Source organism: Mesorhizobium sp. IMUNJ 23033 (assembly GCF_044778005.1).
In the GTDB taxonomy this organism is placed as follows: Bacteria; Pseudomonadota; Alphaproteobacteria; order Rhizobiales; family Rhizobiaceae; genus Mesorhizobium; species Mesorhizobium amorphae_A.
This window is the reverse complement of sequence record NZ_JBJACT010000023.1, coordinates 1-115,343: the sequence shown is the minus strand read 5'-3', so window position 1 is coordinate 115,343 and position 115,343 is coordinate 1. Positions and strand designations below refer to the sequence as shown.

At 63.7% G+C, this 115,343-nt stretch carries 102 protein-coding genes and 1 pseudogene (1 of these 103 running past the window's edge); 69 read left to right on the top strand and 34 right to left on the bottom strand.

Annotated features, from left to right (window positions below):
• Positions 1-163, top strand: partial view of a GlxA family transcriptional regulator gene (locus ACFX5Q_RS23345; protein ID WP_404281804.1) — the end only. 776 nt of this gene lie to the left of the window's left edge; only the last 163 of its 939 coding nucleotides appear in the window; its start codon lies off the left edge, out of view; the stop codon is at positions 161-163.
• A 51-nt stretch (positions 164-214) separates the two neighbouring features.
• On the opposite strand, the gene ACFX5Q_RS23340 is transcribed toward ACFX5Q_RS23345, so the two are convergent.
• Positions 215-517, bottom strand: coding sequence for a hypothetical protein (locus ACFX5Q_RS23340; RefSeq protein ID WP_404281802.1), 303 nt, complete (start codon positions 515-517; stop codon positions 215-217).
• Positions 518-553: 36 nt separating this feature from the next.
• A complete protein-coding gene (locus ACFX5Q_RS23335) occupies positions 554-1,474 on the bottom strand; it encodes a LysR family transcriptional regulator (protein WP_404281800.1) in 921 nt (306 codons plus the stop codon).
• 109 nt (positions 1,475-1,583) lie between these two features.
• On the opposite strand from ACFX5Q_RS23335, the gene ACFX5Q_RS23330 reads away from it, so the two are divergent.
• From ACFX5Q_RS23330 to ACFX5Q_RS23290, 9 genes are all read left to right on the top strand, one after another.
• On the top strand, positions 1,584-2,222 hold the full coding sequence (locus ACFX5Q_RS23330; RefSeq protein ID WP_404281798.1) for a DsbA family protein: 639 nt from the start codon (positions 1,584-1,586) through the stop codon (positions 2,220-2,222).
• A 29-nt stretch (positions 2,223-2,251) separates the two neighbouring features.
• Complete coding sequence (locus ACFX5Q_RS23325) at positions 2,252-2,860, top strand: NAD(P)-dependent oxidoreductase (protein WP_404281796.1); 609 nt, start codon at positions 2,252-2,254, stop codon at positions 2,858-2,860.
• A gap of 234 nt (positions 2,861-3,094) precedes the next feature.
• Positions 3,095-3,745: a LuxR C-terminal-related transcriptional regulator gene (locus ACFX5Q_RS23320; protein ID WP_404281794.1), complete on the top strand. Its 651-nt coding sequence runs from the start codon at positions 3,095-3,097 to the stop codon at positions 3,743-3,745.
• Positions 3,746-4,153: 408 nt separating this feature from the next.
• Positions 4,154-7,897, top strand: a complete 3,744-nt coding sequence (locus ACFX5Q_RS23315; protein WP_404281792.1) for a DUF5801 repeats-in-toxin domain-containing protein — start codon at positions 4,154-4,156, stop codon at positions 7,895-7,897.
• Between the two features lie 98 nt (positions 7,898-7,995).
• Positions 7,996-9,723 (top strand): type I secretion system permease/ATPase, encoded by a 1,728-nt coding sequence (locus tag ACFX5Q_RS23310; RefSeq protein ID WP_404281790.1) that lies wholly within the window; start codon positions 7,996-7,998, stop codon positions 9,721-9,723.
• On the top strand, positions 9,720-11,069 hold the full coding sequence (locus ACFX5Q_RS23305; protein WP_404281788.1) for an HlyD family type I secretion periplasmic adaptor subunit: 1,350 nt from the start codon (positions 9,720-9,722) through the stop codon (positions 11,067-11,069). The genes ACFX5Q_RS23310 and ACFX5Q_RS23305 overlap by 4 nt, the downstream gene beginning before the upstream one ends.
• A 122-nt stretch (positions 11,070-11,191) precedes the next feature.
• Positions 11,192-11,998, top strand: a complete 807-nt coding sequence (locus ACFX5Q_RS23300) for an ankyrin repeat domain-containing protein (RefSeq protein WP_404281786.1) — start codon at positions 11,192-11,194, stop codon at positions 11,996-11,998.
• 399 nt (positions 11,999-12,397) lie between these two features.
• Entirely contained in the window at positions 12,398-13,738 is a 1,341-nt protein-coding gene (locus ACFX5Q_RS23295) for a PAS domain S-box protein (RefSeq protein WP_404281784.1), read from the top strand.
• A 53-nt stretch (positions 13,739-13,791) separates the two neighbouring features.
• Complete coding sequence (locus ACFX5Q_RS23290; RefSeq protein WP_404281782.1) at positions 13,792-13,983, top strand: hypothetical protein; 192 nt, start codon at positions 13,792-13,794, stop codon at positions 13,981-13,983.
• Between the two features lie 11 nt (positions 13,984-13,994).
• On the opposite strand, the gene ACFX5Q_RS23285 is transcribed toward ACFX5Q_RS23290, so the two are convergent.
• Positions 13,995-14,306: a hypothetical protein gene (locus tag ACFX5Q_RS23285; RefSeq protein WP_404281780.1), complete on the bottom strand. Its 312-nt coding sequence runs from the start codon at positions 14,304-14,306 to the stop codon at positions 13,995-13,997.
• A 270-nt stretch (positions 14,307-14,576) separates the two neighbouring features.
• On the opposite strand from ACFX5Q_RS23285, the gene ACFX5Q_RS23280 reads away from it, so the two are divergent.
• Positions 14,577-14,810 carry a hypothetical protein gene (locus ACFX5Q_RS23280; protein ID WP_404281778.1) on the top strand — a complete coding sequence of 78 codons (234 nt, stop codon included), beginning with the start codon at positions 14,577-14,579 and terminating at the stop codon, positions 14,808-14,810.
• Positions 14,811-15,033: 223 nt separating this feature from the next.
• On the opposite strand, the gene ACFX5Q_RS23275 is transcribed toward ACFX5Q_RS23280, so the two are convergent.
• Positions 15,034-16,527 (bottom strand): aldehyde dehydrogenase family protein, encoded by a 1,494-nt coding sequence (locus tag ACFX5Q_RS23275; RefSeq protein WP_404281776.1) that lies wholly within the window; start codon positions 16,525-16,527, stop codon positions 15,034-15,036.
• Between the two features lie 161 nt (positions 16,528-16,688).
• Positions 16,689-18,356 carry a GMC family oxidoreductase gene (locus ACFX5Q_RS23270; RefSeq protein WP_404281774.1) on the bottom strand — a complete coding sequence of 556 codons (1,668 nt, stop codon included), beginning with the start codon at positions 18,354-18,356 and terminating at the stop codon, positions 16,689-16,691.
• A 199-nt stretch (positions 18,357-18,555) separates the two neighbouring features.
• Between ACFX5Q_RS23270 and ACFX5Q_RS23265 the strand changes: the two genes are divergently transcribed.
• From ACFX5Q_RS23265 to ACFX5Q_RS23250, 4 genes are all read left to right on the top strand, one after another.
• Positions 18,556-19,638 (top strand): sugar ABC transporter substrate-binding protein, encoded by a 1,083-nt coding sequence (locus ACFX5Q_RS23265; RefSeq protein ID WP_404281772.1) that lies wholly within the window; start codon positions 18,556-18,558, stop codon positions 19,636-19,638.
• Positions 19,639-19,798: 160 nt separating this feature from the next.
• The gene (locus ACFX5Q_RS23260; protein ID WP_404281770.1) at positions 19,799-20,782 is read left to right on the top strand and encodes an ABC transporter permease; all 984 of its coding nucleotides are present in this window, start codon (positions 19,799-19,801) and stop codon (positions 20,780-20,782) included.
• A 5-nt stretch (positions 20,783-20,787) separates the two neighbouring features.
• Positions 20,788-22,290 (top strand): sugar ABC transporter ATP-binding protein, encoded by a 1,503-nt coding sequence (locus ACFX5Q_RS23255; RefSeq protein ID WP_404281830.1) that lies wholly within the window; start codon positions 20,788-20,790, stop codon positions 22,288-22,290.
• 9 nt (positions 22,291-22,299) lie between these two features.
• Positions 22,300-23,268: an ABC transporter permease gene (locus tag ACFX5Q_RS23250; protein WP_404281768.1), complete on the top strand. Its 969-nt coding sequence runs from the start codon at positions 22,300-22,302 to the stop codon at positions 23,266-23,268.
• A gap of 89 nt (positions 23,269-23,357) precedes the next feature.
• On the opposite strand, the gene gloA is transcribed toward ACFX5Q_RS23250, so the two are convergent.
• Positions 23,358-23,771, bottom strand: a complete 414-nt coding sequence (gene gloA / locus ACFX5Q_RS23245) for a lactoylglutathione lyase (RefSeq protein WP_006204247.1) — start codon at positions 23,769-23,771, stop codon at positions 23,358-23,360.
• Between the two features lie 155 nt (positions 23,772-23,926).
• Between gloA and ACFX5Q_RS23240 the strand changes: the two genes are divergently transcribed.
• Positions 23,927-25,363, top strand: a complete 1,437-nt coding sequence (locus ACFX5Q_RS23240; RefSeq protein WP_404281765.1) for an FAD-binding oxidoreductase — start codon at positions 23,927-23,929, stop codon at positions 25,361-25,363.
• Between the two features lie 3 nt (positions 25,364-25,366).
• Positions 25,367-26,173 carry a FadR/GntR family transcriptional regulator gene (locus ACFX5Q_RS23235; RefSeq protein ID WP_404281763.1) on the top strand — a complete coding sequence of 269 codons (807 nt, stop codon included), beginning with the start codon at positions 25,367-25,369 and terminating at the stop codon, positions 26,171-26,173.
• 336 nt (positions 26,174-26,509) lie between these two features.
• Here ACFX5Q_RS23235 and ACFX5Q_RS23230 read toward each other — a convergent pair whose 3' ends face one another.
• Together ACFX5Q_RS23230 and ACFX5Q_RS23225 are read right to left on the bottom strand one after the other, a co-directional pair.
• A complete protein-coding gene (locus ACFX5Q_RS23230; RefSeq protein WP_404281762.1) occupies positions 26,510-27,394 on the bottom strand; it encodes a GyrI-like domain-containing protein in 885 nt (294 codons plus the stop codon).
• A gap of 315 nt (positions 27,395-27,709) precedes the next feature.
• A complete protein-coding gene (locus ACFX5Q_RS23225; RefSeq protein ID WP_404281760.1) occupies positions 27,710-28,636 on the bottom strand; it encodes an NAD(P)-dependent oxidoreductase in 927 nt (308 codons plus the stop codon).
• Positions 28,637-28,749: 113 nt separating this feature from the next.
• Here ACFX5Q_RS23225 and ACFX5Q_RS23220 point away from each other — a divergent pair, with 113 nt between their 5' ends.
• On the top strand, positions 28,750-29,496 hold the full coding sequence (locus ACFX5Q_RS23220; protein ID WP_404281828.1) for a FadR/GntR family transcriptional regulator: 747 nt from the start codon (positions 28,750-28,752) through the stop codon (positions 29,494-29,496).
• Positions 29,497-29,504: 8 nt separating this feature from the next.
• Here the strand turns inward: ACFX5Q_RS23220 and ACFX5Q_RS23215 are convergent, their stop codons facing one another.
• Positions 29,505-29,654 carry a hypothetical protein gene (locus ACFX5Q_RS23215; protein ID WP_404281758.1) on the bottom strand — a complete coding sequence of 50 codons (150 nt, stop codon included), beginning with the start codon at positions 29,652-29,654 and terminating at the stop codon, positions 29,505-29,507.
• Between the two features lie 60 nt (positions 29,655-29,714).
• Between ACFX5Q_RS23215 and ACFX5Q_RS23210 the strand changes: the two genes are divergently transcribed.
• From ACFX5Q_RS23210 to ACFX5Q_RS23200, 3 genes are all read left to right on the top strand, one after another.
• Positions 29,715-30,701 (top strand): aldo/keto reductase, encoded by a 987-nt coding sequence (locus tag ACFX5Q_RS23210; RefSeq protein WP_404281756.1) that lies wholly within the window; start codon positions 29,715-29,717, stop codon positions 30,699-30,701.
• A gap of 261 nt (positions 30,702-30,962) precedes the next feature.
• Positions 30,963-31,997, top strand: a complete 1,035-nt coding sequence (locus ACFX5Q_RS23205; protein ID WP_404281754.1) for a pyridoxal phosphate-dependent aminotransferase — start codon at positions 30,963-30,965, stop codon at positions 31,995-31,997.
• Between the two features lie 34 nt (positions 31,998-32,031).
• A complete protein-coding gene (locus ACFX5Q_RS23200) occupies positions 32,032-32,937 on the top strand; it encodes an allantoinase PuuE (RefSeq protein ID WP_404281752.1) in 906 nt (301 codons plus the stop codon).
• A gap of 36 nt (positions 32,938-32,973) precedes the next feature.
• Here ACFX5Q_RS23200 and ACFX5Q_RS23195 read toward each other — a convergent pair whose 3' ends face one another.
• From ACFX5Q_RS23195 to ACFX5Q_RS23185, 3 genes are all read right to left on the bottom strand, one after another.
• Positions 32,974-35,394 (bottom strand): FAD-dependent oxidoreductase, encoded by a 2,421-nt coding sequence (locus ACFX5Q_RS23195; protein ID WP_404281750.1) that lies wholly within the window; start codon positions 35,392-35,394, stop codon positions 32,974-32,976.
• A 145-nt stretch (positions 35,395-35,539) separates the two neighbouring features.
• Entirely contained in the window at positions 35,540-37,195 is a 1,656-nt protein-coding gene (locus ACFX5Q_RS23190) for an ABC transporter substrate-binding protein (protein ID WP_404281748.1), read from the bottom strand.
• Between the two features lie 193 nt (positions 37,196-37,388).
• Complete coding sequence (locus ACFX5Q_RS23185; protein WP_404281746.1) at positions 37,389-38,276, bottom strand: LysR substrate-binding domain-containing protein; 888 nt, start codon at positions 38,274-38,276, stop codon at positions 37,389-37,391.
• A gap of 184 nt (positions 38,277-38,460) precedes the next feature.
• Here ACFX5Q_RS23185 and ACFX5Q_RS23180 point away from each other — a divergent pair, with 184 nt between their 5' ends.
• The 5 genes from ACFX5Q_RS23180 to ACFX5Q_RS23160 are packed head-to-tail and all read left to right on the top strand — an operon-like array spanning position 38,461 to position 44,915.
• On the top strand, positions 38,461-39,879 hold the full coding sequence (locus tag ACFX5Q_RS23180; protein WP_404281744.1) for an MmgE/PrpD family protein: 1,419 nt from the start codon (positions 38,461-38,463) through the stop codon (positions 39,877-39,879).
• A gap of 59 nt (positions 39,880-39,938) precedes the next feature.
• Entirely contained in the window at positions 39,939-40,847 is a 909-nt protein-coding gene (locus tag ACFX5Q_RS23175) for a dihydrodipicolinate synthase family protein (RefSeq protein WP_404281743.1), read from the top strand.
• Positions 40,848-40,857: 10 nt separating this feature from the next.
• A complete protein-coding gene (locus ACFX5Q_RS23170; RefSeq protein WP_404281741.1) occupies positions 40,858-41,829 on the top strand; it encodes a D-2-hydroxyacid dehydrogenase in 972 nt (323 codons plus the stop codon).
• A 20-nt stretch (positions 41,830-41,849) separates the two neighbouring features.
• A complete protein-coding gene (locus ACFX5Q_RS23165) occupies positions 41,850-43,391 on the top strand; it encodes a trimethylamine methyltransferase family protein (RefSeq protein WP_404281739.1) in 1,542 nt (513 codons plus the stop codon).
• 33 nt (positions 43,392-43,424) lie between these two features.
• Complete coding sequence (locus tag ACFX5Q_RS23160; RefSeq protein WP_404281737.1) at positions 43,425-44,915, top strand: amidohydrolase family protein; 1,491 nt, start codon at positions 43,425-43,427, stop codon at positions 44,913-44,915.
• On the opposite strand, the gene ACFX5Q_RS23155 is transcribed toward ACFX5Q_RS23160, so the two are convergent.
• The 7 genes from ACFX5Q_RS23155 to ACFX5Q_RS23125 are packed head-to-tail and all read right to left on the bottom strand — an operon-like array spanning position 44,900 to position 52,048.
• Complete coding sequence (locus ACFX5Q_RS23155; RefSeq protein ID WP_404281735.1) at positions 44,900-45,565, bottom strand: cysteine hydrolase family protein; 666 nt, start codon at positions 45,563-45,565, stop codon at positions 44,900-44,902. The genes ACFX5Q_RS23160 and ACFX5Q_RS23155 overlap by 16 nt on opposite strands.
• On the bottom strand, positions 45,562-46,842 hold the full coding sequence (locus ACFX5Q_RS23150) for a Zn-dependent hydrolase (RefSeq protein WP_404281733.1): 1,281 nt from the start codon (positions 46,840-46,842) through the stop codon (positions 45,562-45,564). The genes ACFX5Q_RS23155 and ACFX5Q_RS23150 overlap by 4 nt, the downstream gene beginning before the upstream one ends.
• Complete coding sequence (locus ACFX5Q_RS23145) at positions 46,842-48,002, bottom strand: NAD(P)/FAD-dependent oxidoreductase (protein WP_404281731.1); 1,161 nt, start codon at positions 48,000-48,002, stop codon at positions 46,842-46,844. The genes ACFX5Q_RS23150 and ACFX5Q_RS23145 overlap by 1 nt, the downstream gene beginning before the upstream one ends.
• Positions 47,999-49,297, bottom strand: coding sequence for a Coenzyme F420 hydrogenase/dehydrogenase, beta subunit C-terminal domain (locus tag ACFX5Q_RS23140; RefSeq protein WP_404281729.1), 1,299 nt, complete (start codon positions 49,295-49,297; stop codon positions 47,999-48,001). The genes ACFX5Q_RS23145 and ACFX5Q_RS23140 overlap by 4 nt, the downstream gene beginning before the upstream one ends.
• 38 nt (positions 49,298-49,335) lie before the next feature.
• Entirely contained in the window at positions 49,336-50,250 is a 915-nt protein-coding gene (locus ACFX5Q_RS23135) for a nitrilase-related carbon-nitrogen hydrolase (RefSeq protein WP_404281728.1), read from the bottom strand.
• Positions 50,235-51,665, bottom strand: a complete 1,431-nt coding sequence (hydA, locus tag ACFX5Q_RS23130) for a dihydropyrimidinase (RefSeq protein ID WP_404281726.1) — start codon at positions 51,663-51,665, stop codon at positions 50,235-50,237. Before hydA ends, ACFX5Q_RS23135 begins: the two co-directional genes overlap by 16 nt.
• A gap of 32 nt (positions 51,666-51,697) precedes the next feature.
• Positions 51,698-52,048: a RidA family protein gene (locus tag ACFX5Q_RS23125; protein WP_404281724.1), complete on the bottom strand. Its 351-nt coding sequence runs from the start codon at positions 52,046-52,048 to the stop codon at positions 51,698-51,700.
• A 404-nt stretch (positions 52,049-52,452) separates the two neighbouring features.
• Between ACFX5Q_RS23125 and ACFX5Q_RS23120 the strand changes: the two genes are divergently transcribed.
• From ACFX5Q_RS23120 to ACFX5Q_RS23090, 7 genes are all read left to right on the top strand, one after another.
• Positions 52,453-53,676 (top strand): MFS transporter, encoded by a 1,224-nt coding sequence (locus ACFX5Q_RS23120; RefSeq protein ID WP_404281722.1) that lies wholly within the window; start codon positions 52,453-52,455, stop codon positions 53,674-53,676.
• Positions 53,676-54,443, top strand: coding sequence for an SDR family NAD(P)-dependent oxidoreductase (locus ACFX5Q_RS23115; RefSeq protein WP_404281719.1), 768 nt, complete (start codon positions 53,676-53,678; stop codon positions 54,441-54,443). Before ACFX5Q_RS23120 ends, ACFX5Q_RS23115 begins: the two co-directional genes overlap by 1 nt.
• Before the next feature lie 36 nt (positions 54,444-54,479).
• A complete protein-coding gene (locus ACFX5Q_RS23110) occupies positions 54,480-55,496 on the top strand; it encodes an NAD-dependent epimerase/dehydratase family protein (protein WP_404281717.1) in 1,017 nt (338 codons plus the stop codon).
• 12 nt (positions 55,497-55,508) lie between these two features.
• Entirely contained in the window at positions 55,509-56,432 is a 924-nt protein-coding gene (locus tag ACFX5Q_RS23105; protein ID WP_404281715.1) for an allantoinase PuuE, read from the top strand.
• The gene (locus ACFX5Q_RS23100) at positions 56,407-57,771 is read left to right on the top strand and encodes a dihydroorotase family protein (protein WP_404281713.1); all 1,365 of its coding nucleotides are present in this window, start codon (positions 56,407-56,409) and stop codon (positions 57,769-57,771) included. Before ACFX5Q_RS23105 ends, ACFX5Q_RS23100 begins: the two co-directional genes overlap by 26 nt.
• A gap of 9 nt (positions 57,772-57,780) precedes the next feature.
• The gene (locus tag ACFX5Q_RS23095; RefSeq protein ID WP_404281710.1) at positions 57,781-58,554 is read left to right on the top strand and encodes an SDR family NAD(P)-dependent oxidoreductase; all 774 of its coding nucleotides are present in this window, start codon (positions 57,781-57,783) and stop codon (positions 58,552-58,554) included.
• 103 nt (positions 58,555-58,657) lie between these two features.
• Positions 58,658-59,665, top strand: a complete 1,008-nt coding sequence (locus ACFX5Q_RS23090) for a phosphoglycerate dehydrogenase (RefSeq protein ID WP_404281708.1) — start codon at positions 58,658-58,660, stop codon at positions 59,663-59,665.
• Between the two features lie 19 nt (positions 59,666-59,684).
• Here the strand turns inward: ACFX5Q_RS23090 and ACFX5Q_RS23085 are convergent, their stop codons facing one another.
• On the bottom strand, positions 59,685-61,151 hold the full coding sequence (locus ACFX5Q_RS23085) for an MFS transporter (protein WP_404281706.1): 1,467 nt from the start codon (positions 61,149-61,151) through the stop codon (positions 59,685-59,687).
• A gap of 93 nt (positions 61,152-61,244) precedes the next feature.
• Here ACFX5Q_RS23085 and ACFX5Q_RS23080 point away from each other — a divergent pair, with 93 nt between their 5' ends.
• A complete protein-coding gene (locus ACFX5Q_RS23080; RefSeq protein ID WP_192179729.1) occupies positions 61,245-61,751 on the top strand; it encodes a MarR family winged helix-turn-helix transcriptional regulator in 507 nt (168 codons plus the stop codon).
• Between the two features lie 135 nt (positions 61,752-61,886).
• Here the strand turns inward: ACFX5Q_RS23080 and ACFX5Q_RS23075 are convergent, their stop codons facing one another.
• The 7 genes from ACFX5Q_RS23075 to ACFX5Q_RS23045 all read right to left on the bottom strand — a co-directional run bounded on the left by ACFX5Q_RS23075 (position 61,887) and on the right by ACFX5Q_RS23045 (position 68,980).
• Positions 61,887-62,948, bottom strand: coding sequence for an ABC transporter ATP-binding protein (locus tag ACFX5Q_RS23075; protein WP_404281704.1), 1,062 nt, complete (start codon positions 62,946-62,948; stop codon positions 61,887-61,889).
• 12 nt (positions 62,949-62,960) lie between these two features.
• A complete protein-coding gene (locus ACFX5Q_RS23070) occupies positions 62,961-64,004 on the bottom strand; it encodes an NAD(P)-dependent alcohol dehydrogenase (protein ID WP_404281702.1) in 1,044 nt (347 codons plus the stop codon).
• A gap of 28 nt (positions 64,005-64,032) precedes the next feature.
• Entirely contained in the window at positions 64,033-64,272 is a 240-nt protein-coding gene (locus tag ACFX5Q_RS23065) for a DUF2160 family membrane protein (RefSeq protein WP_192179731.1), read from the bottom strand.
• A gap of 4 nt (positions 64,273-64,276) precedes the next feature.
• Positions 64,277-65,113, bottom strand: coding sequence for a carbohydrate ABC transporter permease (locus ACFX5Q_RS23060; RefSeq protein WP_404281700.1), 837 nt, complete (start codon positions 65,111-65,113; stop codon positions 64,277-64,279).
• Positions 65,113-65,994 carry a carbohydrate ABC transporter permease gene (locus ACFX5Q_RS23055; RefSeq protein ID WP_006204272.1) on the bottom strand — a complete coding sequence of 294 codons (882 nt, stop codon included), beginning with the start codon at positions 65,992-65,994 and terminating at the stop codon, positions 65,113-65,115. The genes ACFX5Q_RS23060 and ACFX5Q_RS23055 overlap by 1 nt, the downstream gene beginning before the upstream one ends.
• A 103-nt stretch (positions 65,995-66,097) precedes the next feature.
• Entirely contained in the window at positions 66,098-67,513 is a 1,416-nt protein-coding gene (locus ACFX5Q_RS23050) for an extracellular solute-binding protein (RefSeq protein ID WP_244425997.1), read from the bottom strand.
• A 402-nt stretch (positions 67,514-67,915) separates the two neighbouring features.
• A complete protein-coding gene (locus tag ACFX5Q_RS23045) occupies positions 67,916-68,980 on the bottom strand; it encodes a helix-turn-helix domain-containing protein (protein WP_404281698.1) in 1,065 nt (354 codons plus the stop codon).
• 470 nt (positions 68,981-69,450) lie between these two features.
• On the opposite strand from ACFX5Q_RS23045, the gene ACFX5Q_RS23040 reads away from it, so the two are divergent.
• The 7 genes from ACFX5Q_RS23040 (at position 69,451) to ACFX5Q_RS23010 (ending at position 78,464) form a co-directional block, all read left to right on the top strand.
• Positions 69,451-70,335: a sugar phosphate isomerase/epimerase family protein gene (locus ACFX5Q_RS23040; RefSeq protein WP_404281696.1), complete on the top strand. Its 885-nt coding sequence runs from the start codon at positions 69,451-69,453 to the stop codon at positions 70,333-70,335.
• A 151-nt stretch (positions 70,336-70,486) separates the two neighbouring features.
• Positions 70,487-71,722 (top strand): ROK family protein, encoded by a 1,236-nt coding sequence (locus ACFX5Q_RS23035; protein ID WP_404281694.1) that lies wholly within the window; start codon positions 70,487-70,489, stop codon positions 71,720-71,722.
• A gap of 222 nt (positions 71,723-71,944) precedes the next feature.
• Positions 71,945-72,991 carry a sugar kinase gene (locus ACFX5Q_RS23030; protein ID WP_404281692.1) on the top strand — a complete coding sequence of 349 codons (1,047 nt, stop codon included), beginning with the start codon at positions 71,945-71,947 and terminating at the stop codon, positions 72,989-72,991.
• Position 72,992: 1 nt separating this feature from the next.
• Positions 72,993-73,721 (top strand): SDR family oxidoreductase, encoded by a 729-nt coding sequence (locus ACFX5Q_RS23025; protein WP_404281690.1) that lies wholly within the window; start codon positions 72,993-72,995, stop codon positions 73,719-73,721.
• Between the two features lie 39 nt (positions 73,722-73,760).
• On the top strand, positions 73,761-74,534 hold the full coding sequence (locus ACFX5Q_RS23020) for an SDR family NAD(P)-dependent oxidoreductase (protein ID WP_404281688.1): 774 nt from the start codon (positions 73,761-73,763) through the stop codon (positions 74,532-74,534).
• A 151-nt stretch (positions 74,535-74,685) separates the two neighbouring features.
• Positions 74,686-76,572 (top strand): ABC transporter ATP-binding protein, encoded by a 1,887-nt coding sequence (locus tag ACFX5Q_RS23015; RefSeq protein WP_404281686.1) that lies wholly within the window; start codon positions 74,686-74,688, stop codon positions 76,570-76,572.
• A complete protein-coding gene (locus ACFX5Q_RS23010; protein WP_404281684.1) occupies positions 76,572-78,464 on the top strand; it encodes an ABC transporter ATP-binding protein in 1,893 nt (630 codons plus the stop codon). The genes ACFX5Q_RS23015 and ACFX5Q_RS23010 overlap by 1 nt, the downstream gene beginning before the upstream one ends.
• A 26-nt stretch (positions 78,465-78,490) precedes the next feature.
• On the opposite strand, the gene ACFX5Q_RS23005 is transcribed toward ACFX5Q_RS23010, so the two are convergent.
• The 3 genes from ACFX5Q_RS23005 to ACFX5Q_RS22995 form a co-directional block, all read right to left on the bottom strand.
• Entirely contained in the window at positions 78,491-79,324 is an 834-nt protein-coding gene (locus tag ACFX5Q_RS23005) for a DeoR/GlpR family DNA-binding transcription regulator (RefSeq protein WP_404281682.1), read from the bottom strand.
• A gap of 62 nt (positions 79,325-79,386) precedes the next feature.
• Entirely contained in the window at positions 79,387-80,157 is a 771-nt protein-coding gene (locus tag ACFX5Q_RS23000) for an SDR family NAD(P)-dependent oxidoreductase (protein ID WP_404281680.1), read from the bottom strand.
• Between the two features lie 12 nt (positions 80,158-80,169).
• The gene (locus ACFX5Q_RS22995; RefSeq protein ID WP_404281678.1) at positions 80,170-81,285 is read right to left on the bottom strand and encodes an ADP-dependent glucokinase/phosphofructokinase; all 1,116 of its coding nucleotides are present in this window, start codon (positions 81,283-81,285) and stop codon (positions 80,170-80,172) included.
• A 3-nt stretch (positions 81,286-81,288) separates the two neighbouring features.
• Between ACFX5Q_RS22995 and ACFX5Q_RS22990 the strand changes: the two genes are divergently transcribed.
• From ACFX5Q_RS22990 to ACFX5Q_RS22950, 9 genes are all read left to right on the top strand, one after another.
• Positions 81,289-81,663 (top strand): hypothetical protein, encoded by a 375-nt coding sequence (locus tag ACFX5Q_RS22990; RefSeq protein ID WP_404281676.1) that lies wholly within the window; start codon positions 81,289-81,291, stop codon positions 81,661-81,663.
• 186 nt (positions 81,664-81,849) lie between these two features.
• On the top strand, positions 81,850-82,866 hold the full coding sequence (locus ACFX5Q_RS22985) for a hypothetical protein (RefSeq protein WP_404281674.1): 1,017 nt from the start codon (positions 81,850-81,852) through the stop codon (positions 82,864-82,866).
• Positions 82,867-83,072: 206 nt separating this feature from the next.
• The gene (locus tag ACFX5Q_RS22980; protein ID WP_404281673.1) at positions 83,073-84,359 is read left to right on the top strand and encodes an ABC transporter substrate-binding protein; all 1,287 of its coding nucleotides are present in this window, start codon (positions 83,073-83,075) and stop codon (positions 84,357-84,359) included.
• Positions 84,360-84,442: 83 nt separating this feature from the next.
• Positions 84,443-85,384: a carbohydrate ABC transporter permease gene (locus tag ACFX5Q_RS22975; protein ID WP_404281671.1), complete on the top strand. Its 942-nt coding sequence runs from the start codon at positions 84,443-84,445 to the stop codon at positions 85,382-85,384.
• The gene (locus ACFX5Q_RS22970; RefSeq protein WP_404281669.1) at positions 85,384-86,217 is read left to right on the top strand and encodes a carbohydrate ABC transporter permease; all 834 of its coding nucleotides are present in this window, start codon (positions 85,384-85,386) and stop codon (positions 86,215-86,217) included. The genes ACFX5Q_RS22975 and ACFX5Q_RS22970 overlap by 1 nt, the downstream gene beginning before the upstream one ends.
• Positions 86,218-86,221: 4 nt before the next feature.
• Positions 86,222-87,358, top strand: a complete 1,137-nt coding sequence (locus ACFX5Q_RS22965; RefSeq protein ID WP_404281667.1) for an ABC transporter ATP-binding protein — start codon at positions 86,222-86,224, stop codon at positions 87,356-87,358.
• Positions 87,359-87,454: 96 nt separating this feature from the next.
• The gene (locus tag ACFX5Q_RS22960; protein ID WP_404281665.1) at positions 87,455-88,183 is read left to right on the top strand and encodes an SDR family oxidoreductase; all 729 of its coding nucleotides are present in this window, start codon (positions 87,455-87,457) and stop codon (positions 88,181-88,183) included.
• Between the two features lie 175 nt (positions 88,184-88,358).
• Positions 88,359-89,855, top strand: coding sequence for a histidine ammonia-lyase (gene hutH, locus ACFX5Q_RS22955; RefSeq protein ID WP_404281663.1), 1,497 nt, complete (start codon positions 88,359-88,361; stop codon positions 89,853-89,855).
• A gap of 179 nt (positions 89,856-90,034) precedes the next feature.
• Positions 90,035-90,265: an EscU/YscU/HrcU family type III secretion system export apparatus switch protein gene (locus ACFX5Q_RS22950; protein WP_404281661.1), complete on the top strand. Its 231-nt coding sequence runs from the start codon at positions 90,035-90,037 to the stop codon at positions 90,263-90,265.
• A gap of 106 nt (positions 90,266-90,371) precedes the next feature.
• Here ACFX5Q_RS22950 and ACFX5Q_RS22945 read toward each other — a convergent pair whose 3' ends face one another.
• Positions 90,372-90,632, bottom strand: coding sequence for a DUF1127 domain-containing protein (locus tag ACFX5Q_RS22945; protein WP_404281659.1), 261 nt, complete (start codon positions 90,630-90,632; stop codon positions 90,372-90,374).
• Between the two features lie 229 nt (positions 90,633-90,861).
• On the opposite strand from ACFX5Q_RS22945, the gene ACFX5Q_RS22940 reads away from it, so the two are divergent.
• Positions 90,862-92,379, top strand: coding sequence for a winged helix-turn-helix domain-containing tetratricopeptide repeat protein (locus ACFX5Q_RS22940; protein ID WP_404281657.1), 1,518 nt, complete (start codon positions 90,862-90,864; stop codon positions 92,377-92,379).
• A gap of 57 nt (positions 92,380-92,436) precedes the next feature.
• Here ACFX5Q_RS22940 and ACFX5Q_RS22935 read toward each other — a convergent pair whose 3' ends face one another.
• Positions 92,437-92,829 (bottom strand): GFA family protein, encoded by a 393-nt coding sequence (locus ACFX5Q_RS22935; RefSeq protein WP_404281655.1) that lies wholly within the window; start codon positions 92,827-92,829, stop codon positions 92,437-92,439.
• A 195-nt stretch (positions 92,830-93,024) separates the two neighbouring features.
• Here ACFX5Q_RS22935 and ACFX5Q_RS22930 point away from each other — a divergent pair, with 195 nt between their 5' ends.
• The 11 genes from ACFX5Q_RS22930 (at position 93,025) to ACFX5Q_RS22880 (ending at position 106,584) form a co-directional block, all read left to right on the top strand.
• Complete coding sequence (locus ACFX5Q_RS22930) at positions 93,025-94,671, top strand: ABC transporter ATP-binding protein (RefSeq protein ID WP_404281653.1); 1,647 nt, start codon at positions 93,025-93,027, stop codon at positions 94,669-94,671.
• A 272-nt stretch (positions 94,672-94,943) separates the two neighbouring features.
• Positions 94,944-95,432, top strand: a complete 489-nt coding sequence (locus tag ACFX5Q_RS22925) for a MarR family winged helix-turn-helix transcriptional regulator (RefSeq protein ID WP_192179748.1) — start codon at positions 94,944-94,946, stop codon at positions 95,430-95,432.
• Entirely contained in the window at positions 95,429-96,148 is a 720-nt protein-coding gene (locus ACFX5Q_RS22920; RefSeq protein ID WP_404281651.1) for an SDR family NAD(P)-dependent oxidoreductase, read from the top strand. The genes ACFX5Q_RS22925 and ACFX5Q_RS22920 overlap by 4 nt, the downstream gene beginning before the upstream one ends.
• Positions 96,149-96,150: 2 nt before the next feature.
• Positions 96,151-97,482, top strand: coding sequence for an NAD(P)/FAD-dependent oxidoreductase (locus ACFX5Q_RS22915; protein ID WP_404281649.1), 1,332 nt, complete (start codon positions 96,151-96,153; stop codon positions 97,480-97,482).
• Positions 97,483-97,540: 58 nt separating this feature from the next.
• On the top strand, positions 97,541-99,211 hold the full coding sequence (locus ACFX5Q_RS22910) for a peptide ABC transporter substrate-binding protein (protein ID WP_404281647.1): 1,671 nt from the start codon (positions 97,541-97,543) through the stop codon (positions 99,209-99,211).
• Between the two features lie 107 nt (positions 99,212-99,318).
• Positions 99,319-100,269: an ABC transporter permease gene (locus ACFX5Q_RS22905; RefSeq protein ID WP_404281645.1), complete on the top strand. Its 951-nt coding sequence runs from the start codon at positions 99,319-99,321 to the stop codon at positions 100,267-100,269.
• Between the two features lie 11 nt (positions 100,270-100,280).
• Positions 100,281-101,168 carry an ABC transporter permease gene (locus ACFX5Q_RS22900; protein ID WP_404281643.1) on the top strand — a complete coding sequence of 296 codons (888 nt, stop codon included), beginning with the start codon at positions 100,281-100,283 and terminating at the stop codon, positions 101,166-101,168.
• 11 nt (positions 101,169-101,179) lie between these two features.
• Entirely contained in the window at positions 101,180-102,502 is a 1,323-nt protein-coding gene (locus tag ACFX5Q_RS22895; protein WP_404281641.1) for an NAD(P)/FAD-dependent oxidoreductase, read from the top strand.
• 258 nt (positions 102,503-102,760) lie between these two features.
• Positions 102,761-104,416, top strand: a complete 1,656-nt coding sequence (locus ACFX5Q_RS22890; RefSeq protein WP_404281639.1) for a glycosyltransferase — start codon at positions 102,761-102,763, stop codon at positions 104,414-104,416.
• 240 nt (positions 104,417-104,656) lie between these two features.
• Positions 104,657-105,514 (top strand): glycosyltransferase family 2 protein, encoded by an 858-nt coding sequence (locus ACFX5Q_RS22885; RefSeq protein WP_404281637.1) that lies wholly within the window; start codon positions 104,657-104,659, stop codon positions 105,512-105,514.
• Positions 105,511-106,584 (top strand): glycosyltransferase family 4 protein, encoded by a 1,074-nt coding sequence (locus tag ACFX5Q_RS22880; protein WP_404281635.1) that lies wholly within the window; start codon positions 105,511-105,513, stop codon positions 106,582-106,584. The genes ACFX5Q_RS22885 and ACFX5Q_RS22880 overlap by 4 nt, the downstream gene beginning before the upstream one ends.
• 225 nt (positions 106,585-106,809) lie before the next feature.
• Here the strand turns inward: ACFX5Q_RS22880 and ACFX5Q_RS22875 are convergent, their stop codons facing one another.
• Complete coding sequence (locus ACFX5Q_RS22875; protein WP_404281634.1) at positions 106,810-107,250, bottom strand: hypothetical protein; 441 nt, start codon at positions 107,248-107,250, stop codon at positions 106,810-106,812.
• A 178-nt stretch (positions 107,251-107,428) separates the two neighbouring features.
• On the opposite strand from ACFX5Q_RS22875, the gene ACFX5Q_RS22870 reads away from it, so the two are divergent.
• Positions 107,429-108,712, top strand: coding sequence for an NAD(P)/FAD-dependent oxidoreductase (locus ACFX5Q_RS22870; protein ID WP_404281633.1), 1,284 nt, complete (start codon positions 107,429-107,431; stop codon positions 108,710-108,712).
• Here the strand turns inward: ACFX5Q_RS22870 and ACFX5Q_RS22865 are convergent.
• On the bottom strand, positions 108,709-109,638 hold the full coding sequence (locus tag ACFX5Q_RS22865) for a LysR substrate-binding domain-containing protein (protein WP_404281631.1): 930 nt from the start codon (positions 109,636-109,638) through the stop codon (positions 108,709-108,711). The two genes, ACFX5Q_RS22870 and ACFX5Q_RS22865, sit on opposite strands and share 4 nt — an antisense overlap.
• Before the next feature lie 107 nt (positions 109,639-109,745).
• Here ACFX5Q_RS22865 and ACFX5Q_RS22860 point away from each other — a divergent pair, with 107 nt between their 5' ends.
• The 6 genes and pseudogenes from ACFX5Q_RS22860 to ACFX5Q_RS22835 form a co-directional block, all read left to right on the top strand.
• Positions 109,746-111,137, top strand: a complete 1,392-nt coding sequence (locus ACFX5Q_RS22860) for a VOC family protein (protein ID WP_404281629.1) — start codon at positions 109,746-109,748, stop codon at positions 111,135-111,137.
• Between the two features lie 9 nt (positions 111,138-111,146).
• Positions 111,147-112,565, top strand: coding sequence for an FAD-binding oxidoreductase (locus ACFX5Q_RS22855; protein ID WP_404281627.1), 1,419 nt, complete (start codon positions 111,147-111,149; stop codon positions 112,563-112,565).
• Between the two features lie 50 nt (positions 112,566-112,615).
• Positions 112,616-114,142, top strand: a complete 1,527-nt coding sequence (locus ACFX5Q_RS22850) for an aldehyde dehydrogenase family protein (RefSeq protein ID WP_404281625.1) — start codon at positions 112,616-112,618, stop codon at positions 114,140-114,142.
• A 96-nt stretch (positions 114,143-114,238) separates the two neighbouring features.
• Positions 114,239-114,313: pseudogene (locus ACFX5Q_RS22845) on the top strand (hypothetical protein); the annotation flags it as partial.
• Between the two features lie 55 nt (positions 114,314-114,368).
• On the top strand, positions 114,369-114,755 hold the full coding sequence (locus ACFX5Q_RS22840; RefSeq protein WP_404281826.1) for an IS66 family transposase zinc-finger binding domain-containing protein: 387 nt from the start codon (positions 114,369-114,371) through the stop codon (positions 114,753-114,755).
• 12 nt (positions 114,756-114,767) lie between these two features.
• The coding region (locus ACFX5Q_RS22835; protein ID WP_404281623.1) for a PAS-domain containing protein at positions 114,768-115,343 on the top strand (576 nt) is incomplete at its 3' end.

Genomic DNA, 115,343 nt, shown 5'->3' with positions numbered 1-115,343 from the left:
GCGCCTGGAAAGTGCTCGACTGGCGCTCGAGACCAGTCACACGCCTCTCGATCGCATCGCCGAGGCCAGCGGCTTCGGCGATCCCGGACGCATGCGCCGCGCCTTCCTGAGGGCCTTCGGCCAGCCGCCGCAGGCACTCAGGCGTGCCGCGACCCGAAACTGACGCCTGCCGCGTCCTGACGAGAGAACGAAGTCGCTGAGGCTTCCGCGGCAGCTATTTCCCGCAATGGTGATCGTTGATCTTGTTCAGCGCATTCGCGTCGGGTCCTACCCTTTGGTAGGAGCAGGGTTCGCCGCCTGTCGTGACCAGCTGCTTGTCATAGTAGCGCGGGCCGCCGAAGAGGATGTCGATGATATCGCCTTCGGCGGGAACGTAGCGTTCGGGTTGTGGCCGATGCTCGCGACTTCCAGCGTATGCGGCGCCGGAAATGCCGCAGGCTACCCCGAGAACGAGAGCGCAGATCGCAAAACGTTTCGTCGTCATCGGCGAGACCCTCCTGGCCGTCTGGGTTTCCATCATATCTCCAAAATCGCCAGCTGAACAAAGGTTCCCTCAGCGACCGGGGACAGAGCCACGCGCGCGCTTCTTCTCGGCCGCCACCAGCATGTCGACGAAGGCGCGCACCTTGGCCGGCCTGAAGCGCGCCGGCGGGAAGACGGCATGGATGCCGCCGGTCGGCAAGGTCCAGTCGGCGAACAGCCGAACCAGCCTGCCCCCGGCAATGTCGCCGCTGACGCTGTAATCCGGAAAGATGCCGAGGCCGATGCCGGCCAGCACGCAGGCCTTCACGCCGGGGGTCTTGTCGCAGCTGACGACCGGATTGAGCTCGGCCAGCACCGTCTCGCCGTCCTTCGAAAACAGCCACTGGCCGATGCCGCGCAATTGGGCGTTGCCGACCCAGGGCAGCGACTTCGCCAGCCTGGGGCCGATATCCGCCGGCAGCCGGGCAGCGAGGTCCGGGCTTGCCACGACGAATTGCTGCAAGGTTCCCAGCCGCCGCGCCAGGTTGGAGGAATCGGCGAGCCAGCCGACGCGGATGCCGAGATCGATCTCTTCGTCGACGAGATTGCTCACCGCGTCATCGAAGATCGTCTCGACACGCATTTTTGGATACTTCCTGAGGTAGGCGGCGATGGTCGGCGCCACGACCATCTCGCCATAGTCGAGCGGCGCGGTCAGCCTCAGCATCCCGGTCGGCCTGGCCGCGCTTTGCGAGATGTCGCCATAGGCGGCCTCGGCCTCGCGCAGGATGATCGCCGCCCGGTCATAGAAGAGGCGTCCCTCCTCCGTCGGCGTGACGCGCCGCGTCGTGCGCCGCAGCAGCGTCGCACCCAGTTCCTGCTCGAGCTTGCCGACCTGATGGCTGACCACCGCCTTGGCGACATCGAGCCGATCGGCCGCGGCGGTGAACGAGCCGGTTTCCACCACGGTGGTGAAATAGACGAGGCGGTTGAGGTTCAGAAGGTCGGTCATCGGCGCATTGTCTGATCTGATCAGACAGTTTGTATGATTGATCGCGGTTTTTCGCAACCAGCCGACCTGCCAATTAGGTCCGAGACAAAGACACTCGGACCAGCCTGATATGACCAATGCCACGGTGACCTACCTTTTCGACCCGCTCTGCGGCTGGTGCTATGGCGCCACGCCGATGCTGGACCGGCTGGCGGCGAGCGGCATTGCGCTCGACCTTCTGCCGACCGGTCTGTTCTCCGGCACGGGCGCGCGGCCGCTGGATGCGGGATTCGCCGCCCATGCCTGGGACAACGACCAGCGCATCGAGCGGCTGAGCGGCCAGCGTTTTACGCAAGCCTATCTCGACAAGGTGCTGAATGTTCGCGGCACCTTGCTCGACTCGAGCGCCGCCACCCTCGCCATCAGCGCTGCGGGCCTCGAAGATCCGCTGCGGCGGCTTTCGGCGCTGAAGGCGATCCAGCATGCCCGCTATGTCGACGGCCGCGACATCGTGACGGTGGATGGCGTGGCGGACGTGCTGACCGACGCCGGCATGGCGGATGCGGCCGAGATGCTGAAGGCGCCGGCCGAGGCGCTCCTGGCGGCGCATCGCGAGCTGGTCGGCCGTGGCCGCGCGCTGTTCCAGCGATTGCACGCCAATGGCGTTCCCTCGCTCGCCGTCATCCGCAACGAGGCGCCGCGCCTGATCGGCGCCAATGCGTTGTTCGGCAGCTACGACAATCTCATCGCCCATATCCAGGCGGCGTGACCCTCCTCCCCAAGCAGAAAGGAAATCCCATGAAGATCGCCCTCATCGGCGCGTCCGGCCAGGCCGGCTCGCGCATCCTGAAGGAACTCTCCGATCGCGGCCACACCGTCACCGCCATTGCCCGCAACCCGGAAAAGATCGCAGCACTTCCCGGCGTGACCGCCACGAAGGGCGATGTCTTCGACACGGACGGCCTCGCCGCCCTGATCAAGGGCCATGATGCCGTGATCAGCGCGGTGCATTTCCTCGCCAGCGATGCCGACAAGCTGATCGCAGCGGTGCGCGCTTCCGGCGTCAAGCGCTACCTCGTCGTCGGCGGCGCCGGTAGCCTCGAGGTCGCCCCCGGCAAGCGCCTGGTCGACACGCCCGAATTTCCGGCCATCTACAAGGCCGAGGCCCAGAAGGGCGCCGACTTCCTCGACACGCTCAAGGCGATCGACGATCTCGACTGGACCTTCCTGTCACCGTCGGCACTTTTCACCGCGGGCGAGCGCACCGGCCAGTTCCGTCTCGGCAAGGACAGCCTGCTGGCGTCCGAGAAGGGCAGCAGCATCTCCTTCGAGGATTATGCCATCGTCATGACCAATGAGATCGAGACGCCGAAGCATATAAGGCAGCGCTTCACGGTGGGCTACTGACGGGACCGGGCCTCGCGTCCGGCCCGGAAACAAGCAGGCGGGCGCTCCACGACAGCGTTGGCGGCGCCTGCTGATACATTAGCGTGCGAGACGATTGCCCGACCTGGCACTCTCACAGGTTTCAGTATAGCCATGGTTATATTAGGGATTTCTTGACAATCTTCTAAAGCTCTGGTTTCCTGTTTTCGGGCATATTTAGACAAGTTCGTTGCGTTTTTTTCGGACGGTGTTCGCATGTCGACTTTGGTTGTTGCGGACCCGCGGGGGGTGTATCTCGCCGGTCTGGAGTGGGTTCTGCGGAAGGCCGGACACAGTGTCGTCGCCGAGTGCCACCGCGCCATAGACGCTCTCGCGCAAGTGGAGCGTCATCGGCCTGATATGGTCGTCATCGGCCTCGATATCGCGGATCCGCAGACGGCCACTCTTTCGTCGCGGCTGAGAGCCAGCCACGATGCTCTCGGCATCATTTTCATCCTGCAGCCAAACAGCCGATTCGACATCAAGGAGATACAGGCGCTCGACGTCGATGGCCTGTTGCTGGACGGCATCAGCCATCGCTATCTCGTCGAATGCGTGAATGCGGTGGCGGCAGGCAAGAAGTGGATCGACAACAAGATCGTCCAGCAACTGCTGATGTCGAAATCGCCACAGCAGCTCGCATCTAAGCTGACCGGGCGCGAGACGGAAATCGCCGACCTCGTCTCGCGCGGACTGCGCAACAAGACCATCGCGCAACAGCTGCATGTGTCCGAAGGCACGGTGAAGATGCACCTGCACCACGTCTACGCCAAACTTAACCTCGGCAGCCGAGCGGAACTGGCCTGGATGGCGCATGGCAAAGGCGCTGACCATTCAGGAACCGGTCAAAACCGCCTGCTCTCGTAACCTCCACCGGGCGGCCAGGCCGCCGGCGTCAGCAAGCACCCGGCAGCGGGTCGAAAAACCAGAGCGGCGGCCGCTCAAGCTGAACCGCACGACCGCCTAAGCCTTTGCTCAAGCCCCGGATTCTTCCAAAACCCGATCTTCGCTTTTGGTCCGATGCTTTTCAGCGCGTCCACCGACAAGCGCCTGTGCCGGCTTGATCTATCGAAGGATGTATATCGTTCGATCAGGCACGGGGATTCACCCTAACACTATCGAAACGCGTATGGACGCGCCCTCTTGACCGGCGACACAATGAAAGTTGGAGGGCCGCATTTCAGTATGCGACCGGATGCACTCGGGTAGATGCATTCCGGCATTTGGGGGGCTGGATCCCTTTTCCTGAAGCGTTTTGAACCAAGGAGAATTTCCATGGGACTCGACATCACAGCTCAAGACATCATCATCGACGAGACCACCGACCTTCAGAAGGATGATATTGACCCGTCCGTTCCGCCGCACGATAACAACACCACGCTGCAATATCTCCTGACTCTCGGCACCTCACTGGAGGTCGCCTTCCAAGCCGACTTCGTGCAGGCCACGGCCGACGCGGGGGAAACCATCACCTCGGTCGTTCTCACGCAGAACTCCTCGGGAACGCCGTTTTCTACCACCGACGGCGTGCTCACCGATATTCAGACGGTCGATGGCAATTATGTCTGGCTGTTCCAGGACCCGAACAATGCAGATGTCGTGATCGGCGTCATTGGTACCGATGACCCAACCGCCGAGCCCGACCCAGCAACCGCTCCGCTCGCCTTCTCGTTTGGGCTCGACCACACCAGCACCACGGACGCGGACCTGTACCTGGTCCAGTATGTGGCGTTGCTCCATCCGCTGACGTCCGATCCGGATGACCGCATCGATCTGCACGACCAGGTCTTCGCATCGATCGCTGGTACCTCCCAGATCAGCTTCTCAGGCCAGAACGCCGCTCCCGGCAATCATGATTTCTACCTGATCAATTCGCCCGACGACGCTTCCAAGCAGCTTCTGGTAATAGGTTTGAACGGTGGCACCGCCAACGTCAGTACACAGGGCTTCGGCATCAACAATCAGAGCATCAATCCGAACGAAACGCTGCAGGTCGATTTTGTGACCGGCGGCAACCTGAACGCAGGCACCGCTTCACAAATCCAGTACGCCAGCCATATCGAGACGATCACCCAGGCCGGGTTCACGATCAACCAGATCACGCCTTCCAAACCGGCTAAGCGCGTGGACGTCACGATCAAGGCCTACGACAATACGGCCAACCAGCAAGGCACGGACTTCTTTGACGGCACCACGACCAACCCCGTCGACATCGTCAGCGTCAAGCTAACGGGCGCATCGGGGTTTGCCTCCACCATCACCGCCGACGGTACCTATGCCACGCCAAGCGGCAACGTCACCGTCACAGGGCTTACCGGCACCGGCAACGCCGTCACCATCACCGGGCTGGATAACATCACAACCGTCGATATCACCACCGCCACCAAAATGGATCGGATGACGGTTACGGGGGTCGATGCGAATGAAGGGTGCGACATCACCGAGTTCCATTTCAACGCAACGACCACCAACGCCCACACCGAAGAGGTCGGCCAGTTCATCAACTTCGACGATGACGGACCGACGGCGGCCTTGACCGACGAAAGTGCCACGGTGCTGCATGACGAAACGGCCGGAGTCGACCCCGTTTCTGACGACCAGCCTCTCGCCTCCTTGCCCGGCGCTTTCTCGGGGCTCGGCTCGGCCATCGGCTGGGCAGCCAGCGCATCCGCCGTGGTCACACCCAACTCAAGCTCCGGCACCGACGGACCAGGCACCGAGACCCTGTCGCTCGACGTCAGCGCAGCGAATGCCGATTCCGGTTTCGATTCGCTCGACGGCCATAACATCCTGCTCAATGTCGAGGGCGACCTCGTCGTCGGCCGCGTCGATGACGACGACAACAACAGCGTCGACAACACCGATCCGGTCGCCATCGCCATCTCGATCGACCAGAACGGCATCCTCAGCGTCGCGCAGTATATCGCCATCGCCCATCCCACCGGCGACCCCGACGAGGTGCTCACAATGAACGACGGCGCGCTGCTGGCGGTGGTCACCGCGACTGACGGCGACGACGACAGCGACAGCGACAGCATCGCCATCGGTGACAAGGTGCAGATCAGGGACGATGGCCCATCCATCGAGCGGTCGATCGTACCGGTACCGGGCCTGGTGGTCGACGAGTCGGATCTCAACGCCAACGACTCGGACTTCTCGGTTCTGTTCACGGCCGCCTTCGGAAACGATGGGCCGGCGGCCACCGACAGCCTGACCTTCGCGCTCGACGTTCTCGGCGGTGGCTCGAATGTCGCCACCGGTCTGTTCGACACGCTAAGCGGCCTGCAGGTGCTTCTCAACGTGGACGGCGACGACATCGTTGGCAGTGCCGGCGGGGATGAGGTGTTCCGCATCTCGGTCGATGCCGATGGCAACGTGACGCTCGATCAGTCGCGGGCGCTCGTCCATGGCGATCCGACCGATCCCGACGAGAACGACACGCCGCTGACAATGGCGGCCAACCTGGTGACGCTGACGGCAATCGCCACCGATGGCGACGGCGACAGCGCCCCGATCACGGTCGACATCGGCGCCGCGTTCAAATTCGAGGACGACGGGCCGACGATCACGGCACCGTTCGACGGTGACCCGGCAGCCGGCATCCAGCGCGAGACGTTGCACAACGTAGTGTCCCCGCCGGCTCTCGCAGCTAACGGTGTCTTCGGGTATAGTATCGGTAACGACATCCCGGACTATAACGGTGCCGATAACATCGCCGGCAACTCCGACGACAAGTCGGACTTCGTGGACGGTAATCTTAACGTGGCTGGGGTGCAGCTTGCTCTCTCCGGTTTTGTCGGTAGCGCGACACCGCCGATCACGGGGTCTAACGGCACCGCGATCTTTGCGAACGTTAACAATGTGCCCGCCGCACCGGCGTACGCTACGCTCGTGTCGGAGGACGCCAACTTTGCGACGTTCAACTTCACGTTCCACTACGACAAGGACCCGATCACGACTGGTATTCAGGACGCGACGGCGGGTGGTCAGTTGATCTTTGACAAGGTCAACGACACCTACTCGATTGCCCTGAACGACGTTATCGACGGGTTCGCCTTTGATGTCGTCCACACCAGTCAGGACTTCGCTCGGAACCCGAACACTAACTCGGGCCACCCGGAAGTCGTCGTGGCGCAGTTGACGCCGAACGGTGATCCAAACCCGTTCCTCGTGCAGTTCACGGCCAATAATTCGCCGTTTAGCTTCTCGCAGAACGGCGAAGGGGCTACTGCTGACACCGCGTTTACCGGTGCCAACCACGACATGGCCACCAGTGCCGTCACGACTTGGGTTTCTGCAACCCAAGGCGAGAATGGTGTCGCCGGTGATACGATCCAGAAGGGCGAACTGTTGACGATCCGGTTCTTCAAAGAGCCGGCAGTTCTCAACGACCCGAATCCAGGCGTCGATGTTGATCCCGTCACACCGGGCATCCAACACGAACGGACCGAGCCGACAACGACAGCTAGCGGTATCGTGCTGAAGTTCGACGGCATCGGCAACGCCGAGGACCTCGTCGTGATCCTCGACTTGGTCGACACCAAGGGCACGGCCACCACGGCGGACGACACCGAGACTACCGTCGCCTTGAACATCCAGAACTCGGACTTCCTCAAGGGCGGTGCTGTTGTACCGTCCCCGTACACTTCCGAGTTCTCCCTGTCAGGGTATTCGGGTTCCAACAACGACGCTTTGATCATTATCGAGCAGAACGACTACACTGCCAATGCTAACGTCCTTATTCAGGGCGTGCAGATCATGCAGTCCGCGAACGGTCTGACCGGCACGGGTATCAACTTTGTTAATACGACCGGCGCGAACGGCGGTAGCTTGGCGGGTGCCCAGCAAGCTCTCGACACGACCGACAACGACGTCCTCAAGATCGTGGACATCGGGTTTGTGCAAAGCACTTCCGGTACGTTGAACGCCAGCCTTGACTTTGCCGTTCAGCTTGCCGACGCGGACGGCGACGTAACGCCGACCCCCGCGGCCCACATTCTGGTGGACGTGGTCGCCTAACTTGACCAGAGGGGGCAGTTAAACGCTGCCCCCTTGACAGGACACAAATTTTGATTGACCGGCCCCCCTCTTAACCCGCCGGGGCAGAGATATTAACGATGAAAAACCCGCAGCCATCCGCCCTGCAAACAGTGATGAAAGAGGCTAAGCGCGCTATCAAGCCGCTTATCTGGTTCAGCGCTGGTATCAACATACTGATGTTGACCGGGGCGTTCTACATGCTCCAAGTTTATCACCGCGTGTTGGGCAGCCACAGCTTGGAAACACTGGTAGTGCTGTCATTGATGGCGGCGACGGCGCTCGCGACAATGGCGGGGTTGGAGGTCGTGCGCGCGCGTCTTCTGGCTAAAGTCGGGACGTGGCTGAACGGTCGGCTGGCCCCGGTTCTCCTGACCGCATCGGTTGAATACGCCGCCTCGGCCCCCGGTCAGGTCAACGCCCGCGCGCTGCGTGACCTCGACCAGGTGCGGAATTTCTTCACCAGCCCGAGCATCTACCCGATCCTCGACGCACCCTGGGGACCGATTTTCCTAGGCGCTATTTTCCTCATGCACCCTTGGTTGGGCTGGCTGGCAACCTGCGGCGGTATCGTGCTGTTTGCGCTGGCGTTGCTCACCGAGTACCTGACCCGCAAACCAATGGCGGAAGCCGCGATCGCCCAGACGCGGGCTTACATGCAGGCCGAGCAAACGATCCGCAACGCCGAGGTCGTCCAGGCCATGGGCATGTTGAATCCCCTGCTCGAGAGCTGGAAGGCCCAGCAGAACGAGGCAAACAGAGGGCAATCTCTCGCCAGTAACCGATCCAGCGCTATCTCGGCCCTCGCGCGGTCTTTCCGGCTGGCACTCCAGATGGCCGTCCTCGGCCTCGGTGCCTACCTAGTGCTGCAAAACGAGGCTTCACCCGGTATCATGATCGCTGCTTCAATCCTGATGGGTCGCGCGTTGGCCCCGGTCGAGCAGGCGATCGGCACATGGAAGGCGACGGTCGGAGCGCGTGCCGCTTACCGGCGTCTCGCCGCGGGCGCCGGACAGCACCCGGAGGCCACCCCGGTTCTGCCACTGCCACGACCGAAAGGCAGGTTCGAGGCCGACAACCTCGTGCTTGCCCGACAGGGAGGCGAGCATATCCTGAAGGGGATCAGCTTCCACCTCGAGCCGGGTGAAGCAATGGCGCTGATCGGCCCCAGCGCGGCCGGCAAGACGAGTCTGGCGCGAATACTGGCCGGTGCCTGGCGTCCATCCGGGGGACGTGCGTTGCTGGACGGCATGGACGTTGCCCAATGGGCGGCGGAGGACCGTGGTCATTATGTCGGCTACTTGCCGCAGGACATCGAGCTCTTCGCCGGCACCGTCGCCGAAAACATCTGCCGCTTCGCCAAGCTCACCCCCGCAGTCTTCAACAACGTAGTCAAGGCCGCGCAGTTGGCGGGAGTTCACGACCTGATCAAAAGACTGCCGAAGGGTTACGCTACCGAGATCGGCGAATCCGGCGCGGTGCTGTCAGGCGGGCAACGCCAACGCATCGGGTTGGCGCGGGCGCTCTACGGAGACCCGGCACTCCTCATCCTGGACGAGCCCAATTCCAACCTCGACCGCGAGGGCGAGGACGAATTGATTGCAGCCTTCGGTACAATCAAGGCGGCGGGTACGACCGTTGTCCTGATCGCGCACCGACCGAACATCATCGAGAAAGTTGACAAGATACTGGTCATCAACCGGGGCCAACAAGACCTCTACGGTCCACGTGACTATGTCTTCAACGAGCTCACCGCGCGCATCCGCAAGGTGCGTCAGATGCCAGCCATAGTAGCGAACCAGGCATGAAAACGGGAACAGATATTAACGTCGTGCCGTTACCCGTCGCGCCGCCCTCCCTCCTGGAGCCGGAACCCCTCCGTATCACGGGTGTGACTCGCACCGGGTTCGCGATCATGTTCCTGTTCTTCGGCGTGGCCGGGGGGTGGGCGGCGCTGGCACCGTTGGACAGCGCCGCGGTGGCACAAGGCGTCATCAAGGTCGCCGGCGACCGCAAGCTCATCCAGCACCTCGAGGGCGGCATCATCGCGGAGTTGAACGCCGCCAACGGCGATATCGTCAAGGCGGGCAAGATCCTCATCCGGCTCGACAGCACACAGGCAACGGCGCAGCTTGACCTGATTCAGAACCGGATAGCAACGCGTGAGGCGCTGGCCGCGCGTCTCAGGGCTGAGCGTGACGGCAAGGCCGAGATCGAGTTTGATCCGAGGCTGCTCGCAAATCCCGCCACCGCAGTAAAGGACGCGCTGGCCGCACAGCGTGACGTGTTCGCGGCGAAGCACCACAATTTGAAAGACGAGCGGGAAATTCTCGGCCAGCGCCGTCACCAGATCGAGGGAGAGATAACGGGACTGGAGGAGCTCATCGTCACCGAGGACAAGCAGATCGAGGCGATCGAGGGTGAAACCAAAGACCTTGAGAGCCTGCTAAAAAAGGGGCTGACCACCCGCGAGCGGAAGCTGTTGCTCAGACGACAACAGCGGGAGATCGAGGGGGAGCGCGCTACCAACGTCGCGGCAATCGCTCGTGCCAGAAGCGCCATGGCCGAGATCGACATGCAGATTCTGAACCTCAACACAGTGCGGCTGAACCAGGCCGTCGAGGAATTCAGCAAGGTCGAGGCGGAGCTGTTTGACCTCAGACAGCAGGAGCGTTCCGCCAAGGACGTGCTTACCCGTACCGATGTCGTCGCACCAGTCGACGGCATCGTTATGGACCTGAAGGTCCACACGGCGGGCGGTGTCGTGAAACCAGGTGAGACATTGATGACGGTCGTGCCGCTCGGACAGCAACTCGTGGTCGAGGCCATGGTCAAACCAGAGGATGTCGAGACGATCGCCCCCGGACAGCCCGCGCGCGTCAGCTTCCCCGCCTTTGCCCGCTACAACCTGCCGCCACTCGATGGCGTCGTGGAGATCGTGTCGGCTGACCGCATGGTGGAGGAGCGCAGCGGGGCACCGTATTTCGCCGCGACCGTGTTGATCGACAAGAGCGAACTCGCCAAGCTGGAGGGCCGCAAGCTGCTGCCCGGCATGTCGAGCGAGGCGATGATCCGGACGGGTGCTCGCACCGTGCTTTCCTACCTCGCCGAGCCGATCACGCAGAACTTCCGCCGCGCGATGCGGGAAAAATAGCCGCAGGCCGCCCAACGAGTTCTCTATCTGGCTAGGGCGTGAACTCATAAATGGGCATGGTATCTAAAATCCCTTCCGCCGGCTCGGGCGTTGTCGCCAGCACCCTCATCAGGGAGGATACAATGATCAAGCGGGGACGCATGTGGGTGATAAGGGCTTCGTGGGTCCTTTGGCTTTTTACACTGCCCGCCCAGGCGAGCAACTTAGGTGATCTTGTCAGGAATGGCGACGTCGCAGCGGTGACTTCCGCCTTGGACAAAGGCGCCGCGATTAACGAAGTTGACGGTGTTACGGCGCTCTATATCGCCTGCGAAGTCGGAAATGTCGAATTGGCAAAACTTCTGATCAATCGTGGGGCGGACGTTAACCTGCCCGTCAGTTGGCAAAGAACGCCACTCTACGCCGCCAACAAGGGTGGGTACGCTGACATCGTGAAGCTGTTGCTCGATAATGGGGCCAATCCAAATCAGGTGGCCAAAGCCCAGACCCCGCTGCACGTGGCTGCCGAGAATGGCTGCCTTCAGTGCGTCATCCATCTTGTGGAAGCTGGAGCAGAGGTCAACGCACTGACATCGAATGGAAGTCCGCCCATACATTTGGCCAAGCTCAGTGGTCACGACGACGTCGTGGCCTACTTGCGCAGTCATGGCGCCGGACGACCGGCCCTAGCGCCGATTTCGGCACGACTTGCGTCGGCAAACGCTGAATTGGGCAAAGAATTTTTCGACAGAACGTGCGGGGCTTGTCATCTTGCAGCGCCGGGGGTCAAGGTTTCCAAAAAGGCCAATCTGTGGGGCATCGTAGGGCGGCCGAAGGCTTCGCAAAGCGATGTCGAGTATTCGTCAAGTCTAAAGGACGCTGGTGGACCTTTGAGGAACTCAATTTTTTTATCTCAAACCCCGCACTCACTTTGCCCGGAACAGATATGATTTTCCCGGGTCTGCAGGACGAGAAGCAGCGAGCAGACCTCATCGCTTACCTGCGGACCTTGAGTGACACACCGTTGCCGCTTCCCGAGAATTGATTGCTCCTGTCTGGCGGGTACCGTGATCCGCAAATTGACTTGCAAGCGATCCGCATTTGGCTACGCGCTTATGAGTCCACGCCCCAGATCAGGACCGGCCCCGATCCGGATGCAGAGCGGTTCGCATTCCACCGCTCCCGAGCCGCGCCAAAGTAAAACGCTGACCCGGAACCGAAACGCGCGACGCGCATTTTAGCTTTAGCTGGTGGTCCGTCAGGGCTGGCAGCCTATTGCTCGAACTGTGAGATTGCACTTGAATTTCATTCAGCAGGCGGGTGGGCTTCCGGGGAACTCTGCCGAACTGATGCAGGGTTTGCCCGTCGCTGTATATACGACCGACAAGCAGGGCCACATCACGTTCTTCAATGAAGCGGCGGCTGAACTCTGGGGGCATCGCCCGGTCCTCGGCAAGGACCAATGGTGCGGGTCCTGGAAGCTCCGTCACCTCGACGGCCGCATCATGGAGCATAGCGAATGCCCGATGGCGATCGCCTTGCTGGAAGAGCGGGATGTCCGCTGGGGCCAGGCGATCGCCGAACGGCCGGACGGCGAGCTGATACCGTTCAGGGCGCACCCGGTCTTGCTGCGCGATAAAAAGGGCAATGTCGTGGGCGCCATGAACACGCTGATCGACCTACGCACTCAGACGCAGGCCGACGAGGCCCGGACGCGCCTTGCCGCGATCGTCGAATCGTCGATGGACGCGATCGTCTCGAAGGACATCAACGGCATCATCACCAGCTGGAACGATGCGGCGGAACGCCTGTTCGGCTACACGCCCGCCGAGGCGATCGGCCGGCCGGTGACGATGCTCATTCCGCACGACCATCTTGACGAGGAAGTCTCGATCATCAGCCGCATACGCGCCGGCGAGCGTGTGCCGTCCTACGAAACGGTCCGGCAGCGCAAGGACGGCTCGCGCGTTCCAGTGTCGCTCACCATTTCGCCAATCCGCGACGGCATCGGCCGCATCATCGGCGCCTCGAAGATCGCGCGCGACATCAGCGTTACCAAGGAAAGCGAGCGGCGCATCCGGTTGCTCATGCGCGAAGTCAACCATCGGGTGAAGAACCAGTATTCGGTCATCATCTCGATGATCCGCGAAACCACCAAGAAGGCCAGCACGCCGCAGGCTTTCCTCGACCAGGTGCGCGAGCGGATCATGGCGCTTTCGGAATCCCACGACCTTCTCGTCAACGCCGAGTGGCGCGGCGCCACGGTCGCCGAACTTGTCGGGGCGCAGATCAGACCGTTTGCCGCGCAGGACCGGGTCTCGGTGAACGGACCGCTGATCGTGCTCGAACCGAACGCGGTGCAGTATCTCGGCATTGCCTTTCACGAGCTTGCCACCAATTCGGCAAAGCATGGCGCCCTGTCGCACCAGGCGGGACGGGTCGAAATCGCATGGCAGGTGACGGATGCAGCCGACGGCGCCGGCATGTTCCGCCTGGTGTGGCGTGAACTGGACGGGCCTGTCGTCGACGGCATGGCGCGCCAGGGTTTCGGCACGGTCGTCCTCAAGCGCGTCGCGCCCCAGGCGCTGAGGGGCACAAGCAGCCTGGAATTCGACAGACAGGGGGTCGTCTGGTCGCTCGAGGCGCCGATGTCTTCCGTGGAGACGTCCTTCGCCGCCGCCTTGGCATAGTGAGGGAACCATCGTCCCTGCCTGAGGTTCTCCGTATGAAGGGAGGACTGGCCATGGACGACGACGCACAGAACCATGCCCGCAAGGTGCGTGACGAGACCTCCTTGGCACGCTCATTGGCGGCGGAGACTGGCATCACCTTTGACCAGGCGTGGGAGCTGATCGCCTTGATCGGCACCAATCGCAGTTCCCTGCTGCGCGAGGCCCGACTGTTGAAGAAGCGGTCGGGCCAGTTGCCTCGCTAGGCGAGGCGACGTTAGCGGAGACCGGGTTCAGCTGGCTCATCCTGGACGCCGAGACTGCCGTTTTCGGCCAGTTCGCCGTTGGGCAGCGGGCCGCATCCCTCGACAATGGCGGTCAGGCCATCAAATTCCATAGGCGCGCCATAGAATTGGGACACTTGCACGACAAGACACTCGACGTCTTCAAGCGCAATGTTTTCGGAGAGATTGCTCCGCCGCACCTCCTCGGCCACGGCGGTGACGTTGACTACGCCTCGCGCGTGCAGCGCCGTCAGGACCTGAACATTGAGATCTTCCCGCAATTGAACCGAATATCCATAGCGCATGGGAAAGCCCTTTCAGGACCGATTTCCTTGAGATAAAACATGCGCCTTGCGGGATCGGACTGCAAGAAAAATATTCATAATTATCTATTATAATCAATTATTTAGCAGAGTGCGCCGATCGCTCAATAGACGCCTGTCGCTCATCGTCGGACTTGTACGCCGGTCGCTGCACCAACACTCTTGACGACAAAGGTGGCAAGCACTAACTCTACTGTCACTGAGCGAAATACTAACTTGTCTCGTTTTCGTTTCCGGCGATGGGAGGCGTCAATGGCTGACTTGGAACGACCCGAACGACTTCAGATCATGCTGACGGCCGAGGAATTGGCAGCCTTGGAGAACTGGCGTTTTGAAAAACGCATGCCAAGCCGCTCGGCCGCGGTTCGAGAATTGCTGCGGCGCGGCCTCGACTCAGATGGGTTCTTGACGGCGGCGCAAGGTTCCAAATCCCAGGACTTTGGCATCCTGCCCAATTCCGAAATTACCGACGGACCGGCTGAGTAGGCCTAGAGCGGTTCATCGTTTCACGGAAACGCCGAACCGCTCTATCTCTTTGTTTGACGCAATTCCGGACCGCTACGCACTTTTCCTGGAATTGCTCTATCTCTTTGTTTTGACGCAATTCCGAACGGAAAACCGCTACGCACTTTTCCTGGAATTGCTCCAGGTCGCGTCCTCTATCTCGGCTTGCCTCTGCGCCGCTTCGTCGGCGCTGAACGCGTGGCTCTCAGTCGGTCCTGATCCAGACGCCCTTGGTGTTCAGATATTCGTCCAGGTGCTCGGCCCCGCCCTCGCGGCCGTAGCCGCTCATCTTGTAGCCGCCGAACGGCACCGCCGGGTCGAGCGCGTGATAGGTGTTGACCCAGACCGAGCCGGCGCGCAGGCGGTTGGCCAGCTGATGCGCCTTGCCGACATCGCGCGTGAACACGCCGGCGGCAAGCCCATAGGGCGTGTCGTTGCCGCGCCGCACCGCCTCGTCCAGCGTGTCGAAAGGCAGCGCCGAGATGACCGGGCCGAAGATCTCTTCCCTGGCGATGCGCATGTCGTCGGTCACGCCGGAGAAAACGCCCGGCGTGATGAAATTTCCCGAGCCAAGCGCCCCTTCGGTGATGCGCGTACCGCCGGTCAGCAGCCTGGCGCCTTGCCGCGTGCCGTCCTCGATGAAGCCGGTGACGCGTTCGAGCTGGCGGAGCGAAATCAGCGGCCCGATCTCGGTCGCCGGATCGGCGCCATCGCCGATCCGGAGCTTTGCCGCGAAGGCGGCGACCCGTTCGACGAATTCCTCATAGATCGGCCGTTCGACGAACAGCCGCGAACCGGCGATGCAGATCTGGCCGGAATTGGCGAAGACCGACATCGCCGCGACCGGCACGGCGCGTTCGAGATCGGCGTCGGCGCAGACGATCACCGGCGACTTGCCGCCAAGCTCGAGCGAGACGCGCTTCATGTTGGAGGCGGAAGCGCGCAGGATGTTCTGGCCGGTGGCGGTGGAGCCAGTGAAGACCAGCTTGTCGACATCCATATGGGCGGTCAGAGGCGCGCCGGCCTCCGCACCCGTGCCGGTGACGATGTTGACGACGCCGTCCGGCACGCCCGCTTCCAGCATCAGGTCAGCAATCAAGAGCGGCGTCAGCGGCGCCTCCTCCGAGGGCTTGAGCACGATGGTGCAGCCGGTGGCCAACGCCGGGCCGATCTTCCAGATCGAAGCGGCGGTCGGTGCGTTCCAGGGAATGATGGCGCCGACAACGCCAACCGGCTCCTTGCGCGTGTAGGAGACGATGTCGCCGGGCAGCGAATTGCCGATCGTGTGGCCATGGATGGACGTGGCCATGCCGGCATAGAAGCGCAGCATGCCGAGCACGCGGTTCCTGTTGGCAAGCGTGCGGGCGATGGGCATGCCCATGTCGGTGGTGTCGGAAAGCGCGATCTCCTCCCAATGGCGCTCCATGAGATCGGCAATCTTCAAGAGCAGAAGCTGGCGCTCATAGGGCTTGAACCGGCTCCACGGCCCCTCGAAGGCGCGGCGGGCAGCGGCGACCGCCAGGTCGATATCTTTGGAATCGGCTTGCGGCACTGTGCCGATCACCGCCCCGGTGGCGGGATTGCGCGTCTCGAAGCTGCGCCCGCTTGCGGCATCGCACCATTTGCCGTCGATCAGCATCTTGCGATGCCGGCCGTCGATGGGGGCGCGCAAGGATAAATCTCTGGCCGATACCGTCATCTTGCAAATCCCGATTTTCGCATGGACTCAGCCTAGTTGAAGACCGTCATTCAAACAAAGGCAATCGCGGGGGGCGTCGACCTGACGGCGCCCCGGATTCGATCGCCGGCTTGAGCGTTTTCCGCGGCGCGCAGGTGCTCTGCTTGCACCGCCGGAGCCTCTCAGTGAGTAGCCGGCACAGGCTTTCCACCCCGCTCCCTGGTTCGAGACGAGCGAGACTCGCGTGGCGGCGAAGCCGTGGCGGCTGTCGTGCGCCCGGCGATCAGATCCGCCGCCTTTTCGGCGATCATGATGACGGCGGCGTTGGTGTTCGAGGAGACGATGCGCGGCATCACCGAGCTGTCGCAGACGCGCAGGCCCTGCAGGCCACGCACGCGAAGCTCGGGATCGACGACGCTTTTCGCATCACCGCCCATCCGGCAGGTGCCGACCGGATGGTAGGCGCTGCGCCCGTGCTCCCGGGCGAAGGTTTCCAGCGCCGCGCGCCCATTCGTCCCCACCCCCGGCAGGTGTTCGCGCCGGATGAAGGGCGCAAAAGCCGGCTGCGACAGGATCTCGCGGCTGATCTCGATGCCCTCGACGGCGCGCTCGAGATCGTAGCGCTCGGCGAACGGGTTTGGATCGATGACCGGCGGCGCGCGCAGGTCCGCCGATCTCAGCGTGACGCTGCCGCGTGAGCGAGGCCGCACATGGTAGGAGTTCAGCGTGCAGCCATTGCCGCCGGGAACCGAGCCGATGCCTTCCTCGACGCCGGCGCCGGGCAGGAAATGGAACTGGATGTCGGGGGTCTTCTCGGTGCGGTCGCCCCACCAGAAGGCGCCGGCCTCGACAATGTTGGACGCCACCGGCCCCTTGCCGAACAGCGCATATTCGAGGCCGGCGACCGCCTGCCAGCGCTTCTTCTTGTAGCGGTCGATGCCGTGCGGACCGTTGAGCTCGGCGACGACGTCGACATCCATGTGATCATGCAGGTTTTGCCCGACGCCGGGCAGGTCGTGGCCGACCTCGATGCCATGCTGGCCGAGATGGGTGGCCGGGCCGATGCCGGACAGCATCAAGAGCTTGGGCGAGCCGATGGCGCCGGCGGTGACGATCACCTCGCGCCCGGCGCGCAGCAGTTCTGGACGGCCGTTGACGATGATCTCGACGCCGATCGCGCACCCGTTCTCGACGACGATGCGGCTGACCGTGGCGTCGGTGCGCAGTTCGAGGTTCCTGCGGCCAAGCGCCGGCTTGAGATAGGCGACGGCCGTGCTGCTGCGCTTACCGTTGCGCGTCGTGGTCTGGTAGAAGCCGGCGCCTTCCTGCTCGCCGGCATTGAAGTCGGCCCTGAACGGAAGGCCGGCTTCTTGTGCGGCCCTGATGAAGACGCGCGTCAGCGGATGCGGCGTGCCGCTGGAAACGCCGAGCGGCCCCTCGATGCCGTGCTGCGGACCGGCGAAGGTGTCGTTGCCCTCGGAGCGCCGGAAATACGGCAGCACCTCGGCATAGCTCCACCCCGCACAGCCGTCCTCGGTCGCCCATCCGTCATAGTCCTGCGGACAGCCGCGGGTGAACACCTGGGCGTTGATCGAGGAGCCGCCGCCAAGAACACGGGCCTGCGGATAGACCATGGTGCGCCCATCGATCATCTTGCCGGGTGCCGTCTCGTAGCCCCAGATCAGCGGGCCGGACGTCATCTTGAAGAAGCCTACGGGCAAATGGATGTAGCGGTCGGTGTCGGGCGGGCCGGCCTCCAGCAGGACGACCGACAGGTCCGGATCGTCGCTCAGCCTTGCGGCAAGAACGCAGCCGGCCGAGCCGCCGCCGACGATGATGTAGTCCGGCATTTTTCCTCCCGTTGCTTCCGGCCCTGGCGCGCCCAACGATCTCAAGTCCCTTGTGCCGCGTCAAGAGAAAGGGTATGGTTGCCGTGTTGAATGGTTGTCGTACAAGTGGAGGAACTTGGCAACCCCTGCCGAAGAGCCCGGCGCTCCCCGCGCATGTCGCCGATCGGAAAAACACCGATTTCAACTGGGAGGTTCGAGAATGAAGGACAGGACAATTTCCGCGCGTTCCGGCATGGTCAGCCGCCGGACGCTGATGATGGGCGCCACCGCCGGCCTGGCGGCCGTCGCGATGCCGAGTGTCTTGCGGGCGCAGGACAAGCCGACGCTGGTGACGTCGATCCGCTCGCTATCCAACCCCTACCATGCCGTCTGGAAGACCGGCGCCGAGGCCTACGCCAAGGCTGTCGGGCTGGAGCATGTGACGCTGGTTTCGGAAGGCAACAGCGAGAAGGGCATCGCCAATATCAAGGCCATGCTGGCCAAGACCGGCGGCAACATGGTGCTCAATTCCGACCCCAACGACACGCCGGATGCGCGGCCGATCGTCGAGGCCTGCGCCAAGGCGGGCGCCTATGTCGTGACGCAGTGGAACAAGCCGCCGGACCTGCACCCGAAGGACTTCAATCCGAACTATGTCTCCCATATCGAGTTCGACGGCATCTCGAGCGGCAAGACCATCGCCGAGATCCTGTTCAAGACGATCGGCGGCAAGGGCGGCATCGTGGCGCTCGGCGGCCTGATCTCGACCACTGCGGCGATCGAACGCAAGAAGGGCCTCGACGCGGCACTTGCCGCCAATCCCGACATCAAGCTGCTCGACTTCCAGGTCGCCAACTGGAAATCGACCGAAGCCTTCGATTTGATGGGCAATCTGCTCACCCGCTTCGGCGACGACATCAAGGGCATCTGGGCCGCCAATGACGACATGGGCTCCGGCGCGCTCGAAGCGTTGCGCGCCGAAAACCTCGCCGGCAAGGTGCCGATCGTCGGCGTCGACGGCATCAAGACGGCGGTCGACGCGGTGCGCACGGGCGAGTTCGCCTGCACCGTGACCTCGGATCCGTTCTGGCAGGGCGGCATGGGCCTGGCCATCGGCTACAACGCCAAGATCGGCAAGTTCGATCCCACCAAGGAACCGCCGGAGCACCGCGAATTCTACGGCAAGGCGGTGCTGATTTCGCACGACAATGTCGAGGAATACTACAAGACCAATGTCGAGGCACAACCGACAGTGGACTGGAACGATCTGTGGGGTCGAGTGACCGGAGCGATCCGCACCTGACCCATTGGAGCGGGCCCGCTTTCTCCCTGGCGGCGGCCCGCTCCCTTTTGCAGGCGTCGTGCGTTGCTCGGCGACTGCCGTTCTGCAGACGGGAAGCGGTTTCTTGACAATCGATACAGAACCCATGAAGTCCGTTTCGGACATCGAGCGGACAACGCTTATGACACTCCTCCCCGGCCGTATCGCCGCCCTGTTCGGCGGCAGGCGCTGGCGCAGCCTGGCACCGCTGGCAGTGCTGATCGCCTTGTGCGTGCTGATCTCTGTCGCCAATCCCAATTTCATCGAGCTGCGCAATCTCGTGCGCGTCGCCAATTCCGCGGCCGTGCCGCTGACGATGGCGATGGGGCTGACCTTCATCATCCTGATGGGCAGCATCGACCTTTCGGTCGAAGGCACGCTGTCGGTGGCGGCCATGGTGGTGGTGCTGCTCGCCGCCAACGACAGCAACGGCAATGACTATGGCTGGCTGGCGGTGCTGGCGGCCATCGGGGCCGGCACCGCCATGGGGCTGGTCAGCGGCCTTGTGCAGACAGTGCTGCGGATTCCTTCCTTCATGGCGACGCTCGGCATGTGGTTCATCGGCCTTGGGCTCTCGGTCTACATGCTCGGCGGCTCGGCGATCCGGCTCAACGACGCCTCGATCCGCGAGCTGGCGCTCGCCCGTCTGCTCGGCCTGCCGCTGGCGGTCTGGGTCGCCGCCGGGGCATTCCTGCTCGCCGCAGTCATCCAGTACTACACGAAGCTCGGGCGCCACATTCTGGCGATCGGCGGCGATGAGGATGTGGCCAAGCTCTCCGGCGTCAACGTCACAGGCGTGCGCATCACTGCCTTCGCGCTCGCCGGCTTCTTCTTCGGCATTGCTGGCGTGCTTGCCGCCGCCCAGCTTGGCCAGTCGCACGCCGTCATCGGCGACGGCAGGCTGTTTGCCGCGGTCACCGCCGTCGTGGTCGGCGGCACGGCGCTGACCGGTGGCGAAGGCGGCGTCGTCAACACGCTGATCGGCGTGCTGATCGTCACCGTGCTTGCCAACGGCATGATCCTGCTCGGCATCTCGCCCTACATCCAGCAGACCGTGCAGGGCCTGATGATCATCGCCGCGGTGGCGCTGTCGCTCGACCGCGTCCGCCTCAAGATCGTCAAGTGAACGCCATGCTGCGCGCCGCCAATATCATCAAGAATTTTCCCGGCGTGCACGCCTTGCGCGACGTCAGCATCGAGGTTCGGCCGAACGAAGTGGTCGGGCTGATCGGCGAGAACGGCGCCGGCAAGTCGACGCTGATGCGGGTGCTGGCCGGCACCTATCGGCCGGATGGCGGCAGCCTCACCCTCGACGGCGAACAGCTCAAGCTGCGCAATGCGCGCGACGCGGTACGACACGGCATCGGCATGGTGTTCCAGGAGCAATCGCTGGTGCTCAACCTGACGGTGGCCGAGAACATCTATCTCGGCGAGGAAAACCGCTTCACACGTCTCGGCATCGTCAACTGGCGTGCCATGAACAGTGCGGCGCGCCGCCAGCTTGCCAAGATCGGCGTCGACATCGACGTCACCCGGCGCACCTCCGAGCTCACCTTCGCGGCGCGCCAGATGGTCGAGCTGGCCAAGGCGCTGACCCTGGAGGAAATGGTCGAGCGGCCGTTGCTGATCCTGCTCGACGAGCCGACCTCCGTGCTCAACGGCGCCGACATCGAGGTGCTGTTCGCGCGCGTCCGCGCGCTCAAATCCCGCGCCAGCTTCGTCTTCGTCTCGCATCGCCTCGACGAGGTGCTGGCGATCTCCGACCGCGTCTACACGATGAAGGATGGCGCGGTGGTCGCCGAACACAGCACCGCCGACGTCACCGCGCCGGAACTGCACGAGATCATGGTCGGTCGCGGGCTGCAGGCCGAATATTACCGCGAGGCCCGCCAGCAGCAGCCGCGCGACGAGATCCGGGTCGAAACCAGGGGACTGGGTGCCGCCGGCGCCTATCGCGGCGTCGATCTCAAGATCCGCGCCGGCGAGATCGTCGGCATTGCCGGTGTCGTCGGCTCGGGCCGCGAGGAGGTCACGCGTACGATCGGCGGACTGCTCCAGCACAGCGCGGGCGAATTGAAGATCGCCGGCGAGGCGGTGCATTTCGGCTCGCCGGAGCCGGCCGTGCGCAAGGGTATCGGCTATGTGCCGCGCGAGCGGCGGCTCGAAGGCCTGGTGATGTTCCTGTCGATCGCGGAGAACATCTCGCTGGCCGACCTGTCGAGCGTGATGCGCCATGGCGCGATCGACTATGGCAAGGAGCGGCGGCTCGCCGCCGACTGGATCAAGCGGCTGCGCATCAAGGCGCCAGGCCCCGATGCCGCCTGCCGCAAGCTCAGCGGCGGCAACCAGCAGAAGGTGGTGCTGGCGCGCTGGATGACGGCGGGCTCGCGCATCCTCGTGCTCGACCATCCGACACGGGGTCTCGACGTCGGCGCCAAGGAAGAGGTCTACGAGCTGGTTCGTGATCTCTGTGAGCAGGGCGTCGCGATCCTTCTGATCTCCGACACGCTGGAGGAGACGATCGGCCTGTCGCATCAGGTGCTGGTGATGCGCGACGGCGAGATCACCGCGCGTTTCGACGCCAGTCCGGGAAACAAGCCGAAGCAGGTCGACCTGTTGCGGGCGATGGTGTGAGGCAGGCCGATGAATGAGATCTTTTCACTCAGGCCCTTCCTCGACAGCAAGTGGACGCACGGCGCCATACCGCTGGTGCTGCTTGTCGCCCTCTTGCTGATCATCGAGATCGCCGCGCCCGGCTTCCTGACCGGCGAGACGACCGCGCTGCTGTTCGCCAACACAGCGGTGCTGTTCATCCTGGCGACCGGCGTCACCTTCGCCATCCTGCTCGGCGGCATCGACCTGTCGATCCAGGCCGTCGCCTCGCTGGCCAGCGTCATCCTGGCGCAGTTGCTGCCCTCGCTTGGGCTCGCCGCCTTTCCGGTGGCGATCCTGTCCGGTCTTGCCTTCGGAATGCTGAGCGGCATCGTCCATGTCAAGCTGCGCGTGCCGTCCTTCGTGGCGACGCTGGCCACGGGCGGCGTGGTGACCGGCATCGCGCTCTGGGTGTCCGACGGCCGCGCCATCACCATCGAGGAAGCGGGGCGCGAAAACACCGCCTGGATCAATGCGACGGTCGCCGGGGTGCCGGTGGTGGTGCTGATCTCGGCGGTGATCGGCATCGTCAGCTTTCTCGCGCTGCGCTACACGCGCTTCGGCCGCCAGGCGATCGCCGTCGGCGCCGGCGAGCCGGCCGCCTGGGCCGCCGGCATCAATGTCGACCGCACCAAGATCGTCGCCTTCGCGGCGTCCGGCATGCTGGCGGCAATAGCCGGCGTGGTGCTGGCAGCCAGGCTGTCGAGCGGTTCGCCGGTTCTCGCCAATCAGCTGCTGCTGCCGGCGATTGCCGCCGTCATCGTCGGCGGCACGGCCATCACCGGCGGGCTGGGCGGGGTCGCCCGCACGGCGGTCGGCGCGCTGATCATCTCGATCGTGCGCATCGGCATGACCTTCGTCGGCATCAACATCTTCCTGGAAAACATGGTGTTCGGTGCAGTCCTCATCGCCGCCGTCGCCATCACCATCGACCGCAGCAAGATCGCGGTCATCAAGTGACAGAGCCTAGCGCATCGCCTCCCAAGCAAGCGCGGACAGGACGGGACCGCAACGGCGCAACGCCGAGGCGGCTCCGCTTGCCCAGGTCACTACATCGTGTCGAGGCCGATCAGCTCGATCTTGTAGCCGTCCGGGTCTTCGACAAAGGCAATGTGGGTGGTTCCATGCAGCATCGGCCCGGGCTTGCGCGGGATCTTGGCACCGCGCTTCTCGAGTTCGGCACAGACGGCGTAGATGTCGTTGACGCCGAGCGCCAGATGGCCGAAGCCGGTGCCGATCTCATAGGGCTCCTCCCTGCCCCAGTTCAGCGTCAGTTCGACGACGGCCTCCTTGTCCTCCGGGCCGTAGCCGACAAAGGCATTGGTGAACTTGCCGCCGGGATAGTCGTCCCGGCGCAGCAATGTCATGCCGAGAACCTCGGTGTAGAAGGCAATCGACTTGTCGAGGTCGAGAACCCTGATCATGGTGTGCATGTAGCGGAAGCGGCCTGCGGCGTCGCTCATGGGGAAAGTCCTCCGGATTCGGCGATTTGTCTGTCTGATCATCCGCATCAAACGGTTGGTGGGGCTTCGCTTGATGTTCTTAATCAGGGTTGTATGATAACACTACAAGTACAATGGTTGTCCAGCCGTTTTCCGAGGGGTCGCAGAGCCAGATCATGAACGCCGTGCAGCCCACATCGCTGATCGCCACGCTGGCCGGCGTGCTGCCGGACGGCGGGCTGCTGACCGCCGACGAGGATCTGGCGCGCTACAGCCGCGACTGGTCGGGCGATCATTTCGGCCGCCCGCTGGCGGTGGCGCGTCCGGCTTCGGTCGAGGAGATGTCGGCCCTGATGCGGCGCTGCCATGAGGAGCGCATTCCGGTCGTGCCGCAGGGCGGCCTGACCGGTCTCGTCGGTGCGGCGGTGGCGGCCGACAGCTGCGAAGTGGTGATCTCGCTGGAGCGCCTGAACAGGATCCGCTCGGTCAGCCCGATCGATTTCGCCATGGTGGTCGAGGCCGGCTGCATTCTCGAGGACGCCAAGCGCGCGGCGGAAGAGAACGACTGCCTGCTGCCGATCACCTTCGGGGCGCAGGGAAGCTGCCGCATCGGCGGCAATGTCGCCACCAATGCCGGTGGCTTCAATGTGCTGCGCTACGGCATGACCCGCGACCTCGTGCTTGGACTGGAGGTGGTTCTGGCCGACGGGCGGGTGTGGAACGGGCTGAAGGTGCTGCGCAAGGACAATCGTGGTTATGACCTCAAGCAGGTCTTCATCGGCAGCGAAGGCACGCTCGGCATCGTCACCGCGGCGGCGCTGAAGCTCTATCCCAAGCCGACCCAGGTCGAAACCGCGTTGATCGGGCTGCGCTCGATCGAGGACGCCATGGCGCTCTATGCGCGGGCGCGGCGCGACTGCAGCGACCTCTTGACCGCCTTCGAGCTGATCCTGCGCGGCGGCATCGAGATCACGCTGCAGGCCCGGCCGGACTTCGCCGATCCGCTCGCCAGGCCCTACCCGGTCTACGTCCTGGCCGAGGTTTCTTCCGGCGGGCTGGTCGATCTCCAGGCCATGCTGAGGGATTTTCTGGCCGTTGCGGCCGATCTCGTCGAGGATGGCGTCATGGCGTCGAGCCGCGCCCAGGGCGAGCGGCTGTGGCTCTACCGCGAGATCATGGTCGAACGCCAGGGCCGCGGTGGCCGCTATCTGCGCACCGACGTCTCGGTGCCGATCTCCAGGCTCGCCGATTTCGTTACCGACGCGCTGGCGGCGCTGGAGCGGACCCGCCCCGACGCGCTCGCCGTCACCTATGGCCATGTCGGCGACGGCAACATCCACCTCAACGTCGTGCCGCCGGAAGGCATGGCAGCCGAAGCGGTCGAGCATCTGTTCGAAGAGGCGGAAAAGCAGATCTTTGCCGTCGTCGACCGCTATGGCGGGTCGATCAGCGCCGAGCACGGCATCGGCCGGGTCAAGCAGAAGGCGTTCCTCGAACGCATCGACCCGGTGGCGCTCGATCTTGCGGCCGGCATCAAGGACGCGTTCGACCCGCACCGCATCTTGAGCAATGGCCGCATTCTGGCGTCCAAATCCTCCCTCGACTATAGGTGAGCGATGACGCTGAAGCTCGACAAAGTCAATCGTGGTCCGCATCTCTCGACTCTGGTCGCGAGTTCCATCTCGCGCGAGATCGCGCAGGGACGACTGAAGCCTGGCGACCAGCTGCCGACCGAGCAGGCACTGGCGACAACTTTCGGGGTCAGCCGCAACGTCGTGCGCGAGGCGATCGCAAGGCTGCGCTCGGAAGGCCGCATTTGGTCGCAGCAAGGACGCGGCGCCTTCGTCACCGATGCCAACAACCCGACCGTGCTGACCATCGACTACGAAGCGCTGCAGCGGGCCGATTCCTTCCGCAGCCTGTTCGAACTGCGCGGCATCCTCGAAGTGCAGGCCGCCGCACTCGCCGCCAGACGGCGCACCGATGCCGATCTCGCGGCGATGAGCGAGGCGCTGGCCGGCATGCGCGCGGCACCCTACGGCAGCGTTGCCTGGCTGCGCAGCGACCTCGAGTTCCACCGCACCGTCGCCGAGGCGACGCGCAACAGCTACATGGGCCAGTTCCTGGTTTTCGTGTCCGAACGGGTGCGCGAAAGCATTCTCGCCGCCGGCAACCAGCAGAAATCCGACGACATGGCGCGCATCACGCTCGGCGAGCATGAGCGCATCCTGAAAGCGATCCGTGCCGGCGACGCTGAAGAGGCACAGGCGGCGATGCGCGACCATCTGGCCGGTGCGGCGCTGCGCGTTGGGCTGCATGATGGGGAGGCGGCGGAGGAAGCTGCAGCGCCGACGAAGGAGGTGGCGTCTCCGGTGCGGCATTCGAGATTGCGGAAGGCTGTGCGGGGGCGGGTTGGGGGGTAGCGGTTTCGTCCTGCCTTCGTTGTAAGGTCGTCAACCGGCAAATCGCATATGTCAGCGCTAGCCCCCTCTCCGTCTCGGCTTTGCCGAGCCACCTTTCCCCCATTTCATGGGGCGAGGAAATGCTAATCGCAGAGGTCGCGGCCTTTGAAAGCTTGGGTTCCTCGCCCCCACAAAGTGGGGGAGAGGTGGCTCGGCGAAGCCGAGACGGAGAGGGGAGCGGCTTGCGCGATTTCACGCCGCCGGCGGCCCCGCCAACGACACCCAATTCAACCCCGCAGCAATATCCGACAACGCCGGCTTCTCGCCATGGCCGGTGGTGGCCGCATCCCCACCGCGCTATTTCAGAGGCAGAAAGAGTTCAAGGACCACTTCGCGTAGCGGCCCCTCAGGGAAGTGCGACAGATGTCGCTGGCAATAGATCGGAAAGTCGCGTGCTTCCTCGCCGCTAGCTGGTAGCCATTCACGGTAGAGGTAGAGCGCTGCGGGTTCGAGATTGTTGGTGTTGCCGGGGTAGCGCAGCACCGCGCAGCGTCCGCCGGGGATCACGCCAGCCTTCATTTGCGCGTCGTTCGCCTCGATCGGCTGGTCGGTTCCGGCACAAATGTCCATGCTATAGTCGGCCGGGACCGCGGGCTCCCTTTCGGAACGGAAGACGTTGAAAGTCGGGCTTGTCTCGGGCGACAGACCGGCGGCTTTGCGCCAGGCGATGAACCGCTGGATGGTGTCCTGGAGCGTCGCCCGGTCTCCGCGATGCTCCATGATCGCCACCGGCGTGGGCGGCACATCGCGGATCGTCACGTCGTCGGGTTCGAAGATTATCTGCATGAGCGTGTTCCTTGCTTTGTCGAGAGGCCCAAAGGCCATGAGCCACGACCCCCAGTCGGGAGACTTCCGGAACGACGAAGGCGATTGTCCGAACCGCTGCCGAAAGGCGCGGGCGAAGGCATCCGGTGCGTCGTAACCGGCATCCATCGCTATATCGGTGACGCTTTGGGCGTCGCTCTCGGCAAGCCTGTAAGAAGCGCGCTTCAGGCGGGCGAGCTGGACATAGCGATGCACGGACACCCCGAAGGTTGACGTGAACTGCCGGTGGAAATGGAATTTCGAGAACGCCGCGACGCCGCTCAACGCCTCCAGGCCCAGATCGTCGTCCAGATGCTGGTCTATGTGGTCCAGCACCCGCTGCATCCGGGCATGGTAGTTTTCAAGTGCCGCCTTCAACGTCTCGTCCTCCGTGGCAACACCAGATAGGCGCTCCCGGACATAACGCGCTCGACCGATCTTGCGGTTTGACACGGATTGACGAGTGTCCGCCAGCAGCCGCTGGCGCCTTCACGCAGCCTAGTCCCCATGTGGCAGCGCAGGCCCCTCTCCGTCTCGGCTTCGCCGAGCCACCTCTCCCCCATTTCATGGGGGCGAGGAAACGCTAATCTCCGAGGTTACAGCCTTGAAAAGCTTGGGTTCCTCGCCCCCACAACGTGGGGGAGAGGTGGCTCGGCGAAGCCGAGACGGAGAGGGGGAGCGCCGTACGCGATTTCACACCGCCGGCGGCTCAACCAGCGACACCCCATTCAGGCCCGCAACAATATCCGACAATGCCGGCACGAACTTCTCGCCATGGCCTGTGGCGACCGCGGTGGCGAAGCCGTTGCGCACCGCAGCGCCGATCGGATTGGCGACACCGCCCGCCTGGGCAAAGGACGCGAGATAGGTCATGTCCTTCAGCGCGTTGACGATCGCAAAACGCTGCGCGTTCTCGTTGCGGTTCAGGACGAAGTCGAAGAAGGCCTGGTAGAAGCCGCAATCCATGCGGCTGCCGGAGATGACGCTGTTGAAGACCTGCGGCGTCAGCCCGGCCTTGACGCCAAGCGTCAGCGCCTCCGAATAGATGGCGGAATAGCCCATCGAGACGAAATTGTTGAGCAGCTTCATGGTGTGGCCGCTGCCGGTCGGCCCGGTGTGCACGATGCGCGCGGCGAAGGCTTCGAGCACCGGCCGCGCGCGCGCGACGGCGCCGGCCGGGCCGCCAACCATGACGTCGAGCTTGCCTTCGGCCGCTTCCTTGGGCGTGCGTGCCAGCGGCGCGTCGATCAGCGTCACGCCTTGCGCGGCGAGTTCGGCGGCCAGCGCTGTCGTCGAGGATGGATTGGAGGTCGAACAGTCGATGACAAGCAGCGGCTTGCTGGCGGCGGCTCGTCCGTCCGCAGCGGCGGCCAGCCCGTCAGCCCCCTTCACCAGCGCTTCCACCTCGCGCGATCCGGTGACGCACAGGATGACGATGTCGCAGGCTTCGGCGAGCATCCGAGGGCTTTCCGCCTCCGTGGCGCCGGCCGCCAGCAGCCGGTCGACCGTATCGCGGCTGCGATGGGCCCAGACTGTCAGCGGCCAGCCCTTTTCGAGCAGATTGGCGGCCATGCCGGCGCCCATGCTGCCCAGTCCGATGAAGCCGATGCGTTCCTTCATGCAATCCTCCAACCATGGTCCCGCGCCCGCAGGTCCGCATTTCGTCACCTTGCGGCGAGCATCCGTCGATGCAATCCTTCGCCAGAGAATCGGACCGGGGGCTGTCGGCCGCGATGGCGGAAAACGAGACCAGGCTTTTCGACGCCATACCGCAAGCGCCCAATCTGAGGAGCGGGCTGGTCAACACGCTGATCGCGCAGATCGAATCCGGCGATCTGGCGCCGGGCCAGAGGTTGCCGACCGAGCAGGAGATCGTCGCTGCGACCGGCGTCAGCCGCACCGTGGTGCGCGAGGCGCTTGCCTCGCTGCGCGCCAGGGGGCTGATCACCACGCGCCAGGGTCTCGGCGCCTTCGTCGCCAAGGACCCGCCGCCGAGGACCTTTTCCATCCTGCCGGACGATCTCGAATCGATCGACGAGGTGCTGCGCGTTCTGGAATTGCGCATGGGCATCGAGGTGGAGGCGGCCGGCCTTGCCGCCGAACGGCGCAGCGACGAGGCGCTGCGGCAAATGAATGCCCGGCTCGACGCGCTCGATGCCGCGGTCCGCGCCGGCAGCGCCGGCCTGGAGGAGGATTTCGGTTTCCACCGCGCCATCCTTGCCGCAACGCAGAACGCCAATTTCACGCGGCTGTTCGATACGTTCGGCAGCGCCATGATCCCGCGCCAGTGGACACGCCTCGACCGGATGACCGATGCCGAGCGGGAAAAATACCTGGCCCGCATGCAGCACGAGCATCGTGCCATCCTTACCGCGATCGAGGCCAGGGACGTCAATGCCGCACGGCGTGCCATGCGCAGCCACCTCAGCAAGGCCTATGCCCGTTTCGAAACGCTGCGCGACAAGGCCGGACAGGACTGACTGGCTGCTCATGTCGCGGCTTCCGCCACGCCGCCAGGATTGAGTTCGCCCATCAGCGGCATGTCGCACAATTCCGCGAAGCTTTGCGGCCTTACACTGTTGTCATACAACCCTGTAATCTGGTAAATCGGCCAGGCGCGGATGTCAATCGTCGCCATTCGGTAACATGCCGCGGGCAAGATTCGGCCAGCCACACAAACCGAAACGAGGACCAGAGTATGCAGTCACGGAAATTCGGCCGCACCGGACGCGAAGTCAGCGAGATCGGCTTTGGCTCATGGGCGATCGGCGCCTCGTGGGGCGAGGTCAATGACAGCGACGCGGTGGCCGCGCTGCACACGGCGCTCGATGCCGGCGTCACCTTCATCGACACCGCCGATGTCTATGGCGACGGCCGCTCCGAGAAGCTCATCGCCAGGGTGATGAAGGAACGCGGCGGCGAGCGGCCGTTCATCGCCACCAAGGCCGGAAAGCGGCTGCCGCAGCAGACGGTCGAAGGCTTCACCCAGGAAAATCTGACAAGTTGGGTCGACCGCAGCCTCCGCTATCTCGAGGCGGACACGCTCGATCTGGTGCAGCTGCATTGCCCGCTGACCGACCTCTACTACCATCCGGAAGTGTTCGGGCGCCTCGACCGCCTCGTCGAGCAAGGCAAGATCCGCAATTACGGCGTCAGCGTCGAGCGCGTCGAAGAGGCGCTGAAGGCGATGCAATATCCGGGCGTCGCCAGCGTGCAGATCATCTTCAACGCCTTCCGCCAGCGGCCGGCGGAATTGTTCTTCGACCTGGCGAAGAAGAACGATGTGGCGATCATCGCCCGCGTGCCGCTGGCGAGCGGGCTGTTGTCGGGCAAGTTCAAAGCCGACACCAAATTCGAGGACAGCGACCACCGCAAGTTCAACCGCAACGGCGAAGCCTTCGATGTCGGCGAAACCTTCTCGGGCGTGCCCTATGAGGTCGGGCTGGCAACGGTGGAACGCATCCGGCCGCTGGTTTCCGACGATGCGACAATGGCCGAATTCGCGCTGCGCTGGATTTTGATGTTCGACGCGGTCACGGTGGTCATTCCCGGCGCGCGCAATCGTACCCAGGCCCACTCCAATGCCGAAGCCGCGGCATTGCCGCCGCTGTCCGGCGCGGTCATGGACAAGGTCCGGGCCATCTACGACCAGGACATCAAGCCCTATGTGCATCAGCGCTGGTGAGAGCCAGCGCGCGGATCTGCATTGGCGCGCCAAGCGAATCCCAACACCGTCCGGTGCATGACGCGCCGGACCTTTGCGGCTGGCCGCTAACAAGGGCCAGAATTTCGGAGCCATTGCGCGGCTAGTTTTTGCTTGTGAACGCGCCGGCGGATTGTAGCTTGCCCGATGAGCCAGTCCGGCAGGGGTAGTTCACGAGATGACCGCCAGCAAAATTCCCATGGCCCCACAATGCCTCTGAAGGCTGCCGCTCACATAGAGGCCATGTCCGCTTTCGCGCTGGCGAATTTCGGCGGTTACGACAGGCCAACCCTCGCCCAGAACGAGTGCGCCTTTCCGCCCAGCCCGAGCGCGATCGCCGCCGGCCAGGACGCGATTGCCCGCAGCCATCTCTATCCCGACCCGGACTGGACGGCGCTGCGCGAGGCGATCGCGCAAGCCTATGGTATCGAGCGCGAGCTGATCCTGTGCGGCGCCGGCTCGATGGACCTGATCAGTTGCACCATCGCGGCGTTCGCGGGACCGGGCGACGAGGTGCTCGGCACCGCCTACGCCTATAATTTCGCGGCCTCCGCCGCGGCACGCGCCGATGCGGCCTACATCAAGGCGGCGGAACAGGAATTTGCCGTTTCGGTCGACAGCATTCTCGCTGCCGTGACGCCGGCGACGCGGATCGTCTTCGTCTGCAATCCTGGCAATCCGACCGGCACCCGCATCCGCAACGCCGAACTGCTGCGCTTGCGCGCCGCCCTGCGAGGCGACGTGCTTCTGCTGATCGACCAGGCCTATGGCGAGTTCGACGACCAGGATGTGCGGCCGGTCTTTGCGCTTGTCGGGCGCGGCGATACCGTCGTGCTGCGCACGCTCTCCAAGGCCTATGGCCTGGCCGGCGCGCGCGTCGGCTGGGGGCTGTTTCCGCCTGCGGTCGCGGCCGAAGTGCGCAAGATGCAGAACTCGAACCAGGTCACCACGCCGAGCCTGGCAATGGCGGTCGCCGCCGTCGAGGACCAGGCCTATATGCGCGAGACGGTGGCCCGCACGGCCGGGATCCGCGACCGGTTCGCGGATGATCTGCGGGCCGCCGGATACGATGTTCCCGAAAGCCGGACGAATTTCGTGCTGATCCGCTTCTCCGACGCTGCTGCCGCACAGGCCGCCGAGAGCGCCTTGCGCGGCGCCGATCTCATCGTGCGCAACCTCGGCGGCTACGGCCTCACGGACTGCCTGCGCGCAACGGTCGGCCCGCAAGAGATGATGGATCGGGCGCTGCGCATCCTGATCGACAGGCGCGATGGATAGATTTGGCGACCGCGTTCGAGGGGAGAGTTGAGACATGCCGTATCTGCCCGTCCGTGACTTCGTCGGCTATGGCGACAAGCCGCCCTCGGCCGAGTGGCCCGGCGGCGCCAAACTGGCGCTCAACATCGTCGTCAACTACGAGGAAGGCGCCGAATACAGCATCGGCGAAGGCGACGGTGTCTCCGAGGCGATCCTGTCGGACCTTGCCGTGTCGCCGGCGGTGCCGGGCCTGCGCAACCGCAACATGGAATCGCTCTACGAGTACGGCTCGCGCGTCGGCGTCTGGCGGCTGCTGTCGCTGTTCCAGGCCAAGGACATTGTTCCGACCTTCTACGTGGTCGGGCGGGCGCTGGAGCTTTATCCGGACGCCGGCAAGGCGATCGCCGCACTCGGCAGCGACATCGTCTGCCATGGCTGGCGCTGGATCGACTACGCGCCGCTCAGCGAAGACGAGGAACGCGAGCATATCGCGATGACGGTGGACGCCGTGCAGCGGATCACCGGCATCCGTCCGCTTGGCTGGTACACCGGCCGGCCCAGCCTCAACACGCGCCGGCTGGTGGTGGAGCATGGCGGCTTCCTGTTCGATTGCGACGACTACAATGACGACCTGCCCTACTTCGTCGAGGTCGATTCCAAGCGACATCTGGTCGTCCCGCATAGCTTCGACAACAATGACAGCCGCTTCTCGCGCGGCTCGGGCCTGGAGACCGGCAGCCAGTTCTTCGAATATGTCGGCGATGCCGTGGACTGGCTGCTGGCGGAAGGCGAAAAGACACCGCGCATGATGACGGTGTCGCTGCATTGCCGGCTGGCGGCACGGCCGGGCCGCATGATCGGACTGGCCCGCTTCCTCGACAAGATCAAGGCCAATCCCGACATCTGGATCTGCCGCCGCTCGGACCTTGCCCAGCATTGGCTGGACCGGTTCGGCGGCTGAGGATCGTGCGGCGGTTTGAGACCGCCGAACGGGTCTCTATGCCCGTAGCCGCTTGCCTTCGGGGTCGAAGGGCGGCTGTTTCAAAAGCACGGCGTCGTGCGGCCGCCCGAGTATGGCGACCGACACTTTGTCGCCCGCCTTGGCCGAGCCGGCCTTGACATAGCCGAGCGCCAGCGACTGCTCGACGAAGTAGCCATAGGCGCCCGACGAGACCTGGCCGATCGGCGTGCCGTCCGGCAGGAAGATCGGCTCGCCGCCGGTCGCGTCGGCATCTTTGGCGTCGATCGACAGCATGATCAGCTCATCGCGCGCCGGCCTGTCGGCGATGGCGGCATAGGCGTCGCGGTTGAGGAATTCGCCCTTGTCCATTTTGACAAGCCGGTCGAACTTGACCTCCTGCGGCCAGTATTCGGGCGAATATTCGCGGCTCCAGCTGCCATAGCCCTTTTCGACGCGCAGCGACATCAGCGCGCGCGAGCCGACCGGCCCGGCACCGACTTCGCTGCCGGCCTTGAGCAGGGCACTGTAGAGCTCGACCTGGCTGGCGGCCGGACAATAGAGCTCCCAGCCGAGGTCGCCGGTGAACGAGACGCGCAACGCCACCACGTCGACGCCGGCGACGGTGATCTGGCGCGAGCGCATGAAGGGAAACGCCTCCGTCGACAGATCGGCATTGGTCAGCCGCTGCAGCAATTCGCGCGATTTCGGCCCGGCGACGTTGAAGCCGCAAAGGTCCTCGGTGCGTGAGCGGAACGTCGTGCCTTCGGGCAGCGGGACAGCCTTGAAGAACCTTTGATGGAAGCGTTCGGCCATGCCCGAACCGAACACCCTGAACTCGTCATCGGCGAGCTTCGTCACGGTGAAATCGCCGGCGATGCCGCCGCGCTTGCCGATCAGCGGCGTGAGGCAGGAGCGGCCGATTTCCGTCGGCATGCGGTTGGCGAACAGCGCGTTGAGCCAGGCCTCGGCGCCCGGACCCTTGACCTCGTATTTGGCAAAGTTCGACACGTCGATGATGCCGGCATGCTCGCGCAGCATGCGCGACTCGCGGCCGACCGGCCCCCACCAGTTCTGGCGGGTGAAGCCGATCGTCTCCTCGCGCGGCTCGCCTTCGGCGGCAAACCAGAGCGGATGCTCCCAGCCGAAATTGAGGCCGAAGACGGCGCCCATCTGCTTTTGCATGTCATAGGCCGGGCGGGTGCGGACCGGGCGCCCGGCGGCGCGTTCCTCGTTGGGGAAATGGATCTTGAAGCGGTGGCTGTACTGATCCTGCACGCGGGCCTTGGTGAAGGCCTTGCCGGCCCAGTGACCGAAGCGCGCCATGTCCCAGGCGAACATGTCGAGCGAAGGCTCGCCCTCGATCATCCACTCGGCCGCCAGCTTGCCCATGCCGCCCGACTGCGAGAAGCCCGGAATGATACCGTTGCAGCAGAAGTAGTTGTGCAATTCCGGCACCGGCCCGAACAGCACGGCGCTGTCGGGCGACCAGATCATCGGGCCGTTGATGACGCGCTTGACGCCTGCCGTGCCGGCCGCCGGAACACGGGCAATGGCGCGCACCATGTTGTCCTCGATGCGGTCGAGATCGTCGGGAAACAGTTCATGGCCGAAGTCGAGCGGCGTTCCTTCCTCGGCCCAGAACTTCATGTTGCGCTCATAGGCGCCGATGAGCAGGCCGAGCCCTTCCTGGCGCAGGTAATATTCGCCGTCGCGGTCGGCGACCGAGGGCAGCCGGCGGCCCATGGCGGCGATTTCGGGGATCGTCTCGGTGACGAAATACTGGTGCTCGGTGGGGATCAGCGGCAGTTGCAGGCCGGCCATGGCGGCGACCTCGCGGCCCCACAGGCCGGCGGCGTTGATCACCCACTGCGTGCGGATATCACCCTTCGGCGTGCGCACGATCCAGCTGCCGTCCGGCTGCGCTTCTGTGGCGGTGACCGGCGTGAAGCGATGGATCTCGGCCCCGCGCTGGCGCGCGCCCGCCGCATAGGCGGCGGTGACGCCGGACGGATCGACATTGCCGCCTTCCGGCTCGTACATGATGCAGCGTATGCCGTCGAAATCGACCAGCGGATGCAACCGCTCCGCCTCGTCGCGCGCGACTTCGTAGAAGTTCATCTTGTAGCGGCGCGCCTTGGCTTCCTGGAGCCGCAGCTGGTGCTCGCGCGCTTCGGTCTGGGCGAGATAGAGCGAGCCCGGCTGGAAGATGCCGCAGCCCTGGCCGGTCTCGGTCTCTAGCTCCTTGTACAAGGCCATGGTGTAGTGCTGCAGGCGGCTGATGTTGGTGGAATCATGCAGGCCGTGAATGTTGGCCGCCGCATGCCATGTCGAGCCTGACGTCAGCTCGTCGCGCTCCAAAAGCACGACGTCTGACCAGCCGAATTTGGCGAGATGATAGAGGATGGAGCAGCCGATCAGGCCGCCGCCAATGACGACGGCTTGTGCATGAGTACGCATATCCAGATTTCTTCCCTTTGTTCGGCGACTGTCTTTTAGCGCTGCGGCCAGCGCCTTGCGATTGTCCTGATTGGTTGGCGCCGTCGCCCGGCGAAAGTCCAGGGGCGATTGGAGGCCGTCCCTGGACCATTGCTGTCACCCTCGGCTACGCCTTGTCGAGCCAGACCTTGTCCAGCTGCAGCTCGAAGGTCTGATGCATCTTGAGGTTCTTCACATAGGCGGCGTGGTGACGGTAGAGCGAACGCCAGAACGACTGAACGAGGACGCCCGAATCCTGCAGGATGAACTCGACGTCCTTCATCAGCTCCTTGCGGTTGGCCGGATCGGCGACGGCCAGTGCCGCATTGAGCTTCTTGTCGAAGTCCGGATTGGCATAGGCGGACTCGTTCCAGGCTTCGCCGCTGCGATAGGCAAGCGCCAGCACCTGCACGCCGAGTGGACGCATGCCCCACTCGGTGGTCGACCACGGATATTTGGTCCAGTCGTTCCAGAAGGACGTGCCCGGAATGATCGTCCGCTTCACCTTGAAACCGGCCTCGCGCATCTGCGCGGCGACCACATCGGCCGGGTCCTTCACATAGTCGGCATCGTAGGAGATGAGCTCGAACTCGTGATCCATCTGACCGGCCTCGGTCATCAGCGCCTTGGCCTTGGCCAGATCGCGCGGCACTTTCGGCAGTTCGTAATATTCCGGATGAATCGGGCAGACATGGTGGTTTTCGGCGACCTGGCCGAGGCCGCTATAGCCGAGCTTCAGCACGGTCTCGTTGTCGACGGCCAGCTGGATGGCGTTGCGCACGCGTTTGTCGTCATAGGGTTTGTTGGTCACATTGGTGCGCAGCACGATCGTGCCGGCGGTGACGACGGATTCCTTGACCAGGCCCATGCTGTCGTAGAGGTCCACGGTGCCGCCGACCGTCTGGTAATTGCAGTCGATCTCGCCCGCCTCGAAGGCGCTGGCGATGGCTGGGTTCGAAGCGTCCGCTCCGTAGTCGGTCCAGTCGACACCGTCGAGATAGGTTTCGCCGCCGAACCAGGTGAAGTCCTTGCGCCGCCTGACCGAGGCCGACTCGCCGACTTTGTACGAGATGAGCTCATACGGGCCGGTGCCGGGCGTCTTCGTCATGTCCGCGCCATCCTTGTCGAAGTTGCGGTGGACGATGATCGCCGGATAGTCGGCGAAGCCCGGAATGATGGTGACGTCGGACTGGCCGCATTTCAGCTTCACCGTATGTTCGTCGACCTTGGTGATGGCTCCGGCAATGGCCTTCTTGGTGGCGGGGTCGATCAGCGTGGCCATGCGGCCGGCCATCGAGTTGCCCTCGGCCGCCTTATCGCACCAGCGCTCGATGTTGACGACGATGTCGTCGGCGTTGAGCTCGTCGCCGTTCGACCATTTCACGCCCTTGCGCACATGCAGCGTGTACTCGGTGGCGTCGTCGCTGACCTCCCAGCTCTCGAGCAGATGACCCTCGAAGGTGAAGTCGGTGGTGTAGCGGATCATGTAGTCATTGCACTGGCGCATCACATTGGCCATTTCCGACCAGTCCCACAGGCGCGGGTCCTTCATGTCCTTGATGATCATCTGCATCCTCAGAATGCCGCCCTTCTTGCCCGGCTCCGGGGCCGCGGCCCGGGCGGGTGCGATACCGGCCATCGAGTATGCAAGCGCCGTGGAGGCGCCCATCGCGCTCGCCATGGCAAGAAATTCGCGGCGATCCATCCTGCCGCTTCTGACTTCCTCTGCGTAGCTTTCGATGACGGCCGGGACGCGGTCACCGTTGCTCTTGAAAATCGTCATTGTGATTCTCCGGTTTGGGCTTTCCGCCCGTTACATTCCCCATTGCGAGGAGAATGTTAGAGGCGATGCAAAAATCCCGGAAGGGCTCAAGCCCGAGCAAACCGCAGAAAACCGGCTATTGAGGCCTAATAAAACAATGCCATTGACGTCTCAAATTTTTTCGTGCGCAGGCGATCCCCGGCAATCGATGCCTTCAGGCGCTGTCCTCCTGGGCGCGCGAAAGGATCCATTCCCGCACCGTGCGCGCGATGGTTCCCTTCGAAAGCTGGTTCTCGGTGAGGTAATAATTCCACGGGCTCGGCGGCCGGATCGGGAACGGCTCGACGAGCAACCCGCGCCGCAGATAGGCGTGGGCAAGCGAGCGCTGGGTGGCGACGAGCCCTGCCCCCATGGCGGCCAGTTCGAGCGCGATGTTGGATGCGTTCGTGGTCAGGCCCTTGTCGTAATCCTCCATGTCGACGCCAAGCGCCGACGTGACGACCTGCCAGTATTCCTGGCGGCCATGCACGAAGATCCAGTCCACCTTGAGGATGTCCGGCGGTACCTTCAGCGCGTGCTCGCCATCCAGCAGCGCCGGCGCACAGAGCAGAACCAGATCGTCGTTCCAGAGCGGGATGCCGGCCGGCGGGCGGTCGTCGAAACGCCGCGTCGAAATGGTTATGTCGGCGATCTGTTCGCTGAGATCCTCCCAGATCGTGCCATGCAGCACGATCTCGATTTCGGGATGCTTCTTGCGGAAGGCGGCCATGCAGCCGGCCAGCCAGTTCTCCGCCAGGCTCATCGGGCAGGAAACGACCACCGTGCGGTTGCGCGACGAGGTGACGATCGCTTCCGTCGCCTGGTCGATCTGATCCAGCGCCTGGCGCAGCGTCGGCAGGAACGCCTCGCCCATCTCGGTCAGCTTGAGGCTGCGCGGGTAGCGTATGAACAGCTGCCGGCCGATATAGTGCTCGAGCGAGCGGACATGCGTGCTGACAGCGGCCTGCGTGTAGCCAAGCTCCTTGGCGGCCAAAGTGAAGCTCAGATGACGGGCCGAACTCTCGAAGGAGCGGATGTAGTTCAAGGGGGGCGGCGGCTTCATCTCAAACTCCAGCGATGTGCATGGGAAGTATCCCACGAGGATAGGTATCCCACGGACGGTCCGCCGTTCAATCGCGCGCAAGCGACGAGACGTAGATATTTTTGGCCAAAGCCGCCAAACTAATTGCGTGAAAGCACGATGGACCCAAATTAATGATGTCGTGACGACAGAGGGAGTGGAGCAAGTGGCAGTGTCGCCCCATCGGCGCGAAGGGCCTGACGCGAGCGCCGAAATTGCCGTTCGCCTGGCCGACTTCGTGTTGCGGCGCCCGGCTTCGGTTTTCCCCGCGCCAGTGTTGGAACAGGCGCGCTATTTGCTGCTGGACACGATCGGCATTGCGATCGCGGCCGGCCCGATGGAAGCGGGCAGGATCGCCCGCGATGCCGCTACCCTGCTCTACGGCTCCAGCGACTCGCAGCATTCGGCGCGCATGCTTTTCGACGGCCGCCGGGTCAGCATTGCGGGTGCTGCCTATGCGACGGCGACGCAGATCGACAATCTCGACGGTCATGACGGATACAGCCCGACCAAGGGTCATATCGGCGTGGTGGTGGTGCCGGCGCTGGCAGCACTTGCCGAGTCCCGTCCCGACCTTAGCGGACCGGAGGTACTGGCGGCCTTGATCGTCGGCTATGAAGTCGCCGGCCGGGCCGGCATCGCGCTGCATGCGACCGTGTCGGACTACCACACCTCAGGCGCCTGGAATGCGCTCGGCGTGGCCGCCGTGGCGGCACGCCTGCGGCGGCTCAGCGACGACCAACTGCGCGAGGCGCTTGGCATTGCCGAATATCACGGCCCGCGCAGCCAGATGATGCGCGAGATCGCCACCCCGACGATGCTGCATGACGGCTCCGGCGTCGGCGCGCTGACCGGACTGTCGGCCGCGGTGCTGGCCGAGCGCGGCTTCACCGGCGCGCCGGCGATTACGGTCGAGGCGCCCGAAGTTGCATCCCATTGGCAGGATCTCGGCGCCTTCTGGCAGGTGCTGCACCAGTATGTGAAGCCGTATCCGATCTGCCGCTGGGCGCATGCGGCCATCGACGCGACGCGTGGGCTCTGCCTGGCGCATCATCTATCGCCGACCGACATCCAGCACATTCAGGTCAACAGCTTCCACTATGCGGCAACGCTGTTCGACGGCATGCCGGACACGACGTCGAAGGCGCAATACAGCCTGCGCTTCGCCGTCGCGACCTTCATCATGCATGGCCGCATCGGGCTGGAGCACATTTCCGGCAATGGGCTCGAGGACTCTGCCATCGCGGACATGCTCAGCCGCATCACGGTCTCGGAATCGGAGCGCCACAGCGCCCGCTTCCCGGCAGGCCGTTGGGCCGATGTCGTCATCACCACGACCGACGGGCGGGTCCTGATGTCGGGCGACGTCCATGCACGCGGCGGACCGGAGGCGCCGCTGACAGATGCTGAAATCGAGGCCAAATATATGGAGTTCGCGGCACCTGTGCTCGGACAGGGCCGCGCCGGCGCGATCCGCGACGTGGTGCTGTCGCTCACCGACCCGGACAGCCTCTTCTCCGACCTCTCGGTGTTGCTCTACGATCCTCCGGTGATCACCAAGATGCATCAGCGGCCGGCGTGGTAGTGCCCGGACGGCAGCGGCGGTGGTCACACACCGAACACCATCACGCACAGAGGACATCCATGACCCGCCCGCAAGGAACCATCGCACCGATCCTGACGCCGTTCGAAAATGACGGCCGCATCGCCCGCGACCTCTGGGTGTCCCACGCCAAATGGGTGCTGGACCAGGGCGCGCATTTCCTGTCGCCGTTCGGCACCACGGGCGAGGCGCTGTCGATCTCGTTGCGCGAACGCATGCAGGCGCTGGAATGGCTGGTCGAGGCCGACATTTCGCCGGGACGGCTGATGCCCGGCACCGGCGCCACGGCGCTGCCCGAAACCGTCGAACTGTCGGCGCATGCGGTCGGCCTCGGCTGCGCCGGTGTGATGGTGCTGCCGTCCTTCTTCTACACCGCCGCCGGCGACAGCGGCCAGGCCCGCTACTATAGCGAACTGATCGAGAAGGTGGCGAACCCGGCGATGAAGATGATCCTCTACCACATCCCGCAGAATTCCGGCGTGCCGGTGAGCCCGACCCTGACCGCCCGGCTAAGCGAAGCGTTTCCCGACACCGTCGTCGCCTACAAGGACAGCGCCGGCGACTGGAACAACACGGCGGCGGTGATCGCCGCGGCACCCGAGGTCGCGGTGTTCCCGAGTTCGGAAGCGCAGCTGACCAAGGGCCTTGCCAGCGGTGCGGCAGGCTGCATCTCGGCGACGGTAAACCTCAATGCGGCTGCCATCCGGGCAGTCTACGATGCGGCGAGCACCGGCAAGGATGTTGCCGAGGCGGATGCGGCGATCAAGGCGTTTCGCAAGGTGATCCAGGATGCCGGCCTCATCCCGGCGATGAAGGCGGTGCTTGCCGTGCGGTCCGGCGACAGGCGCTGGCTGAACCTGCGCGCGCCGCACGAGAATGCGACGCTCGAAAGCGGCGAGAAACTGCTCGCCGCGCTGGGTCCTGCGGCCGATCACATTGGCCGGAGCTGAGACCGGCAGCATGTCCCCTCGCCCGTCCGTCATCCTGCACACCGACCGACCGGAAGCAGCACTTGCCGTGCTCAAGGAGACGCATCCGGAACTCGCGGTGCAGGCCTGCGACAGCTACGCCGCCCTGCCCGAGATGATCGAGCGCGTGGCGGCGGAAGTGGTCTATTCCATCCGCTTCGACGGCACGCCGCGTTATCCGCGCCAGGCCCTTACCGAAAGCCCGACCGTGAAATGGGTATCGATTGGCGGCTCGGGCACGGATCACCTCGGGCCCTGGGATCCGAAACGGCTGACCGTCACCAATTCCGCCGGCGTCGCCGCCGGCATGCTGGCGGAATACGCGCTCGGCGCCATGCTGTCCTTCTCGCTCGACCTGCGCGGCTTCGAACGCCGCCAGCAGGCGCGCCTCTGGGGCGGCGGTGGCCGCGTCGAGCCGATCGAAGGCAAGACGGTTCTCATCATCGGATTGGGCAAGACGGGCACGGCCGTCGCCAACCGGTCGCAGGCGATGGGCCTGCGCACGCTGGGTATTCGCGCGCGGCCCAAAGCCATGCCATGCCTCGACGAGGTGCATGGGCCGGACGCCCTGCTGGCGCTCACCGGACGTGCCGATTTCATCGTCTGCTGCGTGCCGCTTCTGCCCAGCACGCGCGGCCTGCTCGGCGAGGCGGCCTTCGCCGCGATGAAGCCTTCCGCCGTGCTCATCGACATCTCGCGCGGCGGCGTGGTCGAGGAGGCCGCGCTGCTCGAAGCCCTCGACGGCAGACGGATCAAGGGCGCGGCGCTGGATGTGTTTGCGACCGAGCCGCTGCCGGCGGACCATCCGCTGTGGGGCTACGACAACGTCGCCATCACCCCGCATTGCGCGGCGGTCTATGACGGCTGGGACGTCAAATCGGTGCGCATGTTCGCCGACAATCTGGCGCGCTACCGCAGCGGTGAACCGCTGGAGAATGTGGTGAACCCGGAGCGCGGCTACTGAGCCGAGAGGGGAAGAGATCGATGACGCAGGACAGGCGCGGCGGGGGCCGCAGGTCGAGGCTGGAACGCGGTGGTGGCGGCATCGCGCAGCTGCCCTGGCAGCATGTCGAAAACCCCTACCCGCCGATGCAGCTGCTCGACGAAGAGCGGATGGAGCGGCTGCACGACACGTCGATGCGCATCCTGTCGGAACTCGGCATCCGCGTCATGAGCGAGCGGGTGATGGACCTGTTCGCCGCGGCAGGCGCCATCGTCGACCGCGAGAACAAGACCATCAGGATCGACGAAAGCCTGGTGACTGAGGCGCTGCGGGCGGTCCCATCCTCCTTCACGCTGACCAGCCGCAATCCTGAGAAGCAGGTCCATCTCGGCGGCAATTCGCTGATTTTCGGGCTGGTCGCCGGTCCGCCCAACGTCCATGACCGCATCAATGGCCGCCGCCAGGGCAATCTCCCCGACTACCAGAACTTCATCCGGCTGGCGCACCACTTCAATGCCATCCACATTATCGGCAACCAGGTGGTGGCGCCGATGGAACTGCCGGCCAATTCGCGTCATCTCGACACCTACCATGCCAATTTGACGCTCAGCGACCTCTCCTTCCACTGCACGGCGATCGGTCGCGCCAGGGCGATGGACGGCATCAACATGATGGCGATCGCGCGCGGCATCAGCGTCGAGGAGATGCGCGCTTCGCCGGGCGTGACGACGATCATATCGATCAATTCGCCGCGCCTGTTCGACGACGCCATGGCCGAGGGCCTGATCGCGATGGCCGAGCACGGCCAGCCGGTGACGGTGACCCCCTTCACCCTAATGGGCGCGATGACGCCGGTGACCTTAGCGGCAGCACTTTGCCAGCAGAATGCCGAAGCGCTGTTCGGCGTGGTGCTGACGCAGCTCGTCAATCCGGGAACGCCGGTGATGTACGGCGCGTTCACCTCCAATGTCGACATGAAGTCGGGCGCGCCGGCCTTCGGCACGCCGGAGAACGCCAAGGCCAACATCATCGCCGGACAGCTGGCGCGGCGCTACAATTTGCCCTACCGCACCTCCAACGCCAATGCCTCGAACGTGGTCGACCTGCAGGCCGCCTACGAGACGGAAATGGCGACATGGGGCGCGGTGCTCGGCGGCGCGAACCTGATCTACCATGCGGCCGGCTGGCTGGAAGGCGGCTTGACGGCTTCCTATGAGAAGCTCGTGCTCGACGTCGAGATCCTGCAGAACATGATGGAGTTCCTGCGACCGCTGCCGTTCCAGGAGGACGATCTCGGTTTCGAAGCCATCAAGTCGGTGCCGGCCGGCGGCCATTTCTTCGGCGCCGAGCACACCATGTCGCGCTACACGACCGCCTTCTACCAGCCGATGCTGTCCAACTGGCAGAACCATGGCGCCTGGCAGGAAGCGGGCGGCAAGGACGCGCTCGAACGGGCCACCGAACTCTGGCAGCAGGCGCTGCATGATTATGAGGAACCGGCCATGGACGCCGCGATCCGCGAGGAGCTCGACGCCTATGTCGCGCGCCGCCGCGAGGAGATCGCAGTCAATCCCGAAGGCTGACGGCCGGACTGCCGCAAGAGGAAAAATGCCCTGATGCCATACGACCTCGTCATCCGCCACGCGACGTTGATTTCAGGCGACGGTTCAGGGCGTTTTGTGGCCGACATTGCCATTTCCGGCGACAGGATCGCCGCCATCGGCGGGCTAAGCGACGCGCGCGGCGTGCAAGAGATCGACGGCACGGGCAAGATCGTGGCGCCGGGCTTCATCGATGTGCACACCCATGATGACTGCGCGCTGCTGGCACCGCAGGGCATGGACCCGAAGATCAGCCAGGGCGTGACGACGGTGATCGCCGGCAATTGCGGGATCAGCCTTGCCCCACTGCTGCTGGACAGTGCGCCGCCGCCGCCGTTCACCCTGGTCGGAGGCCAGGAGAATTTCCGCTTCGACCGTTTTGCCGACTACGTCGCCGAGCTCCGCCAACGCGGCATCGCCACCAATGCCGCCCTGCTGGTCGGCCACACCACCTTGCGCCAGCGCGTCATGCCGGTCACCGACCGCGCCGCGGACGAAGCGGAGACCGCGCTGATGCAGGACGCCGTGGCGCAGGCGATGGCCGAGGGCGCCTTCGGACTCAGCACCGGGCTCGACTATCCGCCGGCCGTCAAGTCCTCGACCGAAGAGGTCAAGGCGCTGGCGGCAACGGCGGCAAGCCTCGGCGGACCTTATGTCACCCATACGCGCAACTATTTCGAGGCGATGGACGAGGCGATCGAGGAAGCCATCGACATCGCCGACCATGCCGGCGGCAAGCTGGTCATCTCGCACCACCAATGCACGGGTCGCGCCAATTTCGGCAAGAGTGGTCCGTCGTTAAAACGCATCGACCGGGCGCGGCAGACGATGGACATCGGCATGGATGTCTATCCCTATGCCGCAAGCTCGACCGTGCTCAGGCTGGAGCGCTGTGACACCGGGCTGAAGGTCCTCATCACCTGGTCGACGCCACACCCCGAGATGGCCAGGCGCGAGATTGCCGACATCGCGCGGGAATGGAATTGCACCGAACGCGAGGCAGGCCAGCGGCTGCTGCCGGCGGGCGCCGTCTATTTCCAGCTCGACGAGACCGACGTGCGCACCATCCTCGCGCATCCGCGCACCATGGTCGGTTCCGACGGCCTGCCGCACGACATCCACCCGCATCCGCGCCTGTGGGGCACGTTTCCGCGCGTGCTTGGCCACTATGCCCGCGATGTCGGCCTGTTCACCCTGGAAGAGGCCGTGCACCGCATGACCGGCCTGCCGGCGCGCGAATTCGGCATCCAGGAGCGGGGCATGCTGACGGTCGGCAATTTCGCCGATCTGACGATCTTCGACCCGCAGACGATCATCGACACCGCGACCTTCGAAGAGCCGCGCCAGCCAGCCGCCGGCATCGAGCATGTCTTCGTCAACGGCGTGTCCGTGTGGCGTGACGGCAAGGCGACCGGGGCGCTGCCGGGCGCAGTGCTCAAGCCCTCCGCATCACCGACATTCGTCAAAGGTGGATGCAGCTGTGGAGCCCATCATAGCGCTTCGTAAAGCCGGTCGACGGTTTCAAGCGTGTAGGTGAATTCCACCGGCCGCGTGCAACGCCAGCCGTCGAAGGTCTGGCCGGCCAGTGCCTTCAGCGCCTCTGGCATGCGCAGTACGCCGCCGCCGTAGAGGCGATTGGCCATGTCTAGCATGCCGGTGCGGTGCATGGCCTCGGTCATGCTGCCGCAGGCCTCCTTGACCAGCCAGACGCGAAAACCCTGATAGACCGCATCGAACACGCTTTCGCTAACGCAGCTGTCGGTCAGCACGCCGGCGACGATCAGGTTCTCGACCTTGAGTTCGGCGAGGCGTTGCGTGAGATCGGTCCTGCGGAAAACGCTCGGCCAGTGCTTGTGGATGACGATGTCGCCGGGCAGCGCCGCCACCTCGGCGCAGATGTCCGCGCCATTGCTGCCGGCCACGGCCGAACGAAACTCCTCGGTCAGGATTTCCTCCTGCCTGGCATAGCCATCGCGCTCCTCCGGCTTCACCCAGGCCTGGGCGTGGATGACCGGCACGCCGGCCGCACGGGCCGCGGCGATCAGGCGGACGGCATTGGCGAGCACCGCGTCATAACCGACGACCGGCCAGGCTGCGCCGGGGCGGTATTCGTTCTGCAGGTCGATGACGAGCAAGGCGGTCGCGGCAAGGTTCATGGCTGATCCAAATTGTCGAAGTCGGTGACGAAACGGAAAAGCAGACGGATCGCCTGGTCGAGATCGGCGATGTCCATCGCTTCATGCGGGTTGTGACTGCCGTTCTCGTTGCGCACGAACAGCATGGCGGTCGGGACGCCGGCGCCGGCAAAGGTAGCCGCATCGTGCCCGGCGCCACTTGGCACATGCGGCGCGGGCATCTGTATGTCCTGTGCGGCGCGGTCGAGCCCGGCGATGAGTGCCGGCGACATGGTTGCGGGCTCCCAGGTGAAGCGCGGCCCGGCCTCGAAGGTGACGCCGCGCCTGGCGCCGACTTCGGCGAAGAGCGCGTGAAGGCGCGCTTCGATCCGTTCCAGCACGGAGGCGTCGGCGCTGCGCACATCGAGCGTGAAGCGAAGCTCGCCCAGCACGCGGCTGCCGCCGTGCTGGCTCGGATCGGATTCCACGCGGCCGAAGGTGATGGTGGCCTCATGGCCGTCGCGCTCGAGCGCGTCCCATTCCGCTTCGAGCCCGGCGACCATATCGGCGAAGCCCAGCACGCTGTCATGCCGGGCAAAGCGCGGCTCGGCGCCGGAGTGGCCATAGGCGCCGAGACACTTCGCATCGACATAGCGAAAGCCGCCGGCGATCCCGGTGACGATGCCGACCGGCACGTCGACGGCCACCAGACGCGGCCCCTGCTCGATGTGGACTTCGACGAAGGCGGCTATGCGGCTGGCGTCGATGCCGGCAACGCCACGCCTGACAGCGTCAGGATCGAAGCCTTCCTCCTGCATATGCTCGGCAAGAGTCCTGCCACTGTCCGATCTCCGCGCTTCCAGCGCCTGCGGCTGCAGCAGACCCAGCGCCGCCTCGCTGCCGGGATAGGACAGCGGAAACCACGCCGCTTCCTCGGCCCGTGTCACCAGCAGGATCAGATCGCGCGGCGGCTGCATCTTCTGGCCGACAAGCTCGGCCATCACCGCCAGCCCCGCGACAACGCCGGCGGCGCCGTCGAAATTGCCGCCATGCGGCACGCTGTCGAGATGCGAGCCGATGACGATCGCCGGCAGATCGGGATTGCGGCCTTTCAGCGTCAGATAGAGATTGCCGGCGACATCGACGCGCGCCACGGCGCCGAGCTTTTCTGCCTCTTCGCGGACCATTGCGTGGGCAAGCCGCTCACCCGGACCGTAGGCAACGCGGGTTATGCCCGGTGCGTCGGTGGTGGCTGCGGCCAGCCTGTCCAGCACCTGCCCGGCCAGTCTGCCGCCCGCCGTCAGACTGGCACTGGTCATCACGCGGAAGCTCTCTGGTGGCCTGCGCTCCGCAGCCGATGCGGCGTCAGATCCGCCAGCGCGACGCCTTGCCTGGCGACATCGTCCGGTAGGCCGTCGCCCGCCATCAGGCTGGCGCAGACGCGCGACAAAGCGGGCGAGGTCTTGATGCCGTAGCCGCCCTGCCCGACCAGCCAGATGAAATCCGGGACCTCGTCATCGGGTCCGACGACCGGCGATCCGTCGGCGACGAAGGTCCTGAGGCCGGCCCAGGAACGCGACACCCGCTGCACCTCGATCGTCGTCGCCTGGCCGAGACGCTCGGCGCCGATCGCGACATCGATATCCTCGGCATAGGTATCCATCGGCACAGAGGCCGTCGCATCGGCCGGCGAGACCAGCAACTGGCCGGCATCCGGCTTGAAGTAGAATTCAGCACCGACATCGTTGACTAAAGGCCAGTCGGTGATGCTGACGCCGTCGGGCGCCGGGATGTTGAAGGCGGTGCGGCGCTTCGGCTGCAAGCCGATCGGGCGCACGCCGGCCATGACAGCGATCTCATCGCCCCAGGCGCCGGCGGCATTGACGATAAGCGGCGCGACGAACGTTCCCGCTAGCGTTTCGACCCGCCACTGGCCGCCTTGCCGGCTGATGCCGGTGACGCCGGCATTGGTGACGATCTTCGCGCCGCACGCACGGGCACCGCGCAAAAAACCCTGGTGCAGGCCGTTGACGTCGATATCCATCGAATGCGGTTCGATGTAGGCGCCGGCGAGATAGTCGGCGCGCAGCACCGGCACGCGTGCAATCGCCTCGGCCGGCGTCATCGCGACGATCGAGGGAACCAGCGCCTGCGCCGTCTCCAGCTCCTGGTGCAGCAGGTCGAGTTGATCGCTGCGCGCCACGGTGATCATGCCGCGCTTGCTGAGCAGCGGATAATCCGAGAAGCCGGCCGGCGGTTCGGTCAGGAACGCCCGGCTAGCCAGCACGATCCGGCGGATGATTCCGTTGCCGTAGTTTTCGGTAAAACTCGCCGCCGAGCGGCCGGTGGTGTGATAGCCGCAATGGCTTTCCCGCTCGAGCAGGATCACCTTGGCCGAACGGCTGATCTCGAAGGCAGCGCCGGCACCGGCAATGCCGCCGCCGATGATGATGACCTCGGTCTGCTCGGCCGCGCTCATAAAAGACCTTCCTTCAACATGGCTGCACCGGCATCGTCACGCGATACGGCAGGCGGCTCGCCCAGGCGTCCGCGCCGGGCGCGGTCGCGAGCACCGCGGCCCTCGGCGAGATTGTCGGCGAGCGCATTCTGCCGGGCGCAATCCTCCAAGGCCAAATCAATCACCACGGGCACAGGCTTGCCTGCGATCTCGATGCCCTTCAGCCGCGCCCACACGGCGCGGCGCTTGCGCACCTGATGCGATTGCAGTTCGCCGAGTTCGGCAAAGCTGGTCTCGCGCTTGACCGTCAGTGCGCCGTCCGCAACCGCCGCATCGAACAGCTCGAGGCCACGCCTGGTGCGCACGATGATGCCGTTGAGCGGTTCGTCCTCGACCGCCGGGCCGCCATTCAGCCAAGCATCCGAGACGGCGATATCCGCCACCTGGCCGATCGCGTCGGGGCAGATCTTGCAGCGCGGCTGGATCATCCATTTGTCCTCGTCCTCCCACAGCTGCCGGTAGCTGAGCTCGAAGACGCGGCCATCCTTCGCTTCGATCCGGTTAAGGCCGGGATTGCCGTGCCCCCGATAGCGGAACAGCGCAAGCTCGTCCTCGCGCAATCCAAAGCGCTGCAGCACCTGTTCCGATTTAGACAGGTCGGAGGCGCCGCCGCAGACGAAGGCCAGCGCATAGCGCATCAGCTCGTCAACACGCGGATCGAGCCGCGCGAGATTGCGCACAGCGGTGACGTCGCAGGGCTTCGCGATCAGCGCGAAGGGTTCGCCGTGGTCGAGGATTTCGCTGAAATCCACCAGCGGCGCCGCAGGCCCATAGCGCGAGCCCGCGCCTTCGAGCACCGAGGCGGCGTCGAAGCTTAGCCGGCGTTCGCTGCGCATCGGAGCCGACCGCGATGCCGCCACATGCAAGATGAATTTTACGCGGCCGGAACTCAGCAGGAACTGGCCGATTGCGGTCAGCACGCCGCCGCCAGAGCCGCGGAACTGCACCGCCGGATCGCCGGCGTGACCGAGAACCAGCCGTTCGGCAGGCCCCCAGACGGCGTCCATCAACTTGGCATTATTTGCCTGCGCCGGTGGCGGACCGGCGATCCGTGTCCCCGGGCAAACGGCGTTGATCCGCATCAAGGTCGGCATGTCGAGCGCCCGCCGGGCGACAGGTCGCTCGCGTCCTTCCGGCGTCATGACCATCTCGATAGCGCCGGTGTCAGCAAGCGACTGGCAAAGCCCACAGCCGATGCAAAGCCCGTTCTCGACGATCTCGCTCAAAGACAGGGGATCGGCGGGAGGAGGCTTCATGCCTTGTGTTCGACTGGCTTGATCGAGGCCCACCGGCGTCAGACCTGTTCCGCGATCAAGCGATACTGATCCGGCCGACGATAAAGCGCGAAGTCGAAATTCACCTTCCGGCAGGTGGTGATGAGGTCGAGATCGGCGCGATGGACGATGACTTCGTCGTCGAGCGACAGCGCCTGTGCGGCGATCTCGCCTGTCGGCGCGATGATGCAGGAGCCGCCGATCAGCGCCTGGCCGTCTTCGAGGCCGGCCTTGGCGGCGGCCGCGACCCAGAGCGTGTTCTGATAGGCGCCGGCCTGCATCGGCAGATGGTTGTGGAACATGCGCAGATGCGCCAGCGCCGGCGCCTCGTCGAGCAGCAGCGGCGTGTTGTAGCCGAGCAGCACCACCTCCGCGCCGTTGAGGCAGAGCATCCGGTAGGTTTCCGGCCAGCGGCGGTCGTTGCAGATCGCCATGCCGGCGCGGACGCCGCGATAGTCGAAGACGGGGAAGCCGAGATTGCCCGGCTCGAAATAGCGCCGCTCCAGATGCGTCGTCGTGCCCGCTTCCGGTTCGCTCGACCCCGGCACATGCATCTTGCGGTAGCGGCCGATGAAGGCGCCATCCGGTCCGACCAGATCCATGGTGTTGAAGCGTCGCGTGACACCGTCTTCGCGCACGAGTTCGCAGTAACCGAGTGCGAAGCCGATCTTGAGCCGGGCGGCCGCATCGTAGAGACGCTGCGTTTCAGGCCCCGGCATGGAACGCTCAAAGAAGGACTCGATCTCGGCGGTATCATCGATGCTCCAGCGCGGAAAGAAGGTGGTCAGCGCCATTTCGGGGAAGACCGCGATCTCCGCCCCGGCGACTGCGGCCTTCTCCAGCAGATGGACGAGGCGGCCGACCGTCTCGGCGCGTGAGGCGCTGCGCTGGATGGGGCCGGTCTGGCAGACCGCTATCGTCAGGCATCTAGCCATGGCGTCGTCTCCTCGACAGGTTTTCCAGATTGAGCCGGGTCGGCGGCTGTCCTCGCTACGAAGCGGCCGAAGCCGGGCTGCGCCTGAAGCATCCCGTCGGCGATCACCGGCATGCCGCGCACCAACACGTTAGTCGGTTTGCCGGTCACGCTTTTGCCCTCGTAAGGCGTGAAGTCGACGCGCGAATGCAGGGCCTTGTGGCCGAGCGTCCAGCGCGCCGTTGGATCCCACAGCGCCAGATCCGCGTCGAGCCCGACCTCGATCCTGCCCTTGGCGTGCGCGAGGCCGTAGATCGACGCGGCATTGCGCGAGGTGAGGTCGAGATAGCGGGCGAGCGTGAGGCGACCGGTCAAAAGCCCTTCCGAGAACAGCAACGGCAGGCGGGTCTCGATGCCGGGAATGCCGCTCAGCGTGGTGGTGAAGCCGGGCGTCTCGGCCCTGCCGATCTTGTCGGCGAAAAAATAGGGCGAGTGGTCGGATGACCAGAGGTCGATGCCGCCATCGATCAAGTCCCGCCACAGATGCTCCTGGCTGCGCGGCGAGCGCGGCGGCGGAGAGAAGACGAACCGCGCGGCATCCTTGCCCGGACGGTCGAGATCGGCGGCGTCGACGAACAGATATTGCGGGCAGGTCTCGGCGACCACATCGACACCGCGCGTCCGCGCCCGCGCCACCTCCTCGGCCGACTGCCAGGAGGAGACATGGACGATGGTCATGCGCGCGCCGGTCATTTCCGCAAAGGCCAAAGCACGATGAGTCGCCTCGCGTTCCATGGTCTCGCTGTGGGCGACGACGTGATAGCGGATGTCGGTGCGGCCGAGATCGATCAGGCGCCGGCGCGTGCGCCGGATGGCGGCGTCGTTCTCGGCATGGACCATGACGATCCAGCCGAGGCCGTGCGCGGCGTCGAGGACCCTGAAGAAGAGGTCGTCGTCGACGGCAAAACCCTGATAGGTCATGAACAGCTTGACCGAGGCGATGCCGCGACCGGCGAGCTGCGCAAGCTGTGCCTCGACATCGGCGCCGGTGCCCATGGTCACCACGGCGTGCAGTCCGTAGTCGATCACAGCCTGACCCGCTGCGCGATCGAGAGCCCGGTCCATGGCGCCAATCGTGGTCATGTCCGGACCCGGCATGCCGAACGGGACAATGCAGGTCGTGCCGCCGAACGCCGCCGAGATGGTGCCGGACTCGAAGTCGTCGGCATTGCCCGCGCCGCCCCAGACCGGCTGGTCGAGATGGCAATGGGCGTCGATGCCGCCGGGCATGACCCAGCGCCCGCCGGCGTCGAGCAATGACTTGCCGGACAGGCCACTGCCGATAGCGGCGATGCGGCCGTCGTCGATGCCGATGTCGCATTCGGCCCAATCGTCGTCGAGGGCAACGCGTCCGCCTTTGATCACCAGCTCATGCATTGGTTTTGCCGCCCCCTTCGCGGACGGGCCCCTCAGCCGACGGCCGCCGTGACCATGATCTCGACGCGATACTGGTCGCCGGCAAGGCGCGCCTCGACCGTTGCGCGAACGGGCATGGCGCTCCTGTCGATCCAGGCATCCCACGCCGCATTCATCATCTCGAAATCGGCGATGTCGCGCAGCCAGATCTGGGCGCTGAGAAGCTTCGACTTGTCGCTGCCGGCCTTGGCCAGAAGGGTGTCTATCTTGGCGAGGATTTGCTCGGTCTGCGCGGTGGTGTCGCCGGAGAGGTCGTCCGCCGTCAGGCCGGCGACATAGACGGTGCCGTTGTGGCGCAGCACCCGGCAGAAGCGTTGGCCGTTCTCAAGACGTTCGATCGTCATTCGGTTTCCTCCCTTGGCGGCTTTTCGATCATGGCAGATTGACTATGGTACGGAGCGGACAAAACGACTGTAAAGCCTGGGAAGCGGCATGATGCGGCTTTCGGCGACAAGGATGGCCAAAAAAATTATGGTCATAGCCGTGTCAATCTTCGTTTGTGGCGCGCTTGGCGGGGTATAGCTTCTGCAACCAGCCGCGGATCAGCGGCACCGCCAAGGGGGAGCCGCCGCAATGCATGACAATGCAGCGCCGATTATCTGGGCCGCGCCGATTGTCTGGCCTGCGCCGATTGTCGTGCCCGCGCCGATTGTCGGGCCCGCGCCGATTGTCGGGCCCGTCTCCCGTCGCCGGCGCGCATCGTAGCCGGCCGACAGCGGCATTCATGGGATCGGTCGCTCAATCCGCGATGCACTTGTGGCGGAACGCCGAGCGCTCCCGCGCCATGCTGCCGATCATGGCCAGCGTGTGTCTTGCCTGCATCGGCAGCGCCATGCTGACGACCGCGGTATCGTTCTACCTCGGCAAGCCCGGCATCGCCCCCGACATCATGCAGATCGTGCTCACCGCCTATCCGGTCGGCTTCCTGATCGGATGCCTGATAACGCGCCCGCTGGTGGTCCGCTACGGCCATGAGCGGACATTCCTGCTGATCCTGACGACCGCCCTGCTGTCGGCCGCGGGCTTCGTCTTCACCGATTTCGTGCCGAGCTGGTTCTGCTTCCGGCTGCTCGGCGGCATGTCGATGGCCTCGATGTTCGTGATCTGCGAGAGCTGGATCAACCTCTATGCCGAGCAGCACAATCGCGGCGCGATGTTCTCGATCTACATGCTGACGACGGCGATCGCGGTGCTGCTCGGACAGGTCCTTGTCGCGCTGGTCGGTCCGCAGTCGCCGCATCTGTTTTCGGTCGCGGCGGCGATGGTATTTTTGGCGTTCGTGCCCAAATTCGCCGGGCTGCGCTGGCCGGCGCTGCCTTCGGTGCCGGCCGAACCGGCGCAAGCGACCGGAGCCGACAGAAGGCTCGGGCCGCTGGCGCTGTTCAGGCTGGCGCCGGTGACGGTGGTCGCCATTTTCCAGGGCGGCATCACCAACATGAACGTCTTCGTGCTGACGCCGATCTATGGGACGCAGATCGGATTGTCGGCGTCGGCCACGGTCTGGCTGGTGACCACGATAAGCATTGCCGGCATGGTCGCGCAGACCCCGATCGGCTGGCTGTCGGACCGCCTTGACCGGCGCCTGATACTTCTGGTGCAGGGGCTGGTGTCGGTGACGGCCTGCGCCATGATCGCGTGGGTCGGCGCTCTTTCGGTGCCGCTGCTGTTCGTGCTGTTCTTCGTCTACGGCGCCACGGCGCTGACGATCTATCCTGTGGCCATGGCCTTCGGCGCCTCGCAGCTTCATAGCCGGCACATGGTCGCCGCGTCCGGCACGCTGCTCCTGCTCTATTCGATCGGCAATGTCGCGACGCCGGGCGTCGCCGCGGGATTGATGGCGCATATCGGGCCGCCGGCGATGTTCCTGCTGCTTGGCGGCGGCGCGGTGCTGGTCACGCTTGCGGCCTGCTACAATCTTCTGCGCCGGCCGGTCGCGACGCCGATCGTGCAAGCTGTCGAGGACCAGGTCTGATGACGAACAATCCCGCGACGAACCGGCTGAAAGACAACGTCGTCCTGATCGCGGGTGCCGCAAGCGGTATTGGTGCGGCAATCGCCCAGCGCTGCGTTGCCGAAGGCGCAAGCGTAGTCTGTGCCGACTATGATGCCGGGGCGGCGCAGGCTCTTGCCGATGGGTTTGGCGCTGCGGCGGTCGCCTGCCGCTGCGATGTGACCGACGCCCTCTCCGCCAGCAGCGCCGTCGACATCGCCAAGGAGCGCTTCGGCCGCTTGGACGGGCTGGTACACAACGCCGCCGCGCCGTCGACGAACGCCACCGTGGTCGATCTCGATGAGAGCGCCTGGCGACGCGAGCTCGACGTCAGCCTGACCGGTGCGTTCCTGATGAGCAAATTCGCGGTGCCATTGATCGCCGCAGGCGGCGGTGGCTCGGTGGTGTTCATCGGCTCGCAATTCGGACGCGTCGCCACCACCAGGGCCGTCGCCTACTGCGCCGCCAAGGCCGGGCTGATCCATCTCGCCAAGGCGATGGCGGTCGACCATGCGCCCGACAAGGTGCGCGTCAACAGCCTGTCGCCGGGCGCGGTGGCGACGACGCGGCTGCTGCGCAGATTTCCGGATTTCGACGCGGCCAATGCGGGTCTCGGCCCCGCCCATCTGCTCGGCAGGATCGCGGAGCCGGACGAGATCGCCGCGGCGGCGGCTTTCCTGCTGTCGTCTGACGCATCCTTCGTCACCGGTTCCGACATGCTCGTGGATGGCGGCTATGCGACGCGCTGAATGTCCATCCCTCTGGCCAACCTCAAAGGAGTTTCCATGACGCTGCTCGTCACCGGCGGCACCGGCTTTGTCATGAGCGTGGTCGCGCGCGAATGGCTGGACCGCGATCCGCAAGCCCGCGCCGTCATCCTCGACCGTTCCGGCCCCGACGCGATCGCGGAGACATTCTTCGCCCCGGTGCGCGACCGCCTGACTGTGCTGACGGCGGACATTCTGGAGCCGTCCGCCTGGGCAGCAGTGCTCGATGCGCACAACATCACCGCAATTGTCCACGGCGCGACGGTGACGCCGAATTCGCGCCCGAGCGACCCGCAGATGCAGCCGGAGGCTCACGATCCGGCATTGATTGTCGACGTCAATCTGATGGGCACGGTGCGCATGCTGGAATGGGCGCGCAGCCGTCCCGGCGTCAAGCGTTTCGTCTATGTCAGCTCCGGTTCGGTCTATCGCCACCACGGGCCGGACTGGAACGGCGAGCCACTGCCCGAGGACGGCTATGTGGCGCCGCTGACGCTCTACGGCATCTCGAAATTCGCGGCCGAGATGGTCACCAACCGCTACGCCGACCTGTTCGGCCTTTCGGCCATTTCGGTCAGGCTGTCGTCGGTCTACGGCCCGATGGACCGCGTCACCGGCAGCCGCAACGTCCGCCATTTGCCGAACCGCGTCGCGCATATGGCGCTCAACGGCGAGACGATCCGGCCGAACAGTTTTGAGCCGCTCGGCGACTATGTGCTGTCGAGCGACGTCGCCAAGGCGATCATTGCGCTGCTCGATGCAAAAGACCTGCGCTACCGGCACTACAATATCGGCAGCGGCACGACGACGACGGTCGGCGACTTCATTGGCTGGGCAGCTGAGCGCGTTCCCGGCCTCAAGGCCGAGGTCAGCCCGATCGAGGGAGCGAATATCGTCATGAACGTTGCGCTAAAGACCGGCATGTGGGGCGAATACGACCTGGCCCGCATCGAGCGGGACACGGATTGGCGACCGAGGCCGGCCAGAGAGGCCTTCCATGATTACATGGACTGGATCGCCGCCAACGAAGCCTGAGGAGGACAGCCGATGCCGACCGATCACCAGCAGCCGCGCGACTTCGTCGGTTACGGTCCGCGCCCGCCCTTCGTCATCTGGCCGGGCGGCGTCAAGCTCGCCATCAATCTGGTGCTCAACTACGAGGAAGGGTCGGAATATTCCTGGCTCGAGGATGGCCGCAACGACAATTGGGGCGAGTACAATCTCGCCAGCAGCCCGCCGGTGCGCGACCTCGGCACCGAGACGCATTTCGAATATGGCAGCCGCGCCGGCGTGTGGCGGCTGGCGCGGCTGTTCGACCGCTATCAGATCCCGGTCACCATCTCCGCCTGCGCCGTCGCGCTGGAGCGCAATCCGGCGGTGGCCGAATGGATGAACGCGCGGGGACATGACCTGCTCGGCCACGGCCTGCGCTGGATCGACTACACGACGATGGAGCGCGGCGAGGAAGAGCGCCAACTGCACGAGGCGATCGCGCTCTATGAGAGACTGATGGGCAGGCGACCCTTGGGCTGGAACTGCCGCTCGTTCCCGAGCGTCAACACGCGCGACCTGCTGGTACGGGAGGGTGGGTTTCTCTACCATTCCGATCCCTGCAACGACGACCTGCCCTATTTCCTCGACCACCAGAGCACCCAAATCCTCGTCGTGCCCTATTCCAAGGCCCTCAACGACAGCCGCTATCTGGTGGCGCCGGGCTACAGCAACCCGCGAGACTTCGCCGAGGATTGCCGCTCGGCGATCGACTACATGCTCGACGAAGCCGACGAGACCGGCGGCCGCATGCTGACGATCGGCATCCACGCCCGCTGGATGGGCCAGCCCAACCGAGCATCCGGACTGCGCGAGGTGATCGAGCATGTGAAAACGAAGCCGGCGGCCGCCTTCATGCGCCGCGAGGACATCGCGCGCTTCTGGCTCGATAACCATGCGCGCTTCGAGCAGCGCGGCTGACGGCATGTTCGAGACGCTGATCCGCGGAGCCACCGTCGTCAATGCCGGCGGGCCTGACCGGCGCGACGTCGGCATCGCCGGCGGCAAGATCGCGGCGGTCATTCCACCTGGCGAAAGAGCGGAAGCGAAGACGGTGCTGGACGCCTCGGGCAGCCTGCTGCTGCCAGGCCTGGTCGACGCGCATGCGCATCTGCGCGAACCTGGGCTCACGCACAAGGAGGACTTTTCCTCCGGCACGCATGCCGCGGCGCTTGGCGGCGTGACGACAGTGCTCGATATGCCGACCGACGAGCCGTGGACGGCCAGCGCCACGCAGCTGGCCGACAAGATGGCGATGGCCGAAGGCCGTATCCATGTCGATGTCGGCTTGCAGGCGGTGGTCAGCCGTGACTTGTCGTTGATCCCCGGCTTGCTCGACCTCGCACCGGTGTCGTTCGAATTGTTCACCGCCGATGTGCCCGAAGACTTCCTGTTTCCCACCTTCGATGCGGTCGCCGGCGCCCTGCGGCATTTCGCTGGCGCCGATACGCTGATCGGCATTTCGCCGGGCGATCAATCCATGCTGGCCAGCAGCATTGAACGCAACCAGGCGGGGACCATCGCGGCCTTCCTCAACAGCCGGCCGCCGCAGGCGGAAGCCGGCGGCATCAGGCGGGCGGTTCTTGCCGCCGCCAGGACGGGGACGCGCATTCATGTCCGGCAGATCAACTCGGAACTGGGCGTGGAGGCGTGGAGCCGGCTGCGCGACAGGGCGGACGCCAGCGTCGAGACGACGCCGCAGAACCTGTTCTTCAGCGCCGACGACTATGAGACGCAAGGCGCCAGGCTGAAGGGCTCGCCGCCCCTGCGATCGCGGCAGGACGTCGAAGCGTTGCGCTCGGCGCTCGGCGCCGGGCTGATCGATATCGTCGCCACCGATCACGCACCGCATGCGCCGGCCGAAAAGGCAGCCAGCTACGCGGCTTTCGCCGACATTCCGGGCGGCATGCCGGGACTGCAGACGCTGCTGCAGACCATGCTGAAACTAGTCGACGACGGGCTGATCACGCTGCCCGATGTGGTGCGCCTGTGCGCCCGCAATCCGGCGGAGCGCTTTGGGCTCGGCCGGCGCAAGGGGCGGATCGCCGCCGGCTACGACGCCGACATTTTGATCGTCGACCCACGGCAATCCAGCTCCATCTCGAATGCCGAGCAGGTTTCCCGCGCGGCTTACACGCCATTCGACGGCTGGACCGTCAACGCGCGGCTGACCAATGTCTTCCTGCGCGGCCACGAGATCGTCCGAGACCAGCGGCTGGTCGGCCCGGCGCAGGGAAAGATCGTCACTCGGGAAGACTGAGGAAGACCCATGGCACTGCTTGAGAAAAAGATCGCCATCGTCAGCGGCGCCAGCTCCGGCATCGGCCGTGCAATCGCCTTGAGGTTCGCGGCGGAAGGCGCCTGCGTCGTCATCGCCGACACGGTCGAATTGCCGATCGAGGGTGGCCAGAGCACCGCCGCCCTGATCGAATCGAGCGGCGGGACGGCGATGCATATCGCGACGGACATTTCCGACTGGAACGCCGTCGATGCGCTGGTCGCTGCCACCGTCACCCGCTTCGGACGGCTGGACGTTATGGTCAACAACGCGGCGATCTACACCAGCACCAACCTCATCGAGACATCGCCGGAGCAATGGAGCCGCGTCATCGGCGTCAACCTGACGGGCTTCTTCCATTGCTGCAAACGCGCTGTCGCGCAGATGCTCGCCCAGGCGCCGGTCAATGACGTGCGCGGCCGCATCATCAACATCTCGTCACAGCACGGCATGGTCGCCTGCCCCGGCGATTTTCCCTATTCGGTGAGCAAAGGCGGCATCGTGCAGATGACGCGGCAGATCGCCGTCGACCACGCCGACGATTTGATCGTCTGCAACGCGATTGCGCCCGGCAAGATCATCACCGGCAAGCCGGGTGTCGCCAACGACGCCGACGCGCTCGATTATTCACGCAGCCGCACGCCATGGCCGCGGCTCGGCAGCCCGAACGATGTGGCGGGCGCCGCCCTGTTCCTTGCCAGCGACATGGCAAGCTACGTCACCGGCATCAATTTGATGGTGGACGGCGGCTGGATGGCTGGCTGACGGAAGACCTGAACCAGGCTTGATCTTTCCTGTCGCTTCATGGCAGGCGATCAACTGAGATCTCTTGCGCAAGCGCGCTTCCTCGGCACTTTCGGAGCATCCCATGACCATCCCTCGCGTCGTCGTCACCCAACGCTTCTTCGATGACGAGACGACCGCCTATCTGCGGGCGAACGGTTGCCAGGTCGACATTGCCGAATCCTCGAAGGTCGAGGGCGATGGGAACCTCTCGCATGACCAGTTGGTGAGTATCCTGAGAGACGCCGATGCATGGATCGTCGGCCATGCGCGGGTGACGCGGGAATTGCTCGAGGCTTTGCCCGATCTCAAGATCGTGGCACGCCGCGGCGTCGGCTACGAGCGCGTCGATGTCGAGGCTGCCCGTACGCTCGGCCGCGTGGTGACGATCGCGGCCGGCGGCAACGATGCCTCGGTCGCCGACCACGCGCTTGGCCTCATGCTGGCCGTCGGCCGGCGCCTGCGCGAAACACAGATGAACATGATCGCCGGCAACTGGACGATATTGATCAGCTCGGATCTGTACCGCAAGACGGTCGGCCTGATCGGCCTCGGCCGCATCGGCCGCAACGTGGTCCAGCGACTCAAGGGTTTTGAAGCGCGCATCCTCGTGTCCGCGCCGAGCGCGGACAAAGCCTATGCCGAAGCGAACGGCATCACCTATGTCGATGTCGATACGCTGCTTCGCGAAAGCGACTGTGTCAGCCTTCACGCTCCGCTCTCGCCGACGACGCGCAACCTGATCAACAAGGACACCCTGGCGCTGATGAAACCGACGACGGTCCTGATCAATACGGCACGAGGCGGCCTGGTCGAGGATCGCGATCTTCTCGAGGCGCTGAAGAGCGGCACGATCGCCGGCGCCGGCCTCGACGTCTTTTTGAGCGAGACCGACCCCGGCTACAAATCCGTGTCCGACGAATTGATCGCGCTGCCCAACGTCGTGGCCTCGCCGCATTCGGCGGCCTCCTCGGCCGAAGGGCTGGCGCGCACCAACATGGTTGCGGCGCAATGCGTGATCGCAGTGCTGAACGGCAGGGACCCGCCGAGCGGCTGCGTCGTGGCCGACGGCCGTGGGCGAGCGTCTCGCTGATCGCCCGGGCGCCGAGGAATCACATTTCCACGGGGTGGGCGCTGACCTGGTGCCTGGTGAAGCGCGGCAGCAGCCCTGAGCACAGCACCAGCACGACGATGATCGCGAACTGGCTTGCGATGACGATGCCAAAGGCCTTCGAAATGCTCGCCGGCTCCAGTGCCAGATAGAGCGTGCCGAGGGTTGCGACCCCGAGTGCCAGGCCGGACTGCTGCAGCGTGATCAGAACGCCGCTGCCGACGCCCGCCAGGTGCGCGGGAACATCGGCGAGCACGGCGCGGAACAATCCTGAAAACAGCATCGACTGTCCGGCGCCGATCAGCATCAGCGGCACAGCCAGTTCGATCAGGCTCACATTCGGCCAGCCCAAGACCATGATGGCGACCAGCAGGGCCAGGCCAAGCGCCTGCACGATGCCGCCCGCCGCCAGGGCGCCGCGTCCGAAGCGGTTGATCATGCGCGGGCTGACCATGGAGCCGATGAAGAACATGATCGCCATCGGCAAGATGGCGAGGCCGCTTTCGAATGCGTTGGCGCCGAGCCCGTTCTGGACGGTGAGCGCAAAGACGAACATGAAGGCGCCAAAGCCGACGCTGAACAGCGTAATCATGGCGAGACCGCGCGACATCGAGGGCAGTTTGAGCAATGACGGCGGCAGCAACGGCACCTCGCCGCGTGCCTCGGCAGCCCGTTCGACAATGACGGTCAGGATGGCCAGCACCACGGCTGCAGCCAACATTATCCAGGTCCAGGCGGGCCAGCCGAGTGAATGGCCTTCGGTCAGCGGCACCAAAAGTGCGGTCAGGGTCGCAGCGAAAAGCACCGTGCCGGGCAGGTCGATGCCGGCCGGGTGCGGCGAGCGGTTGGCCGGCACGACAAGCCGCGAGGCGAAGAACACGATGATGCCGAGCGGGATGTTGATCAGGAAGATCGGCCGCCAGGAGGTGCCGAACAGGTCGGCGCTGACCAGCAGGCCGCCGGCGAGCTGGCCGACGACCGCCGCAATGCCGGAGGTCGCGCCATAGAGCGCGATGGCCCGGGTCTTGCGCTCGCCTTCCAGGGTCGCCTGGAAAGTCGCCAGCACCTGGGGCACCAGCATGGCCGCCGTTGCGCCCTGGACCAGGCGGGCCGCGATGAGGACTTCGATGGTGGGTGCCAGGCCGCAGGCCAGCGAGGCCAGGATGAAACCGCAAAGCCCGACCAGAAACAGGCTATGGCGGCCGAAACGATCGCCAAGCCTGCCGCCCAGCACCAGCGTAGCGGCATAGGCCACGCCATAGACGGACACCACTAGCTCAAGTGCGGCCGGGGTTGCCTTCAGCGAGGCGGCGATCGTCGGCAGCGCCACGTTGACGATGAAGAAGTCGGCGATCGGCAGGAAGGCGCCGGCGAGCAGCACGTAGACGCCGAACCCGTGCAGGCCTCCGGCGCGCGCCATGGAACGGGGAGAATGCCAGGCCGGGTTTGGGGAGTAGGCGGGAGTCATTCGAGTCTCCAGATGTGTATGTCGACATAGTTATGTATACATAATGATTATGCACATATACATACCAGACAGGAGGCTGTAAACTCCCGCGGTATGAAAACCGACGGTGATTCATCCGCACGCAAAACCCCGCCCACGGCTATTCGGTGGGCGGATCTGGCCGACCTGATCCTCATCATTGCCCGCGAGATCCAGTTCCGTGGCTACCGGGATGAGCGGGTGTTCCTGCTCTCGCAGTCGGAGGGCATGGTTATGCGCCATCTGGTGGCGCACGCCTCGGCCACGCCCAGCCAGATCGCGGCCGCGACAGGGCTGCAGCGCACCAATGCCTCCACGGTGCTGCGCGATCTGGAAGGCAAGGGGCTGATCGAGCGCCATGTCGATCCGGAAGACCGCCGGGGTGTCAGCGTCCACCGAACGCGGCGCGGGGCCGACAACTACGCCCTGGTGCGCAAGGAATGGGGCGACGCCGTCTCTGCCGCCGCCGGCGGCGACGCCAGCAGGCTCGACGATGCGATCGCACTTCTCAGGTCCATCGAGGCCGGCCTCATCGCGACGCGCCCGAAAGGCAGCGACGATCGGGCGCGCCGAGGCAGTTGAACCCGGGCGCCCGTACCCAATCAAGCCCACAGTGCCTGCCACCGTGGATCAGGCGTTCGATTGCGGCTTGGCCGCCAAGGCGGATGCTCGGCCCGGCAGGTCAGGCCCGGGCCAATCGCTGCGGACGGCAACAAGTCACAAGCGTGCGCCGCTTTGCCTGTCGAAGATGTGGACCCGGCGCGGATCGATCTTCAGCCTTACCTCTTCGCCGGGACGGACGGTGAGCCGGTCCTTGACGATGGCGTCAATGGCGTCCTCGCCAAACCTGGCGAAGATCTGCGTCTCGGAGCCGGTCGGCTCCAGCACCGAAACCGTTGCCGGCAAACCGTCGGGTGCGATGTCGATATGCTCGGGACGGATGCCGTAGATGACCGGCTGGCCGCTCTGCGCCCTGCCCTCCTCGACCGGCAGCACGGAACCGGTGTCCGAGACAAAGACCTGCCTGCCGTTCTTCGCTTCGATCTTGCCCTTGATGAAATTCATCGCCGGCGAGCCGATGAAACCGGCGACGAAGACATTGCCCGGATTGTCGTAGAGATCGAGCGGTGCGCCGACCTGTTCCACCTTGCCGTCCCGCATCACCACGATCTTGTCGGCCATGGTCATCGCCTCGATCTGGTCATGGGTGACATAGACGATCGTCGTGCCGAGGCGCTGATGCAGTTCCTTGATCTCGACACGCATGGCAACGCGCAGCTTGGCGTCGAGATTGGACAGCGGCTCATCGAACAGGAAGACCTGCGGGTCGCGTACGATGGCGCGTCCCATGGCCACGCGCTGGCGCTGCCCGCCGGACAGCTGTTTTGGAAACCGGTCGAGTAGCTTGCCGAGATCGAGGATTTCGGCCGCCTTCTTCACCTTGGCGTCGATCTCGGACTTCGGCCTGCCCTTGATCTTGAGCGAGAAGCCCATGTTGTCGGCAACGTTCTTGTGCGGATAGAGCGCATAGTTCTGGAACACCATCGCTATGTCGCGGTCTTTCGGCAGCACATCGTTGACCACCCGGCCGCCGATGCTGATCTCGCCGCTCGATATCGCTTCGAGACCGGCGATCATGCGCAACAGGGTGGATTTGCCACAGCCCGACGGGCCGACGAGGATGACGAACTCGCCATCGGCGATGTCGACATTCACACCATGGATGACCTGCGCGCTGCCATAACGCTTGACGATATTCCTGACGGTGACTTCAGCCAACTCGCATCCCCTCTATTGCGGCAAGGCAATCTGCATCTTCACTTCGCCTTTTGGGGCGGATGCGGCGATCTCAAACGCGCGAACGCTGTCTTCGAAGTCGAACGTGCGCGTGATCAGCGGCTTCACGTCGATCGCGCCAGAAGACAGCATCGCAACACAGCGCGGGAAGACGTGGGCATAGCGGAACACATGCTCGACGCGCGCCTCGCGCACCATCGCCTTGCCGACGTCGTAGTTGATGCCATGCATCTGCACGCCGACGAACACCACCCGGCCAGCCGGACAGAGCGGATCGAAGACGCCTTCCGCGGCGCGCGGGCTGCCGGAGCATTCGAACACAATCTCCACGCCCCAGCCGTCGGTTGCGGCCAGAATCTCCTTGGCCAGATCCTGGCGCGCGACATTGATCGGCGTGATGGCGCCGAGCTTCGCTGCGAGCTCAAGCTTGGTGTCGTCCACGTCCGACACGAAGACCCGCGCGCAGCCTGCCGCCAGCGCCGACAGGGCCGTGACCAGGCCGATCGGCCCGGCGCCCATCACCAGTGCGATATCGCCCGGCTTGACCTGCGCCTTGGTGGCGGCGTGGACGCCGACGGCCAGCGGCTCCACCATCGCCGCTTCGGCAAACGAAACATTGTCGGGGAGCTTGAAGGTGAAGTTCTCCGGATGCACGACGCTTGGCCGCAGGACGCCGTGGATCGGCGGCGTCGCCCAGAAGCGAACCGCCGGATCGACATTGTACAGGCCCATGCGCGTCGCGCGGCTGTTCGGGTCGGGAATGCCCGGCTCCATGCACACCCGGTCGCCGACCTGCAGCGACTTCACCTCGGCACCTGTCTCCACGACAATGCCTGATGCCTCATGGCCGAGGATCATCGGCGCCTTCACCTGGAAGATGCCGGCGCCGCCATGCGTATAATAGTGCACATCCGAGCCGCAGATGCCGACGGTGTGCAATTTGATGCGCACGTCGCGGACGCCGAGTACCTCCTCGCGCTCGATCGGGAAATCGCGCAGCGTCAGTTTCAGCTTTTCTTCCAGCACCAGCGACTTCATGAGCCTGCGTTCTCCTCTTGTCTCCGCCCTACCCGCGCCAGACGATCAGCACACCCAGTACGATCGCCAGGACATGGCAGACCGACAATGGGATCGACTGTTCGAGGAAGCGCATCCAGAACAGTTCGAGCGCAACGAACAGATAGATGCCGACAAAAACCCGGTCGAACCAGTTGGTGACGATCGGCAGGAAACCAGTGCGTTGCGGGCTCGCCACGATGGTACTGGCCTCGTCGTCCACCTCATCGAGATCGACCATGTGCTCCATGGAACTACTCCTTGACCGCGCCAAAGGTCAGACCGGCCACGATGTGCCGCTGAACAACCGAGAAGATCAGCAGGGCCGGGACAAGCGTGATGATCGCGATGGACGCCATCGTGCCCCATTCGGTTCCGGTCGTCGTGACATACTCCGACAGGCCGGTGGTGATGGTGCGCGCGTTGAAGCTGGTCAGCGTCGCGGCGAGCAGGAACTCGTTCCAGGCGAAAACCCAGGTCAGGATCAGGGTAACGGCGAGGCCGGGCCGCGCGAGCGGAAAGATGACTTCGCGGATCACCTGCCAGGTCGTGGCACCGTCGACGGTCGCAGCCTCGTCCAGTTCCTTTGGAATTGCGTCGATCGTCGGCCTGAGCGTCCAGATGGCGAAAGGCAGGTTGAAGGTGCAGTAGAGCAGGATCATGCCGGTGCGCGTGTCGTAGAGCTTCCACTCACCAATGGTGAAGACCTGCGTAAAGAGCAGGAAGAAGGGCAGCAGGAACACCGCGGCCGGCGCCATGCGGTTGGTGATCGTCCAGAAGAAGATGTTCTCCTTGCCGGCCAGATCGAAGCGCGACAGCGCGTAGCAGGCCATGAAGGCAAGAACGGTCACCAGCACCGCGTTGCCGGTCGAGATGACGATGGAGTTGAACATGTAGCGGCGCAACGTGTCGTCGCCGAGAACCTTGACGTAATTCTTCCAGTAGACGGTCTCGAGCAGCACGCTTGGCGTGGTGAACAGCTCGACCGCCGGCTTCACAGAAATCACGAACAGCCAATAGATCGGGAACAGCGTCAGCAGGCTGAGCAAGGTCCACAGCAGGATGGAAAGAACCGGGCGGTTGGCGCGCATCAGGAAGGCCTCTTCTGGTCGCGCCGGGCGACGAGGGCGACATAAAGCAGCCAGCACATCACCAGAGTGAGGTACAGGACGATGATCGATGTGGCCGAGCCGTAGCCGTAGTCGGTCTTGGGAAACACGATCTTCCAGATATGCAGGCCGAGATAGCGCGTCGCGGCGCCGGGCCCGCCGCCGGTCAGCATCCACACTTCGTCGACGGTGCGCAGCGCGTCCATCAGGCGAATGAAGACCGTCGCCAGGATCGCCGGGCGGATCATCGGCAAGGTGACGTGCCAGAAGATCTGCCACCTGTTGGCCCCGTCGATCTGCGCCTGCTCGAACGGCTCCTTGGGAAGCGAGACCAGTGCGGCAAGCAGCGTCAGCGTCACCAGCGGCGTCCAGTGCCAGATATCCATGATGACGGTCAGCGCAAAGGCCATGGTCGCGTCACGACCGATATTGAGGTCGTAACCGAACCAGGATTTCAAAAGGTACGGGATGATGCCGATGCTGGGCGTCGTCATCAGGCGCCAAACCGAACCGACGACGATCGGCGCCACGATCAGCGGCAGCGTGTGGATCGTGCGGAACAATCCCCGGCCGGGGAACTCGCGCATGAACAGCTGAGCCAGAAGGTAGCCAAGGATGACTTCGCTCACGACGGCGAAGAAGGCGAATTTCAGCGTGAACGCGATCGAGGTCAGGAACTCGTTGTCGAAGACGAGACGGCGGAAATTGTCGGCGCCGTTGTAGATCATGTAGGGATTCGCACCGAACGGGTTCCATTGATGGAAGGCCACATAGAGCACGTACAGAAATGGGACGATGCCGAAGATGCCCAGGATCGCAATCGTCGGGGCGAGCATCAGCCATCCCACTCTGTTTGATCGCATGAAACCACTCCCCAGGCCGGCGCATTGTCCGCGACATTCTTGCGGCGGCGAAAATGTATTCGGGCCGCCGCTTCACGGCGGCCCGAATTTTAGGTTCGCGAAGCTACTTGCGGTAGCCGAGGTTCTTCAGTTCCGCCTCGGCGGCAGCAGCCATCTGGTCGAGCCCATCGTCGGATGAGACCTCGCCCAACAGGATCTTGTAGAAGATCGGCGCCGTGGCTTCACGCACCTGCGCATGGAACGGATAGGGCGGTGCGCCGGCAAACAGCTTTCCGTCGTTCTTGAGCATGGTGTAGTAGCCGTTGAGCTTCTTATCCATCTCGATGACTTTCGGATCGTCGTAGGTTGCCGTGTTGGTGATGCGGGGTGCTGCCACCGCCCAATCGCCCTGGACCGAGTCCTGGCCGATATACTGCAGGAACAGCAGCGCGGCTTCCTTGTTCTTCGAGGTTACCGGAAGACCGAAAGCGCCACCGTCATAGTAGCCGATATAACCCTTGCCGGCTTCCGCATCCTCCATGACGCCGGGTGCCAGCGGCGGCAGGGCGACGCCGACATTGCCCACGACCTTCGACTTTTCCGCGTCGGCAGCGATCCATGCCGCGTTCTCGCCGTAGACCAGGCCCTGTGCCGCGCGGCCCGCCGCGAAGGTGGTGCCGACTTCGGTCCACGTGCTTGCCGGAGATTCCGGCGGAGCGATGTCGCGCAGATGCAGCCAGTATTTGAGCGCGGCCTTGGCCTTGTCGCTGTTCATCGTGCCGCCATTGGCGACCGATGCCGAGTAGTTTTTCGACGCGTCGATGCCCCAGTTGTAGACACCGAAAGTGGGCGCGATGGACTCGAAGAACTCATACCATGACGCAGGGTGGCCGGTATGCGCCTGTGCCGTGGTGCCCCACAGTTCCAGATTGTGGTCCTTGCCCCATTTGGTGAAGAACTCCGCGATCTGCGTGTATTCCTCATGAGTCTTGGCCGGCACCAGGTCCTTGCCGGTTTCCTTCTTGAAGGCTTCCTTGATCGCCGGATCGTTGAACAGATCGGTCCGGTACAGATAGAGCTTGATGAAGGCTTCCATCGGAATGCCGAAAAGATCGCCGTCAGCATTCTTGAAATAGTTCGCAAATGTCGTGAAGTGCGTTTCGTCGTACTCCGGCGCTTTCAGCGACGGGTCGTCCTTCAGGGATTTCGTGATGTCGACCAGGAAGTCGCGGGCGAGATAGGCGTAGATGATGTCCTGCTCGATATAGACCATGTCATAGATGCCGGTCTTGGCTTCCATGTCCTTGATCGCCTTGTCGTACATCTGGTCCCAGGAGGTGGTCTCGATTTCCACCTTGATGCCGGTCGCCTTCTCGAAGGCGGGGGCAAGAACGTCCTTGATGTAGTTCGAAGGCGGCGTGCTTTCGGTCACGCCGTGCAGCGTAACACCCTTGTATTTCGCACCGGCGTCCGACCAGAAATCGGCTTTGGCGGGCATCACGCTGGTCATCAGGCCGACCGCCAATGCGGCAAGGCCCATTCTGAGTTCATGTTTCATTTTTCACTCCTCCAACAAAACATTGACTGTCAGTCATCCATTCTGCGATCGCCGCGTTCCACCCCCCTCAGGAACGGCACCTCCTGGCCACCCGGACATGGCTGAAACCCGTTTCAGGCCGATGCGCGCCGGTCCGTCCTGCTGGAAAAGTGGCACCCGGAAAAGAGAGCTCCCCGGGTGCCGGCCCTGGGAGGCAAATCCACGTCCAACGAAACGGCGGCTGTGGTTCCCGCAAAGACATCCTCCCCGACCGGTGCCTGAGATGAAAGCTCAGCGACACGGATCCTCCTGCGCTCGAGAATTTGTTCTGCCTGCGGCCTCCGGGCATTCCGATGAACTTAGTGCGGGGACACTTCCCCGTGCCACGCGTGGTTTGCAGGCGATCTATACTTTTTCGCCGACTGCCCGCGCGCCGCCTGACCAGGCGCGGATCTCCCTGAACGGATCGGCGCGCGCCTCGGTCCCGATCTTGTGGGCATTGCGCCGGTAATCCGACGGCGTGCGCCCGCAGATCTTGAAGAACTGCCTGTTGAAATTGGCGACGTTGTTGAACCCGACTTCGAAGCAGATGTCGGTGATCGGCCGATAAGTCTGCGTCAGCAGCGAGCAGGCTGCATATATGCGCGCAAGGATGACGTAACGGGCAAAGGTGTGACCTGTCTGCCGCTTGAAGAAACGTGAAAATGCTTGCGGTTCCAGCCCGCAGAGCCTTGCAACGAACGGCAGGTCGATATCGTCGCTATAGTGGTCCAGAACATAGCGCATTGCCACGTCGAGTTCCGGCGGCAATTCCGCCTGCGCGGAGGTAGGCGCCAGCCGCGAGAGCCTGCGGCGGTCGCCGGGATCGCGGGCCAGCGTGATCATCAATTGCAGAAAGAGCACCACACGCTCGGCACCCTGGGCAGCGCCGATCTGTGCGAGCAGCCGCTGCCCGGCGAGGGCGGTGGCCCCGCGAAACTCCACTCCGTAGACGGCGTCGTCGTAGAGCGGCCGGATGGTTCCGAGCTCAGGACAGAAGCCGGTGACCCGATCGGCCCATTCGCGGCTGAACTGGATCAGCATGTCGCGATTGCGAATTGTCTTCCCGGGTTCAATATCGCTGACCCAATTGTGCGGGACGTTCGGCCCGGTCAGGACCAGGCAGCCTGGTGCGAATTCCCCGATATGATCTCCCACCATCATGACGCCCGAGGTCGTTCGCGTCAGGTGCAGTTCGTATTCCGGATGATAATGCCACTTGGCTTTGAAGAACGGATAGTCATGCATGTTCCAGCGGAACGATTCCGCCGGCGGACATATGACCATTTCGAAGTCCGGAACGATCTTCAGAGCGGGCTTCATTGAGTGGCTCCTTCCCTGTAACGCAACGACCGCTTGATCCGCGGTCTCCCTAGAGCGGTTCAGCTTTTTATAATCGCTGCCCCGATCTAAGTATTTGTTTTTACACAATTCCGGACGGAAAACCGCTGCGCACTTTTCCTGGAATTGCTCTAGCCCTTCGGCAAGGGCCCCTCCCTCGGCGGCAGGCCGACGCCTCCTTCGCCTACTTGCCGGGGCTTATCGAAAACCGTCGTTGACCGGACGGTGACCAATCCTCACAGGCATTGCAGGCCGTTCAGTGCGCACGGGGTCGCCGAACAAATACAGTGAACGATGCCATCCGGCGAAAACATGACACAAGGTACCGCGCACTCAAGGCGCCGGCTCGAGATCCTCCTCCAATGCGTCTGGTGTTTTTGCCAGACTTATATGTTGCTTAATGAGACAAATTAGAGCTTTCCGTTGAGCTGTCAATCATTTTTGCACGAAAAGCGGAAACAGGCGGCACCATTACGCGCTTCGTATGACTCTTGACATGAACCTGGTTTGGATATTTTGTTGTGCTATGCAACATAGATCGTGTCGTGGAGGAGCTGCACATGCGCAGATTGGGCATTCATTCATTCGTTTGGACCGGCGGCGGCACTCAGGCCATGCTCGAGGAGGCGATGGAAAATTCTGCCGCCTGTGGCTATCAGCTGATCGAGTTCGCGTATCTGCGACCCGAAAAATTCGACCTCGACCGCCTCGCCAGCAAGGCTGAGGCGCTGGGCCTCGAAATCGCCGTCACGATGGGCCTTCCGCCAGGCGCCGACGTGTCGAGCGAGGATGCTGCCGTCGTCAAGGCAGGCGAGGACTTGCTTGCGGGCGCGGTCGCGGCCGTTCGAGATATCGGCGGCACCAAGCTTGGCGGCATTCTCTATTCCGCGCACACGAAATATTCGACCATGCCAAGCGATCGCGGCCGCAAGAACAGCATTGCAGCCATTGCGCGGACGGCCGAAGCGGCAAAGACGGCCGGCGTCGATCTTGTCCTTGAGGTCGTCAACAGGTTCGAGACGAACCTCCTGAACACGGCGGCTCAAGGCCTCGACTTCATCAAGGCGACCGGCTCCGATCACGTCAGGCTCCATCTCGACACGTTTCATATGAACATCGAGGAAGCGAACCCGGCGGCGGCCATTCGTCTGGCCGGCGACAAGATCGGCTATTTCCACATCGGCGAAAGCAATCGCGGCTACCTCGGCGACGGGGTGATCGATTTCGATCGCATCTTCGATGCCTTGCTCGATATCGGCTACGAGCGCGACATTACCTTCGAATCGTTCTCCAGCGCCGTGGTCGACGAAGGTCTTTCGCTGGCATGCGCGATCTGGCGCGATACCTGGACCAAGAACATGCCGCTGGCAAAGCACGCCAAGGCCTTCATCGACCTGAAAATGCAAGAGGCGGTTCGCCGGCGAACGACGAACGCCCGCCCATAGGCCGCACATGGGCAGCCTCCACGAGACGACGCCTGGTGGGTCGTGTTTTCGAAAACCCGTCCCAGTTGCCGCATGTTTGAGCGGCGTGTACCAAATGAGGGCCTGCGATCGCTTGCAGTTGGCGGATCGCAGGTAGCCTGGAGAGACCTACGTGAATGACCCGGCGTTGACCGCCAGTTCGCATCGCAGAATTCGACAAAGCAATGAAGTGGCGGCTCTGAGAGCCCTTCACCAGTTTGGACGACTTAGCCGAGCCGAACTCGCACGCAAATTGCGCCTTAACCGCTCTTCGTCGGGGCATATCATCGCCAGCCTGACGGCTGACGGCCTGGTGCGCGAAGCCATTGAGGATCCGCCCGAACAACCGGGTTATGCCCGGGTCGGCCGCCCCGGCATCATGCTGGAACTGGTGCCGGATGCCATATTCTTCCTTGGGGTGGAGATCGGCGTCGAACATATCAGCACGGTCGAGATCGATCTCGGAACCAACATCGTCTCGACGAATGTGGAACCGTTTGACGGACCGTCGATCAGCGTCGAGGCCGCGGTCGATCGCGCGGTAAGCCTGGCCCTCCAATCCATTCCGGCGTCGAAACTGGAGCGATGCGAAGGCTTTGGCGTCTCGACGCCGGCGCAGATGGACAAGCACGGACTGGTCCGGCTGGCGCCGCTTCTCGGCTGGCGAAACGTTCATCTCGCCGAGCTGGTACGAGACGTGCTGCCGCTGCGCGTTCCGGTACTTGCCGAGAACGATGCCAACGCATTCGCCATCGGCGCGACCTACGGGCGCAGCGAGGCGCATTCAGGCGTAACGCTGTTTCTCGTGATGGAGAGCGGCGTCGGCGGCGGCATCATCATCGACGGCAATCTTTTTCGCGGCGCCAACGGGCTGGCGGGCGAGATCGGGCACCTGATCATCAGCGACGCGCCGGGTCCGCGCCGCAATCTGGAACAGCTGATCGGCCTTGAAACCATCATGGGCGAATACCGCAAGGCCTCCGCCATCAGCCATCCGGCATTCGGCAACTTCCTTGCCGATGTCCAGGATCGCCTGCCCAGCGCCGTCTCTATCGCCGAGCATTGGGCAAAGGCCTTGGCAACAGGGCTTGTGCAGGCCTGCCGGATCATCGACGCCGACCGGATCGTGCTGGGCGGTTCGGTCGCCGCGCTCTATCCGCTGATGGCCGCCAGGGTGGCCGCCCACATCCACGCCATACAGGAATCCAGTTTCCCCTTCCCATCGATTACAGTGAACGATGAAGGAACTGTCGGTTCCGCTTTCGGTGCGGCCTGCATGCTGCACCAGCGTTATCTGTCTCTGGAGAGCCAGCGTTTCGCCGACGATACGGCGGAATTCGAAGAGCCGGAGGCAGACGAAGGGAGATAGTGCGCGGGAGCCTTTTTGCCACGACTTACCAACGGCGCCAATCCGGTTAATATGTTGCATAAGCATACAAATGCCCATAGTGTGCCTTTGGAGGAATAACAGCGCATTCCCGATCGTGACCATCTCAGGCCGCTGTTCGCTGCCAGGATCAGCGAGCGCGCCGCGAGACCTGCGGCAGGTGCGTCTCCGATCTCGAAAGTACCCAACAGCCGAGCCCATGCAATGCCCGCAGATGCGATTTCAAGTCAGACCAAGCTCGCTGCGGACGCACTCGGGCCGACGGTCGTCATCGGCGAGATCCTGGTGGAGATCATGGCGAAAAGCCGTGGCGACGGTTTCCTCGAACCGATCGAGCTCATCGGCCCCTACCCCAGCGGCGCGCCGGCGATCTTCATCGATCAGTGCGCCAAGATCGGCGGCTCGGCGGCAATTGTCGCCTCGGTCGGCGACGATGATTTCGGCCGCATCAACATCGAACGGCTCCGGTCCGACGGAGCCGACATATCGGCCATCTCGGTTAGCCCCGACTATCCGACCGGAAGCGCGTTCGTTCGCTATCGCGACGACGGCTCGCGCGACTTCGTCTACAACATCGGAAAATCCGCGGCCGCACTAGTCAGCCTGACGGCTGAGGCGAAGGCGCTGTTCGCGCGAGCCGGACACCTGCACGTCATGGGTACCGCTTTTGCCATCCCGGGTGTCTGGGAGATGATGGATCATGCCATCGGTGTCATCAAGCAGCGCGGCGGATCCGTTTCCCTCGACCCCAATCTGCGCAAGGAGTTGCTCGGGCACGGACAAACGCGGGAGCGCTTCGCCAAGCTCATCGATTTCGCCGACCTTCTCCTGCCTTCCGGAGACGAATTGTTCGTGGCGGCCGGTGTCGAAGGCGAAACCGCCGCGGTCACTGCGCTCTTTGCCCGTGGCGTAACGGAGATTGCTCTCAAGCGCGGCGAACACGGATCCAGATTTTTCGGCGCCGACGGCACGCGGATTGACTGTCCGGCGTTCAAGGTTGCCGAGGTGGATCCGACGGGCGCCGGTGACTGTTTCGGCGGCGCCTACGTCGCTTGCCGTCGCCTCGGCATGCCTGCGTTCAAGGCGCTTGAGTATGCCAATGCTGCGGGCGCTCGCAACGTCACCATGCAGGGTCCGATGGAAGGTGCTGCGTCACGCAAACAGCTTGACGAGTTCATCGCCGTGACCCCGAAAAACAGCACAAGTCTGGACACGGCCGCGCGCGGCCAAGCACGTAAACTGGAGGATTGAGATGGGTCAGGATCTGTCGGGAAAAGTCATAGCAATCACCGGTGCGGCGTCCGGGATCGGCCTGGCCTGCGCCAAGGCCTGTCTTTCTTCGGGGGCACGCGTCGTTCTTGTCGACTATGCCGAGGATCGGTTGAAGAACCTGGCGTCGGAACTGGGCGCGAACGCGATCCCGCTGGTGGTCAATCTCACCGACCCAAAAAGCGTGGCGGGCATGATGCCGGCCATTCTGGACAACGCCGGCCAACTCGATGCCTTCCATGCCAATGCCGGCGCCTATATCGGCGGCGATTTTACGGATGGCGATCCGGACGCCTTCGACCGGATGCTGAACCTGAACGTCAATGCTGTATTCCGAACGGTTCACGCGGTCCTGCCGCACATGATCGAACGCGGCACGGGAGACATCGTCGTCACCAGCTCCGTAGCCGGCCACACGGCCGTGCCGTGGGAGCCGATCTACACTGCTTCCAAGCACGCCGTTCAGGCGTTCGTCCACGCGCTGAGGCGGCAGGTCGCGAAGCACGGCATCCGTGTCGGCGCGATCGCCCCCGGGCCGGTGCTGACGCCCCTCGTCGAAGACTGGCCGAAGGAGAACCTCGACCGGGCGATAGCCGCGGGGACTCTCTTTGACCCGAAGGAAGTCGCCGAGGTCCTTGTTTTCATGCTGACGCGATCGCGCACGGTAACGATCCGGGACGTCGTCATCCTGCCGGCCAACTTCGATATCTGACAGCACGGCAAGTCGGCATCGGAATTAGGGAGGAGGACCATGTACCAGGCTCGTTTCAGGGTGGACAACGAGGTCGCCGTGGTGACCGGCGGTGGCCGCGGTATTGGCCTTGCCTGCGCGGATGCGCTTGGCGAGGCCGGCGCTTCCCTGGTGATCATCGAACCGGACGAGCAGGTCGGCAGCGCCGGAACGGATGAGTTGATCGCGAAAGGTCACGAGGCCGAACTGGTGATCGGCGACGTGACATCGTCTGCGAGAGTGACCGAGATTGCCGACATGCTGGCTGCCCGAGGAACGCCGGCTTCGATCCTCGTCAACAATGCCGGCATCGGCAGCAGCGGCATTTCACTGGAGGATGTGGACGACGAATTGTGGCTGCGGATGATGGACGTCAACATCAACGGCGTCTTCCGGTGCTGCCGCGCGTTCGGCAGGCACATGATCACCGCCCGGCATGGCTCGATCGTCAATCTCGGATCGATGTCCGGCACGATCTGCAATCGGCCGCAGCCGCAGACACCCTACAACGTCTCGAAAGCGGCCGTCCATCATTTGACCCGCTCGATCGCCGCCGAATGGGCGCCGCATGGCGTGCGCGTCAACGCGGTCGCGCCCACCTACATCGAGACGCCGATGGTTCTGGCGATCCCTGAAAACAAGACGCGGATCGAGGCCTGGCTGCGAGACACGCCGATGGGGAGAATGGGACAGGCGCATGAAGTCGCCAGCGCCGTGCTGTTCCTCGCCTCCGCCGCAGCCAGCCTGATGACCGGCGCCGTCGTGCCTGTCGATGCCGGCTTTACATGCTGGTAGGACGGCGGCCCCGAAATTCCTTCGCGGTCGGCTCGATGCTGCATCAGCGATCACAGGCACAGTGCGATGCCGCCATTGGCACTTGAACGGTCAAGTCGGGCAAGCGTAACATCCCGCTATCTAATTGAGTCTGCTTCATTCGTCCGGGCTAATGCTCGGATTGGTTTGGATACTTTCCTTGAATACGCAAGCCATCGGCGGCGCGCCGGAGCGCGGCAAATCGTTTGCCCATGTGGCGGAAGCCTCGTGGGGCAAGGGTCTTAGCACCCTGCTCCGCATCGTGCGCATGACGCTGCGCCATCCCTGGCAGGTCGCGATCACCATCGTCTCGACCTTCATCGCCGCGACGCTGCAGCTTTTCATCCCGCGCCTGCTGGGACGCGCCATCGATCAGGCGCAGGGTGTGATGGCCGCGGGTGCCGGCACCGCGGCAGGGAATGCGCTGTGGAATACGGCGCTGACGCTGCTCGTCGTCAGCATCCTGCGCGGCCTCTTCACCATTGCGCAGAACTACTATGGCGAGGCTGTCGGCCATCAGACCGGCTATGAACTGCGCCTGGCATTCTACGAGAAGATCCAGCGCCTGAGCTTTTCCTTCCACGACCGGGTCCACACCGGCGATCTGATCACGCTCGGCCTGCTCGATCTCGACGGCGTGCGCATGTTCTTTTCCACCGGCATCCTGCGCGTGGTGCTGCTCGGCGTGCTGATCGGCGTCGGCGCCTATCTGCTGATCAGCACCGATCTCGTGCTCGGGCTGCTCAGCCTGAGCTTCGTGCCGTTCGTCGCCTGGCGATCCTCGGTCACCCAGCTGGCGTTGCGCAGCACCTGGCTCACTTTGCAGCAGCGGCTGTCGGTGCTGAGCCGGGTGATGGACGAGAACCTCGGCGGCATCCGTGTCGTGCGTGCCTTCGCGGCGCAACGGCATGAGTTGCAAAAGTTCGACCGCGCCAAGCAGGATGCGCTGGACCTCGCCACCGAGCGCGTCGACATCCGCGTCAGCAACACCAGCGCCATGAATTTCTCGTTCCTGGCCGCCATGGGCCTGGTGCTGTGGTTCGGCGGCCAGAAGGTGATTGCAGGCCAGATCAGCGTCGGCACGCTGGCCCAGTTCCTCACCTTCATGACCATCCTGCAGATGCCGGTGCGCCAGCTCGGCCTGATGGTCAACTCGTTCGCCCGTGCCTCGACCTGCGGCACGCGGCTGTTCCAACTGCTCGATGCCGAACTCGATATCGAGGACGCACCTGATGCCAAGGACCTCGTCGTCAGCCACGGAATGCTGCGCTTCGACAATGTCGGCTTCCGCTACGCGGGCGCTAGCCGCCCGACCCTGTCCGGCATCTCCTTCGAGGCCAGGTCCGGCGAGACCATCGGCATCGTCGGCCCGCCCGGCAGCGGCAAGTCGACCATCGCGCATCTGATCCCGCGCTTCTACGACGTGACTTCAGGCACCATCACCATCGACGGCCAGGACATCAGCAAGGTCACGCTGCAATCGCTGCGCAAGGCCGTCGGCGTCGTGCAACAGGACGCATTCCTGTTCACCACCTCGATCGAGAACAACATCGCCTATGGCAATCCGTGGGCGCGCGAGACCCGCATCGGGCAGGCCGCCGAATACGCCCAGCTGCACAACTACATCATCGGGCTTCCGGCGGGCTACACCACGGTCGTTGGCGAACGCGGCGCGTCGCTTTCCGGCGGCCAGCGGCAGCGCCTGACCATCGCGCGCAGCCTGATGCTGCGGCCATCGGTGCTGGTCTTCGACGATTCCACCGCAGCCATCGACGCCGGCACCGAGCAGCGCATCCGGGCGGCGATGAAGCGCTTCGCCAAGGATCGGGTCACGCTCATCATCTCGCACCGGCTGAGCTCGCTGATGCATGCCGACCAGATCCTGTTCGTCGAAGGCGGCCACATCGTCGAGCGCGGCACGCATGAGGAACTGCTGGCGCTCTGCGGACGCTACCGTGCGCTCTACGACCTGCAGCTGCGGCCGGACGACGACCGGCCCGCGGCCATGGGAGCCGCCTGATGTCGACACAGAACGACGACGAGAAGGAAGACACCAGCGGGCGGCCGACAAAGGCTGTCGTCGGCTCGCACCGCGACGAGGAAGAGGTTTTCGGCAAGGCCTACGATCCGCGCATCGTGCGGCGCATCTGGAGCTTCGTAAAACCCTATCAGGGCCGGATTTTCATCTCGGTCGCCGCGGTGCTGGTGTTCACGCTGACGCAGCTGGCGATCCCGCTGGTCATCCGCTACGCCATCGACCATGGCATGACGGCGGGCAGGCTCGACCGCTCGGTGATGATCTCTGCGACCGGCGCCTTCGCGGTCATCATCCTCATCAACTATGCCGCCAGCTATGTGCAGGAGAGCGTCGTCGGCAAGGTGGCCGAAAATGTGCTGTCCGACCTGCGGCGCGCCATGTTCAGCCATTTGCAGCGGGTCTCGCTGAGCTTCATGGACAAGACCGAGGTCGGGCGGCTGATGTCGCGCCTGCAGGGCGACGTCAATTCGATGCAGGAATTCCTCGAGACGTCGGTGATGTCGGTGGGCGACATCGTGCTGTTGTTCGGCATCGTCAGCGTGCTGCTTTGGCTGGATTTCCGGCTCGGGCTGCTGACGCTGTCGACCATGCCGGTGCTGTTCATCGTGCGCCTGTTCTGGCTGCCGCGCGCCAAGGTCGCCTTCATGGCGGCGCACGAGACCAATTCCATCGCCAACGGGGCGCTGGCCGAAGGCATCCATGGCGTCCGCACGGTGCAGAGCCTCGAACGCCAGCATGTCAATTTCGACCTCTATGACGAGAAGGTGCTGGCCAATCTCCGTGCCCATCTTCGCTCGGCGAAATATGCGCAGGTGATGGTGCCGATCGTCGACACGCTGACCGGCATTGCCATGGCGACGGTCATCGTCGTCGGCGGCACGATGGTGCTCTCGCACAGCCTCGATGTCGGCATCATGGTGGCGTTCCTGTTCTACATCCAGCGCTTCTTCGACCCGATCCGCTCGCTCACCATGCAGTACAGCGTCATGCAGCGCGCCATGGCCTCCGGCCAGCGCATCTCCGAAGTGCTCGACGTGCCGGTTGACGTCAGCGACAAGGACGGAGCGGTCAAGCTGTCGCGCGACATGGACGGCTCGGTCGAGTTCAGGAACGTCACCTTCGGCTATAGGCAGAACCTGCCGGTGCTGAAGAACGTTTCCTTCCGCGTCAATCCGGACGAGACCGTAGCACTTGTCGGCCCGACCGGATCAGGCAAATCCAGCTCCATGGCGCTGGTGCATCGCTTCTACGATGTCTGGTCGGGTCAGGTCCTGGTCGGCGGGCATGATGTCCGCGAGCTAACGCAGGATTCGCTCGGCGAGCAGGTGGCGATGGTGCTGCAGGAGCCGTTCCTGTTCTCCGGCTCGGTGCTGGAGAACATCCGCTATCACAAGACCGACGCGACCCGCGAAGAGGTGGTGCGCGCCGCCCAAGCCGTCGGCGCGCACGACTTCATCGAGCACCTGCCTGACGGCTACGACACCGAGCTCGAGCAGCGCGGCGGCAACCTCTCGCTCGGCCAGCGCCAGCTGATCAGCTTTGCGCGGGCGCTGGTGGCCGATGCCAAGATCCTTGTGCTCGACGAGGCCACGGCCAGCATCGATTCCTACACCGAGATGCTGATCCAGAAGGCGCTGGTAAAGCTGCTCGAAGGCCGCACCGGGCTGGTCATCGCCCACCGGCTGGCGACCATCCGCGGCGCCGACCGCATCATCGTCCTGCAGAACGGCGAGATCGTCGAAAGCGGCAACCACGAGCAATTGATGGAAAGAAAGGGCCTCTACGCCCGCCTCTACAACATGAACTATGCTTCGTTCGACGATATTTCAGAAGGCGAGATGGAGCTGGACGCGGCGGTCGGCAAGGCGACGTGATTGGCGCAGGTTCGCGCGTGGCGGCATCACAATCTGGAACGATTTGAACCCGGCAAGCCGCTGGCGCTAACCACCGTCACTTTGCGCTCGGCGGCACGCAAGGACGAAAGTGCGTCTTGGGAGATGCCCTCGTCGGTGATCACCTCGTCGATCTCGGAAATATCCGAAAGCGTACAGAAACCAGGCGCGGTGAACTTCGAGCTGTCGACGAGCAGGATCGTCTTGCGAGCGGACGAGATCATAGCGCGCTTGAGCGACGCCACCTCCAGCGACGTTTCCGTCAGCAGCGTGCCGGTCACGGCCGAAGCACCGGTCATGCAGAGGTCGGCATGCAGCGTCTTGATGAAGCTCTCGCCCGGCTCGCCGGCAAGGTGCCGGTAGCCGGGACGGACGGTGCCGCCCGGCAGGATGATGCGCCAGGATTTGATGTCGGCGGCGAAATCGGCGATCTCGAGACTGTTCGTCACCACGGTCAGCGGCAGATCGCGCTCGGCGGCGGCGCGCACCACCTCCATGACGGTCGAGGAACTGTCGAAGATGACGCTGTCGCGGGCGCTGAGCCGCTGCGCGGCCTCGCGGCCGATCGCAACCTTCTCGGCGTGCTGCAGCTCGGCATTGACGGTCATCTCGCGTTCGAAGGTGGCGCGCATCGGCTGCAGCAAATGCGCCCCGCCATGGGTGCGCTCGAGATAACCTTTTTCCACCAGGTGCTCGAGATCGCGCCGCACCGTCGATTGCGACCCGCCGATCGTGTCGGCGAGTTCCTGGATGCTGGCCGCACCGCTGACGCGCAGGTGCTCCAGGATAAGAGCCTGCCGCTTGGCGGGAACGATATCGACGCGTTTGCTCGGAGACTCCATGCTTCACCCGCTTGGCGGCCCGACAGCGGGGCCGACAGATTCCATGCCAAATCGTTCAATCTCTACCAAATCGTATAACCGCAATCCACAACCACGACCGCGCCGGTCATGGCGCTCGCGGCATCCGAGGCGAGGAAGAGGATGGGCGCGGCAACCTCGTCCGGACGCGCGACGCGCTTCATCGGCGTCATCTCCATCCACACCGGCATCAGTTTGTCGTCGGTGAAGCCGCCGCGCGACATGACCGTATCGACATAGGTCGGCGCCACGCAGTTTACCCTGACGCCGCGGTCGGCCCATTCTCCGGCAAGGCAGCGTGTCATGTGGTGGACGGCCGCCTTCGCCGAATTGTAGTGCACCTGGCGTTGCGGCTTGTTGGAGATCAGCCCGGACATGGAGCCAAGCGTGACGATCGAGCCATGGCCACGCTCGAGCATGGGTCTGGCGAATTCCCGGCAGGACCAATAGGCGCCGTTCAGGTCGACGTCGACCACTTTAAGCCATACCTCGTCGCTCATCTCCTCGCCGCCGGTGTCGGGCCAGGCAATGCCGGCATTGGCGATGAGGATATCGACCGCGTGACGCTCGTTGGCGGATCGCGCGGCCGCGGCGACGGACTTCGAATCGGTCACGTCGAGCTGTAGCGCCTCGACGTCGTGGCCCTTCCGCTTCAGCTCGTCGCGTCCTGCCTCCAGCACCTGCGGATCCATGTCCGATATGATGACCCGAGCGCCGGCCTCGGCGAGCGCTTCGGCCGTCGACAGGCCGATGCCGCGGCCACCGCCGGTGATGAAGGCCGTTTTGCCGTCGAGGCGGAACCGTTCGAGAAACATGGAATTTGTCCTTCAGTCGTGTTGGAGGGTGGGACCGGCGTCGGCGTGGCGGTTGCGTCCGAGAATGAGCAGGCAGCCGGCGGTAAAGCTGTCGCCCAGACCGAGCGTCGTCACCGGCTTCTCCACATAGGGAGACGCACAGGCAACGAAGGTCCAGCGCCCCTTTCGGACCGGCGTCTGGAAGGGAAGCGGATGGAACTCGGCCGTCGGCGCGATCGCGATGGTTCGTGCGGGTTCTCCATTCGCTGCCCTGGCGCTGGCGATCGCGCAGCCTGCCATCAGCGCGCGTTCCTCTTCCTTCGGATCGTTCAGGGTCACGGCGGCGGCCCATGTGTCGGCATGCACGCAGACCCGCTCGAGATCGAGCCGCTCGCCGAGCGCCACGAGAGCCTCCATCGGATGATGGGCGGACGGGTTCATGGCGAGCAGTTCGGAATGGCTCATGCCGAGCGAGGTGATCGCGCCGCTTGCGTGGGAAAACAGCTCCTCGACTGCCTGCTGCGTCGCATAGCCCGCCAGCTCGAAATGGATCGTCCTGAGGCCGGCTGCCTTCCAGTCGCGGCTGAGCGCGAAGACGTGCCGGCTGGCGGCGCCGACATTCTCCACCGCCTCGTCGTTCAGTCCCGAAAGAAGCCCGGCTGCGGCCGACGGCGCCAGCCGCCGCGACATGGTCTCGAAATCCTTGTCACGCTGAATGCCGCGATCGCGGAAGCGGATGATGACACGCGAGGAACGGGTCGGCACGACGGCGCCGATCGCGCGGCCGGCCGTGAATTCGAAGATGAAGATTTCGGGGATGTGCGGGCCAGCGGCCGATACCGCGTCCGCCGTCCTGAGCGTGCCCCCTTCCGCCAGCAGAACGCCGGCCGGGATCTTGCGCAGCATTGCCGCATAACGATCCTCGAGGGCGACCAGCGAGCGGACACCAAGTTGTCCGAGCACCCAGGCCGCCTGAGGACCGGTTCCGCCCAGCGCATAGCGCAGCGGCAGCCGTTCGCGTAGCCATGCCGGGCCTTGCGGCCAGTCGAACCGTACCTCGCCGCCTACGCCGCGCGCGGCACGGGAAAGAAGAAGATCGGCAAGTTGCGCCGCGGGGCTGCCGGCGGGTGCGTCCAGAAGCGGCTGCATGTCGTGCATCTCGATCCGCGCATCGATGCATGCGCTGATGCCGCACAGGAAAAGGCCCGCCGACGAAAGGGCGTCCGTGCCAAGCGGGCCGGACCGTGGATCGATCAGGGCGGAATAGCGCTCTGCGCACGATGCCGCGAAACCATCGCTCATGGCCGCGCCCCTCCTCACCTGGCGACGCTGCCAATTGCTATCATTATCTTCCAAATCGTCAATGTGAATTTTGCCGCCTCGCGCCAAAATTGCGTAAATGTGACGCTGCGAACCTTGCTTTTGGGCATTGCAGCAAAAGATTTTGTGCAAATGCTCAAATTTCTTCATTTTGCTGGAGCAATCAAAATTTTATATCGCAAAAACATACTGTTAAGTAACCTCTAGCCCGTAGCGAATGACGCAAGACTGGGGCACTGAACCGCCATTCAGCTCGCATCGATGCGGAATTAGAAAGAATTAGATAGCTATTGACAGATTATGAGAAATATCTGCATATAACAACGAGCCTGGAACGGCGAAGGAAGAGCCCCGGCAGCGGACCCGTACAAACATTTCTACCGAGGAACACCCATGGTTACGAGACTCGACAGGAAGCTGGCGAACATCCGCGCGGGCTTCTACAAGCCGACCGATTTTATCATTGCCGATGCCAAGGACAGCGATGTCGGCGCCGGCGTGACCGCCACGGGCTTCGACTATTCGGTCAAGCCGCCGCGCCGTCGCAGCCGCCAGGAATTCATCGCCCAGATCGAGGCAATCATCAAACAGGACATCGTCGACCTCATGCTGGTGTCGCAGTCCAACCTCGACCTTCTCGACGAGCGCGGCGCCTTCTTCGGCAGCGAAATGAAGCCGGCGATCCGCGGCAATCTGGAAACGATGTGCTGGGGCGCCGTGCGCCACGGCACCTACACGCAGAAGCCGTCCGTGCCCTTCCGCGACACCAATCTGTCGCGCGCCATCGCCGGCTATCCGGCGCGCGGCACGGACCTCGCCCTCTATTCGGTTTCCTTCAGCAACGATCTCGAACTCGACATCCGCACGCTGAACGCCTTCGCCGAATTCCGCGCCGAGGCGGCCCGCACCAATTTCAAATACTTCTACGAGGTCTTCAATCCGAGCGTCGACATCGGCCTCAACCGTGAGCAGATCGGCGAGTTCGTCAACGACCACATCATCAAGTCGCTGGCGAGCGTGCCTAAGGCCGAGCGGCCGCTGTTCCTGAAGACGCCCTACAACGGGCCGAAGGCGCTGGAGGAGCTCGTCAATTTCGACTCCGAGCTGATCGTCGGCGTGCTTGGCGGCGGCGCCGGCACCACGCGCGACACGTTCGAGCTCGTCGCCCAGTCGGAGCGCTACGGCGCCCGGCTTGCTCTCTTCGGCCGCAAGATCAACCTCGCCGAGGCGCCGCTTCACCTCATCGTTCTGATGCGGGCGGTCGCCGACGGCACGATCGGCCCGGAGGAAGCGGTGCGCGCCTATCATGGAGAATTGCAGAAGCTCGGGCTGTCGGCGAACCGCTCGCTCGCGGACGACCGGGTGATCACCGAAGAGGTGTTGACGGTCGCGGCCGCCAAGGCCGCCTGAGTCGGGTAGCGATGACGGCAGGAGCCGTCACGCCCAGCGATGGCGGCCAGGGGCCGTCACGTCCAGCGATGGCGGCCAGAGGCCGTCACGCCCAGCGATGGCGGCAGGAGCCGCCACGCTTTGAAAGTGACCCTTCAATGGGTCGCTGCGCCCGCGAGTAGGAGGCTCGCGACGCGCATTACGTGGGAGAAAAAGGGAGGAATATGATGAGGAAAATGCTGTTTCTTGCGACGACGATCCTCGCCGCCGCTCTTTCCGCTGCCTCGGCGAATGCCGAGCAGAAAGAGGTCACTGTCTGGTCCTGGTTCGTCCAGAGCACGATGGACAAGTCGATTGCCGCCTTCGAGAAGGCCCATCCGGACATCAAGGTCAAATACACCTATTACAACTACTCGCCCGAATACATCACCGCGCTCAAGGCGGCGGCGGCCTCGGGGAGCCTGCCCGACGTGATCGGCCTGCAGCCGGGTTCGCTCACCCAGCAGTATCGCGAAAATCTCGAAGCGGTGAACGAACGCGCCGCCAAGCAGTGGGGCGACAAATGGGCGGAGAAGGTCTTCCCCGTCAACCGCAAGCAGATGCTGATGGGCAATCCGAAGGGCGACGAAAACTATTACATCATCCCCCAGGAATCCCAGGTCCTGTGCATCTGGTACAACCGCAAGATATTCGAGAAGCTCAATCTTTCGGCGCCAAAGACCTATGACGAGCTGAAGGCGGCGGCCAAGGCACTGACCGATAACGGCTATATACCGATGTTCCAGGGCGCGGCCGACGGCTGGCAGAACGAGAACGTCTTCCTCATGCTCGCCAACCAGTTCTCGCCGGGCATTGTCGACAAAGCCCAGGCTGGGGAATCGCCCTGGACGGCGCCGGAACTTGTCGCGGCCATGAAGGCCTGGAAAGGCCTCTTCGACGACGGCATCTTCCAACAGGGCGCGCTCGGCGCCCATGCCTATCCGACCGGCGCGCAGCTGTTTGCACAGGGCAAGGTCGGCATGATGGCGCTCGGCTCTTGGTGGATGCAGGAAAGCAAATTCCCGCCGCCACTGTCCGAATTCGTCCAGAACATGGACGGCTTCGATTTCTTCTACCTGCCCCCCGTCAAGGACGGCAATACCGCCAGCCCGCCTGTCGGCGGCATCGACATCGGCTACGGCCTGACCAAGAACGGTGGCAAGAACCCCGAAGCCTGGACCTTCCTTGCGGAACTCACCAACGGCGTCGGCCTGCAGGAAGCGCTGAACGACCTCAACGACCTTCCGGCCTTCGAGGGCAATTCTCCCAAGGGCGACATCACCGACCATGTCAAGGAGATGTCGGCCCGCTTCATGGCGGACCTGCCCAAGGCGGAAAACCAGCGCTTTGCCTCACCGGCCGTCGCCGAGGCGCTCGACAATGCGCTTGCCGGCGTCGCTGCCGGCAGCATCGAGCCGGAAGCGGCACTCGCCACCGTTCAGGCGGCGAACGAGAAGGCTCTTGCAGCGAAATAGCCCAAGACGAACTGCCGGGCGCGGAGACGCGCCCGGCCCTTTTTCAGTGCCCGGCCCCTTTTCAGTGTAAGATGGCGAGCATTATGAGCGCAGAAGCCATGCGAGCCGGATCCGTCACAGCGGCGGTCAAGCGGCGATCGGCATCGAGAGCTTCGAGGCTCTATCTTTTCGCTCTGCCGGCGACGCTCCTCTTCGTCGTTTTCATCGCCTATCCAATTCTCTGGGTAGCGGGGCAAAGCTTCTATACCGGCACGGTGGATCGCGGACCGGTTTTCGCCGGGCTTGCCAACTACGCGAGCGTCCTTACCGACCCGACCTTCTGGACCGTGGTGCGCAACATGGTCCTGTGGGGGCTCATCACCATACCGGTGCAGATGCTGATCGGCGGGCTGCTCGCCTATTTCATCGAGCGCCACACCCATGCGCTGCGCGGCTTCTTCCGCACCATGTTCTTCCTGCCGGTGGTGACCTCGGTCTCGGTCATCAGCCTGGTGTGGGTGCAGATCTACGCGCCCTACTATGGCATCGCCCAGGAGTACCTGAAGCATGTCGGCATCGTCATGATGACATCGCCGATCGGCGACCCGAAGACCGCGATCTATGCGCTGATCGTCGTCAACATCTGGCAATGGACCGGCTTCTCGATGCTGATGTACATCGCCGGTATCGCCAACCTGCCCAACGAAGTGCTCGATGCCGCCCGCATCGACGGCGCGAGAGGCTGGCGGCTTGCCGTGCATATCATCGTACCGATGCTGGCGCCGGCAACGAAATCGCTCTTGCTTCTCGGCGTCATCGGCACGCTGCAAACCTTCCCGATCGTGCACTTGATGACGGGCGGCGGCCCGAACCGGGCAAGCGAGGTCTTTGGCACCTTCATCTTCAAGCAGAGCTTCGTGCTGGGCGACACCGGCAGCGGCGCCGCCCTCTCCGTCATCGTGCTGGTGATCGCGCTCGTTCTGTCATTGATCCAGATCGCGGTGCTGGGTGCGCGCCTGTCGCCCGCCGGAAGGCAGGAGCCATGATGGCACCCCTCACCCGCAACCGCATTCGCGGCGTGGTCATCCATGCCGTTCTCTTCGTCGTGCTCGGCTTCTGGATGGTCCCGCAGGTCTACATGCTGTCGATCGGGCTGCGCACCCCGGCGCAGGCCTTCGACGCCCAGCTCTTCACCTGGCCGGTGACCTTCGACAATTTCGTCACCGTGATCAGCGACAATCCGCCGGGCGGCATTTTTCTCAACAGCCTGATCATCACCGTTGCGACGGTGGCGATCGTGGTTGCGGTCTCCTCGCTCTTTGCCTTCGCCTGTGCGATCCTGAGGCTGAAGGGCTCGATCTTCCTCTATACGACCCTGCTGACGACCTTGATGGTGCCGCTCGCCTCGATGGTCCTGCCTCTAGCCATCCTGCTCAAAAACTTCGGCTGGGTGAACACCTATATCGGCCTGATCCTGCCCTATGCGGCGCTCGGCGTGCCGTTCGCCATGGTCATCCTGAAGTCCTTCATGGAGGATGCGCCGCGCGAGCTTTTCGAGGCGGCGCGGGTCGACGGTTGCAACGCCTGGCAGACCTATTGGCACGTGGCCTTGCCGCTGGTGCGGCCGGCCCTGGTCTTCGTCACCATCTGGCAGTTCATCGTGACGTGGAACGAGTTCTTCCTCGCCCTCATCGTGCTGACCAAGAGCGAGATGAAGACGCTCACCATCGTACCGATGCAGTATTCCGGCCTCTACATGGCCAATCCCGGTGCGCTGTTCGCGATCCTGACGCTGATCGCACTTCCGCTCATCCTCCTCTATGTGCTGGTGCAGCGCGCCTTCGTGCGCGGCCTGCTCGCCGGCGCGGTGAAAGGCTAGGCCCATGGCGACGCTCTCGATCGACAAGATCACCAAGGCCTTCGGCCATACCACGGTCATCCCGGAACTGTCGCTGACGATCGAGGACGGCGAGTTCTGCGTGCTGGTCGGACCGTCGGGCTGCGGCAAATCCACACTGCTTCGGATCATCGCCGGGCTCGAGCCAATCAGCTCCGGCCGCATCCTGGTCGATGGCGTCGATATGAGCGGTGCCGAGCCACCGGAACGAGGCGTGGCCATGGTGTTCCAGTCCTACGCGCTCTATCCGCATATGGATGTCGATCGCAACATCGGCTTCGGCCTGAAGATTGCCCGGACGCCTGCCGCCGAGATCGTCGAACGCGTGGGGCGTGCAGCCGATAAATTGCGGCTCGGCTCCTATCTGAAGCGCAAGCCGCGAGAGCTTTCCGGCGGGCAGCGCCAGCGCGTCGCGATCGGCCGCGCCATGACGCGCAAGCCGAAACTCTTCCTGCTCGACGAGCCACTCTCCAATCTCGATGCAGCGCTGCGCGTCGGCATGCGCGTGGAGATCGCACGGCTGAAGGCAGAGCTGGCGTCGACCATGGTCTACGTCACCCACGACCAGGTGGAGGCCATGACGCTTGCCGACCGCATCGTGGTCATGAACAGCGGGCGCATCGAACAGGTCGGCACACCGCTCGACCTTTACCACCGGCCAGCCAATTTGTTCGTTGCCGGCTTCATCGGTTCGCCGGCGATGAATTTCCTGAATGGCAAGGTGGTCGCCCTTCGCGACATGGTCGCGACCGTCGCCCTTGCGCTGGGGCCGACGCTGGACATTGCGATCGAGCGGCATGTCGAGCCTGGCGATAGCGTCACGCTTGGCATTCGGCCGGAACACATCGTGCTTGCGGGGGAGGGACAGGCCAATGCCCATGTCGTGCAGGCTTCGATGGTCGAACTCCTCGGCAGCGACACTTTCATACATGCCAATGAGGGCGCGGAAAGCCTGGTCATTCGCGACAGCCATGGCCGGATCGCAAGGGCGGGCGACCGCATCGCGATCTCGCTGCCGGCGCGCGTTTGCCACCTCTTCAACGGTGATGGGGACAGAATTTCCGACGCCACCGTGGCACATGCGCAGCCCGTCCCCCGCTCCCCCGGAGAACGCGTCAACTGACCACGAGAATTACGCAATTCGGCAATCGATGGGCGTCGGACACCGGACGTCGTGGATTGCCCCGGCACAAGCAAAAACAAGGACGAAGAGGAAACCATGACGGATTTTCAGGGAAGAAATATCCTGGTGACGGGCGGCAGCGGCGGTATCGGCGGCGCCACCGTGCGTCACCTGGTGCGGGCAAACGCCAACGTCATCGCCGCCGGACGCTCGCGCGAAGCACTCGATGCGATCGCCAAGGAGACAGGCTGCCGCACGGTGACCTTCGATCTCGCCTCGGAAGACGAGGTTCGCGATGCACTCGAGGGCCTCGACCTTTGGGGTGTGGTCAATTGCGGCGGTTTCGGCGGCGAGATCGCGACGCCGATGGACACCGACATCGCCATCTTCGACAAAGTCATCACCATCAATGCGCGTGGCGCGCTGTTGGTCACCAAATATGCGACGCAGCAAATGGTCCGCATCGGCAAGGGCGGGGCGATCGTCAACGTCTCCAGTCAGGCAGCACTTGTCGCGCTCGAGGGGCACATTTCCTATGGCTCCTCGAAGGCGGCGCTCGAAAACATCACGCGCTGTTCGGCTCTGGAGCTGGGCAAATACGCAATCCGCGTCAACAGCGTGAACCCAACCGTGGTCATGACGCCAATCTCATCCGGCCACTGGAGCCAGCCGCATGTCGCCGAACCTTTCCTCAAGCAGATGCCGCTCGGCCGGTGGGCGACGGAGGACGAAATCGCCGGCCCGATCGTGTTCCTGCTCAGCGACGCGGCCTCGATGATCACCGGCATTTCGCTGCCCATCGACGGCGGTTATACCTGCCGATGAGGCCCATGGCAGGCTGATCCCCAAGACCGTGAGCATCGGCCATCGCCATGATTGCGGCTGCGCTCGTCCTGCGCCGCCGCAAGGCATTTCACAGCCTTCCGGCGCAAGAAGCCATCCATGGAATACGGCGACCGCGCCCATTTCCTGAACGTCAATCATAGGATACATGCAGGGCATGACGCTCAGGATGGTAATGCTCGACGCCAAGCCGCTCGGCGCGGCGGATGTCGCCGAGATCGCACGGCGCAATGCCCGCCTGGTGTTGGGCGAGGAGGCGATGCGCCGCATCCGCGCGAGCCGCGCCGTCATCGAGCGCCTCACGCAACTCGGCAGGCCGATATACGGCGTCACCACCGGCCTTGGCGCCTGTGTCGACACGCCGCTCGCGCCGGCCGACCTGATCGCCTTCCAGCATAGCGTGCCGCTCAGCCACAGCATGGGCATCGGACCGGCTCTTCCGACCGAGGCCGTGCGGGCACTGATGGTGGCGCGCATCTCGGGCATGGCTGCGGGCGGCACTGGGGCCTCCGAGCATGTGGTCATGGGCCTCGTGGCGGCGCTGAACGCCGGTGTCCATCCGGTGATCCCCGCCTGGGGATCGATCGGGGCGGCGGACCTTGCGCCTCTCGGCCATATGGCAAGGGCCCTGCGCGGCGATGGCGAGGCGGAGTTCCAGGGCACGGTCATGCCGTCTGCCGAGGCGCTGACGCTTGCCGGGCTCGAGCCGCTCGACCTGCGCGAGAAGGACGGCCATGCCATCATCGTCGCCAACAGCCTTTCGACCGGAACGGCCTGCCTCTACCTCGAAGACGTCGCTCACCTCATCGACTGGTCGATGGCCGCGGTGGCGCTCAACTACGAGGCATTCCGTTCATCGCTGACGGCAATCGACGAGGACGCGCTGTCGGCCCGACCGGCGTTCGGCCAGCGCGAGATCGGCGCGCGCCTGCGGGCGGAGCTCGAGGGGAGCGGGCTGTGGAAGGAGAATGCGGCGCGGCGCATGCAGGATCCGCTCAGCTATCGCTGCGTGCCCCAGGTGTGGGGCGGCCTGCTCTACGCGTTGGAACAGGCAAGGCTGGCGACGGAGATCGAGCTGACTCATTCCGGCGACAACCCGGTTATCCTGCCTGCTGCCGAACGGATCATCTCGAACGGCAATTTCGACCTTACGGCGTTGACGCTGACCTGGGAACAGCTCGGGCAGGCCCTCGCGCATTGCGCGGTGGGCACCGCCAACCGCTGCATGAAGCTGATGTCGCCGACGGTGGCGGAACTGCCGCGCTTCCTGTCGGCCAGGGGCGGCAGCCGCCAGGGCTATGCCGAATTGCAGAAACCGCTCGCTGGCCTGGAAGCCGAGATCCGGCATCTGGCCAATCCGATGTCGCTCAGCCCGCTCGCCGTTTCGGACGGCATCGAGGATCAGTCGTCGATGGCGCCTCGGGTGGTGGCCAAGACCGCCGAGATCATCGAGCGCCTGCGCTATCTCGTTGCGATGGAGCTAATCTTTGCCGCGACCGGGGTGGAGTTGCGCGGCGTCGTCGACGGCATGGGCGTAGGGCCGCAACGCACCTATGCCGCCGTGCGCGCGCTCGTCAGCCCGCTCGACGACGACCGCGAGATGAGCGCCGACATGACGCGCATTGCCCAGATGGTGGCGGGGCCCCGGTGCTGAGCCGGCGTCCTAGTAAACCTTGAAAGCGTCCGCATCCGCTCGTGCATCCACGTCGGTGATCAGCATATGCCCCGGCGACACCGTGATCGAGATCGACAGCGGCACGAAACGGTGATGCAACCCGCGAAGCTGGGTGTGAAAAATGCGGTCATCGTCTTCGTGTCCGGCGCCGCCGCGCCGTGGCGTTGCGCTACGTCAAGGGCGAAACGCCGGTGCCGACGGTCGTTGGCAAGGGCCAGGGCCGCGCAGCCGACGAGATAATGGCCCAGGCGCGCCAGGCAGGTATCGCGATAGTCGATGATGCGGCCGTCGCCGAACCACTCTTCGAGGAAGCGAACACCGGATCCTATATCGGCCAGCAAATGTTTTCGCCGGTCGTTCGCCATCTCGTCCGGCACGGGCTCACATAAGGCGAAAACCCGCGGTCGTGCTTCAATTCCCGATTTGGCAGCGAACCTCGATGCGAACGCGTGTGCGAGGCTGGCGCCGCGATCCAGCGTCTTTGCAGCATTCGTCTCATCCTTGCCAGAAGGGCTTGGCGAGCTCTGCCTCGACCTGCCGTTTCGTCAGGCCGATATCGTCGATCAAATGAGGATTGTCCTTCGACATTTGCTCAAGTTCCCAACGAAAGCGCACCCGCTCGCGCCAGGTCCGATCGCGCCAGGTCGCGACAATGCTTCGCAGGGTCGTCAGGTGCCGGCGCGACATTTCGGCCAGCCCAACGGGCGTTTCCGGCCGCGCCGCCTGATGCGGGGCCGACGCAAGGGTATCGTTCATGGCAACCTCCATATGGCTTGAGGGTCTGGGACCCACGACCTGAAAGAGGTTGAATTCTGCCGAATGCGACCGCCGCCGTAATTAAGCCCTCCCAAATAGTTCTCAAAACTTCCAAACGGGGTTAGAGCAGTTCGCCGGTTCACGGAACCGGCGAACTGCTCTAACTCTTTGTTTTGACGCAATTCCGGACGCAAAACCGCTTCACACTTTTTCTGGAATTGCTCTATAGATGCGCCGTATGCAGGGAGAGCGCTTTGCCTTTGGTCCGTTCGTGCTTGATTCCGGTGCGGGAACGCTGCTTCGGAACGATGTCCCCGTTGCCGTTGGCTACCGCGGGCTAAGGCTGCTTGCAGCGCTCGTCGGACGGCCTGGCGAGATCCTGGGCAAGGCCGAGTTGATGGACGCGGCGTGGCCGGGCACGGCCGTCGAGGAAGGCAACCTCACCGTCCAGATCGCGCAGCTGCGCAAGCAGCTTGGTCCGCCCGCCGACGGCGGTGAGTGGATATCAACGGTTCCGCGCGTCGGCTACCGCTTCACGGGGGTCATCGAACAGCTCGGTGGCGCGAAGCGAAAAGCTTTGCCGCTGCCCGCGAAACCATCGATAGCCGTGCTGCCTTTCGTCAATTTCAGCAATGATCCGGAGCAGGACTCCTTCGCGGATGGGTTGACCGAAGACCTGATCACCGACGTGTCCAGGATCTCCGGTCTGTTCGTCATCGCCCGCAACTCGACCTTTGCCTACAAGGGAAAGGCGATGGACGTGCGCGAGATCGCTGAGGACCTTGGCGTGCGCTATTTGCTGGAGGGTAGCGCACGACGCGCCGCGGGGCGGGTGCGCATCAACGCCCAGTTGGTCGACGCGGTGAGCGGCGAACATCTATGGGCGGAACGCTTCGATCGCAGCCTGGAGGATATTTTTGCCGTTCAGGACGAGGTGACGGCCAAGATCGTGGAGGCGTTGCTCGGCCGGCTGCGCGCACCGCCGCCGCGCAATCGGCCCCAGAATCTCGAGGCCTATGACCTCTGCGTGCGGGCGCGCAAGCTGATCGACGATTCGCCGCAGACGGCGCGGGAAGCGCATCTGATGCTGACGCGCGCGGTTGCGCTCGACCCGGATTACGCCGAGGCCTATCGCTGGCTTGCCATGAACCACTGGATGGGATGGGTGCATTGGGGCGAACCCATCGAACCCAATCGTAGCGTTGCTCTGGAACTGGCGCGCAAAGCTGTAGCGATCGATCCCAACGATGCTGGCTGCCATTGGGTGCTGGCCAATTTGCTTGCCTATGAGCACAGCTTCGCCGAGGCGGATGCGGAATTTGCCAAGGCGTTCGAGCTCGACCCGAACGAGGCCGACGCCTGGGCGACATTGTCCGACATCGAGGTCTTGGCCGGTCGGGTCGAGGAGGGCCTTGAGCACATTCGCAAGGCGTTCCGGCTGAACCCGTTTCCGGCAAGCTGGTACTATCTGACGCTCGGCCAGGCGCAATATGCGGCACGCGACTACGAAGCCGCTGTCGAAACACTGCGCAGGGACGAGACGTACCGCACGAGCTCACGCCGTTTCCTGGCGGCAAGCCTTGCGCAACTCGGCCGGCTCGACGAGGCGCGCGCAGAGGTCGAAATGTTCCTCGTCGGCAATCCGCATTTCACAACCCGCCACTGGGTCTGGACGGAGCCATTCCGTGACGCTGCGACGCTTGAGCATTTCGTTGATGGCTTCCGCAAAGCCGGCCTTCCGGAGTGACGCGCCGGCGTTATCTTCCAAACGGCCATTCGATCCGAAGGCTGCCGGTCGTGCCGCCTACTCCTCAAAGCGACTCGTGGCGTCACGGTCGCGCTCGTGTCGTCTGGTGAGCGGAAACGGCGGCAACCAGGACTCGCGACGAGCGGTCCAGAGTTCATAGGTTGGCACCAGTTGGTCGGGGGCATCCAGGGATCCCAAATGCACTTCGATTTCGTCCCCGGTGCGTGCGAAGACGGACGAGCCGCAGCGGGGACAGAAAAACCGCCCGGCGTAGTCGCGTGTTTCGCCCTCGATCGTCACCGCATCCTGAGGGAACACTGCCGCAGCATAAAAGAGGGCGCCATGATGCTTGCGGCAGTCGAGACAATGACAGATGCCGACCCGGTATGGACGTCCCGACGCCACAATTTTGACGTTGCCACACAGGCAACCGCCGGTGAATCGGTCCATGCTGCGTCTCCTCCAAGATCAGGCGGCCAGAATGGCTACAACGAGCAGCACTGTCATTGCAATTGCCCGCAGCGGGCGGAGCCGCGGCGCCCCGACAGTGCAACAACGCTCAATCTCGCAAATGCGGGCTTGCGCTATCGGTAGGAGGTGCGGCTAGTATGTGCAGCCTGATCACTGGATTTCGAAAGGCCAGCCATGCCGCCGAGCGAAACGACTTCCCGCGAGCCGAGTGAGCAAACTGTTCTCTCTGTTCAAAACTTGACCGTCCGCCTGCCCGGAAACATGGAGCGTGAGAACGCTGTCGAAAACATATCCTTCGACATGCGCAAGGGCGAGATGCTGTGCATCGTCGGCGAGTCGGGTTCTGGCAAGTCGGTCACCGCAAACGCGATCATGGGCCTGCTGCCATCTTCGGTGCGGATTGCGCAGGGAAGCATCCGGTTCAAGGGCCACGATCTCGCCAGCGCCGGCGAAGTCGTGATGCGGAGCCTGCGCGGCCGTTCGGTCTCCATCATCTTCCAGGATCCGCTTTCAGCACTCAATCCGCTGATGACTGTCGGCCAGCAAGTGGCGGAGGTCATGGAAGCACATCGGTCCGGCACCTCGGCGACCCGCGCCAAGGCGGTTGTCGACCTGTTTGGCGAAGTCGGCCTGCCGGAGCCGGAGGTCCTGCGGCACCAATATCCGTTCCAGCTCTCCGGCGGGCAACGCCAGCGCGTCATGATTGCCATGGCGCTGGCGCTCGAGCCTGATCTTTTGATCGCCGACGAGCCGACGACGGCTCTCGACGTCACTACCCAGGCGCAAATCCTTGCCCTGATCCGGCGCCTGCAGCGCGAAAAGAACATGAGCGTCATGTTCATCACGCACGACTTTGGCGTCGTCGCGGAAATCGCCGATCGCGTCATCGTCATGGAAAAAGGCGCGATGGTCGAACAGGGCACCGCCGCCGACGTGCTTGGCAATCCAAGCCATCCCTACACCAGGCGGCTGATCGCCGCCGTCCCGCATATGATCGAGAGCGAAACGAAGCCGCGTGACGATGCGCCGATCGTGCTCGAGGTGCAGAAACTCGACAAGACCTATCGGCCGGGCATCGGCTTCTTCTCGCGGTCCCGCATCGTGCACGCCGTCAAGCAGGTCAGCTTCGAGGTTCGCCAGGGCAGAACGCTCGGCATCGTCGGCGAGTCCGGCTCAGGAAAATCATCGCTGGGTCGCGTCCTGCTGAAGCTGCTCGACAGCGACGGGGGCAGCATCCTGTTCGACGGCAAGGATATAGCGGCGCTTTCGGACTCCGAGTTCCGGCCGATGCGGCCGCACATCCAGATGATCTTCCAGGACCCGTTCGCCTCGCTCAATCCACGGCAGACGATCGCCAAGATCCTCACCGTCGGCCCGATGGCGCACGGCCTGTCCGCCAAGGAAGCGCGCGCAAAGGCGCTGCGTCTGCTGCGTCTGGTCGGGCTCGACGAGGGTGCCTATGGCCGCTTTCCGCACGAATTCTCGGGCGGCCAGCGTCAGCGGATCGGCATTGCACGGGCCCTGATGATGGACCCCAAGGTTCTGGTCGCCGACGAGGCGGTCTCAGCCCTTGATGTCTCCATCCAGGCGCAGATCCTCGATCTGTTGGCGAGCATCCAGGAAGAAATGAAGATCGCCATGATCTTCATCACGCACGACCTGAGGGTGGCAAGCCGCATCTGCGACGAAATCCTGGTGATGAACCGCGGCGAAGTCGTGGAGTGCGGCCCGCCTTCGCAGATATTCCGGTCGCCACGTCACCCCTATACGAGGCAATTGATCTCCGCCATTCCCGGCAAGGAATGGGTCCCCGCCGCCTGAGCCGACGACGACGCCGAAGATCTCCTGACCTTCCCTGAGCCATGAATGGCCGCGCTGGCAAAGGCGCTGCTGCAAGTCTGTTCTTCGATCGGGTCGCCGACGCGTGCCCGTCCAGGTCTGCTGTCGAGCAGAATAGTTGCGTTTGTCCACTAAAAGTAGTTGCATTTGTCCACTACCCGCTCAATCATGCCTGCGAAGACCCTCGACAACCCCGGATGGGGCTGCGGCGATCTCGATGAAGGCTGCCCACAACAGTCTCTGGAGAGTGTTCGATGCCGGTGAAGAAGAAAGGTCCACCCTATCCCGTCGAGACCGTCGGGCTGGATGTCCTTGAAGACACGTTGAGCTTCTACATCCGCAGCATCAACATAGCGCTTTCGCGCGATCTCGATGACCGCCTGGAAGGTCTCGATGTTGCCCGGGGAACGGGCAAGATCACCACCCTGCTGCTTGTCGACAGCCATCCAGGAATACGGCCCTCGGTCATCGCGCAGCTCATCATGCGCGATCGCTCCGCCATGGGCAGGCTGGTCGACCAGATGATCGATCACGAACTGATCACGCGTCAGGCCGCGCCGGACGACGGACGCGCACAGGAACTCCACATCACCCAAAAGGGGGCAGACCTCGCCCGCAAGGTGCGCAAGATCGCCACCAAGCAATCCAGCGATTTCTTCGCCGATGTGCCCGAGAAAGACCAGAAGCGTCTGCTGGACATATTGCGACGCGTCTACCGCCGCACCGCGGGACTCGACCAATGACGGACCCCACAGCACGCCGAGCCGGCCAGCGTGTGGCGCTCGTGTCCGGTGCCAGCCGCGGTATCGGTGCGGCTTGCGCGCGGCACCTGTTTGAAACGGGTTGGACTTTGTCGCTGGGCATGCGCAAACCGGTCCAGCCCGACTGGGCCGATGCCGAGCGCGTCCGCGTATTTGCCTACGATGCCGCGGACGCCGGCAGCGAACGGGCATGGGTCGACGGCACCATCCATGCCTTCAACCGGATCGACGCGGTTATCGCCAGCGCCGGCATCATGATCCCGAAGTCGGTCATCGACGCCGACGACGCGGATCTCGATCTCATGTTCGAGATCAACGTCAAGGCGCCGCGCCGTCTGGTACGCGCATCGTGGGCATCGTTTGCGGCGAGCCGCGCGGGCCGGGTGATCATTCTCGCCTCGCTCTCGGGCAAGCGGGTCAAGTCCGTGACGGCAGGTTCCTACTCGATCTCCAAATTTGCTGCCGTCGCGCTGTCGCACGGCATCCGGCAGGCGGGGTGGGACCTCGGGATTCGGGCGACGGCCGTCTGTCCCGGCTTCGTCGCCACCGACATGGCCCGCGGCGTCACCGATCGCGCCGATGCCTTGATGACCGACCCGGATGACCTCGCCCGCATCATCGGGCTGCTTCTCGATCTGCCCGACCATGCGAGCGTCGCCGAATTTTCCATCAATTGCCAGCTTGAGGAGTCCTACTGAGCATGCCCGGACCGTTCGTCGTCCCCGTTCATGGAGATACCGAGCCGCCAAAGGAGGTGGACTGCGTCGTCATCGGCGGCGGCATCATCGGCACCTCGACGGCGCTGGAACTGGCCGAGAGAGGCCTGCGGGTGGCCCTGTGCGAGAAGGGCGGCATCGGACAGGAACAGTCCAGCCGCAACTGGGGCTGGGTTCGTATTTCCCGGCGGGACCCACGCGAGGTTCCGCTGATGGCGGAAGCCCTGCGGATATGGGCGAGGCTCTCCGAACGGACGGGACGAGACACGGGCTATGCCCGGGCCGGAATTGTCTTCACCTGCGCGGACGACAAGGAATACGACCAGCACGAACGCTGGGGTCGCCATCTCGAAGGCTATCAGTTCGAGTCGCGAATGATCGGCGCCGGCGAATTGCGTGACCTCCTCCCCGGCTCCAATCTCGATGTCAAAGGAGCGCTCTACACACCTGCCGACGGCCGCGCCGAGCCGCAGAAGGCCGCGCCTGCAATCGCCGAAGCCGCACGCGAACGCGGCGCCGCCATACTGACGGAATGCGCGGTGCGCGGCGTGGAGACGACGAACGGCGCCGTTTCGGGCGTCGTGACCGAGCGTGGCTTCATTGCCTGCAAGGCGGTCGTTCTTGCCGGAGGTGCGTGGTCGAACCTGTTTTGCGGAACCCTTGGTCTCGACCTGCCGCAGTTGAAGGTCATGAACACGGTTCTTCGCACGACCCCGGTCGAGAACGGACCGGACCAGGCCGTGTGGGCTAACAACTTCGCCATACGCAAGCGCCAGGACGGTGGCTACACCGTCGCCTCCAGCATGAGCAATGTCGTCGACATCGTGCCGAACTCATTTCGCTATGCGCGCGATTTTCTTCCGGCCTGGAAGACGGAGTGGCGCTCGCTGCAATTCCGCCTGGGGGGCCGTTTCCTTGACGAGGCAAGGATGCCGACCCGCTGGGCGATGGATGAGGCGAGCCCCTTCGAATACTGCCGCGTGCTCGATCCCAAGCCTACCAAGAAAAGCTCGGAGCGCGTTCTTGCAAATGCCCGCAAGGCATTTCCGGTTCTGGAAAAGGCAGAAGTGGCGCAGCGCTGGGCCGGCTACATCGACGTCACGCCCGACGCCGTCCCCGTCATTTCGGCCGTCGACGACGTTCCCGGCTTTCATGTGGCGACCGGTTTCTCGGGCCATGGTTTCGGCATCGGGCCCGCGGCAGGCAGGCTGATGGCGGACATCGTCACCGGGCGGCCACCGATCGTCGATCCCAGGGATTTCCGGTGGTCGCGGTTTTCGGACGGATCGAAGGTCGCACCGGTCACTGGATTATAAGCGCTCCGACAAGAGAGCGTGACGCAGCGAAAGTGGAACACTAAAAAAGGAGCCTCCAATGTCAGACAAGAGCAGCAGCACTATCTTTCGACCAACGCGTCGTCAGGCGCTTGGAATGGCAATCGCCGGTGCCGCCGGCCTAACCATGCCAAGCCTCACGGGAGCAGGCAGGGCCCTCGCGGCAACGCCGCCGAGCGAGCCCAAGGGACAGGTGATCGTCGGCTTTTCCCAGGAGCCCACCGTCTTCAACCCGCATTTGCCGCACATCGAGGTCGATGAAGGCATCCACTTCAGCGTCTTCGATCCGCTTTTCGGCGTCGATCCCAAAGGCAATTTCTTCCCCGCGCTCGCCAAGGAGGTGCCGACCGTCGAAAATGGCGGCATTTCTGCCGACGGGCTCGAGTGGCACGTCAAGCTGCGCGACGACGTGAAATGGCATGACGGACAGCCGTTCACCGCCGAGGACGTCAAGTTCACGATCGAACTGCTGGTCGACCCGAAGTTTCGCAGCTGGCGACGCGCCGGCCACGAACTTGTCCAGGATTTGACTGTCGTCTCGCCAACCGAGATCAAATGGAAGATGAAGGAGCCTTACGCCCCCTACCCGTCGATCCTGGCAGCGACCTTCATCGTTCCCAAACATGTGCTCGGTGCGGCGGAGGACAAGAACACCGCGCCGTTCAACAATGCCCCGATCGGCACCGGCCCGTTCAAGTGGGTGGAACGCATGGCCGGCGACCATATCGAACTGGCCGCCAACACCGACTACTTCGCCGACGGCCCCTACCTGAAGAGCCTGATCTACAAATACATTCCGGATCTGACCGTGCTCTACACCCAGTTCAAGACCGGCGACATCGACGTCATCGGACTGCAGTGGATCACGGCCGACCACTATGAGGAAGCCAAGGCATTGAGCGGCACCGCGGTCGCCGTCATTCCCGCCGCCACGATCGAATCGCTCAGCTTCAACATGGAGCGCCCGCAGTTCAAGGAACTCGCCGTTCGTCAGGCGCTGTACCATGCGCTGGACAAGAAGACGATCATCGACGCCCTCTACTACGGGCTGCCGGCCCCGACCGAAACCTACATGCCGCAGCAGTCCTTCTACTACAATCCCGATTTGCCGAAGCAGGAATACGATCTGGACAAGGCAAAGAAACTGCTGGACGACGCCGGCTGGGTTCCTGGCGGGGACGGCATCCGTGTCAAGGATGGTGTTCGCCTCTCGTTCAAGAACTCGACCACGGCGGGTAATCATATCCGCGAACAGGCGCAGCAGTTCATTCAGCAATCGTATCGCGACATCGGCGTCGAGGTGGTGATCTCCAACCTGCCGCCGGCGGTGATGTGGGGCGACTACTGGATGAAGTCGGAATTCGATTCCGTCGTCGTCGGCATCAACTTCCTGACGGGCTCCGATCCCGACACTTCGGACTACCTCAGCTCGAAGTCGATTCCGGCCAAGGGCGGCTCCGGCCAGAATACCTGGCAGTATGCCAGCCCGGAGGTGGACAAGCTGCTTGAAACCGGCGGTGTCGAATTCGTGCCGGAGCAACGCAAGCAGGCTTACCTGAAAATCCAGGAGACCGTGCGCAACGACCTGCCATTCCTGCCGATGTTCCAATACGCGACGGTCCGCGGACACAAGTCCGGTGTCGAAGGCGTCGTGCCGAACATCAATGTGCGCATCGACTCCTGGGACGTGGCCACCTGGTACTGGGCATAGAAGCACAAAAGAGGCCGGGCCGGCATGACCGGCTCGGCCTTGGTGGCCGACAAGGGCGCCCTCTGGCGCGCCTGTAACCGACGGACAGCAAAACGGAGACAACCGGCATGCTTCGCTATCTGCTGGGACGCTTCTGGCAAAGCCTCGTCCTGCTCCTGCTGGTTTCGGTGATCGGCTTTGCCGTCCTGAACCTGGCTCCGGGCGGACCGCTCTCGCAATTCACCCTGACACCAGGGATGACGCAGGCCGATCTCGATCGCATCGCCTCGCAAATGGGGCTCGATCGACCTCTTCCTGTCCAGTACATCGACTGGCTGGCACATCTGCTTCGCGGCGACTGGGGGCGTTCCTACCGGGACGGCAGGCCCGTGCTCGACATCATCTGGGAGCACCTTGTCGCGACATTGCTGCTGATGGGTGTATCGACCGCGATCGCCATCCTTGTCGGCACCTGGATCGGAGTACTGGGCGCGCTCAGGCGATATTCGATCTTCGACTACGCCGCGACGGTCGGCGCGATGGTGGCGCTGTCGATCCCGACCTTCTGGTTCGGGTTGATCGCGATCTACATCTTCTCGCTGCGGCTCAGATGGCTGCCGGCCGGCAACATGTACACGATCGGCGATGGCTCGCTCGGCGATTACGCGATCCATCTCATCATGCCGAGCGTCGTTCTTGCGCTGGTCAATATCGCCGTGTGGAGCCGCTACATGCGCACCGCGACGCTCGACGTCATCAGCCAGGATTTCGTTCGTACGGCCCGGGCCAAGGGGCTGAGTTCCCGACGCGTGTTGCTTCGCCATATCCTCGGCAACGCCCTGCTGCCGATGATCACACTGCTGGGGTTGCAACTGCCGACAATACTGGGTGGCGCATTGGTGACGGAAACGGTCTTTACCTGGCCCGGCATGGGACGGCTGTTCCTCGATAGTCTCGGCTACAGCGACTACCCCGTCGTGATGGGCCTGCTGATGATGTCCGCGGTCCTCGTCCTGGTCGGCAATCTGGCCGCGGACCTCACCGTCGCATTTGTCGATCCGCGCATTCGATTGAGCTGAGGAGCGAAGCGATGACCCAGTCGGATTTCCTCATCCCCACCCACACCAGGCAGCGCTGGTGGCATAGCCGCAGCGTGTACCGATTTGCCCGTCATCGACTGGCGATGTTCGGCCTGGTGATGATCATCGTCCTGGTCCTCGCCTGCGTCTTCGGACCTTGGCTGCTGCCCTTTGACGATCTCTACATCGACCTGCGTGGCCGATTCTCGCCGCCGTTCACGGGCTATCATTTCTTCGGCACCGATCCGCTTGGACGTGACATCGCGGCGCGCCTGTTCATGGCCGGCCGCATTTCGCTGCTGGTCGGCTTCGCTGCGATGGTCATCAGCACCGTCTTTGGAACCGTGCTCGGGATTGCTGCCGGCTTCTTCGGCGGCCGCATCGGCACGGTGCTGATGCGTTTCGTCGACGCCATGCTGTCCTTCCCCAATATCTTCCTGCTGCTGGCGATGGCGGCCTTCATCAGACCGAGCCCGATCATGATCACGCTGATCATCGCGGCAACGAGCTGGATGGAAATCGCGCGCATCGTCGAGGCGGAAGTGCGTTCGCTGCGCGAACGCGACTTCGTCGTCGCCGCCCGCATGCTCGGCCTCAGCAACAGCCACATCATGTTTCGCGAGCTGCTGCCCAATGCGATCGGCCCGATCATCGTCGCTGCCACGCTCACCGTTGCCCGCGCCATCCTTCTGGAGGCCTATGTCAGCTTCCTCGGCTACGGCATCCAGCCGCCGCTGCCGAGCTGGGGGAACATGTTGAACGGCGCCCAGCAATATCTCGACAGCGCGCCGTGGCTGGCAATCGTTCCCGGTGCCGCCATTACCCTGGCGGTCACCAGTTTCAACTTCATCGGCGACGGGTTGCGCGATGCGCTCGACGCGCGAAGCGACATGCTGTGAGGCCGCCCGACATGGCAAGGTTTTCGCCATTTGAAGTCTCGCTCTGGTATGCGACCGCGGCGCCGCCACCAAAGACCGGCCCACTGCGAGGACGCAGGCGGGCGGATGTCTGCATCGTCGGCGGCGGCTACACCGGCCTGACCACCGCACTCGATCTCGCCCGTGACGGCATCGACGTTGTTCTGCTCGAAGCGCAGGAGATCGGGTTCGGCGGCTCGGGGCGCAATGCCGGCCACTGCACGCCAACCTTCACCCATTACAGCCTGCCCGAACTGCGTGCCATGCTGGGCGAGCCATGGGCCGAAAGGCTGATCGCCCGGCAGACCGGGGCCAACAGTCAGGTCGCAGGGATGATCGAGCGCTACGGCATCGATTGCGAATGGCAGCAGAACGGCTACGTCATGGGTGCGCTTACGCCCGGCGGCGTCGCCAGGCTCGAAGCAAAGGCGCAGCAGTACAATGCAGTCGGCGCCAAGACGCGGGTGCTCGACAGGCAGGCGAGCGAGGAGATGACCGGCAGCCCGCGATATCATGGCGGCTGGTTTCATGCCGAGGCTGGTCACCTCAATCCATTGGGATACGCAAGAGGCTTGGCCCGCGCGGTCATGGAGGAAGGTGGCACAGTCCACACGGGCTCGCCGGTCCGCGATGTCGTGCGGCAGGATGGTGCCTGGGCAGTGCATGCCGGCGAAGGAGCCGTCGTCGCCGACAAGGTCATCTTTGCGACCGGCGCCTACACCGTCGACGGATGGCCCGGCCTCGACCAGAGCTACAAGATCCAGAGGGTCTTCGTCGCCGCCACCCAACCGCTGGCCGCCAGCGAACGCCAAACCATCCTGCCGCGCAACACGACGATGCATGACGGCCGCGGCGACATCTTCGTCTACAAATACAACGCCGAGGGACGCATCGTCGCCTCGATGTTTCCGATGGGCCGGCGTGGAAGCGACATGGCGTTCACCCACCGGCTCATGTCCGATCGCCTGCACTGGCTCCATCCGCAGCTCAGCAGCGACCTGAGATGGGAGTATTTCTGGTTCGGCGAGCTGGACATGCAGATGCGCACCATCCCGCGTCTCTACCAACTCGCGCCGGGCGTCGTCGCGCTGACGGGCCTGTCCGGCCGCGGCGTGCCGACCGGAAGCATGCTTGGCGGCATATTGGGCGAATGGGCGAAGGGCGTGCCGGAAAGAGACCTGGCGCTGAAGCTCGAGCCGCTGCGACGCGCACCCTTCTTCATGTCCTTCGCTCCCGCCGCCATGTTGCGATACTATCGCGTCTCGGACTGGATCCGGGCAAAGGCCAGCGGGTCTCCACTCCCACCCCACGCTTAGCAAACCGTTTTCTCAGATAACAACGCCCGACCGTCAAGGTCGGTCGGCTCGCCGTAGATCGTGTCCGGCCCGAGCCGGTAGAGGCCTTTCTTGAAGCGGGGCGACACGGCAATTGTGACTGCGACCGCCGCCACATGGGCAACACTCGGACGGCACCAACGGGACTGGCAGCAGCTAAGCACGACGTTACGCGAACTCTTCGCGGGGCCAATTGGGTTGTGGGCTTGCTGTATGCAATGCGATTTGCGAGAAGCGGCGATGCTTGACCAATTGCAAAATAGCGGCATCGCAGTTCTGAACGACGCGCCGATAGGTAGGCATGCAACAATCATCATTGTTGGTGTCCCGCGATCCGGCACAACAATGGTGGCCAAGACCTTAGGGGCCCTTGGGGTTTATCTCGGCGCCGATCTTGACGAAGCGATCCAAGAAGATTTGCGGCTGGCAAAAGCTATCGAGGATAGCCCCGCCGACATCTCACTGGTTATTGAGGCCTACAACAGCGCTCATGATGTCTGGGCATTCAAGCGCCCAACCGCTTATCAGACCCTTGACGCGTCTTGGTTCCGCAACCCTCGTTTCATCATACCGTTTCGGGATCCTGTGGCGATCGCAAAGCGGGAAGAAATCTCCATGGTTTTCGATTTTCGCGATCAGTTGCGGCGAGCCGCCTTGTGGTCAATAGACCTTGCGGATTTTACCCTTCGACAAACGGCCCCGTTGATGCTTGTCTCCTATGAGAAGGCGCTGCTAAAGCCAGAACGTTTCGTGGATGAACTTGCCCAATTCTCTGGAGTAGATGCTAACGAGGCGATGCGGAGGGCGGCATCAATAGTGGTTAAGCCAAGTCCGGCCGATTACGTCAAGGGCTCCCAGATGCGGCTTTCGCAAGAAGCCATATCTGACGTGGCAGTGATCCTCCCCTTTTACGACGGATCGAAGTACATCCGCCGAGCGGTGGAGAGCGTCCAGCGGCAGTCGTTGGCGCCGGCTGAATTCGTGGTGGTCAATGACGGCTCTAAGTCGGAGGAAGCAGAGTTCCTTCATGCGCTTGCCGAGGAGCTGGGTTTTAGAGTCATCGATCAAAAAAATGGGGGGCAAGGCGCGGCCCGCAATGCTGGTGTTGCCTCCACTGTGTCACCGTACATTTGCCTGCTTGATCAAGACGATTTCTTTCTTCCCGATCACATTGAGGTTCTTCGAGCTGCGGTCCAGGATAATGAGCGTTTTGGATGGGCCTATGCTGATCTCATCGAAGCCGATGATGATGGGAATATTGTACGCAGCACCGTGATCAAGGCGCACAGTTCGCATCCCAAGGCCGACATCTTCAATATGCTCTCAGGGGATATGTTTGTCCTGCCTTCCGCATCGATAATCAGCCGAGCAGCGTTCAAGGCAGTTCAAGGCTTTGACCAGCAATTTATGGGATACGAGGACGACGACCTCTTCCTCAGAATGTTCCGGGCTGGCTTTACCAACACCTTTATCGATCGCGCCGTCACGGTTTGGTGCATCAACTCCGAAAGCACATCATATAGCATTCGCATGAGCAGAAGCCGCTGGCGCTTCCTGAAGAAGGTCTATCAGGCGTTCCCGAGCGACCCGGTCCGAAACCGGTATGTGTTGCGCGACGTGCTGGTACCTCGCTTCAATCCATCGATAGTTGGCGAGGCATTCCAGGCCGTTGTCAGGCCGAACAGTGTCCGGGGTCGCACGCTGGCACCACACGCCGACGAGTTGATCTCGATTCTCCAAGATTACAAAGACCTGGTATTGCGGGAGCCGTGGGTCAGTAGCGGCACTAAATGGAAAATCTTTGTGAGAACCATACTCATCTCCACAAGATCTCGACTTCTCAATGAGGTCGCCCAATTTTGCGCTGCTGTATTTCGATGGGTCCGAGGACGATGATTGGTCAGCTAATAATGTTCACACTCGGCGCCATTTTCGGCGTGGCGTCTTTGTAGCTAGCGACCGCCCTGCTACCGAGAAGCCGAGCGACGGGAACCGCTATGAGCGCGTGTTGCACCTCAGGTGGGAGAGTGATAGCGCCTCGGCATGGCTGTCATTCCGGCCAAGTTCATTAGTTGCGCCATATCAGTTGAGCGGCCAGTATGGCATCCGGAAGCACACGACAAAGGATTGAGGGACTTGGTCGATCTCAACACCCACATTGCCAATGCTGCGCGTGATCGGAATTCCCCGCGAGTCGTCGCGGTCCTTACAACACGGAACGAAGAACGGTTCATCGCCGGATGTCTCGAGAACCTCTTTCGTCAAGGCGTGCAGGTCTACGTCTGCGACAATCAGTCGACGGACCGAACGCTTGAGATTGCCCAGCGCTACTGCGGGGCCGGATTGATAGGATTCGAAAGCATCCCGCATAGCGGCTGGTATTGCTGGGAGCACCTTCTTCGTCGCAAAGAGGAACTGTTTCAGTCGCTCGAAGCAGACTGGTTCATGCATGTTGACGCTGACGAGATCCACCTTCCGCCGACTTCATACTCATCGTTGGTCTCCGCCATTGCGGCAGCCGACGCACTCGGCAGCAACGCGATCGAGTTTTCCGAGTTCACGTTCATTCCTACCAGGGAAGCCCCCAATCACGACAATCCCAATTATCAATACACGCTGCGCACCTACTACCCGTTCCGGCCGACCTCCCCACACTGCGTCCGTGCGTACAAGAAACAGGACGGCCCCATGGAGATTGCGTGGTCAGGCGGCCATCTCGTACGCTTCGGGGGTCCGGTGAGGCTCTACCCCGAGCGTTTTCGCATGAAGCATTATCTGTTCCTGAGCGTAGAGCACGCCGCACGCAAGTATGCTGGCCGCCGGTACCTGAGCGAGGAGGTCATTGGTCGTGGTTGGCACGGATGGCGACCCCGCTTGCGATCAGAGGATATCCGGCTGCCGGACGCCATCCAGGTGCGCGCCACTGCGACGGACGACGATCTGGACGAGGCCAACCCATGGTCGGCGCACTGGCTTGAGCGGTACGCCTCGTGAGCGATGTACACCTCCCCCGCATCCTGGCGATCGCGGACCGACCCGGCTGGGCGATCGATCGCAAGACCCAAAATCTCCGGCGCGTGCTGAAAGGAAGGTTCGATATCGTCGAACGATTTCAGCATGATGTGACTGAGTCCGACGTGAACGCGGCGGACATCGTGCTCATCTTCTATTGGCTCCAATTCTCGAAGCTGCCCCTGCCGGAATCGGTCCTCGCCCGGCGGTCTGACAGGCTGGTCATCGGGATCTGCAGCCACAGAGAGCTGGAGGGCGAATTCCGCGAGCAGGGGCTCGCCACCCTGCACCGGCTGGCGCGCGCTGTGTTTGTCAATAATCGGCAGCTCGAGCACGAATACGGTCCTCTACTGCGTGTTCCGGTCCACTACACGCCCAATGGAGTCGACACGACATTCTTTTGTCCCCCACAAGAGCCACAACCCCGTTCTGGCGAGCTCCGCGTCGGATGGGCGGGAAGTCTGAGCAACCATGGTCCGGCACATCGCGGCTTCCACGACGTCATCGAGCCCGCGGTCGCTGCCGTGCCGGGCGTGCGACTACTGACTGCGGTTCGGGAGCAACGCTGGCGTAGCCATGACGAGATGCTCGACTTCTATCGGGAGCTCGACGTTTATGTCTGCGCCAGTCGCAGCGAAGGCACTCCCAATCCCTGCTTGGAGGCGGCGGCGTGCGGTGTCCCCTTGGTGACGACCCGTGTGGGAAACATGCCCGAGCTGATTCGGGATGGCGACAACGGGCTGTTCTTCGATGGAACTGCGGAGGGACTTGCGAACAAGCTCGCTCTGTTGCGGGACACGCCATCGCTCGGGTCGCGGATGGCCGTCCGCATGATGGAGACGATCCGAGAGTGGGATTGGGGCGTGCAGGCGGAGAACTACGCGCACATGTTTGCTTCGTTGCTTACTACAGGCGGAGCGGTCGGGCCTGTGAGATGTACGGCTTCAGACGTGCCCTGCCCGCCAAACCTGACCTTTGTAGCGCCGATTGTGAATAGAATGGCACGTAAATCGTTGTTTTTTCTGCGCAAAACTACGAAGAAGCACTCCTAATACGCCCCCTACTCCCACTCGATTGTTTCTAACCCAGCTAGGCGATTGATCTAGCCGGACCGATCCGGCAAGCGATTGAGGATGGGTTGACCGAAAAACGATAGATGAGGCATGTGCCAAAGATTGACGAAAGCGCGTTGCAGCAAAGCTGGCAACACGCGATTGGCGAAGCCGGCGACTAGCGCTCGACGAAGTCGCCGGGGACGTTCGGCGCCAGCGGAGCGCTTAGACATTCACAAGGGAAGGATCGCGGCCCAGCTTGGAAAACGGTTCGTCAAGCCAATCGGCCGACAGCCGCTCAATATGATCACGATTGTTGTTGATCGTTCCATCGCTTCGGCCTTTGTTCTTCATATCCCCGTCGCGATAGCGTTCCCAGGCAATGCGCAGCGTGGGCTTCGCAATCGAAGGCAAAGCAATCTCGGCAGTATCACCGTCCGGCTTGCGAGCTGACGTGCGAGGATCAACGCCGCTAGCAATCTTCCCGAGAATGTCTTCGCCTTCGCCCGCGCCGCGCGCGTTGTGAGTTCTCCAACCTCGGCAACCTTCATTCGAACGGAAAGGCGCTGCCCTGCACCGATTAGTAACTGACACGGCCCCGAGATCGGCTTGCGAAGGAACTCGCCGGAGATGAAACTGAAAGGAGGCGGTGCGCGCCGTGATCACCTTCGTCGAATCCGTCGACTGCACCGCGTGGATCAGCGGACGGACAACGAGCCGACGACGTCCCGGACCACTATCGTCATTGCCATCGTTTGATGAGCATGGGGACGATCACATCTGCGCATGAGGTTATGCGCATTCGGCACTTGCAGTGCTGCGGATGTGCCGAAAGAACTAAGGGATGCAAGGTAACACCTTTTCGCACGGCCTGTGGGAGAAGACCGCGCCGCCTGCCCCGCGGACAGGGCGGCTCGCGGGCGAGAAGCATGTCGATGTAGCCGTTGTGGGTGCGGGCTTCACCGGACTGTCCGCGGCCCTTGATCTCGCGCGGTCGGGCGTTTCCGTCGCGGTGCTGGAAGGCGCCGAGGTCGGGTTCGGCGGCTCTGGCCGCAATGTCGGGCTGGTGAATGCCGGCCTATGGATCATGCCCGACGAGGTTTCAGCCATACTTGGCGGGGAGTATGGCGAGCGGTTGCTGAAGACGCTTGCCGACGGACCGGCGCTCGTCTTCGACCTGATCCGCGAGTATGGCATCGACTGCGAGGCCGAGCATGCGGGAACGCTGCATTGCGCGGCCGACAGGAAAGGACTGTGGGAACTGGAGGAACGCGCCCGGCAGTGGCAGGCGCGTGGCGCGCCTGTGCGTCTTCTCGGCCGCGACGAGACGGCAGCGCGCGTCGGCACCACAGCCTATTTCGGATCGCTGCTCGACGAGCGCGCCGGCACGATCCAGCCAATGGGTTATGTCCGCGGGCTTGCGAACGCGGCGCTCCGGGCCGGCGCGGAAATATTCACCGCCTCCCCGGTGATTGGGACCGAACGGGAAGGCCACGGCTGGCGCGTCCGCACAACGGAAGGAAGCGTCAGCGCGGAGTGGGTGATCGTCGCCACCAACGCCTATACCACCGCTCCCTGGCCACAGGTGCGCGCCGAACTTGTCCACCTGCCCTATTTCAACTTCGCCACCTCACCGCTTTCGCAATCCGCGCTAAAACGCATCCTGCCAGGCCTGGAAGGCGCCTGGGACACGAAGACGATCCTGAGTTCGCTTCGCCGCGATCGACAGGGGCGCCTTATCGTCGGCAGCGTCGGCGCACTGCGCGGTCCGGGAGCGGCAGTGCATGGCGCATGGGCTCGACGCAGCCTGCGCAAGCTCTTTCCCTTCCTCGACGACGTCGCCTTTGAAAGCGGCTGGTATGGCAAGATCGGCATGACGGCCGATGCCACGCCAAGATTCCATCGCTTCGACCGGAACGTGGTTGGCTTCAGCGGCTACAACGGACGCGGCATTGCCCCGGGCACTGTCTTCGGACGATATTTGGCCCGTCTGATCCGCGGCGAGATCAGCGAGTGGGATCTACCCTTGCCGGTGACGGACCCACGCGAACAGAGCTTCCGTTCGCTGCGCGAAGCCTACTATGAAACCGGCGCGCAGCTTGCGCATTTCGTGGGTGCGCGCGTTTAGGAAACCTTGCCCGGACCGATCGGGAACGCGTTCGTGCCGACCTGCTCCAGAAGCCAGGATTGGAAGGCGCGTCCCACTGCGCTCCCCTGCTTTTCTTCCGGCAGAACCACGTAGTAGCTGTTGTCGGTCGTCATCGGCCTTTCGAAGACGACGCGCAGCCTGCCGGAGGAGATCTCGTCCTCGATCAGATAGAGCGGCAGAAGGGCGAAGCCGAGGCTGCGGACCGCGGCCTCGATGATCATGGCAAACTGATCGAAACGATCGCCTCTATAGGCATTCTCCTGGCCGAGATCGTTGTGCTCGAACCATTCGGCCCACAGCTTCGGCCTCGTCGCAAGATGCAGGAGTGGCTTGTCTTCCAGGTCTTCAAGACGCTCCACTGAGCAGGATCCGATCAGGGAAGGACTTGCGACGGGCAGGATGATCTCGCTGCAAAGATACGTGCATGTGGCATGCGCCCAGACAGGCTGGCCGTAGTGAATGGCAAGATCGAAGTCTTCGGCGGAAAGGTCGAAAGGCTCGGCGCGCGATGCCACGTTGAGCGCTGTGCCGGGGTGGCGCCGCTTGAAATCCGGCAGGCGGGGTAGCAGCCAGCGGCTGCCGAACGTCGGAAGGGTGGCGATCGAGAGTACCTCCCTGCCGCCGGCGGACGCCCTCGCGCGCACCACCATCTCCTCCGATTGGAGCAGCAGCCGCGACACCTCGGGCAACAGCTTGCGGCCCGCCGCCGATAGGACGACCCGCTTGCGGATCCTTCCGAACAGAAGCACGCCCAATTGGGCCTCGAGGATCTGGATCTGACGGCTGACGGCGCTCTGGGTCAAGTTTAGTTCGGCCGCAGCCTTAGTGAAGTTCTCGTGGCGGGCGGCACATTCAAACGCCTGCAGCACGGCGAGGTCGGGTATCAGTGCTCTGCTCAGGTTCATTCCCACCTCGCATCAAGTCAGTCATAGCGATCACAACAAACGGCCGATCTGCCGGTATATGATTAGTAATCAGAATGACCTTGTGCAACCTTTTCGAGGTGAGGACCATGCCGGAAGGCTTTGTCGCTGCCGACGATATCCGTGCCGCGTTCTCGGCGGCGATGTCGGCCATGTACCGCAATGAGGTGCCGGCCTATGGCACGCTGATGGCGCTGGTCGCCGAGGTCAATCTGGAGACGCTGTCGGCCGATCCAGCCCTGCGGGCAAGGCTTGTAGCGACCGATTCCCTGGCCCGAATTTCGGAAGAGCGCCACGGCGCGATCCGCCTCGGCACTGCGCAAGAACTGTCGATGATGCGGCGGGTCTTTGCGGTCATGGGCATGGTTCCGGTGGGTTACTATGACCTGTCGACCGCCGGCGTTCCCGTCCACTCCACAGCCTTTCGGCCGGTCGAAGAGTCGAGCCTGAAGCGCAACCCATTTCGGGTGTTCACCTCGCTGCTGAGGCTGGATCTAATCGCCGACGAAGCCCTCCGCAAGGAAGCGGCTACGGTTCTAGCGGCGCGAAAGATATTCACGGATGGCGCGATCGAGCTGGTCGAAAAGGCCGAGCGCTCCGGCGGCCTCGACGCGCCCGATGCCGCGCGCCTCGTCCAGGAGGTTCTGGAAACCTTCCGCTGGCACGACAAGGCAATCGTCGATGAGGCGCTGTACAGGCGCCTGCATGACGCGCACCGGCTGGTCGCCGACGTCGTCTCCTTCAGGGGACCACACATCAACCACCTCACGCCGCGTACGCTCGACATCGACAAGGTGCAAGTGCGGATGCCTGGAGAAGGCATCGTGCCCAAAGCCGTGGTCGAAGGGCCGCCGACGCGCAGCTGCCCGATCCTGCTGCGGCAGACCTCATTCAAGGCACTGGAGGAGCCCGTTTCCTTCATTGGTGGGAATGGCGCATGGCAAGCGGGCTCGCATACGGCGCGATTTGGCGAGATCGAACAGCGCGGCGTTGCGCTGACGCCGAAGGGCCGGACGCTCTACGACAAGCTCCTGGGTGAGACGCGGGCCCTCGTGACGCCGGCGGCGGACGGCTCGAACGCATCCGAGTATGTGTCGACGCTCACCAGCGTCTTCAAAGCGTTCCCCGACGACTGGAACGAAATCCGTAGGGCGGGCCTCGGCTATTTCAGCTACTCGCTGACGGAAAAAGGGCGCACCGCAGGCCCTCGTGCGGACCTCGAAACCGCGATCGAGGAAAGGCTAATCCAGTTCGATCCCATCGTGTATGAGGATTTTCTGCCAGTAAGCGCCGCAGGCATCTTCCAGTCGAATCTCGGCGACGAGGTGACGCAAGCGTTCGTCGCGAGCCCGAATCAAATCAAGTTCGAGCGCGATCTCGGCGCTTCGGTGCTGGACGAGTTCGCCCACTACGCCGAGATCGAGCGTTCCTCGATCGAAGCCTACCTCGCCGTGATCGACCTGACGACGGCGGCGGAGTGACGGACAGCGATGATCGATGCCCGCCATATTGAGGCGCTGCGCGGACTGGTCGGCGAGAAGGGCCTTCTCGACAAGCCTGCCGATATGGCCGCCTACGAGACCGGCGCGCGCTACGACAGGGGAAGGGCCGCTTTTGTGGCTCGCCCGGCGTCTACCGCCGAAGTCTCGGCGGTCGTCTCCTGGTGCGTGCGCAACAGCATTGCGCTCATCCCGCAATCGGGCAACACGGGTCTCGTCTCGGCCTCGACTCCCGACATGAGCGGAGCGCAGGGCGTACTCAGCCTCGACCGCGTGACGGGTGGCTTTGAGCTCGACCAGGTCAACCGCAGCGTGCGAACCGGTGCCGGCGTGCGCCTTTCCGACCTCAACGCAAAGCTTGGGGAGTACGGACTGTTCTTCCCTGTAGATCTCGGCGCCGATCCGCGTCTCGGCGGCATGATCGCCACAAATACCGGCGGTTCGCGCTTCCTGCGCTATGGCGACGTACGCCGCAACACTCTGGGCCTCACCGTAGTCCTTGCCGACGAGGCGGGAACCGTGCTCGACCTTTCCTCGCAGCTTCGCAAGAACAACACCGGGGTCGACTGGAAACAACTCTTCATCGGCACGTCCGGCGCGTTCGGCGTGGTGACGGAATGCGTACTCAACCTCGAGCCACTGCCGCGCCAGACCGCCACAGCGCTGCTGGTGCCATCGTCCTCGCAGATCATCCCCGCCCTCCTGACGGCGATGGAAGACGCGCTGGGCTCGTACCTGTCCGCCTTTGAGGGCATGTCCGGCAACGCGGTTCGCGCAGCGCTCGAACATGTCCCTTCCCTGCGCAACCCGTTCAGCCGCGGCGTTGTGCCGGATTTCGTGATCCTGACTGAAGTCTCGCGCATAAACGCGCCACGCAAGGGCGAACAGAAGCTCGATGCGGTGCTCGAAGAGGTGCTGGCCGCAATCTGGGAAGACGGAGACGCACTCCTCGCCGACGCCTTCGTTGGCCCGCCGCACGAGATGTGGGCACTGCGCCATGCCCTGTCGGAGGGCGTCAAGCATGCCGGGCGGCTGATCGCCTTCGACCTCTCCTTCAGCCGCGGCGACGTCATGCGTTTTCTCGACCGGATGAAGGCCGAGATTCCGCAACGCTTTCCCGGAATTGCCACCTGCGATTTCGGCCATGTCGGCGATGGTGGGGTGCACTTCAACCTCGTCGTCGCGAAAGACGATTCGCGCCTGACGGACGAGGCGTTCGAGGCCGCGCTGCGCGAATGGGTCTTTTCGATCTGCGTCGAGGATTTTCGGGGCAGCTTCAGTGCCGAGCACGCCATCGGTCGCAAGAACCAAAGCTTCTACGACCGCTACACGCCCGCGAAACTGCGGCGGCTCGCCGCGGCGCTAAAGGCTGAAGCGTCACCGGGTCCGCTCGGCTCAGTCGCATTCTGAGATGATGGCGGCAAGGTCGCCGCGAAGTAACGAAAACTGGAGAAAACACGATGAGCAAGACCGTGGACGTGAAACAGGAAACGGCGAGCATCCTCGACAGGTTTGGCATTTCGCGCAACGCTTGGACGGGCGGCGGCATGCGGGTGCAAAGCCCGGTGACAGGCGAACAGATCGGCGCCGTGACCATGATCTCGGCGTCAGGTGCAGTCGAGGCGATCGAAAGCGCCGACAAGGCCTTCCGCGCCTGGCGGCTGGTGCCGGCCCCACGCCGCGGCGAGCTGGTGCGGCTGCTCGGCGAGGAATTGCGCGCCCACAAGGCCGAGCTTGGCCGGCTGGTGTCGATCGAGGCCGGAAAAATCCCGTCCGAAGGCCTCGGCGAAGTGCAAGAAATGATCGATATCTGCGACTTCGCGGTCGGTCTGTCACGCCAGCTCTACGGCCTCACAATTGCCACCGAGCGCCCCGGCCACCGCATGATGGAAACCTGGCATCCGCTCGGTGTCATCGGCGTCATCTCGGCGTTCAACTTCCCGGTCGCCGTGTGGTCTTGGAACGCGGCGCTTGCGTTGGTTTGCGGCAATTCGGTCGTCTGGAAGCCTTCGGAGAAAACCACGCTGACGGCACTTGCCTGCGACGCGATCTTCAAGCGCGCCGTCGAACGTTTCGGCACTGACGCGCCCGACGGGTTGCTGAAAGTGCTGATCGGCGACCGTGTGGTCGGTGAGGTGCTGGTCGATCACCCGAAGGTGCCGCTGGTCTCAGCCACTGGCTCGACCCGCATGGGCCGCGATGTCGGCCCGCGACTGGCCAAACGTTTCGCCCGCGCCATTCTGGAGCTTGGTGGCAACAATGCCGGTATCGTCACCCCCTCGGCCGATCTGGATATGGCGGTGCGGGCGATCGCCTTCGGCGCCATGGGCACCGCGGGCCAGCGCTGCACCACGCTGCGCCGGCTTTTCGTGCATGAGAGCGTCTACGACACCATCGTGCCGCGCCTGAAGAAGGCCTATGAAAGCGTCTCGGTCGGCAGCCCGCTGGAAACCTCGGCGCTAGTCGGCCCGCTGATCGACAAGGCGGCCTTTGACGGCATGCAGAAAGCGCTTGGCGAGGCCGAAAAGCATGGCGGCAAGATCACCGGCGGCAATCGCGTCGAAAACGGCCACCCCTGCGCCTACTATGTGAAGCCGGCGCTGGTGGAAATGCCGAAGCAGGCCGGACCTGTCACCGAAGAAACCTTCGCGCCAATCCTCTACGTGATGAAATATACGGATCTTGATGCAGCGATCGCAGACCACAACGCGGTCGGCGCCGGACTGTCGTCGTCGATCTTCACGCTCGATTTGCAGGAGGCCGAGCGCTTCCTGTCTGTCGACGGCTCCGATTGCGGCATCGCCAACGTCAACATCGGCACATCGGGGGCCGAAATCGGCGGTGCATTCGGCGGCGAAAAGGAGACCGGCGGCGGCCGCGAAAGCGGCTCCGATGCGTGGAAGGCTTACATGCGCCGCGCCACCAACACGGTGAACTACTCCAAGGCGCTGCCGCTGGCGCAAGGCGTCTCGTTCGACATCGAGTAGGGTCTATGAACATCGCTTCCAAAGTCTCCGAGACGGGCTTCAAGCCCGCCTCGCGCATCGCCTCCATGGGCGTACGAGCGGCTCGATGCTGACCAGCTGGCGCTCGCGCTGGAAGATCTCGATGCCGATATCGCCCGCATCCGGGAGAGCAGGCCAGGTGCCGAGAAACTTCCTCCGGAGCGGCCGTCTCACCGCAAGCCGCTGCCCGATCACCTTCTGCGAGAGGATGTTGTTCTCGATATCGACCACACAGTGTGCGCGTGCTTTGGCGGCGCTTCATGCGATCGGCGAGAGCGTCAGCGAAATGCTCGACTGGGTTCCGGCACAGCTTCGCATCATCCGCACCGTGCGCCCGAAATACGCTTGCCGGAGCGAAAAGTGGATCAGCAAACGCCGACGGCGCCGCCATGCGGTGAGCACGGACGTGCGTAACCGCGCTGTCCAGGCGTTCTGGGCCATGCACGTAGAAGCGATGAACTGGAGCGGAATGGGGGTGCGCGAGTACGCCGCGGCGCTGCAGACACTGGCGGCCAGCCGCATCGTTGTGGAACTGAGGCGGCTTGACGGATACCCCTCTCAACAGCCGGGTAGTATTGCAGATATCCAATTCTGATAGCCTTAAGTATTGAGACCGATTCATCCGCAGTTAACACATTTTGGCCAGTATCAGTTATACGCGCGCTTTCAGTCAGAAAGCGAGTTCGCTTGGCTTTCTCCAAGCGTCGAATCGGAGGAACTCTGTATGGTCACAAAACCATCCAGGCGAGCCGCCGAGTCACCTGAGTCGACCAATCTCGCCGCGCTGACAAGACTGGCGTCGGCTTCGTATGAAATCCTCGAGCGCGAACTTCGCGCCACGATCGCGGCGCTCGAAGGCCAGGCGCTGCGATTCGAGACGGCAATCGACAATGTCTCTCAAGGCATCTGCTTTTTTGGTGTCGACGAACGGCTGATCCTGTGCAACCGGCGCTATGCGGAAATTTACCGCATTGCCCCCGATGAACTGCAGCCAGGTTTGACGCTGGGCGAAATCGTCGAGCGCCGCGTGGCCGCCGGGACGTCGGCGATGCCGGCCGACGCTTATCTGACGATGGCGCGGTCGGTCAAATTCAAGCAATGCCTCGAGGATCTGGAGCGCCAAGCTCGCCGATGGTCGGACAATCCAGATCTGCCATCAGCCGATGCCGGACGGGAGCTGGGT

Coding starts and splice junctions, on each gene's coding strand:
- ACFX5Q_RS23340 (WP_404281802.1), bottom strand. CDS start 517: ATGGAAACCCAGACGGCCAGGAGGGTCTCGCCGATGACGACGAAACGT.
- ACFX5Q_RS23335 (WP_404281800.1), bottom strand. CDS start 1,474: ATGACCGACCTTCTGAACCTCAACCGCCTCGTCTATTTCACCACCGTG.
- ACFX5Q_RS23330 (WP_404281798.1), top strand. CDS start 1,584: ATGACCAATGCCACGGTGACCTACCTTTTCGACCCGCTCTGCGGCTGG.
- ACFX5Q_RS23325 (WP_404281796.1), top strand. CDS start 2,252: ATGAAGATCGCCCTCATCGGCGCGTCCGGCCAGGCCGGCTCGCGCATC.
- ACFX5Q_RS23320 (WP_404281794.1), top strand. CDS start 3,095: ATGTCGACTTTGGTTGTTGCGGACCCGCGGGGGGTGTATCTCGCCGGT.
- ACFX5Q_RS23315 (WP_404281792.1), top strand. CDS start 4,154: ATGGGACTCGACATCACAGCTCAAGACATCATCATCGACGAGACCACC.
- ACFX5Q_RS23310 (WP_404281790.1), top strand. CDS start 7,996: ATGAAAAACCCGCAGCCATCCGCCCTGCAAACAGTGATGAAAGAGGCT.
- ACFX5Q_RS23305 (WP_404281788.1), top strand. CDS start 9,720: ATGAAAACGGGAACAGATATTAACGTCGTGCCGTTACCCGTCGCGCCG.
- ACFX5Q_RS23300 (WP_404281786.1), top strand. CDS start 11,192: ATGATCAAGCGGGGACGCATGTGGGTGATAAGGGCTTCGTGGGTCCTT.
- ACFX5Q_RS23295 (WP_404281784.1), top strand. CDS start 12,398: ATGCAGGGTTTGCCCGTCGCTGTATATACGACCGACAAGCAGGGCCAC.
- ACFX5Q_RS23290 (WP_404281782.1), top strand. CDS start 13,792: ATGGACGACGACGCACAGAACCATGCCCGCAAGGTGCGTGACGAGACC.
- ACFX5Q_RS23285 (WP_404281780.1), bottom strand. CDS start 14,306: ATGCGCTATGGATATTCGGTTCAATTGCGGGAAGATCTCAATGTTCAG.
- ACFX5Q_RS23280 (WP_404281778.1), top strand. CDS start 14,577: ATGGCTGACTTGGAACGACCCGAACGACTTCAGATCATGCTGACGGCC.
- ACFX5Q_RS23275 (WP_404281776.1), bottom strand. CDS start 16,527: ATGACGGTATCGGCCAGAGATTTATCCTTGCGCGCCCCCATCGACGGC.
- ACFX5Q_RS23270 (WP_404281774.1), bottom strand. CDS start 18,356: ATGCCGGACTACATCATCGTCGGCGGCGGCTCGGCCGGCTGCGTTCTT.
- ACFX5Q_RS23265 (WP_404281772.1), top strand. CDS start 18,556: ATGAAGGACAGGACAATTTCCGCGCGTTCCGGCATGGTCAGCCGCCGG.
- ACFX5Q_RS23260 (WP_404281770.1), top strand. CDS start 19,799: ATGACACTCCTCCCCGGCCGTATCGCCGCCCTGTTCGGCGGCAGGCGC.
- ACFX5Q_RS23255 (WP_404281830.1), top strand. CDS start 20,788: ATGCTGCGCGCCGCCAATATCATCAAGAATTTTCCCGGCGTGCACGCC.
- ACFX5Q_RS23250 (WP_404281768.1), top strand. CDS start 22,300: ATGAATGAGATCTTTTCACTCAGGCCCTTCCTCGACAGCAAGTGGACG.
- gloA (WP_006204247.1), bottom strand. CDS start 23,771: ATGAGCGACGCCGCAGGCCGCTTCCGCTACATGCACACCATGATCAGG.
- ACFX5Q_RS23240 (WP_404281765.1), top strand. CDS start 23,927: ATGAACGCCGTGCAGCCCACATCGCTGATCGCCACGCTGGCCGGCGTG.
- ACFX5Q_RS23235 (WP_404281763.1), top strand. CDS start 25,367: ATGACGCTGAAGCTCGACAAAGTCAATCGTGGTCCGCATCTCTCGACT.
- ACFX5Q_RS23225 (WP_404281760.1), bottom strand. CDS start 28,636: ATGAAGGAACGCATCGGCTTCATCGGACTGGGCAGCATGGGCGCCGGC.
- ACFX5Q_RS23220 (WP_404281828.1), top strand. CDS start 28,750: ATGGCGGAAAACGAGACCAGGCTTTTCGACGCCATACCGCAAGCGCCC.
- ACFX5Q_RS23215 (WP_404281758.1), bottom strand. CDS start 29,654: ATGGCGACGATTGACATCCGCGCCTGGCCGATTTACCAGATTACAGGG.
- ACFX5Q_RS23210 (WP_404281756.1), top strand. CDS start 29,715: ATGCAGTCACGGAAATTCGGCCGCACCGGACGCGAAGTCAGCGAGATC.
- ACFX5Q_RS23205 (WP_404281754.1), top strand. CDS start 30,963: ATGTCCGCTTTCGCGCTGGCGAATTTCGGCGGTTACGACAGGCCAACC.
- ACFX5Q_RS23200 (WP_404281752.1), top strand. CDS start 32,032: ATGCCGTATCTGCCCGTCCGTGACTTCGTCGGCTATGGCGACAAGCCG.
- ACFX5Q_RS23195 (WP_404281750.1), bottom strand. CDS start 35,394: ATGCGTACTCATGCACAAGCCGTCGTCATTGGCGGCGGCCTGATCGGC.
- ACFX5Q_RS23190 (WP_404281748.1), bottom strand. CDS start 37,195: ATGACGATTTTCAAGAGCAACGGTGACCGCGTCCCGGCCGTCATCGAA.
- ACFX5Q_RS23185 (WP_404281746.1), bottom strand. CDS start 38,276: ATGAAGCCGCCGCCCCCCTTGAACTACATCCGCTCCTTCGAGAGTTCG.
- ACFX5Q_RS23175 (WP_404281743.1), top strand. CDS start 39,939: ATGACCCGCCCGCAAGGAACCATCGCACCGATCCTGACGCCGTTCGAA.
- ACFX5Q_RS23170 (WP_404281741.1), top strand. CDS start 40,858: ATGTCCCCTCGCCCGTCCGTCATCCTGCACACCGACCGACCGGAAGCA.
- ACFX5Q_RS23165 (WP_404281739.1), top strand. CDS start 41,850: ATGACGCAGGACAGGCGCGGCGGGGGCCGCAGGTCGAGGCTGGAACGC.
- ACFX5Q_RS23160 (WP_404281737.1), top strand. CDS start 43,425: ATGCCATACGACCTCGTCATCCGCCACGCGACGTTGATTTCAGGCGAC.
- ACFX5Q_RS23155 (WP_404281735.1), bottom strand. CDS start 45,565: ATGAACCTTGCCGCGACCGCCTTGCTCGTCATCGACCTGCAGAACGAA.
- ACFX5Q_RS23150 (WP_404281733.1), bottom strand. CDS start 46,842: ATGACCAGTGCCAGTCTGACGGCGGGCGGCAGACTGGCCGGGCAGGTG.
- ACFX5Q_RS23145 (WP_404281731.1), bottom strand. CDS start 48,002: ATGAGCGCGGCCGAGCAGACCGAGGTCATCATCATCGGCGGCGGCATT.
- ACFX5Q_RS23140 (WP_404281729.1), bottom strand. CDS start 49,297: ATGAAGCCTCCTCCCGCCGATCCCCTGTCTTTGAGCGAGATCGTCGAG.
- ACFX5Q_RS23135 (WP_404281728.1), bottom strand. CDS start 50,250: ATGGCTAGATGCCTGACGATAGCGGTCTGCCAGACCGGCCCCATCCAG.
- hydA (WP_404281726.1), bottom strand. CDS start 51,665: ATGCATGAGCTGGTGATCAAAGGCGGACGCGTTGCCCTCGACGACGAT.
- ACFX5Q_RS23125 (WP_404281724.1), bottom strand. CDS start 52,048: ATGACGATCGAACGTCTTGAGAACGGCCAACGCTTCTGCCGGGTGCTG.
- ACFX5Q_RS23120 (WP_404281722.1), top strand. CDS start 52,453: ATGCACTTGTGGCGGAACGCCGAGCGCTCCCGCGCCATGCTGCCGATC.
- ACFX5Q_RS23115 (WP_404281719.1), top strand. CDS start 53,676: ATGACGAACAATCCCGCGACGAACCGGCTGAAAGACAACGTCGTCCTG.
- ACFX5Q_RS23110 (WP_404281717.1), top strand. CDS start 54,480: ATGACGCTGCTCGTCACCGGCGGCACCGGCTTTGTCATGAGCGTGGTC.
- ACFX5Q_RS23105 (WP_404281715.1), top strand. CDS start 55,509: ATGCCGACCGATCACCAGCAGCCGCGCGACTTCGTCGGTTACGGTCCG.
- ACFX5Q_RS23100 (WP_404281713.1), top strand. CDS start 56,407: ATGCGCGCTTCGAGCAGCGCGGCTGACGGCATGTTCGAGACGCTGATC.
- ACFX5Q_RS23095 (WP_404281710.1), top strand. CDS start 57,781: ATGGCACTGCTTGAGAAAAAGATCGCCATCGTCAGCGGCGCCAGCTCC.
- ACFX5Q_RS23090 (WP_404281708.1), top strand. CDS start 58,658: ATGACCATCCCTCGCGTCGTCGTCACCCAACGCTTCTTCGATGACGAG.
- ACFX5Q_RS23085 (WP_404281706.1), bottom strand. CDS start 61,151: ATGACTCCCGCCTACTCCCCAAACCCGGCCTGGCATTCTCCCCGTTCC.
- ACFX5Q_RS23080 (WP_192179729.1), top strand. CDS start 61,245: ATGAAAACCGACGGTGATTCATCCGCACGCAAAACCCCGCCCACGGCT.
- ACFX5Q_RS23070 (WP_404281702.1), bottom strand. CDS start 64,004: ATGAAGTCGCTGGTGCTGGAAGAAAAGCTGAAACTGACGCTGCGCGAT.
- ACFX5Q_RS23065 (WP_192179731.1), bottom strand. CDS start 64,272: ATGGAGCACATGGTCGATCTCGATGAGGTGGACGACGAGGCCAGTACC.
- ACFX5Q_RS23060 (WP_404281700.1), bottom strand. CDS start 65,113: ATGCGCGCCAACCGCCCGGTTCTTTCCATCCTGCTGTGGACCTTGCTC.
- ACFX5Q_RS23055 (WP_006204272.1), bottom strand. CDS start 65,994: ATGCGATCAAACAGAGTGGGATGGCTGATGCTCGCCCCGACGATTGCG.
- ACFX5Q_RS23050 (WP_244425997.1), bottom strand. CDS start 67,513: ATGGGCCTTGCCGCATTGGCGGTCGGCCTGATGACCAGCGTGATGCCC.
- ACFX5Q_RS23040 (WP_404281696.1), top strand. CDS start 69,451: ATGCGCAGATTGGGCATTCATTCATTCGTTTGGACCGGCGGCGGCACT.
- ACFX5Q_RS23030 (WP_404281692.1), top strand. CDS start 71,945: ATGCCCGCAGATGCGATTTCAAGTCAGACCAAGCTCGCTGCGGACGCA.
- ACFX5Q_RS23025 (WP_404281690.1), top strand. CDS start 72,993: ATGGGTCAGGATCTGTCGGGAAAAGTCATAGCAATCACCGGTGCGGCG.
- ACFX5Q_RS23020 (WP_404281688.1), top strand. CDS start 73,761: ATGTACCAGGCTCGTTTCAGGGTGGACAACGAGGTCGCCGTGGTGACC.
- ACFX5Q_RS23015 (WP_404281686.1), top strand. CDS start 74,686: ATGCTCGGATTGGTTTGGATACTTTCCTTGAATACGCAAGCCATCGGC.
- ACFX5Q_RS23010 (WP_404281684.1), top strand. CDS start 76,572: ATGTCGACACAGAACGACGACGAGAAGGAAGACACCAGCGGGCGGCCG.
- ACFX5Q_RS23005 (WP_404281682.1), bottom strand. CDS start 79,324: ATGGAGTCTCCGAGCAAACGCGTCGATATCGTTCCCGCCAAGCGGCAG.
- ACFX5Q_RS23000 (WP_404281680.1), bottom strand. CDS start 80,157: ATGTTTCTCGAACGGTTCCGCCTCGACGGCAAAACGGCCTTCATCACC.
- ACFX5Q_RS22995 (WP_404281678.1), bottom strand. CDS start 81,285: ATGCAGCCGCTTCTGGACGCACCCGCCGGCAGCCCCGCGGCGCAACTT.
- ACFX5Q_RS22985 (WP_404281674.1), top strand. CDS start 81,850: ATGGTTACGAGACTCGACAGGAAGCTGGCGAACATCCGCGCGGGCTTC.
- ACFX5Q_RS22980 (WP_404281673.1), top strand. CDS start 83,073: ATGAGGAAAATGCTGTTTCTTGCGACGACGATCCTCGCCGCCGCTCTT.
- ACFX5Q_RS22975 (WP_404281671.1), top strand. CDS start 84,443: ATGAGCGCAGAAGCCATGCGAGCCGGATCCGTCACAGCGGCGGTCAAG.
- ACFX5Q_RS22970 (WP_404281669.1), top strand. CDS start 85,384: ATGGCACCCCTCACCCGCAACCGCATTCGCGGCGTGGTCATCCATGCC.
- ACFX5Q_RS22965 (WP_404281667.1), top strand. CDS start 86,222: ATGGCGACGCTCTCGATCGACAAGATCACCAAGGCCTTCGGCCATACC.
- ACFX5Q_RS22960 (WP_404281665.1), top strand. CDS start 87,455: ATGACGGATTTTCAGGGAAGAAATATCCTGGTGACGGGCGGCAGCGGC.
- hutH (WP_404281663.1), top strand. CDS start 88,359: ATGACGCTCAGGATGGTAATGCTCGACGCCAAGCCGCTCGGCGCGGCG.
- ACFX5Q_RS22945 (WP_404281659.1), bottom strand. CDS start 90,632: ATGAACGATACCCTTGCGTCGGCCCCGCATCAGGCGGCGCGGCCGGAA.
- ACFX5Q_RS22940 (WP_404281657.1), top strand. CDS start 90,862: ATGCGCCGTATGCAGGGAGAGCGCTTTGCCTTTGGTCCGTTCGTGCTT.
- ACFX5Q_RS22935 (WP_404281655.1), bottom strand. CDS start 92,829: ATGGACCGATTCACCGGCGGTTGCCTGTGTGGCAACGTCAAAATTGTG.
- ACFX5Q_RS22930 (WP_404281653.1), top strand. CDS start 93,025: ATGCCGCCGAGCGAAACGACTTCCCGCGAGCCGAGTGAGCAAACTGTT.
- ACFX5Q_RS22925 (WP_192179748.1), top strand. CDS start 94,944: ATGCCGGTGAAGAAGAAAGGTCCACCCTATCCCGTCGAGACCGTCGGG.
- ACFX5Q_RS22920 (WP_404281651.1), top strand. CDS start 95,429: ATGACGGACCCCACAGCACGCCGAGCCGGCCAGCGTGTGGCGCTCGTG.
- ACFX5Q_RS22915 (WP_404281649.1), top strand. CDS start 96,151: ATGCCCGGACCGTTCGTCGTCCCCGTTCATGGAGATACCGAGCCGCCA.
- ACFX5Q_RS22910 (WP_404281647.1), top strand. CDS start 97,541: ATGTCAGACAAGAGCAGCAGCACTATCTTTCGACCAACGCGTCGTCAG.
- ACFX5Q_RS22905 (WP_404281645.1), top strand. CDS start 99,319: ATGCTTCGCTATCTGCTGGGACGCTTCTGGCAAAGCCTCGTCCTGCTC.
- ACFX5Q_RS22900 (WP_404281643.1), top strand. CDS start 100,281: ATGACCCAGTCGGATTTCCTCATCCCCACCCACACCAGGCAGCGCTGG.
- ACFX5Q_RS22895 (WP_404281641.1), top strand. CDS start 101,180: ATGGCAAGGTTTTCGCCATTTGAAGTCTCGCTCTGGTATGCGACCGCG.
- ACFX5Q_RS22890 (WP_404281639.1), top strand. CDS start 102,761: ATGCTTGACCAATTGCAAAATAGCGGCATCGCAGTTCTGAACGACGCG.
- ACFX5Q_RS22870 (WP_404281633.1), top strand. CDS start 107,429: ATGCAAGGTAACACCTTTTCGCACGGCCTGTGGGAGAAGACCGCGCCG.
- ACFX5Q_RS22865 (WP_404281631.1), bottom strand. CDS start 109,638: ATGAACCTGAGCAGAGCACTGATACCCGACCTCGCCGTGCTGCAGGCG.
- ACFX5Q_RS22860 (WP_404281629.1), top strand. CDS start 109,746: ATGCCGGAAGGCTTTGTCGCTGCCGACGATATCCGTGCCGCGTTCTCG.
- ACFX5Q_RS22855 (WP_404281627.1), top strand. CDS start 111,147: ATGATCGATGCCCGCCATATTGAGGCGCTGCGCGGACTGGTCGGCGAG.
- ACFX5Q_RS22850 (WP_404281625.1), top strand. CDS start 112,616: ATGAGCAAGACCGTGGACGTGAAACAGGAAACGGCGAGCATCCTCGAC.
- ACFX5Q_RS22840 (WP_404281826.1), top strand. CDS start 114,369: ATGTTGTTCTCGATATCGACCACACAGTGTGCGCGTGCTTTGGCGGCG.